The organism is Bacteroides propionicigenes (assembly GCF_018390535.1).
Classification (GTDB): domain Bacteria; phylum Bacteroidota; class Bacteroidia; order Bacteroidales; family Bacteroidaceae; genus Bacteroides; species Bacteroides propionicigenes.
The window spans coordinates 115,343-230,685 of sequence record NZ_JAHBBW010000006.1 but is presented as its reverse complement, the minus strand read 5'-3'; the positions used below and the strand labels follow the sequence as shown (position 1 = coordinate 230,685).

At 43.6% G+C, this 115,343-nt stretch carries 72 protein-coding genes, 2 tRNA genes and 2 pseudogenes (2 of these 76 running past the window's edge); 26 read left to right on the top strand and 50 right to left on the bottom strand.

All coding sequences use genetic code 11. The features are described 5' to 3' along the window. The 3 genes in view from KG118_RS10565 to KG118_RS10555 are tightly spaced (at most 36 nt apart) and all read left to right on the top strand, a layout consistent with a single transcriptional unit that may run on beyond the window. On the top strand, positions 1-683 hold the 3' portion of the coding sequence (locus tag KG118_RS10565; protein ID WP_117711496.1) for an HlyD family secretion protein. 409 nt of this gene lie to the left of the window's left edge; the window shows 683 of its 1,092 coding nt (coding positions 410-1,092); the start codon falls outside the window, past its left edge; its stop codon occupies positions 681-683. Positions 684-708: 25 nt separating this feature from the next. Then, positions 709-2,349, top strand: coding sequence for an MFS transporter (locus tag KG118_RS10560; protein ID WP_117711497.1), 1,641 nt, complete (start codon positions 709-711; stop codon positions 2,347-2,349). A gap of 36 nt (positions 2,350-2,385) precedes the next feature. Next, positions 2,386-3,252 carry an AraC family transcriptional regulator gene (locus KG118_RS10555; RefSeq protein ID WP_117711498.1) on the top strand — a complete coding sequence of 289 codons (867 nt, stop codon included), beginning with the start codon at positions 2,386-2,388 and terminating at the stop codon, positions 3,250-3,252. A gap of 18 nt (positions 3,253-3,270) precedes the next feature. On the opposite strand, the gene KG118_RS10550 is transcribed toward KG118_RS10555, so the two are convergent. From KG118_RS10550 to KG118_RS10515, 8 genes are all read right to left on the bottom strand, one after another. Then, positions 3,271-4,710, bottom strand: a complete 1,440-nt coding sequence (locus KG118_RS10550) for an ATP-binding protein (RefSeq protein ID WP_117711499.1) — start codon at positions 4,708-4,710, stop codon at positions 3,271-3,273. 20 nt (positions 4,711-4,730) lie between these two features. Then, positions 4,731-5,855, bottom strand: a complete 1,125-nt coding sequence (locus tag KG118_RS10545) for a sensor protein KdpD (protein WP_117711500.1) — start codon at positions 5,853-5,855, stop codon at positions 4,731-4,733. Beyond that, positions 5,852-6,607 (bottom strand): hypothetical protein, encoded by a 756-nt coding sequence (locus tag KG118_RS10540; protein WP_117711501.1) that lies wholly within the window; start codon positions 6,605-6,607, stop codon positions 5,852-5,854. Before KG118_RS10540 ends, KG118_RS10545 begins: the two co-directional genes overlap by 4 nt. Positions 6,608-6,615: 8 nt before the next feature. Next, positions 6,616-7,197: a K(+)-transporting ATPase subunit C gene (locus tag KG118_RS10535; protein WP_117711502.1), complete on the bottom strand. Its 582-nt coding sequence runs from the start codon at positions 7,195-7,197 to the stop codon at positions 6,616-6,618. Positions 7,198-7,214: 17 nt separating this feature from the next. Next, entirely contained in the window at positions 7,215-9,263 is a 2,049-nt protein-coding gene (kdpB, locus tag KG118_RS10530) for a potassium-transporting ATPase subunit KdpB (RefSeq protein ID WP_117711691.1), read from the bottom strand. 25 nt (positions 9,264-9,288) lie between these two features. After that, on the bottom strand, positions 9,289-10,995 hold the full coding sequence (kdpA, locus tag KG118_RS10525; protein ID WP_117711503.1) for a potassium-transporting ATPase subunit KdpA: 1,707 nt from the start codon (positions 10,993-10,995) through the stop codon (positions 9,289-9,291). Positions 10,996-11,007: 12 nt separating this feature from the next. After that, on the bottom strand, positions 11,008-11,088 hold the full coding sequence (gene kdpF / locus KG118_RS17660; RefSeq protein ID WP_081446778.1) for a K(+)-transporting ATPase subunit F: 81 nt from the start codon (positions 11,086-11,088) through the stop codon (positions 11,008-11,010). A 464-nt stretch (positions 11,089-11,552) separates the two neighbouring features. Then, a complete protein-coding gene (locus KG118_RS10515) occupies positions 11,553-12,896 on the bottom strand; it encodes a sigma-54-dependent transcriptional regulator (protein ID WP_117711504.1) in 1,344 nt (447 codons plus the stop codon). Between the two features lie 288 nt (positions 12,897-13,184). Between KG118_RS10515 and KG118_RS10510 the strand changes: the two genes are divergently transcribed. Then, the gene (locus KG118_RS10510; RefSeq protein WP_117711505.1) at positions 13,185-14,522 is read left to right on the top strand and encodes an aspartate kinase; all 1,338 of its coding nucleotides are present in this window, start codon (positions 13,185-13,187) and stop codon (positions 14,520-14,522) included. A gap of 98 nt (positions 14,523-14,620) precedes the next feature. On the opposite strand, the gene KG118_RS10505 is transcribed toward KG118_RS10510, so the two are convergent. From KG118_RS10505 to KG118_RS10420, 18 genes are all read right to left on the bottom strand, one after another. Beyond that, positions 14,621-15,811 (bottom strand): AGE family epimerase/isomerase, encoded by a 1,191-nt coding sequence (locus KG118_RS10505; RefSeq protein ID WP_199598772.1) that lies wholly within the window; start codon positions 15,809-15,811, stop codon positions 14,621-14,623. A 13-nt stretch (positions 15,812-15,824) separates the two neighbouring features. After that, positions 15,825-17,204, bottom strand: a complete 1,380-nt coding sequence (locus tag KG118_RS10500) for an MFS transporter (RefSeq protein WP_213388437.1) — start codon at positions 17,202-17,204, stop codon at positions 15,825-15,827. 7 nt (positions 17,205-17,211) lie between these two features. Further along, on the bottom strand, positions 17,212-18,402 hold the full coding sequence (locus KG118_RS10495; RefSeq protein ID WP_117711508.1) for a glycoside hydrolase family 130 protein: 1,191 nt from the start codon (positions 18,400-18,402) through the stop codon (positions 17,212-17,214). A 13-nt stretch (positions 18,403-18,415) separates the two neighbouring features. Next, the gene (locus tag KG118_RS10490; protein ID WP_117711509.1) at positions 18,416-19,528 is read right to left on the bottom strand and encodes a glycoside hydrolase family 26 protein; all 1,113 of its coding nucleotides are present in this window, start codon (positions 19,526-19,528) and stop codon (positions 18,416-18,418) included. A gap of 92 nt (positions 19,529-19,620) precedes the next feature. After that, a complete protein-coding gene (locus KG118_RS10485; protein ID WP_117711510.1) occupies positions 19,621-20,631 on the bottom strand; it encodes a uroporphyrinogen decarboxylase family protein in 1,011 nt (336 codons plus the stop codon). 5 nt (positions 20,632-20,636) lie between these two features. After that, positions 20,637-21,335: a vitamin B12 dependent-methionine synthase activation domain-containing protein gene (locus KG118_RS10480; RefSeq protein WP_117711511.1), complete on the bottom strand. Its 699-nt coding sequence runs from the start codon at positions 21,333-21,335 to the stop codon at positions 20,637-20,639. Positions 21,336-21,352: 17 nt separating this feature from the next. Further along, positions 21,353-21,991: a cobalamin B12-binding domain-containing protein gene (locus KG118_RS10475; RefSeq protein ID WP_029429433.1), complete on the bottom strand. Its 639-nt coding sequence runs from the start codon at positions 21,989-21,991 to the stop codon at positions 21,353-21,355. Positions 21,992-22,015: 24 nt separating this feature from the next. Further along, positions 22,016-23,272 carry a uroporphyrinogen decarboxylase family protein gene (locus tag KG118_RS10470; protein ID WP_117711512.1) on the bottom strand — a complete coding sequence of 419 codons (1,257 nt, stop codon included), beginning with the start codon at positions 23,270-23,272 and terminating at the stop codon, positions 22,016-22,018. Between the two features lie 5 nt (positions 23,273-23,277). Next, positions 23,278-25,722: a glycoside hydrolase family 3 N-terminal domain-containing protein gene (locus tag KG118_RS10465; RefSeq protein ID WP_117711513.1), complete on the bottom strand. Its 2,445-nt coding sequence runs from the start codon at positions 25,720-25,722 to the stop codon at positions 23,278-23,280. A 1-nt stretch (position 25,723) separates the two neighbouring features. Then, positions 25,724-27,019 (bottom strand): glycoside hydrolase 5 family protein, encoded by a 1,296-nt coding sequence (locus KG118_RS10460; RefSeq protein WP_187120046.1) that lies wholly within the window; start codon positions 27,017-27,019, stop codon positions 25,724-25,726. Positions 27,020-27,047: 28 nt separating this feature from the next. Then, positions 27,048-28,169 carry a glycoside hydrolase family 26 protein gene (locus tag KG118_RS10455; RefSeq protein WP_117711515.1) on the bottom strand — a complete coding sequence of 374 codons (1,122 nt, stop codon included), beginning with the start codon at positions 28,167-28,169 and terminating at the stop codon, positions 27,048-27,050. Continuing rightward, positions 28,166-31,381, bottom strand: a complete 3,216-nt coding sequence (locus KG118_RS10450; protein ID WP_117711516.1) for a carbohydrate-binding protein — start codon at positions 31,379-31,381, stop codon at positions 28,166-28,168. The genes KG118_RS10455 and KG118_RS10450 overlap by 4 nt, the downstream gene beginning before the upstream one ends. Further along, on the bottom strand, positions 31,378-33,165 hold the full coding sequence (locus KG118_RS10445) for a hypothetical protein (protein WP_117711517.1): 1,788 nt from the start codon (positions 33,163-33,165) through the stop codon (positions 31,378-31,380). The genes KG118_RS10450 and KG118_RS10445 overlap by 4 nt, the downstream gene beginning before the upstream one ends. 90 nt (positions 33,166-33,255) lie before the next feature. Beyond that, positions 33,256-34,362 carry a glycan-binding surface protein gene (locus KG118_RS10440; protein ID WP_117711518.1) on the bottom strand — a complete coding sequence of 369 codons (1,107 nt, stop codon included), beginning with the start codon at positions 34,360-34,362 and terminating at the stop codon, positions 33,256-33,258. 39 nt (positions 34,363-34,401) lie between these two features. After that, positions 34,402-36,072 carry a RagB/SusD family nutrient uptake outer membrane protein gene (locus tag KG118_RS10435; RefSeq protein ID WP_117711692.1) on the bottom strand — a complete coding sequence of 557 codons (1,671 nt, stop codon included), beginning with the start codon at positions 36,070-36,072 and terminating at the stop codon, positions 34,402-34,404. Between the two features lie 26 nt (positions 36,073-36,098). After that, the gene (locus KG118_RS10430) at positions 36,099-39,242 is read right to left on the bottom strand and encodes a SusC/RagA family TonB-linked outer membrane protein (protein ID WP_117711519.1); all 3,144 of its coding nucleotides are present in this window, start codon (positions 39,240-39,242) and stop codon (positions 36,099-36,101) included. 304 nt (positions 39,243-39,546) lie between these two features. After that, positions 39,547-42,138 carry a beta-glucosidase gene (locus KG118_RS10425; RefSeq protein WP_117711520.1) on the bottom strand — a complete coding sequence of 864 codons (2,592 nt, stop codon included), beginning with the start codon at positions 42,136-42,138 and terminating at the stop codon, positions 39,547-39,549. Between the two features lie 149 nt (positions 42,139-42,287). Then, positions 42,288-43,175, bottom strand: a complete 888-nt coding sequence (locus KG118_RS10420; protein WP_117711521.1) for a helix-turn-helix domain-containing protein — start codon at positions 43,173-43,175, stop codon at positions 42,288-42,290. A 195-nt stretch (positions 43,176-43,370) separates the two neighbouring features. Between KG118_RS10420 and KG118_RS10415 the strand changes: the two genes are divergently transcribed. The 3 genes from KG118_RS10415 (at position 43,371) to KG118_RS10405 (ending at position 45,906) form a co-directional block, all read left to right on the top strand. Then, the gene (locus KG118_RS10415; RefSeq protein ID WP_117711522.1) at positions 43,371-44,372 is read left to right on the top strand and encodes an aldo/keto reductase; all 1,002 of its coding nucleotides are present in this window, start codon (positions 43,371-43,373) and stop codon (positions 44,370-44,372) included. A 190-nt stretch (positions 44,373-44,562) separates the two neighbouring features. After that, positions 44,563-45,216, top strand: a complete 654-nt coding sequence (locus tag KG118_RS10410) for a DUF4136 domain-containing protein (RefSeq protein WP_117711523.1) — start codon at positions 44,563-44,565, stop codon at positions 45,214-45,216. Positions 45,217-45,276: 60 nt separating this feature from the next. Next, entirely contained in the window at positions 45,277-45,906 is a 630-nt protein-coding gene (locus KG118_RS10405) for a porin family protein (protein WP_117711524.1), read from the top strand. 113 nt (positions 45,907-46,019) lie between these two features. On the opposite strand, the gene KG118_RS10400 is transcribed toward KG118_RS10405, so the two are convergent. Genes KG118_RS10400 through KG118_RS10390 form a run of 3 tightly spaced genes read right to left on the bottom strand, consistent with a single transcriptional unit; the run spans position 46,020 to position 50,707 of the window. Further along, positions 46,020-49,058: a glycoside hydrolase family 3 N-terminal domain-containing protein gene (locus KG118_RS10400; protein ID WP_117711525.1), complete on the bottom strand. Its 3,039-nt coding sequence runs from the start codon at positions 49,056-49,058 to the stop codon at positions 46,020-46,022. 3 nt (positions 49,059-49,061) lie between these two features. Next, positions 49,062-49,907, bottom strand: coding sequence for a bifunctional metallophosphatase/5'-nucleotidase (locus KG118_RS10395; protein ID WP_117711526.1), 846 nt, complete (start codon positions 49,905-49,907; stop codon positions 49,062-49,064). A 29-nt stretch (positions 49,908-49,936) separates the two neighbouring features. After that, entirely contained in the window at positions 49,937-50,707 is a 771-nt protein-coding gene (locus KG118_RS10390) for a 5'-nucleotidase C-terminal domain-containing protein (protein WP_117711527.1), read from the bottom strand. A gap of 170 nt (positions 50,708-50,877) precedes the next feature. Between KG118_RS10390 and rplS the strand changes: the two genes are divergently transcribed. Then, positions 50,878-51,231 (top strand): 50S ribosomal protein L19, encoded by a 354-nt coding sequence (gene rplS / locus KG118_RS10385; protein WP_009122351.1) that lies wholly within the window; start codon positions 50,878-50,880, stop codon positions 51,229-51,231. Positions 51,232-51,593: 362 nt separating this feature from the next. On the opposite strand, the gene KG118_RS10380 is transcribed toward rplS, so the two are convergent. Next, positions 51,594-52,574: an ROK family protein gene (locus tag KG118_RS10380; RefSeq protein ID WP_117711528.1), complete on the bottom strand. Its 981-nt coding sequence runs from the start codon at positions 52,572-52,574 to the stop codon at positions 51,594-51,596. Positions 52,575-52,751: 177 nt separating this feature from the next. Here KG118_RS10380 and KG118_RS10375 point away from each other — a divergent pair, with 177 nt between their 5' ends. The 5 genes from KG118_RS10375 to KG118_RS10355 are packed head-to-tail and all read left to right on the top strand — an operon-like array spanning position 52,752 to position 58,519. Further along, positions 52,752-53,468, top strand: coding sequence for an ABC transporter ATP-binding protein (locus tag KG118_RS10375; RefSeq protein WP_117711529.1), 717 nt, complete (start codon positions 52,752-52,754; stop codon positions 53,466-53,468). Between the two features lie 25 nt (positions 53,469-53,493). After that, positions 53,494-54,750 carry an ABC transporter permease gene (locus KG118_RS10370; protein WP_213388435.1) on the top strand — a complete coding sequence of 419 codons (1,257 nt, stop codon included), beginning with the start codon at positions 53,494-53,496 and terminating at the stop codon, positions 54,748-54,750. Positions 54,751-54,756: 6 nt separating this feature from the next. Then, positions 54,757-55,998: an ABC transporter permease gene (locus tag KG118_RS10365; protein WP_117711531.1), complete on the top strand. Its 1,242-nt coding sequence runs from the start codon at positions 54,757-54,759 to the stop codon at positions 55,996-55,998. Between the two features lie 56 nt (positions 55,999-56,054). Next, on the top strand, positions 56,055-57,161 hold the full coding sequence (locus KG118_RS10360) for an efflux RND transporter periplasmic adaptor subunit (RefSeq protein ID WP_117711532.1): 1,107 nt from the start codon (positions 56,055-56,057) through the stop codon (positions 57,159-57,161). 29 nt (positions 57,162-57,190) lie between these two features. Continuing rightward, positions 57,191-58,519: a TolC family protein gene (locus KG118_RS10355; protein WP_117711533.1), complete on the top strand. Its 1,329-nt coding sequence runs from the start codon at positions 57,191-57,193 to the stop codon at positions 58,517-58,519. 96 nt (positions 58,520-58,615) lie between these two features. On the opposite strand, the gene KG118_RS10350 is transcribed toward KG118_RS10355, so the two are convergent. Together KG118_RS10350 and KG118_RS10345 are read right to left on the bottom strand one after the other, a co-directional pair. Further along, entirely contained in the window at positions 58,616-59,377 is a 762-nt protein-coding gene (locus KG118_RS10350) for a hypothetical protein (protein ID WP_117711534.1), read from the bottom strand. Between the two features lie 117 nt (positions 59,378-59,494). Further along, positions 59,495-60,343, bottom strand: coding sequence for a CvfB family protein (locus KG118_RS10345; RefSeq protein ID WP_117711535.1), 849 nt, complete (start codon positions 60,341-60,343; stop codon positions 59,495-59,497). 220 nt (positions 60,344-60,563) lie between these two features. On the opposite strand from KG118_RS10345, the gene KG118_RS10340 reads away from it, so the two are divergent. The 3 genes from KG118_RS10340 (at position 60,564) to KG118_RS10330 (ending at position 61,818) form a co-directional block, all read left to right on the top strand. After that, positions 60,564-61,565: a malate dehydrogenase gene (locus KG118_RS10340; protein WP_117711536.1), complete on the top strand. Its 1,002-nt coding sequence runs from the start codon at positions 60,564-60,566 to the stop codon at positions 61,563-61,565. Positions 61,566-61,656: 91 nt separating this feature from the next. Further along, positions 61,657-61,729: transfer RNA gene (locus KG118_RS10335), tRNA-Phe, on the top strand. Between the two features lie 16 nt (positions 61,730-61,745). Beyond that, positions 61,746-61,818, top strand: a tRNA-Pro gene (locus KG118_RS10330). Positions 61,819-61,878: 60 nt separating this feature from the next. Here KG118_RS10330 and KG118_RS10325 read toward each other — a convergent pair. The 17 genes from KG118_RS10325 to KG118_RS10245 all read right to left on the bottom strand — a co-directional run bounded on the left by KG118_RS10325 (position 61,879) and on the right by KG118_RS10245 (position 93,439). Continuing rightward, entirely contained in the window at positions 61,879-63,492 is a 1,614-nt protein-coding gene (locus tag KG118_RS10325) for a DUF5060 domain-containing protein (protein WP_117711693.1), read from the bottom strand. 22 nt (positions 63,493-63,514) lie between these two features. Then, positions 63,515-66,721 (bottom strand): DUF4450 domain-containing protein, encoded by a 3,207-nt coding sequence (locus tag KG118_RS10320; protein WP_117711537.1) that lies wholly within the window; start codon positions 66,719-66,721, stop codon positions 63,515-63,517. 192 nt (positions 66,722-66,913) lie between these two features. Continuing rightward, a complete protein-coding gene (locus tag KG118_RS10315) occupies positions 66,914-69,061 on the bottom strand; it encodes a hypothetical protein (protein WP_117711538.1) in 2,148 nt (715 codons plus the stop codon). A gap of 106 nt (positions 69,062-69,167) precedes the next feature. Further along, positions 69,168-70,460, bottom strand: a complete 1,293-nt coding sequence (locus tag KG118_RS10310; RefSeq protein WP_117711539.1) for a pectate lyase family protein — start codon at positions 70,458-70,460, stop codon at positions 69,168-69,170. An 83-nt stretch (positions 70,461-70,543) separates the two neighbouring features. Continuing rightward, a complete protein-coding gene (locus KG118_RS10305; RefSeq protein ID WP_117711540.1) occupies positions 70,544-72,466 on the bottom strand; it encodes a RagB/SusD family nutrient uptake outer membrane protein in 1,923 nt (640 codons plus the stop codon). Positions 72,467-72,481: 15 nt separating this feature from the next. Beyond that, entirely contained in the window at positions 72,482-75,730 is a 3,249-nt protein-coding gene (locus KG118_RS10300) for a SusC/RagA family TonB-linked outer membrane protein (RefSeq protein ID WP_117711541.1), read from the bottom strand. Positions 75,731-76,287: 557 nt separating this feature from the next. Next, positions 76,288-77,208 carry a helix-turn-helix domain-containing protein gene (locus tag KG118_RS10295; RefSeq protein ID WP_117711542.1) on the bottom strand — a complete coding sequence of 307 codons (921 nt, stop codon included), beginning with the start codon at positions 77,206-77,208 and terminating at the stop codon, positions 76,288-76,290. A gap of 144 nt (positions 77,209-77,352) precedes the next feature. Further along, positions 77,353-78,675 (bottom strand): glycoside hydrolase family 88/105 protein, encoded by a 1,323-nt coding sequence (locus KG118_RS10290; protein ID WP_117711543.1) that lies wholly within the window; start codon positions 78,673-78,675, stop codon positions 77,353-77,355. 19 nt (positions 78,676-78,694) lie between these two features. Continuing rightward, entirely contained in the window at positions 78,695-79,849 is a 1,155-nt protein-coding gene (gene fucO, locus KG118_RS10285; RefSeq protein ID WP_117711544.1) for a lactaldehyde reductase, read from the bottom strand. Between the two features lie 15 nt (positions 79,850-79,864). Next, positions 79,865-80,674 (bottom strand): rhamnulose-1-phosphate aldolase, encoded by an 810-nt coding sequence (rhaD, locus tag KG118_RS10280; RefSeq protein WP_117711545.1) that lies wholly within the window; start codon positions 80,672-80,674, stop codon positions 79,865-79,867. A gap of 33 nt (positions 80,675-80,707) precedes the next feature. Continuing rightward, positions 80,708-81,739 (bottom strand): L-rhamnose/proton symporter RhaT, encoded by a 1,032-nt coding sequence (gene rhaT, locus KG118_RS10275; RefSeq protein WP_117711546.1) that lies wholly within the window; start codon positions 81,737-81,739, stop codon positions 80,708-80,710. A gap of 91 nt (positions 81,740-81,830) precedes the next feature. Then, a complete protein-coding gene (locus KG118_RS10270; protein ID WP_117711547.1) occupies positions 81,831-83,084 on the bottom strand; it encodes an L-rhamnose isomerase in 1,254 nt (417 codons plus the stop codon). 26 nt (positions 83,085-83,110) lie between these two features. Next, a complete protein-coding gene (locus KG118_RS10265; RefSeq protein WP_117711548.1) occupies positions 83,111-84,577 on the bottom strand; it encodes a rhamnulokinase in 1,467 nt (488 codons plus the stop codon). A 131-nt stretch (positions 84,578-84,708) separates the two neighbouring features. Next, positions 84,709-86,229: a glycoside hydrolase family 28 protein gene (locus KG118_RS10260; RefSeq protein WP_117711549.1), complete on the bottom strand. Its 1,521-nt coding sequence runs from the start codon at positions 86,227-86,229 to the stop codon at positions 84,709-84,711. A 58-nt stretch (positions 86,230-86,287) separates the two neighbouring features. After that, entirely contained in the window at positions 86,288-88,123 is a 1,836-nt protein-coding gene (locus KG118_RS10255) for a rhamnogalacturonan lyase family protein (RefSeq protein ID WP_117711550.1), read from the bottom strand. Then, a complete protein-coding gene (locus KG118_RS10250; RefSeq protein WP_117711694.1) occupies positions 88,120-90,909 on the bottom strand; it encodes an alpha-L-rhamnosidase in 2,790 nt (929 codons plus the stop codon). Before KG118_RS10250 ends, KG118_RS10255 begins: the two co-directional genes overlap by 4 nt. A 7-nt stretch (positions 90,910-90,916) precedes the next feature. Next, positions 90,917-93,439: a glycoside hydrolase family 88 protein gene (locus KG118_RS10245; RefSeq protein WP_117711551.1), complete on the bottom strand. Its 2,523-nt coding sequence runs from the start codon at positions 93,437-93,439 to the stop codon at positions 90,917-90,919. Between the two features lie 195 nt (positions 93,440-93,634). On the opposite strand from KG118_RS10245, the pseudogene KG118_RS17680 reads away from it, so the two are divergent. Continuing rightward, positions 93,635-94,663: pseudogene (locus KG118_RS17680) on the top strand (glycoside hydrolase family 43 protein); the annotation flags it as partial. Between the two features lie 27 nt (positions 94,664-94,690). Continuing rightward, positions 94,691-97,510, top strand: coding sequence for an exo-beta-1,4-galactosidase (locus tag KG118_RS10240; protein WP_233514895.1), 2,820 nt, complete (start codon positions 94,691-94,693; stop codon positions 97,508-97,510). A gap of 83 nt (positions 97,511-97,593) precedes the next feature. On the opposite strand, the gene KG118_RS10235 is transcribed toward KG118_RS10240, so the two are convergent. Beyond that, positions 97,594-99,243: a rhamnogalacturonan acetylesterase gene (locus KG118_RS10235; protein ID WP_199598774.1), complete on the bottom strand. Its 1,650-nt coding sequence runs from the start codon at positions 99,241-99,243 to the stop codon at positions 97,594-97,596. A gap of 261 nt (positions 99,244-99,504) precedes the next feature. Here KG118_RS10235 and KG118_RS10230 point away from each other — a divergent pair, with 261 nt between their 5' ends. The 8 genes and pseudogenes from KG118_RS10230 to KG118_RS10195 all read left to right on the top strand — a co-directional run. After that, the gene (locus KG118_RS10230; protein WP_117711553.1) at positions 99,505-100,743 is read left to right on the top strand and encodes a rhamnogalacturonan acetylesterase; all 1,239 of its coding nucleotides are present in this window, start codon (positions 99,505-99,507) and stop codon (positions 100,741-100,743) included. A gap of 36 nt (positions 100,744-100,779) precedes the next feature. Further along, entirely contained in the window at positions 100,780-103,776 is a 2,997-nt protein-coding gene (locus KG118_RS10225; RefSeq protein ID WP_117711554.1) for a glycoside hydrolase family 2 protein, read from the top strand. 12 nt (positions 103,777-103,788) lie between these two features. After that, a complete protein-coding gene (locus KG118_RS10220) occupies positions 103,789-105,264 on the top strand; it encodes a glycoside hydrolase family 28 protein (protein WP_117711555.1) in 1,476 nt (491 codons plus the stop codon). Positions 105,265-105,279: 15 nt separating this feature from the next. Beyond that, a complete protein-coding gene (locus KG118_RS10215) occupies positions 105,280-107,826 on the top strand; it encodes a glycosyl hydrolase 115 family protein (protein WP_117711556.1) in 2,547 nt (848 codons plus the stop codon). Between the two features lie 17 nt (positions 107,827-107,843). After that, positions 107,844-110,675, top strand: a pseudogene (locus KG118_RS10210) (glycoside hydrolase family 2 TIM barrel-domain containing protein). Between the two features lie 135 nt (positions 110,676-110,810). After that, positions 110,811-111,788 (top strand): fimbrillin family protein, encoded by a 978-nt coding sequence (locus KG118_RS10205; RefSeq protein ID WP_158560995.1) that lies wholly within the window; start codon positions 110,811-110,813, stop codon positions 111,786-111,788. A gap of 27 nt (positions 111,789-111,815) precedes the next feature. After that, on the top strand, positions 111,816-113,453 hold the full coding sequence (locus tag KG118_RS10200; protein ID WP_117711558.1) for a fimbrillin family protein: 1,638 nt from the start codon (positions 111,816-111,818) through the stop codon (positions 113,451-113,453). A gap of 105 nt (positions 113,454-113,558) precedes the next feature. Then, on the top strand, positions 113,559-115,343 hold the 5' portion of the coding sequence (locus tag KG118_RS10195) for a rhamnogalacturonan lyase family protein (protein ID WP_117711559.1). It continues 159 nt past the right edge of the window; 1,785 of the gene's 1,944 nt are visible here — the first part of the coding sequence; its start codon is at positions 113,559-113,561; its stop codon lies beyond the right edge, outside the window.

Genomic DNA, 115,343 nt, shown 5'->3' with positions numbered 1-115,343 from the left:
TATATGACGCCTCCATTTCCGAAATAGAAATCCGTCTTGCCAAACTGGAGAAAGACCGCCAACGCTACCAAAATCTGGTACAAAGGAATGCCGCTACTCCCATACAGTTGGAACAGATAGAGACAGAGTACGAAGCCACTCGCAAAAAACTTGAAGCAACAAAACGTCAGCAAAAAGCCGCTCTATCGGGAGTAAATGAAGTTTCACACCGCCGTGAAAGTACGGAAGCCGCCATTCAACGTGCCACGGCAGCTTTGGAAATGGCGCGTCTGAACCTCTCCTATACCGTAGTAGTAGCTCCCTGCGACGGTAAATTGGGAAGGCGGGCATTGGAAGAAGGACAGTTCATTACAGCCGGACAAACTATCACCTACATTCTGCCCGATACTCAAAAATGGATTGTCGCCAACTACAAAGAGACACAGGTAGAGAACCTCCATATAGGACAAGAGGTTACTATCACCGTAGATGCTATCAGCGACAAAGAGTTCACAGGAACCATCACCGCCATTTCAGGTGCAACAGGTTCCAAATACTCATTGGTTCCTACCGATAACTCTGCCGGAAACTTCGTAAAAATACAGCAACGCATACCCGTACGCATAGATTTCACCCACCTATCCCAAGAAGATAACGAGAAACTGGCGGCCGGCATGATGGTGATAGTAAAAGCCAAACTCTGATTTTTAATTATTAATTATTGAAAAGATGCCCTCATATCCTAAAAACTACCCGTTCTACAACTGGGTGCCTAAACCGATAGGTATCATTATCCTGTTTATGTTCTTCCTTCCTATTCTTACGGTAGGAGGAACTTACTCCGCCAACGGTACAGAGATGATGAGCGGCCTGGGCATCATATCCGAACATATCCAATTTGCCAATTTCGCCACCTCCATAGGTATGGCGGCATTCTGTCCTTTCCTGTACCGACTGGTATGTATCCGCAGAGAGAAAATGATGTGTATTGCCGGATTCTCACTGATGTATATCTTCAGTTACATCTGTGCCAAGACAGACAGCATATTCCTGTTAGCGCTATGCAGCCTGTTCATGGGATTCCTGCGCATGGTACTGATGATGGTTAATCTGTTCACCCTCATCAAATATGCCGGTCATGTGGAAGCAACCGAGAAAATCACTCCCGGCAACGAACCTGCCACCGGCAAAGGTTGGGACAAACTGGACATTGAACGAAGTGCCGCACAACCCGCCATTTATCTGTTCTTTATGGTACTGGGGCAGCTGGGTACATCGCTCACCGCATGGCTCACCTACGAATACGAGTGGCAGTACGTTTATTACTTCATGATGGGATTGTTATTGCTCTGTATTCTTATTTCTTTCATCACGATGCCCTATCACAAGTATGCCACACGTCGTTTCCCGATAAACTTCAAACAATTTGGCAACGCTTCCATCTTCTGCATCACACTGATGTGCATCACCTATGTACTGACTTACGGCAAGGTTCTTGACTGGTACGATAATCCTACTATACAATGGGCAACGTTCGGGGCTGTAACTGCAGGAGCTTTATTTATCTATATAGAAGCAACTCAACGCAATCCTTATTATCAATTCGATGTGCTTAAACTGCGTACTATCCGTTTTGGCTTCCTATTCTACTTCCTGTTAATGGTATTGAACTCCAGTTCTTTGTTTGTCAACGTATTTACAGGCATAGGGATGAAACTGGACAATTACCAAAACGCCACATTGGGAAACTGGTCTATGTTAGGGTATTTTATCGGTGGGATTGCAACAATTTGGCTTAGCGTAAAAGGAGTGCACTTTAAATACCTTTTTGCCGCAGGATTCCTGTTCTTGGGGCTATCTGCCATGTATATGTATTTCGAGGTACAAGGTGCAGGCCTATACGAACGAATGAAATATCCTATCATCATCCGCTCTACGGGCATGATGCTCTTATACTCGCTGATACCGACGTTTGCGACCCAGCGTATGCCCTATAAATACCTCTCTTCATGGATTTGTACGATGCTTACCGTACGTATGGTGCTTGCTCCCTGCATCGGAACAGCCCTATATAGTAATGTATTGCAGGAACGTCAACAATACTACATCACCCGCTATGCACAAAACGTAGACATGATGCACCCCGAAGCATCCGCCTCATTTACGCAAACCGTACGAGGAATGCAATATCAAGGAAAGAGTAAACAAGAAGCTATCAATATGGCAGCCATGTCCACTAAGGGGCGCATCCAAGTACAGGCTACTTTATCGGCAGTCAAGGAAATGGCGGGATGGACGCTATATGCCTGTCTTTTTTGTATGATATTTGTAGTTGCACTGCCCTATCCTAAACGGAAATTATTAACTTAGCACTGTTTTCGGACAAAACCTATAATTCCTAATGTCATGGATACCCAGCAAGAACGCCTATCGCACCTTGACAGTGCATTATTGAGCAAACAACAAATTTGCAGTTCGGAAGGTATGCTTTACTCGTTTCCGCCTGCCTTGCAAAGCCCATTCCTGATAGAAGGCGTGGGACTGGTAATTTGTCGCCAGGGGAATTTTACTTTTATTCTTAATCAAAAATCATTCTCCGCCAAAGCCGGCGATACGCTCTTCCTTCCGAAAGATTCCTTGTTTCAAGTACTGTATGCATCCGGTGACGTGGAAGTATTCATCTTTATTTATCAAACTGACCCCATACGGGATATCATGGGAAATTCGGTAGTATCCATGAACTTGTATTCTCATTTGGCCACCGAGCCATGCTATGTATGGAATACCGGAGAAGAAGAAGAGGTCTTGAAATACCTGTCACTACTGGACAATACGCTGAAAATCGAAGAGAATACATTCAACCGATACGAACAGAAACTGCTCCTGCTCGCATTGACTTACAGGCTATGCTCGGTCTATACCCGTAAGCTCATTGCAGAAAAAGCATCCGTAAGCCACAAGCATGATATATTCATCCGTTTGGTACAGTTGATAGAGCAATACTATACGGAAGAACGAGGAGTAGACTTCTATGCGGACAAACTATGCCTATCCCCAAAATACCTTTCAGCCTTGTCCAAATCCATCTGTGGATATACGGTACAAGAACTGGTATTCAAATCTATTATCCGCAAAAGCATCTCACTGCTCAAGAATACACAAAAAAACGTACAGGAAATATCCGACTTTTTCAACTTCCCGAACGCATCCTACTTCGGCACTTTCTTCAAGAAACAGACAGGAATGTCACCGCAACAGTATCGTAGAAAATAAGGAAACGTCGCAAAACTATTATACTTTCAGCCGAATAACGAAACAGCTTCCTTTCCCCAACTCACTTTGGACTGTCAACGTACCACCATGAGCCTCAACAAAGTCTTTGGATATGGAGAGTCCTAATCCGCTTCCCTGCACTTTAGTACCGGGTACACGGAAGTAGCGGTCGAAGATACTTTGATGATAACGCGGATCAATACCTTTACCAAAGTCCCGTACATAGAGTTCCACAAAATTATCTTCCTGTTTTGCACCAATCAAGACACGACCGTTTTCCTTAGAGTAACGAATGGCATTACTTAATAGGTTAGTGAGTACCCATGCTATTTTCTCGCTATCCACAAACAGCTTCGGCATCTTCTCTTCCGGGTATTCCACCTCAATCTGGATATTGAACCTATCAGCCTGTACCTGATTGGCTTTGATGGCATATTCTATCAATTCTATAGGTTTTGTTATCTTCGGTATCATCTGCAACTTACCGGCTTCTACCTGAGTCATATTAAGAAGTTCACCCGTAATATCCAGCAGACGGTCGGCATTCTCCCTGATACTCTTAGAAAGTTGTTCCTGTTCCTCGTTCAGAGCACCGATACGATTATCCTCCAGAAGCTGCAAACTCATAAGGATTGCGGAGATAGGAGTTTTCAGTTCATGCGAAATCGTAGAGATAAAAGTAGTTTTCGCCGTATCCAGTTCTTTAAATTCAGTAATGTTTTTCAATAGGATAACATCACCCAAATTATGAGGTTCGTCTGTATCGGCATCCGTATTCACAATGGTGATATAGGACGCCTGAAAATAGCTTTCCTTGTTATCGGCATAAATCTTCAGGGGTTCCCGCTTCTCACCCGGATTAATCAGTTCTCGGACCAACCGGCGAAGCAAATCATTTTTCAGCGACAATTCCTCAGCCGAACGGCAAATAACATCTTCACGTTTCAGGTTAAGAACCGTCAGTGCCTCCTTATTTATAAAAAGGATTTCGTGTCCGCAGTTCAAACCTATAATAGGCTCATGGATACTGTTTACAATAGCCTCCAAAAACTTTTTGGCAGATAATATATCATTCAACGTACTGGTACGATATTCCGTGAGACGCTCTGCCATACTGTTGAAGCTGTCAGCTACTTTACGAAACTCTTCATGTTCACTCATATCAAGACGCTTTTCATAGTTATGGTTGGCTATTTCGAGGATACCTTGCGTCAGTTCCCTGATAGGTTTGTTTATGGAGCGGGGTAACCATACCAGCAGCACAATACCGGCAAGAATGCAAACACCGCCTGTAACGGAAATCCATAACAAGGCACGTTGCAGACCGGGCATGGCGGCAGGACTATCCGGTTCGGTAGCCGTCAATATCTGAAGGTTTACAACAGAAAGCGCTACCAACAGTATAATCATACCGGTTAGAATGCCCACACTAAGTATCAATTTTGTACGAATATTCATAATACTCAAAGAATTAAATTTTATGCAAGTATAATCAAATCTACGTTTGCTTGCGCCAGTTCACTCACAAATTTTCTATATTTCAGCACCATAAACAGAGATTGCGGCAAAGCAAACGAGGGACTTCCCATGCAAACGGTAGTAATCTGCTTCTCTCTGCAAGCTGTAACAATACTACCCAATACATCTTTGGATTGCACCTGCATAACTTCCCCACCCAATTCGGTCACCAGCTTGAAATGATTCAGCAGATGCCGCTGATTTGCGAGTATAATCCGGTCGGAACTCTCACGGGGAGTCTGCACATAAAGTGCGACGAAGGATGTGTTATAACGGGTCGCCAATCGCGCTGCCTTACGGATAATGCGGCGCGGCGTTTTTTCCTGACTACTGATGCATGCCATAAACTTCTCATGCCGCACACCTACACTGGTGACCACCACCTCATTCTCTACTTTCTTCTCTACCCTCAACGCAACTTCTTTTAAAGCCAACTCACGTAATTGCAGGATATTTTCTGTTTTGAAGAAGTTATTCAGAGCAAGAGCTACCTTATCCGGTTTGTATATCTTACCGGCTTTCAGACGGGTTATCAATTCTTCCGCCGTCAGATCAATATTCACAACTTCATCTGCTTCTTCCAATACACTATCGGGGATACGTTCCTTTACCTCGATGCCGGAAATGCCTTGTACTTCTTCATTGATACTCTCAATATGCTGTATATTAACTGCAGATATGACGTTTATCCCTTCATCCAACAAATCCATCACATCCTGCCAGCGCTTCTCATTCCGGCTGCCTTCCACATTAGTATGCGCCAGTTCATCCACTATGACAAGTTCCGGGTGAATACGGAGGATGGCGTCAAGATCCATTTCCTCGAGTTCCTTCCCCTTATAGAATATCTTACGTCGGGGAATAACAGGTAGTCCCTTCAACAGTGCCTCCGTACCGGCACGCTCATGTGTTTCCACATAGCCAATATTTACATCCACACCATTATCCAACAGGTCACGGGCCTCCTGAAGCATACGATAAGTTTTGCCTACACCGGCAATCATACCGATATAGACCTTAAACTTCCCGCGACGCGATTTCTTAATCAAGTCGAGGAAATGTTGTACGCTCTCTTCCCTACTCATGGTTTCAGGGTTATGCCAAACACCAGATGCGCATCTTCCATACGGGGATTCCAAATGGCTTGTGCAAATATCGGTATAGCAAATTTATCCGTTACCTTTATATCTTTCGTGGCTTTCAAGCCAAGATTGGTGACGGCAAAGCCCCTGTTTGGAACTCCGTAAACACCCACACCGGCTTCGTAAGGAAGAAAACCGCAAATGGCATTCAAATCGACAGACTTGATACTGAACGGATAGTTCAGTTCAACATAAGAAGAATAGTTCTGCCCTCCTTTGTCATTTTTATCCGCACCGGCAAACATCGTGTACCAAGCTATCGAAAGCGGGAGCTTCTCCAACGGTAATGTATAGGCAAGTCCCGCTTCAAAATGATGAGCCGTCTCATGACTCTTGAAGTTAAAATACTTATTGGCTCCCTGACCAGCCCACCAAAGGCTGGCAACGGACAAAGTAAGACCGGAATCGCCGAACGTATATGCCGCCGTCAAATCTATTTCCTTAGCTGCCGCACCTTCAGAAGAACTTGTTCCGTCAAAATCGGTAGAACCCCATGCTGTCAACGAAAAATCACCTATTCCAAAACCTAAAGTCGGCTGAAAGCTAACTCCGGTCTGATAAAAGCCGCGCCACACATAGGAACTTACCAAATCTCCCTGTATCCGGACTTCTTGCGCACACACTTTATCCCCCCCATAAAAGCTTACTACCACAGCTGCTATAAAACCTATTATTGTTACTTTAAAATGATTCATATCTCTAATTATTTTTCATTCGTTTTTTCCAAATCCAATGCTATATTCAATTTCAAAACATTCACTTTCTCCGTACCAAACAGCCCCAATAAGGGTTTTTCAATGGTCTTGTCAACGATATTCCTGACAGCAACCTCATCCAGTCCCCTCGCCTCAGCCACACGTTTTACCTGTACATAGGCACTGGCAGGCGTAATGTCAGGGTCCAATCCCGAAGCGCTGGCCGTTACCATTTCGGCAGGAACGTCCTTGCGTTGTAGATAAGGATGATGCAGCAAGAATGTACCAACACGTGCTTCCACCTCTGCAAGATACTCCTCGTTTGTAGGACCTTTATTACTACCAGCCGAACTACTTGCATCGTAACCTTCACCGGCACAGGAAGGCCGTCCCCAGAAATAAATATCTTCCGTAAACATCTGCCCTACATTGGCAGCGCCCACTACCTTGCCGTTCAAAGTCAAGACCTCGGCATTACCTTTATTCGGTCCTGCAAATTGTGCAAATATCCATAAGATAAGGATATAGAATACCGAAAAGAATATACAGAAAGCAACTGTTATTTTTACTGATTTCCAAAGAGTTTTCATTTTCTTTCTACTTTAAATTAAAAAAACAAACTGACAAACATATCTATCAACTTAATACCTATGAACGGTGCAATGACACCACCCAAGCCATAAATCAACAAGTTACGGCGTAGCAACGCACTTGCACCGATAGGCTTGTACTGAACGCCCTTCAAAGCTAACGGTATCAGTATGGGAATAATAATAGCATTAAAGATTATGGCCGAAAGAATGGCTGTTTCAGGACTGTGCAGCCCCATGATGTTCAACGGAGCCAACTGAGGAATAGCAACCATAAACAGCGCGGGAATAATAGCAAAGTACTTGGCGACATCATTCGCAATGGAGAATGTAGTAAGCGTACCACGCGTCATCAGTAGCTGTTTGCCAATTTCTACAATTTCAATCAGCTTGGTCGGGTCGTTATCAAAGTCTACCATATTCCCGGCTTCCTTTGCAGCCTGTGTGCCGCTATTCATGGCAACACCCACATTTGCCTGCGCCAGTGCGGGGGCATCATTGGTTCCGTCTCCCATCATGGCAACCAATTTACCGGCCTGCTGCTCTTTCTTGATATATTCCATTTTATCCTCCGGCTTTGCTTCGGCAATGAAATCATCCACACCGGCCTTTTCGGCAATATATTTAGCAGTCAACGGATTGTCGCCAGTCACCATAACCGTTTTTACTCCCATTCTACGAAGACGTTCAAAACGTTCCTGAATACCAGGTTTGATGATGTCCTGCAATTCAATGACTCCCAGCACCGCTTTATTGACACATACCACCAGCGGAGTACCGCCATTGCCCGAAATAGCGGCAATCACTTCTTCCACTTCTTTCGGGAATTTATTTCCGGCACTTTCCACAATGCGTCGAATAGCGTCGAATGCACCTTTACGGATTTGAGTACCATCTTGCAGGTCTACACCGGAGCATTTGGTTTCAGCGGTAAACTTAATCATATGAGCACCCGCAGTGTTGAGGTCGCGCATACGATGACCGTTCTCACGTCCCAACTCGATGATGGACTTTCCTTCCGGAGTTTCATCGGAAAGCGAGGACAGCAGGCAAGCCTCTACAAACACCTTTTCATCGATACCCGGAGCCGGATGAACCCCGGTAGCTTTGCGGTTACCGATAGTAATCGTACCAGTCTTGTCCAATAGCAGCGTATCGATATCACCGGCCGTTTCTACGGCTTTACCCGATTTTGTAATGACATTGGCGCGCAGGGCACGGTCCATACCGGCAATACCGATAGCCGAAAGCAGACCGCCGATGGTTGTCGGTATCAGGCAAACAAATAAAGAGAGAATGGCTGCAATAGAGATACAGGTGCCCGGATGAGCGATATTGGTATAGTCTGCCATCGGAATCAGCGTAATACATACAATCACGAATACCAACGTAAATCCTGCCAACAAGATAGTCAGCGCTATTTCGTTCGGCGTTTTCTTACGGGTAGCACCCTCTACCAACGCAATCATTTTATCGAGAAAGCTCTCCCCCTGTTGTTGTGTTACCAATACCTTTATCTTATCCGAAAGAACTTTCGTACCACCGGTTACGGAACTTTTGTCACCGCCTGCCTCACGGATTACCGGAGCCGATTCACCGGTAATGGCACTCTCATCAATAGAAGCCAGTCCTTCCACAATCTCACCATCGGCAGGAATCGTATCACCCGCTTCACAAACAAAGAAATCTCCTTTCTTGAGGCGTGCACTGCTGACTGTGCGCAGTTTACCCTCCACCAATACTTTGGCGGGAGTCTCCTCGCGCGTCTTGCGCAGGCTGTCCGCCTGTGCCTTACCACGGGCTTCGGCAATAGCTTCGGCAAAGTTGGCGAACAATAAAGTGACAAACAATACTGCAAATACCAAGAAATTATAGCCGAACGTACCGTATTCCGATGTTTCTAAAGAGAGAATGCAGACTGCCAGCATCACCAGAGTCACCAACTCTACAGTGAACATAATCGGATTCTTTATCATCACCCGCGGATTCAATTTCACGAATGACTGCTTTAAACTTTCCACAACTTGCTCCTTCTGAAACAAAGAAGCTGATTTTTTATCTTTCATAACCATTTCTAATTATTCTTATCCATTACAAACTGAAGTGTTCAGCAATTGTGCTCAACGTATGTACCGGGAAAAAGGATAGTGCTGCCACAATAAAGATTACGGCAAAAGTCATTACGGCAAAAGTGAACGTATCCGTTTTCAGTGTGCCGGCACTTTCTGGAATAAACCTTTTCTGTGCCAACAGACCCGCTATCGCAACCTGCCCCACAATAGGAAGAAAACGACTTAGAATCAGCACCCAACCACAGGCATAGTTCCAAAAGTAGGTATTGTCTCCCAAGCCTTCAAAACCCGATCCGTTATTCGCTGCACATGAAGTGAACTCATAGAATTGCTCGCTCAGTCCGTGAAAACCGGGATTATTCAGCCACCCGCCCTCACTCTCTACAAACTGCGGATGATGAGCAAAAAGGTAACAAGACAAAGCCGTACCCACCAATATCACAAGCGGATGAAGCAATGCAACGATTGTCGCTATTTTCATCTCCCGGGCTTCTACCTTCTTTCCTAAGAGTTCCGGCGTACGCCCTACCATCAGCCCACTGATGAAGACTGCAATAATAATAAACGTATAATAGTTCATCCACCCTACTCCGACACCGCCAAACCAAGTATTAATCTGCATATTCAACATTTCCATCATGCCGGACAAAGGCATCGTGGAATCGTGCATACCATTGACTGAACCGTTGGAAGTAACCGTAGTCGCAATGCTCCATAAAGCAGTGGCGCCTGCTCCCAAACGGACTTCCTTGCCTTCCATCGCCCCGTTGTCCTGTGCAATGCCCATATCATCGATACGGGGATTACCGTTCATCTCCTGATAGACGTTGATGCCGACACCCGCCAAATAGGCACAGAGCATTACACCGTAAATACTATAAGCCAGTTTCATGCGTTTTGTATAAAAGCCTAACGCAAAAACCATAGCCATAGGTATAATCAGGATAGACCAGCATTCTACTATATTGGACAAGTAGGTAGGATTTTCCAACGGATGAGACGAATTTACGCCGAAGTAACCGCCACCGTTCGTACCCAACTGCTTGATAGGAACGATGGCAGCCACCGGTCCTTGTGAAACCGTTTGTTCCTGTCCTTCAAGCGTAGCCACTTCCATCTTACCATCAAAGCCCATCGGAGTACCTTGTGTAATAAGGATAAAGCCGACAATCAGAGAGAGCGGTAAAAGGATACGCGTACAACTCAACACAAGAAAGTTCCAGAAGTTGCCGATTGTATTCGTCGTTTTACGGCTGATGGACTCCATAATGCCCGCCATGGCCGCCATACCTGTCGCTGCAGTAATAAACTGGAAGAGCATGATGACGAACAATTGAGTGAAATACGTCAGCCCACTCTCACCGGAATAATGCTGCAAGTTACAGTTCACCATAAAACTGATGCAAGTATTGAACGCCTGGTCAGGAGTCTGCGGACCATTCCCGTCCGGATTCAACGGCAGCCACCCCTGACTGACCAACAGTACCATTCCCCAAACAAACCAGACAGCATTCAATATCAGCAACGCTTTGAGGAACTGCTTCCAGTTCATTTCTTCATTGGGATTAACACCTGTTATCCTAAATATCAATCTCTCTATCGGTTTCATAAAGTCCGACCATATCTTCTCTCCTTTATAAACCTTTGCAATATACTTTCCCAACGGGTAAGAAATTACCACCAACAGGAAAATCTGCAAAACCACACCTAAAATTTCCGTATTCATTTCTTTAATCTTTTAGAACTTTTCGGGTTTTACCAGCACATACATCAAGTACCCGAACACTGCAACACCTAATACAAATAATACTGTGTACATAATCTTTTCTCTCCTCTTTAAATCTTCTCAAACCAATCCACACTTTTCCAGAACAGCCAGAAAGCGAGAAAACCGCTCAACAGGCAGACAATAAATGAAATTGTTATTCCCATGTTTTTACTTTGTTAATTTAATATTCATGTTTTTACCGACTCCATAAATGCCAAATGTATGCCAAAAGTCCGGTCGAGAAGATAAAACAATGAGTTGCAGGGACATATAAAAAAGTAATGGGTTACAAGAAAAGAAAACACCCTTCCAAAATGAAAGGGTGTCTATCAAAATAGAAAAGAATCATGGCATGATTCGAGGCTCATTCGCAGAGTCCATTGGTTTCAATAGGGAAAACCAACAATTTCAACGTAGAAAACTGTTAGTTTCAAGCGGTGGAACAGAAAGTTTCATGCGTTGAAACACTTTGTTCCATACAGGGAAACTTCCGACAAGCGATAAGATAAAGTAGCTTATATTCCGTATTCTTCTATTTTACGGTAGAGTGTAGTCAGTCCGATTTTGAGCAGGCGGGCAGCTTCCGTCTTATTGCCCTTCGTGTATTCCAGCACACGGGCTATGTGACGACGCTCCATGGCCGAAAGTTCAAAACTGCCGGGACAGGTTTCACTGGATTGTTCGTAATGTGCGTTCTGTATGTCAAGCGGCAAGTCGGCAACATCCAACCGTTCGCTCTCGCAAACAATCAGGCTGCGTTCTATCACATTGCGCAGTTCACGAATATTGCCTTTCCAAGGCTGTTGCTCAAGGGCTTCAAGAAAAGCAGGCGCTATTTCCGTAATGGGACGCGCCAAACTGCAAGATAAGCTCCTTACAAAAGCTTTCGCCAAGAGACGTACATCACCTGCCCGTTCGCGCAATGGCGGCAGGTGTATCTGGAATACAGAGAGACGATAAAATAAATCTTCACGGAAGTGTCCTGCAGCAATCTCTTCCTGCAGGTTACGGTTGGTCGCAGCAATAATGCGTACATTCACACGAGTAGGTTTCGTATCGCCAATCTTTATATACTCACCCGTTTCAAGGATACGCAGAAGTTTGGCTTGCAGTTCAAAAGCCATTTCTCCAATCTCATCTAAAAAGATTGTACCGTTGTTTGCTTCCTCAAACAGTCCTTTCTTGTCCTTCAATGCTCCCGTAAACGAACCGGCCTTATGACCGAACATCTCGCTTTCCAACAATTCCTTGCTGAAAGAGGAACAATTAACCGCAACGAAATTCTGCTTGGCACGCTTGCTATTATAATGTATGGCCTGGGCAAAGACCTCTTTTCCCGTACCCGTTTCACCTGTCAGCAATACCGGTACATCTGTGCCCGACACTTTCTGCGCCAGCAAAATAGCATCCTTCACAACTTTTGAATCCCCCAGAACAGAATCGAAAGAATACGTTTGTCCCACTTTCTTTTCCAATTTCTCCAAACGGACGTTTATACGCGCCTTCTCTGCAGCACGGCTGACGAGTGGTATAATTTTATTGTTATCATCACCTTTAGTGATATAATCGAAAGCACCGTTCTTAATGGCTTGCACACCGTCCGGAATGTTTCCATGTGCAGTCAACAGGATTATCTCGACGTTAGGGGCTGTTTTCTTGATAGACGACACAAGGTCTACCCCATTACCGTCAGGAAGGAACACGTCGCACAGGGTGACATCCGGGCTTTGGAGTTCCAACTGCTTCAAAGCATTCCTGCAATCACCGGCCTGGCATACTTCATATCCTTCCAACTCCAACATACGTGACAAAAGGGTACGGATTTGTACTTCATCGTCAACGATTAAAATCTTGCTCATATTTCTTCGGATAAGTTTAAAGTAATAAATGGTAAAAACAGGGGATGTGCAAATATAAACGTTTTCCGGGAAACAAACGGCATGTCTTTTGAACTTTTATAAGTGAAAGGACTGTACATAAGGCTACGGAGAAGTAGAAAAACGCCTTACAATGTATCCTCAGAGACATTGTAAGAGAACAGAAAAAGAAACTCACCCTTCCATTTTGGGCATGAGCCTTCTAAAACGAAAAGGAATACAGAGGCTTCATCCGGCAACAAAAAAAGAATAATTAAAAATGAATTAAAAATGAAAGTTTACAAATTCGGCGGTACTTCCGTCGGCACAGTAGAGAGAATGAAACACTTAGCGGAACTCATTTCAGAGTCCACACCGAAGATTGTAGTCCTGTCCGCAACGGCAGGCACAACCAATCATCTGGAAGAAATTGCAGCCAACCTGTTCAACCGCGATATAGAGCAGGCACACGAGAAAATAACCCGGATGGAATTCCAGTTCATTGACTTCGCCAACGAACTGTTGACAGACGAGTCCACAAAGCGAGAAGCAATAGATTATATTCTCGACCGCTTCCAGCGACTCTGGCAATTTATCAATGATGAATTCACCTCGATTGAAGAAAAAGAGGTATTGGCACAAGGAGAACTTATCAGTACAGCCCTGCTGCACTTCTACCTGCGGGAACGAAAGATTGCCAATATCCTGCTCTCCGCTTTCAACTTTATGCGTACCGGACCGGAAGGAGAACCGGACTTGAAATATATAGAGGAAAAACTGCAGGCGCAATTGGCACAGTATCCCGGCATCAATCTTTTTATTACTCAAGGGTATATCTGCAAAAATGCTTATAATGAAACGGACAACCTGAAACGGGGCGGCAGCGACTATACTGCATCGCTCATCGGCGCTGCCATCTGCGCAGAGGAAATACAGATATGGACAGACATTGACGGGATGCACAATAATGACCCGCGTGAAGTATCGGGAACCCGTTCCGTAAAGCATCTCAGTTTCAACGAAGCCGAACAACTGGCCTTTTACGGAGCAAAAATATTGCACCCGTTTTGCATCGCTCCGGCACGCAAGCGCAATATCCCGGTACGGTTACTCAGCTCAATGAATCCTCAGGCAGAGGGAACATTGATTTCGAATTTGCAAGACGACAATATCATCAAGGCCATAGCCGCCAAAGACAATATCTTCTACGTGAAATTCGAGTCGAAACATTGCTTATGTCCTTATCAGTTTATCAGTAAGATTTTTGATACGTTTGCCAAGCACAGAACCCCGCTTTGTTTGTTGGTTTCATCCAATCAGAATGTATCCGTCGCCATAGACAACAGCGAGCGTCTATGCAAAATCCTTGCGGAACTGGAACAATATGCCAAAATTCTGATGGAAGACCGCATGTCTATTGTATCCGTGGTAGGAAACATGCGCTGGCAGTATGCCGGTGTCGAAGCACAAATTATAGAAGCCCTGGCAGATATCCCGCTACGTATGATTTCGTATGGCAGCAATGACAGTGACGTGGCATTCGTCATTAAGACGGAAGATAAGAAAAGAGCTTTGCAGGCACTCAGCAATAAACTCTTCGAACCGGAGACAGACAAAGTCACAGGATAATACGTTCCTATACATAACGGAGAGGCTATATCAGAATGGATATTCCCCAATACCTCACTCTAATATAGCCTCAACCTGAAAACAACTAACCTGTTTTTTTATGAAAAGCGCTCTATCATTTCCATACACATGCGCCCGTTATGATAGGGGCATTTCCAGAAACCCGCCTTATCATCGGCTGTGTTTACCGTTCCGTCGGCACGAACGCTCCAATACCATTCTCCGTTTTTGTAATCTATCAAATGCTTCTTGATATACTCCCAACAGCGAGATGCTTTCTGAAGAGCCACTTCATCATCGAAATGTTGATAAAGATTAATGTGCCCCACCACGTTTTCGGCTTGCACCCACCAATGGCAATCCCGGTCTGTGGTGCCTTTGTCGGGGAAAGTCTCGTAAATCATGCCGCCCTCGGACGTCAATCCTTCATCGGCTGCGGCCGCGATGTACTCCACCAAAGGTTCCACTTTCTCCAACAGTGCTTTATCTCCCAAGACTAAAGCCGCCTCATGAATCAGCCAGGAAGCCTCAATGTCATGTCCATAGGATATGATACGGTATTTGCTCACCCAATCATCATCAAAAAAGAGCTCCAAATGTCCGGTTTGCTGGTTCAATATCTTATCTGTGAAAAGCTCTATCAGGTTACGAAGTTGCTTCTCAAGAACAGCGTCTTTCCACACGCGATAGAGATTTGTGTAAGGCTCCAAAATGTGCAAATGGGTATTCATGGTCTTGCGTTCATTCTCATCCTTGTCACTGAGACGCATATCGGAAATTTCGTTCCAATCACGAGTTAATGCTTCGCAATAACCGTTCTTTACGGAATCGAAACTATATTGTTCAATGCTTTTGAAGAGACGGATGGCATAGGTCAGCGCTTCTTCATCTCCGGTAGCACGATGGTATTCACTCAGGCCATAAATGGCAAAACCTAAGGCATAAATTTGTTTCTTGGTATCTGCAGGACGACCTGCATAGTCGAGCGACCAATATATTCCACCCTGTTCCTTGTCGTAGAATTGATCGATAATGACACGTTTGGCACGGGTGGCTGTCTCCAGATATTCGGCTTTCCCCAACAGGCGGTAAGCCGACGAGAAAGTCCACAATATGCGGGCATTGAGTACAGCTCCTTTCACAGCCTGCGGTTCCAGCTTACCTGTCCCGGTGATGCAGCCATAGAAACCACCATGCACCGAATCTGTCATTTTATCTTCCCAAAACGAAAGAATATTATCTTCCAGCACAGTACGCATCTCAAGCTGCATCTCGCTTAGTATATTCATACACATCATTTTCTTATAATTGTCTTTTGCATTCCAATTCAGTTGTTATATCTTTCATTTTCTTTTCAGTAAGCGGGTACATACTGATGAAGACCACACTCAATATCGTGCCTACCGCCGGTAGAAAACTCAGGAACATCTTGATACCGCTAATCGCTTCTTCACTTTGTACGGCATTTGCCTGAAAGCCAAAAAAGCCAAGCAACCAGCCGGTGATTGCCGTCCCGATAGCCCAACCGAACTTCTGGCTCATGGAAGAAGAGGAGAATATCAAACCGGTGGCACGATTACCGGTTTTCAGTTCCGAATAATCAGCACAATCGGCATACATGGACCAAAGCAACGGAAAGATGCTACCCGCACAAATGCTGATCAGTGCCTGAAATACAAACATCCATATCAGGTCTTCCTTATCAAACCAATAGAAAATAACGCTAAGGACTGTGGCTATAATCATAGCCCACATATAGGTATTACGCTTGCCGATGCAGTTGCTGACAGGAGCAGCTATCACGCCTATTATATTGGCAGCCTGCCCCAAAGCGAGATATAATCCACTCAACACGAATGACATACCGAAAAAGGAGACAGTTGCATAATCTTCCTCTACAACAAAATACTTGAAGTAATAGACAGTAGCGCCATCACGAATGGAGTTGAATACCAAAGCAGCCACACCCGCACCCAATAAGATCCACCAAGGCTTGTTTTTAAACAGATCTTTCAGATCTTCTTTCAACGGATTCTGTGCTTCTTTGATAGGCTTTACCCGCTCTTTTGTCCAGGCAAAACAACCAAAGAATAAAATAATACATAATATGGCTATAACAACAACCGCCATAGTCCAACCGGTCTGCTGGTCGCCCAAGTCCTTACTGTTACCACTGAAAAAGTTTACCAACGGCATAAACAGCAGCAAAGCTATAAAACTACCGATGTAGGCAAAGGTCATTCTATATGTAGAAAGTGTGTTGCGTTCTTTAGGATTAGGACTCATCACACCCAATAGAGAAGCGTAAGGGACATTGATGGCAGAATATATCATCATCATCAACGAATAGGTGACATAAGCATAAACCAACTTACCGGTCGGGCTCCAGTCCGGAGTAACAAAAGTCAGCACACCTATGATACCGAACGGAACGGCCAACCACAAGAGATAAGGCCGGAACTTTCCCCAACGGGAGTGTGTGCGATCGGCAACAACTCCGACAATAGGATCGAAAGCCGAATCCCATATTCTTGTTATCAGGAACATAGTTCCTACCACCGCAGCCGGCAAACCGAAAACATCCGTATAGAATATCATCAGATAAGCGCCGAACAGTTTCCAGAACATGGATGAGGCCATATCTCCAAATCCATAGCCTATTTTCTCTGTAAGTTTTATCATACTATGTTTATTTAGAAACAGGTTGCTGTTTCAATAATTCCAAATTTTTATCTATCAATCTCTTTAAAGTGTCCACCGATGCGGACGAACTCAGACCGTCAACAGGAGTATTCATGCAATAATCCACTAACTTATCGACAGTAGAGGTTGCAACATGCATCCGCGTATCGGAAGAAGCATAATAGATAAATACCGTTCCGTCATCATCAACAATCCACCCGTTGGAGAAAAGTACGTTGCTTACATCGCCTATACGTTCTTCCGCTTCGGGCGCCATGAAATAACCACCGGGAGCAGCTATCAGTTTGGAGGGTTCGTCCAAGGCTGTCATATACATATAAAGTACGTAACGCAATCCTGCCGCACAACCACGTACTCCATGTGCCAAGTGCAACCACCCCTTAGAGGTTTTGATAGGATGCGGCCCTTCGCCATTCTTCACCTCTTTGATAGTATGATAATAGCGTTGGTCAATAATCTTTTCCTCCTTTACTTCAGCATGCGTTATGTCATCCACCAATGCCCAACCAATACCTCCACCGCTTCCGGCATCTATGAAACCATCCTGCGGACGGGTATAAAGTGCATATTTACCATCTACAAATTCCGGATGAAGCACCACATTACGTTGCTGACTTTTAGTTTTCAAGTCCGGCAGACGCTCCCAAGTTTTCAGATCTTTGGTACGGGCAATAGCTGCCGTAGCCGTTGCAGAAGACAAATCTCCCACTGGAGCTGTGTCATCGTGCCGTTCCGCACAGAAAATACCATATATCCAACCGTCTTCATGGGCTGTGAGACGCATGTCGTAAATATTAGTTGCCGGAACAATGTCTTCAGGCATCATTATCGGATAATCCCAAAAACGGAAATTGTCAACACCATTCGGACTTTCGGCTATGGCAAAGAATGATTTACGATCGGCCCCTTCCACCCGAACCACCAATAAGTACTTATTGTTCCATTTTATGGCACCGGAATTCATCGTGGCATTAATGCTGATTCGTTCCATTAGATAAGGATTACTGTTTTCATCCAAATCGTATCGCCAAAAGACAGGGGTGTGCGCGGCGGTTAGTACAGGATATTTATAGCGGGTGAATATACCGTTGCCACCCTTTACTGGCTCATTTTCTCTTGTTATCAACTCCTCATGTCCTTGAATGAGTTGTTTTATCTTATCATTAAGAATTCCCATATTGATGATTTTCTTATTTATATAAAGAATTTACATCCGCTGCAAATAAAGTTTTAGGGTCTTTATAGAACTCCACAAAATCATTAGCAGAGACTTGCCCTGGATAAGGAGCATAGAAATGAGTTACGCGCTCACGAGCATTGCGCCAAACTAGCACATAAGCTATCGGATACTTCTCTATGACAGGTAATAAAGTTTCAGTCCACCATTTCGAATCGGGAATACCCTCATATCCGGTTTCAGTGATAGCAATTACTTTATTGTGTGTTTTACCGATACTATCTATAATGGCAAGCGATTTTTCAAGATTAGCAATATAACTATCACGATCAAATTGATAAGTATCGAAGCCGATTACATCAACCAGTTCATCTCCCGGATAACGATTCAGGTATTGTACAGTATCTTGTGGCTCGGAACCGGGGGAGTAAGCATAAAGAGCATTATTCACACCATCTTCACGAAGAATATCCACCGTCATTTGCCAAAGTGCTTTATATTCTTCGGGAGTACAGAGCTTCTCACCCCACCAGAACCAGCTACCTGTATGCTCGTGCCACGGTCGGAAAAGTACGGGGACTTTTACTCCATCCTCTGTCTGCAGAGAATTAATAAAGGCAGAAACTTTACTTACCCAGCCGGTGAATTTCTCATGATTGCTTCCTCCAGAAAGAACAGACTTCACCACTGTTGTATCTGATACATCCCATGAGTCTCCACCTGTCAGAGGATTACGTAAGTGCCAGCTCAAAGAAGACATTCCTCCTCTTTTATATTGGTTCAGTATTTCTCGACGAATCTTACTGAACGGAACATTATCCAGACTCACTGTATCATCCAGTTCTATATGTCCCAGATCGAAACTGATAACAGCGGGATAATCTCCGCACACGCTTTTTACGTCGGAGCGTCCCTCTTCACCATCCCAACCTATACCATAGTTAGTATCATCATGATGTCCAAACATAATCCCTTTAGATGATACTTTTTTAAGGTTAGCAAGTAAATTCTCCGTTTCTGTTGTATGCATAGAAGACGAACTAAAATTTGACTGTTTCTGACCCGGTCCACATGCTACAAGAGCAGTAGTGGCCAATGTTAACGTAATCCCTTTAAGCTTATTCATTTTTATTCTATTTAGGTTCCCATTTATTTTACACGACAAAGATAGCTGACTGTAAATGGATAAACTGATACAATTTTATCTCTTTTTTGTCTTTATCTGCCACATTCATTATTATATCTCTCCACTGCCTGATAAAAAGCTTCAATATTGGCAAATGGAACTTCCGGAGGGGTATCACAACCACTTGAAATTACAAAATTCGGATATGAAGATGTGCAATTCAGAAGCTCCTCTGTCTGACGGGCAACTACTTCCGGCGAGGCCATCTTGAAAATACCAACCGGATCCAGATTACCCATAACCAGTACATCTGCAGGACAAACTTTCAGTGCTTCTACCATATCAGCCTTATTTCCAAAATGATATCCTTTAGCACCGGTTTTCAACATGGCAGGAGTACAATGTCCTGTATTACCACAGTTATGAAGAATCACTGCAAACGAATCATCTTGTACCTCTTCAATGATCTGCTTTACATATAATGAAGAATACTGAAAACAATCTTCATCAGAAAGTAATCCCGCCGCTGGCTCTGCCATTACGACTCCGGCCACTCCTGTTGCCTTTATTGCCTGACAATAACTAAGAAGGAATTCCGTGCATTTTTCAAGTAATAAAGTAGCAGTCTGAGGTTCAGTATATATCGCCATCATTATTTCAGTCATATCAAACAACCGTCCGGCAAGTGAATAAGGACCTATACAACCGGCAAAGACAGGTTTATTTATTCCGGCAGCAGCCATAGCATTCGCCTTCAGATACTGGGGAACTCTGGCACTATCCAAAGAAGGAATCTGTAATGCGTTCACATCTTCAAATGAGGTCAACAAACGGCCTGTAACCGTAGGAACCTCATGTTCACTCATACAGAGTTGACTCCCGAAAGCTTCAGCTTCTACAGTCAGGTCCATAATGGCGGTACATGCCATAGCCTGGGGAAAGCGCTCATTCAAAGCATGAATAGCTTGGAAATGAACTTCACCATCAGTCACGGCATCCAGTACTTTCTTACCTAATAATTCAATACCCGGATGAGTCATGATAGGCATAGACAAACTTTTATCAGAAGTAATTATATCTTCAATCCATTTTGATATATTCATGGCAATCACTTTTTTAATTTGTTTCTATTCTTATAGCAGTCTGCTTTGCCACAAAGCTCACAGCCATATTTACGTTTCACGATTCTCTCACCTACAGCAATTACTCCACTTACCGATTTAATGGGAGACATTAGAGAGGACTCACTCAACCGAACTCCACAAGGTTGTTCCGGCAGTAAAGAAAATAAAAACTTTTGCTGTGTCACATGCCAACCGCAATATCCCGGACTATACGGATGACTTACACCATATCCCAGTGGCAAAACATGGTTTTCAACTTTACTACACACTTCGCGTACAACTGCCTCCGCAATTGCAGAGCCCAAGGAATCAAGCAAAAACTCCTGCAAAATATCACCGGAAGATTTTACTTCATGCTGGAACTGTTCGAACTCCTGTCCGGCAGTAGCTATAAACAATACATATCGGTCAGCATCCAACAAATAGGGAGTAATAACTGCACCGGTATGTAGCTCCACACCACCTATGCCTATATGATTATTAGTTGCCAGACTGGCTTCAAAAAAAGCATAAAGGCAACGTGGACGACATCGAACAGCAATCTCTTTTTTCAAAAGATCAAGTTGCTTTAGCATCTCTTCATTCGGGACATAACCAACTCCCATTGAAAGATAAATATCTTCCGAATTAAGTTGAAGTGCATTCCAAGGTAGCTCGTATTGATAAATCTCCCTATCCATCATAAGATTCTTTTCAAAAATTAATTTGCAGCAATGAGTTTCTTGGCCATTACAACAGCAGCGTTGGCATTACTGGTATATGCATCGGCACCTATTGCTTTTGCAAAAGCATCATTCACAGGAGCTCCTCCAACCATAATCTTCACCTTTCCTTTCAATTCGGAAGCTTCAACGGCTGCAACTACTTCCTTCATATAGTTCATGGTCGTGGTAAGTAGAGCCGACATACAAATAATATCCGCCTTATTCTCCAGAGCAGCACTGATAAATTTATCACTCGACACATCAACTCCCAGATTAATAACTTCAAAGCCACACCCTTCAAACATGGAAGCTACAAGATTCTTACCGATATCATGCAGATCTCCTTTTACAGTACCTATCACAATCTTCCCAATATAAGAATCGACTTGTCCCTGCATCAAAGGTTTCAAGACATCCAAAGCGCCACGCATGGCACGGGCACTCATCAGAAGATTCGGAACAAAAACTTTACCTGCCTCAAAACGACTTCCGATTTCCTCCATCGCTTTAATCATGTATTGGTTTATAATTTCATGAGGAGTCATTCCTTCTTCAACTGCTATTTTGGTTACTTTTACTGCATCTTCCAGTTTACCTACCAAAATTGCATCATATAATTCATTCAGATTATTCATCATTACTTTTCTATATTTAGGTTATTAATTTCTAAGACTTTTCAAAGTATCAAATAAAGCAACTACATTTTCAATCGGAACATTAGCCTGTATATTATGCACTGCATTAAAAATAAAACCTCCATCACGCCCCAGGATCTCACACTGTCCTATCACATGGCGACGGATTTCATCGGGAGTACCAAAGGGCAATATTTGTTGCGTATCGATTCCCCCACCCCAAAAAGTGAGTTGAGAACCAAACTCTTCCTTCAGCCTATGTGAATCCATATCTTTGGCATTAATCTGTACCGGATTGATAATATCGAACCCCGCCTCTATCAGACCCGGAAGGATAGGAATAATAGCCCCACATGAATGTTTGAAAATTTTCCATGTAGTATGCTGATGTATCCAGTCATTCATACGACGATAATGAGGTAACCAAAGTTCTTTGAACGTATCAAGAGAACAGAACTGAGATTCCTGAGAACCGAAATCAGTTCCACAAGTCAGTACAACATCGACTTTATCTCCCAATGTATTCCAAAGTTTTTCATAGTTGGCTATCGCGATATCAATCTCTTTCTCAAATACCTGATGGAGATAATCCTGACGCATAGCTGTCGACATATACCATTCTACGACACTACGGATACCTTTCGGTTCTTTCAATCCCATACCCGGAACAAATGCTACATCCCCTAAAGCCGTCCCTCCAAAACTGGCAACTACGGCTTTTCCTGAACCAGACACCTTATCCACTAGTTCTTTATAGTAAGCAAGATCAGCATCCGTCAACAATGTAAACTCTTCAACATTATCTTCGGGATTCAATTTTTCTTCATCAATAGATTGCTGTCTTTCAATGGCATTGATAAAATAACATCCTTTGGGCATCACAGCACTGGGAGGATATGTTTTATCACCACCGGCATAAACATAAACATCTCCCTGGCTATCCGGCGTAAGATCCATACTCAAAGGAACTAATACACGCTGCCCCCACGGAGTGACCTGTTCATGAAGTTGTGTGGTATCCAGATCAAATATATCCTTCGCTCCACCAATACCTATACAATCTACTCCCAACAGTTCTACAAGTTCCTCATCAACTTCACCCAACATTTGAAAAGCATCCACTATTTTCACAGGCTTAGATTCCAATCCATAATGATTTCGTAAAGCTTCTACAATACGGCAATGAATACCTGTCACTGCGGTAGAACCAAAATCTACCGGAACATAATCAGTATTCTGATGATTCAGTGCCTGGAGCACTCTATCTCTTGATTTACTCATGATATTTACATTTTAAAAGTATATCTTTTGGTTATCTCAATTTCTTTTTGCTGATAAATTTGTTCAGAAGAACCACCAAGCATCAATGTAAAACGACCGGGTTCTACAGCCCACTCTTCATTTTGCATATAGAGTGCCAGTGATTTCTTATCTAACCGGAATGTTATTTCCTTTGTCTCACCAACTTTCAAATGTATCCGTTGAAATCCACATAACTGCTTAAAAGGAGTAGTAAAACTAGCCACTTCATCACGAAGATAAAGTTGAACGACCTCATCTCCATCCCGTGAGCCTTCATTCCGTACCTTCACTGAAATATTTACCAGGCAGCTATCTTCTGCTTCTACAACCTCCGCCTTCAAGTCCGAATAATTGAAAGATGTATAGCTGAGTCCATAACCAAAAGGATAGTGAGGTGTACCCTCTTCTTCTATGTATTTACTGCGGTTTCCTTTCCGTTTTGTATTATAATATACCGGAAGCTGTCCCACAGAGCGTGGTACTGAAATAGTCAAGTGCCCGGCTGGATTATAATCACCGAACAATACATCGGCAACTGCATTTCCTCCTTGCATACCCGGATACCAGGCGTCAACGATAGCATCGACTTCTGCTTCAATATCTTCCAGTAATAAGGGGCGCCCTTTAATCAATACCAATACAATAGGTTTATTCAATTTTCCCACTTCTCGTATCAGTTCCCGCTGTCTTCCCAGCAACTCAAGAGTAGAACGGTCATAGCCCTCTCCACTCTCCATATCACTGATATGACTATCAGGGACTTTTGCTGCACCCGTTTCTTCATACTTTGAAGAATAATCACGGGCACTGGAACCACCCATCACCATTACAACCACATCCGACTGCCGGGCTGCTTCTATTGCTTCCTGAAAACCCGATTTAGAAGAATCACGCACAGCACACCCTTTAGCATATATAATATGTGTATCATTGGAAACTTTCTGACGGATACCATCCAATACCGTAACTACCGAAGACTCACTTTGAGGTGCCGTATAATCTCCCAGCATATTGTATATATTATCAGCATTCGGACCAATAACCGCAATAGTCTTCATCTTTTTATTCAAAGGGAGCAACTCATTCTTATTCTTTAATAAAATGATGGATTGACGAGCTACTTCACGAGCCAATTCCAGATGTTCTGTTGATGCCACGACTTGTTCCGGTTCCCGCTCATCAACAAAAGGATGATCAAATAAACCCATATGGAACTTTAGAGCAAGTATCCGGCTGACAGCTTTATTAATCACAACCTCCTGCACATCTCCCCTTTTTACGGCATTTACCAATTGCCCGGCATAAACATTTGTTCCTAAATCACTATCCACACCCGCATTTACAGCTTTCACTGCTGCCTCATAATCCGTATCTGCAACTCCATGTTCCCGAAGCCCTCCGATTGCATAAAGATCAGAAACGACAAAACCTTTAAATTGCCAACGTTCTTTCAATAATCCGGTTAATAAATTAGAATTAGCTGTACAAGGAATACCATCGATTTCATTATAGGAGCTCATCACAGACAATGCTCCGGCAGCAACTGCTTCCCGGAAAGAGGGATAAATAGCTTCTTCCATTTCCCGATTACCAACATGGGCACTTCCTCCATTATGTCCGCCTTCTGTCCAGCCATAAGCTGCAAAATGTTTTAAAGTAGCGATTACTTTACCTTTAGTTCTTGGAAACTCACCTTGGAAACCTTTTACTAAAGCAGCCCCCATCACGCCATTGAGATAAGCATCCTCACCATACGTTTCTTCTACCCTGGACCAGCGGGGATCACGAGCCAAATCAAGTACCGGACCATAACCGATATGCGCTCCCTGTGCACTTGCCTCAGTAGCAATAGCACGCCCCATTCTTCTGATTAACTCAGGATTACAGGTACTAGCCTGCCCAATAGATGTCGGAAATACAGTTGTTCCGATAGCCATGTGTCCATGCGGACACTCTTCTGCCAAAAACAGGGGAATTCCTAAACGCCCATGTTCAATTGCATATTTTTGAAGCATATTTGAAGCCTTGGCTGCCAATGCAGGAGTTAACCCGGTAGTCAACGTACGTTGTGTCCATGGGTCAGCACGCATAAATCCCCAAAGCGAACCAGTGTGATACTCTTCAATCTCCCGAACCAATTGCTCAGTCAGGCGGATTGTATTCCCTTGGCGCTCATACATCGGCCATCCTAAAGAAGTAAGCATCTGGCCGACTTTCTCTTCTAGAGTCATCTGAGAGAGTAAAGCACGGACACGTTCTTCTACTGCAAAAGCAGGATTCTCATAGATATCAAGATGGCCGTTCTTATTCAAATCATAGTAGGATATTCCTGTTTTTTTATCTTTCTTCGGCTTAATATAATCTGCTCCTATTAATTGTCCAGATACCATCAAGCCTAACAAAACTGAGCATATGACTTTCTTTTTCATTTCATCTGAGTGTGATTTGGTTTATTTCATTCACAATATCCGCAACAAGCTTCACTGTAGTGTCGGTATCATATACAGAATTCAACCCCTGTTCTTCTTGTCCCGGATCCCCCATATAGTCGTCTCCTTTTTGCCAGAAAAGATGTTGTGGTTGTGCAAATCCTCCCCAAGCCCAGAAGTTGCATCCTTGAAATACACTTTTTTGTATAGCATGTTCTTTTACTATTTCAAAAATTTCTTCATAGTACCGGTCTCTCAGAACAGTAGAACTCTTCCTATCAAACATCACGCTATCTCTCGGCAGTCCAAATTCTTCAAGAACTAACGGTTTATTCATTTTTTGTGCTTCCGCAACATGTACATCAATATATTCACGAGTATTTGCAATGGCTTTATCCAAGGTTCCCGGAATATCAGTCTTATCTATCCACCCCCAATTATTCGGCCAGATGTGAATCGTTGAATAATCTATATTGATATCCTGATGGAGTTTCACCCACAAACCCAAATCTCCTTCACAACCTGCCATACCTTCCGAACCAACGGAGATCAAGTGATTAGGGTCAATAGACTTAATAAGTGCAGCACATTCAGCTATCCATTTAGCAAAACTCTCCTTATTTTCCTCACCAAACGGACGGGGCTCATTACCTATCTGCCATGCCATGATAGCCGGATCATCACTGTATTTCAGCTTAGTATAGCGGTTGACACGACTCACCACCTGACGTACATGATTCTCAAATAATTTATGGGCTTTCTCTGATTTTGCATACTGAGCAACATAGTTTGAAAAGGCATTCCATCCTGCCACTTTAGGCATAGGTACTTCACCATGACCACTCCAATAGAGGTATTGTGAATATCCTCCGGACCACTCCCAACTGTTATTTAAGAACAATACGGCGTGCATACCTCTTTTGCCCAACTCCGACAGGAAGAAATCTAAGCCATCAAAAATAGTATCATTATACACACCGGGAGCCGTTTGAAGCGCTGGTTCTGCTTTTGTCATAATTCCATCTATTCCATCTGCGCCAACTAATACACGCAAATTAGTAATACCATTGGCTTTCATGAAATCAAGTTCTTTAAGCAGACGTTCCCGATTACCGCCTTGCCCCTGTGATCCTAATATAGCGGCATACCAAAAATTAGTGCCGATATAATAATACGGTTTATCATTGATAGAGAAACGTCCATCAACAATCTTCACAAAATTATCTGTTTGCTTAGGTGCTTTCACACATGCTCCCAACAGCAGAAGAGTGAAAAAGAGAATACTTATCTGTTTCATGGCTATTTGTTTTTTCTATAATATTATTTCATTTTGTCAGAACATAAAAATCCGGTGCTTCATCAGCAAATAAAATCAAAGAGTCTTCTTTAAACTGATAAAAATCCGATGCAGCAGGATGTCCTTTATAAGGAGCAAAACCTGACCAGGTACACAAATAATTCAACTCTACTCCTTCAAAATATAAAATATTCAGTAGTTGTGAATACCATAAAGAGTCTCTAGTCTGCGTTCCAGTCTCAGTAATAGCAGACAGCTTATTATGTTCCTTGGCATATTTAGTCAGAATGCGAGATTTTAATACGACTAAACTTGTATCTCCACCATCCGACCTAAAATCCCAATAATTATCCATACCTACTACATCCACATACTCATCTCCCGGATAGCGCTCCAAAAACTCCTTTTCAGTCGTAAATCCACAATCAGGAGAAAATGCATATAAAAAGTTATGTACTTGCAGAGAATCCCTTAAATAGGTGACAGTAAAACGGTAGAGTTCTTTGAACTCTTCTACTGTACAATGGTTCCTTCCCCACCAAAACCAATTTCCATCAAACTCATGCCAAGGTCGAAAAATAATAGGAATCAGTTCACCGGCATGATTCTTAGCATTATGGGCAAAGTCTGCAATAATCCTCAAATCGCTTTTAAATGTTTCATGACGTGATCCGCCAGGAAGAATATGTTTCACCACCTGCGTAGTATCATAGAAATTATTCCCCGTAACCGGATTATAGTAATGCCAGCAAAAAGTGAGCACATTTCCACGCTCATAAGCAGCATAAAATTTACTCTTAATATAATCCAGATTTTTCGTCTCCCAACTGACCGGATTCGTGAAATGCAGAAAATCAAAACTGGCCATGGCCGGATAAGCCCCTGTCACATCATAAGCATCACAACGATTCTGCTCATCACGCCAACGGCTGGTATCTGAATCAAATCCATCCATTTCATAATTGTGTTGTCCATATACTACATACTTTCCGGTCATTTGCTTCAGATTATGAAACAGAATAGCAGTTAAGTCGGTAGCGTGTTTATCCACTAAGCCTAATCTGGTATCTTCCAAAATCCGCTGACGAGAAGAGGTACATGCAGAAACTCCACATAGAGCAATCACTATATAAATATATACTCTTTTCATTTATAATCTATTTTAACGATTTCAGAAGCATTACTTTCCATATCATCACTGCTAACGGCCGTTACACGATAAAAGTAAGTTCCTTTCAAAGAAGTGCCGTCCAAATCTATCCCATTATCATAAAAAGAAGTTGTCTGTCCTCCTACAAATGTTATAAAGGAAGAAGCATCCGTTGCAAAATCAGAAGATTTACTACGGTAAATCCGATACATATCCACATCAGGATTTTTTTCCCACTTTAACCGATTACCGGCAGTGAGTCTTACAACCGGAGAAGGTAATTTATTACTTCCACTGCCCGTCACAATAATTGTATGGAGTCGTGCAGGTGCGTCTGCCGGATACATAGCCACATTACGGGAATCAGAGGCAGTAATATAATATTCCATTCCTTGAATAGAAAACTCTTCAGCAGGAATAGTTATCGCAAAAGCAGCTCTTATTCTATGTTTAAACGGTATCTGCTTCCACTCTTTACAACCTATAGTACGGTAATGAAGCACAGCAGAAAGATCTTCAACGGAACGATTATCAACCATAGACAGTTTTATGTTAACATCATGTCCCTGAGCAACCGAGGTCACTGGAGAAGGATTTACAATAACAGGAGCCTCATTATCGGCATCACCAGCTAAGCAATAATACGGAATACTAGCAAGACTTCTATTTCCATCCGTATCAATCACATATACTGTATAAGAGGCTTTTCCATTAAATGTATCGACATATTGATTAGCACTGACAGGTACTGATGCAATTTCCTTACCATCCCGGCACACAACAAAAATGTCTGCCCCCGGTTCTTCATTACACCATGTCACCAACGCTCCATTTTGTGTTCCTTTAGCAGTAACATGGGAAGGAGCTTTCACTCTTTGGTATTTACGTAATTTATTTATCTTCTCTACGTAATTCTGCTGTACAAAGCGGTTTTGTGTACTCATAATATTTCCAAAAGATGAAATGTCATCAATACGGTACAAGAAACTACGAGCCCAACTATCCATTTGACCCGGCAAATCAGTCCATTGGTATTTCTCAAACCCAGAATTTAGTGCAATATGGTGTTTAGCACCTGCAATACGTGCACGTAAATAAGATAAACGTTTCCTCTGCCCTAAATTAGTAACCACAGCCATGCAACTGTCAATCGTATTCAATTGCTTTTCAGCCAATTTATTAGCCTGTATTATATCGTTGAAAGAATGAAAGCTAACATAAAGAGAATAAATTCCTTTATCTATTTTAACTGGAACTGTCAAGTTTTTCCATGCCTGCCACCCTTCTGTGTTTTTCACATCAATAGAGGCAATCATAGGTCCATCAAGTTTCCCTATAGAAATAGTAATAATACCACCATTTGAGGCAGAAGCAACTCTGAGAGATATGAAAGAAACATCATCCTTAAAATGAACTTGATCATATTTCAACCAATCACCAGCCATTATATAACCTACACATTCTCCTCCCTCATCACTTGGCGCATTTTTTGTTCCTTTTTTTTCCTGAAAGTTTACTGCATCTATCTTCATAAGTTCACCATGTTTTCCGGCAAAGGATAACGACTGAATATTCATTAAAGGATAAGTATTTACAACCTCATTAAAACCCGGTGTCGCCTGACACTCTGCAAAATCTGTAGCAAATGGTTCATTTTGGTTTATAATGGCAGTAATCGGTTCAGCAACAGACTCTCCATAATTTGTTTTAGCATAGTCTCCATAAACTTTTTCCGAAGAGTTCAATTCTTCAGCTTCATACCAAGGTGCTTTACTTATATACCACATTTTAGGAGAAACTGCATCCGTTAAACGCCAAGTTAAAGCATAAAATCCTTTCATATTCTCCGAAGCTTTCTCATAAGCATGAATTGTTTCTGATAAATCCACATTATAAGGATAATAATACTGTGAACTACTCCAATCTCTCTCTAACCATGGACATCCCCAATATTCACGCTCTCCATATATATTCCCCGGTTCAAATGCTGCGGAATAATAAGATATCGGAGCACAAATAACATCTTTCGGTAGGCGAGCAACAGATTCCGCCGTCATTCCCCAACCTGATACAACAATGTGAGTTGACGGTGAAAGCCGCTTCATATCTTCATAAAAACCATCAAAAACTCTCTGCCATTTAGCATAGAAAACGGAATCTTTGCTTCCCTCTGATTGAAAACAGAACAAATAGTCCAAATATGGATATTGCTTGGCTAACTGTGCTGTTTGCGCAGCAATTACACCGCGTTCATCAGCAGATACTTGATATTCAGGAAGAATCACATCAATGTCAAGTCCTAATCCAATCTTTACTCCGCGCTGATGTGCATAATCTATCACCTTACGAAAAACGGTTTCACCTTTTTCTTTTATCTGACTATTAGTCAATGTCTCATTATGAAGTCCATAATCTGCTCCAAAATCATAATCATCATAAATTTCAGAAGCTCCAAAACGGTATTCATTAATATCCCATCCCGGACACAACCAACCATGTCCTGTTTTTATAGTCGGCATCCACCCTCTGGATAAATAGCCATTATATTCAAAATTATGAAAAGTTTCATTATGCCCACAAAAACCATTATAATTATGAATCATAATAAAATTCATACGCATTTTTGCCGCTTGATCAATAACATACCTCCAATCATTCCAGGAATAAATAGTAGCTGATTGCGGGAAATTGGTCCATGGAAGAAATCCTCTAATACGCATTTGAGGAGTACGTACATCGTTTATCACAGGAAGGTGAGCTCTCATTCTTTTTTCAGGCAAGATATCACCACTCATATAAAAACGCACTCCCAAATGATCCTCAAGCAAACCATATACTCCATAAAGTAACCCGCAAGGATCTGTTCCGGCAATCAATAAAGTACGACGACCTGCATTCTTTACTGTCTGAAGTATATACCCTTGCTCTCCTGGTTTCTCTTTTAGCTTAAGTATACCTTTCTTTTGCCAATCATCCACTAATGGATTATCTAATGTAATTAATATAAAATCTGATTTTTGATTTGCCGAGGCTGTCCTCTCGATATTCAAAAGTTTACCGGATAGCTGATAATAGTATCTCTGTAGTTCCAATGCTGCATAGTTTTCTAATGAGGTTCCACTACCTATTTGTAAAATCTGTGCTTGAACAGGTAGAACTAAAACAGCTATCAGGCAATATCCTAATAAATATTTCTTCCAATATTTCATCATCTCTTCAATTTTGTTTCAAGATAAGACTTCAAATCATTGTATTCTCTCCATAAACGCTGGTTTAAAGAGCTTAACACACCTAATTCTCCACGAGAATGAATTCTTTGCATATAAGTCTCAAACATATCTTTCACCGGAGCCGCCATAAGGCTACGATAAGCCTCTTCATATTCTTCGAACGAACTGGTCGCAACGCCCTGTCTGTCATTCTTCTTAAGAATAAATGCAGGCATCATAGCTTTATCAACCTCTCCCAATAGCAATTCAAAACGGAACATTGCAATGAAACGTTGCAAATTATCTCGCTGGCTGCCCTCTGTTTTTTTCAGGACCTGTTCAGCAGTCCGAATCAAACTTTCCCGCAGTTTCACATTTTGATCATCCAATAATCCCCATTCAGGAGTGAAGGCATAAAATTCTGGTGAGGGGACATTCCATTGTATTTGTTTAATATCCATTTGTGCCAACAGAGGAGCCAATAGTTTTGCAGCCTTATTACCCATATCCTCAGTCAGATATTCTTCATATAACTGTTCTACAGTCTTGTTGTCTGTCTTATTTGAAGCAAAATGAGCAAATGTTCTAAAATTAAAACGAGGCTCTTCCGTACGCCAGTGAATAGCAATCACCCCATCCAGATTCTGCTTTGCAGCAAGTTTCACATGATCACGCATCATTTCTACACGTGGTTGAAAATGCCAAAGCTGATGATCTCCCTCCAACCAAGGTAGTGCCCACACAGTTCTGTTCTTAGCTATATCAGACAAGAATTCAGGCTGTGGACTTTTTCCTAAATCAGGATTTAAACAACTGAATATGATATCCTTTGGCAGAGCTCTGTCCAGTCCTTTCAATAAGGAAGGTAATTGATGACCACCTCCCCATCCTCCAAGAATTACTTTTGCATTCGAACCTTTAGATTTCAAATAGTCCGATGTCAATTTCATATATTCAAGTGCCCAAACTCCGACAAAACGGGCTGCACTATCAGCTGCCTCTTTAAAATAACCTTGTCCGGCGTTATATGCTTCAGCAAAAGAAGCATTCTCCAAAGCTTTCTCTATATTCACTCCCATGAATGAGTGTTCATTCAACCATAGCCAGACATAATCAATATCAGGATAGGTTTCCAAAACATTATCAAGTGCTGCATAATGTATCTCTATCGCTATCTGACTTTTTGGATTCGGAATCATGTTAGACTCCCCAGGCCAGTAAAAACAGTCGCCCGCTACATTCAAAGAAAAATATTCAGGAGGAATTACTCCAAATTCAAATCCCATTGCCATACGTATACCACGTTCATGGGCCATGCTCAAAACATCACGCATCAATGTCTGCGATTTCTCATAATGCTCTCGTGGAGTAGAAGAAGTTACAGAAGCATCACTACCAAAAGCCTCCGCACCTTCTGGCAAAGAAAATACACGGTCAGTACCGAAAGCATAATCTTTCACTTTCATAGGTAAATACCCCCAACGTGCAGTAAGAGAATTATCAAAACAAGCTTGAGGAAGAATATCCTTATATTCTATCTTGATCATCGGTTCTACATAAGTGGCATAACGTTCTCCACCGCCAGTATAATTATGGAACCCAATAAAGTTAATTCCATTCCTCTCACACTCATCAAGATATTTCTGATAGTCTTCTATATTCCAAGATGTTGGTCCTGATAAAAAATTATGCCAAGGCAGTACCCCCCTTATTTCAAATTGGTCCTGTGCAAACAAATAAAAGGGCAAACATAACAAAATCAACAAATACTGAATTCTATAGATCATTTTTATGTTATTTAAGAAAACAAAAGAGAGGTAAAAATGCAAGAGCAGCTACCTCTCTTAACCATATACGATTTTAAGCTATTGCTTATTTTAGTTTTTCGGTACAATTCGGAAATTGTCAAAACAAATATCTGTATCCTCTGCAAAGCTATTTCCCATAACTTGTAATGTGCCAGTATTAGGCACATCCCCTTTCCAAACCTCATTTAGATCAATACTAATCGTCTGCCATTCACCATTTGTTTTAAAAGCGAGTCCAGAAGCAAAAGGTTCCCAATCATAATTAATTTGTTCAAAATAGAAACGAATCTGTCGCTTACTTAATGCTGTCAAAGTATTTACCTCAAACTTTAACTGATAATTATCTTGATTAGCCTTTACATCATCCCAATAATTAACCCCTATTTGAGCTATTGCAACAGTACCACTCCATTCCCAATCAGCAGCATCTTCTTTAGCAATTTTAAAACGTGAATAATTCCCTGTAATAGATTCAGGAACCGGTCCATTATTCACATAATTATTCCCTCCCCAACCTGTATATGGGTCATAATCACATAACATATTTCCCCTCTCATAATATCTGCCAGGAACTAATCTCTCGCCAGCTATTGGGCTAACAATTTTTATTTTAGTACCCGCTATAGCATCTTCTGGTAAATTAAAATAAAGAGTATCCTGCACAGCTCGTATAATATCCATCTCTTGATCGCCAAAGAATAATTGTCCACTCTCTGTTGTAATTTCATATAAATCAAAAAAATCACCTACAATTTTCATTGTTCCCCCAGCAGGAGTAAATTCATTATACATACCATCCACTCTCAAATCTGGAATAAAAACAGAAAGAGGAGCTGTAGTAGATTCTGTAGCAGTCGATAATGTAATTAAATTATTAACTTCAACAGGTATTACTCTAGGAATTGGAAACGTTATTTCATTTGCTGTTGTATATGCATTTGACATATCTACTGGAACATCATTTACTAGAATAGATTTAACTCCATCTAATCCTGTCCCTTGAACTATGATATATTGTGCTAAATTCGCGACTTCAAGCCCTTGTTCCCTATCTGTCACAGTTGATATTCTCGTTATACTAAGAGGGGTACAACTATTTTCATTATCCGAGCAGGAAGCAAATATTCCAAGTCCTGCAGTCATCAACATGACTAAAACATATTTTACAGTTTTCATTATTTTTTCATTTTTATTATTCTAAATACTTATTTGCAGTTACCAACCAGGATTGTTAGAATCAATCTTATCATTTGCATTAACTTCACTTGTAGGTAACGGATAGAGAAGGTTACGTTCTGTACGGCGTTTAGTTACATTATGTTCATCCATATCAATAGCATTCATTACCCCTAAATAAATTCCCCAACGAAATAAATCATAACGTCGATCTGCTTCATAGGCTAATTCACGCGCACGTTCTTCAAGAACTGCCGAACGAAATTCATCTTGATTCATATTAGAAAAAGGAGTTGCATTAGAACGAGTACGTATTCTATTAACTTGTTTGTAAGCTTCTTCAGTAGGACCGCCATTCAGTTCATTTACCGCTTCTGCATATATTAATATAATATCAGGTAAACGGAGTAATGGAAAATGGAAATCAGTCTTCGTTTGCTTCCGGTCTGTTACAAATGTAAATTTTGTCAATTTTGCCAAACTCCATCCTTCACCTTCTTTATAAACTTCCGTTCCATCAAACCTATTTCCCTCACTATCATATACCTCATGGTTTGCAACCTTATTCGCATACCATCGAGGATAATAATTATATACAACTTTACCATTCTCATCCAAGTCAGTAGCAGGATAACGATGAATAACTCCGTCTATAATACGCAAATCCTTCTCTTCAAATAATAAATACCAATGATCTCGCATTCCATACCAATTACCATCTAGCGAACCATCACTTTCCATAATGCCAACATAGTCCTTACATATTGTATTTCCAAAGTCATCATCACCACTTTTAGCTTGAGCCATCCATATATGCTCTCCCTTATTACGATTAGCAATAGCCCACACATCCATATATTTATCAAATAATGTATATTCCTCTATTACCTCCCATGCTTTATCACGTGCCAATGCATAATATGTATCTGGGTCAAACGTCTCATAACCAACTACCGTTTGTGCAATATGTGTAATAGGCTGAGGTTCTGGGAGATTAGGCGTCCCCCCTTTCACAACTACAGGAACTCCAGACAGTGCACCAGAAGCCATAGTAGCATATACCTTAGCTAATAAAGCCTTAGCAGCGCCACTCGAAGCATGTCCTTCAATAAAAGCATTATTATTTTTAGAATACATACCTTCACCTATTTTTAATAACTCTATAATATGGGTATATACATCAGGAATTGAAGCGCGAGGTTGATTCATATCTTCACCTTCAGATATTGACTTTCTAAAGATAGGAACACCTCCATAGTTTCTTACTAGATTAAAATATGCCCATGCTTTCAAAAAAGAAAGTTGTCCAATAGCATCTGTCTTACTTTCCTGAGAGATATTAGACATTGCCGAAATTTTTGATATCGCAAGATTGGCACGATGAATTAAAGTATAACAACCTTGCCACAGATGATCTTTTCCCCAAAAGCCACTAACATTTCCAGCGCCAACATTTCCAAAAGCCCAAGAAGCGCCAGAAGCATAATCACAATCCATATTTGTTAAGTACAAATAAGATGAAGGAGCAATAAAACTAGAGATAATCGTGTTATAAGTCCCTGTTAATAGTTGAGACTTCGCACTCTCGCTATCTCCCAACTGCTCTGGAGATATAAAATCATACACTTTTTCTTCTAATAAATCATCGCAAGAAAGTACTGCAAAAACAGTCCATAATAATAACATAGACTTTAATATAATATTTTTCATAGTTTCTTTAATTAAAAAATTAAATATTAAAATGTGCATTGTACACCAAATGAGAAAGTACGACTACTTGGATAAGAGAACATATCCACACCACGACGAGATGCATCTCCCCCAAAAGAATTCACATCTGGATCAAACCAACTATAATTTGTAATAGTAAATACATTGCTTACCGATGTATAAAAATTAATATATTCAATACCTTTTATTGGTGCATTCCATCTATAGCCTAAATTAATATTCTTCATTCTCAAATAAGATCCATCTTCCACATACCGATCCGATAGTTTCATTGTTCTACCATACCCAGAATACGCTTTGGGCCATTTTGCCAAATCTCGATTCTCTGGCGTCCAACGAGTATCATACATTTCTTGTGGGATGTTACCTATACCACTCATAGTCACCTTTATTAAATTAGCATTAAAGATATCCCCTCCAACGCATCCTTGCAAGAAAAAACTTAATGAAAAATTCTTATAGGAGAAGTTGTGAGTCATACCAAATGTAAAATCTGGATTGGCGTCACCTATAATTTGTCTATCAGCGTCTGTTATACCTGGTTTCCCATCAAGATCTTTATATTTCACTTCACCTATCATTGATCTACAAACAGCTTCCGATTCATTGGCATAAAAAGGATCGGCTCTTACCTCTGCTATATTATCATAGAAACCATCCTCAACATAACCAAATATGGTACCGATAGGCATTCCATTACGTTGAATAAAAACTGCATCAGCATCGCTCCATGACTGTGCAAATTGGTCTCCAGGAAGCTCTTCTATCTTATTACGGTTAAAAGATATATTAGCATCAAAATCCCACTTGAATTTTTTTCCACTTATTGGATAGAATTTACCAGCGATTTCCAATCCTTTATTAATAACATCACCAAAATTAGTCGTCATATTAGAAAAGCCCGTACTCTGAGGTATTTGAATATTCTGCAACAAATCTGAGGTTTTCTTATAATATACATCAACAGTAAAATTTACTCTATTCTCGAAAAAGCCCATATCAATACCCGCATTATATTGAGTAGTTGTTTCCCATTTTAAATCTGGATTAGCAGGCCCTCTCCAAGTAAGATTTGCAAAGCCACTCGCTAAAGCTCCATTGATAGGATAATTAGCGACCGTCAAATAATCGCGTGTTGCATATGCACCAATAGCTTGATTGCCAGTCTGACCATAACTTGCGCGTATTTTTAAGTTACTGAAAATATTTAAACTCTTAATAAACTCCTCCTCAGAAGCACGCCACGCTATCGCACCTGATGCAAAATTGGACCATTTATTACCCGGAGCAAACTTACTAGAACCATCTCTACGGAAAGAAGCTGTGAACAAATATTTATTCATTAAACTATAATTAGCACGTCCTAAAAAAGATACTAAAGAAGTCATTCCTCGTCCACTAATTGGCTTATTAGGGTTTACTGCTGCACTCATATCAAAATCTTCCGTTATATCTTGCGGAAAACCTTTTGCAGTCATAGCTTTATTCCCATAATCACCTCTTTCATAAGAAAAAGCGATTACAGCATTCAGTGAATGGTTCTTATTAAACTCCTTATTATAAGTAGCCATTGTTTCAAGCACAAGGTTTTTAGCCCAATTATCTGCTTTAGAAGCAAAACCATTATCCGGATCTTTACCTTCTACCGTCTCTCTGTTATAATACACATTACGCTCATTCATATTATAAGAAAAGCCTACATTCTGACGTATTTTTAAATCCTTTATAGGAGTCAATTCTAAATAAGAAGAAGAGAAAAAAGTATTAGTAGTCAATTCATCTTTTGCTGCACGGGTATAAACATATGGATTAGAAGAGAACCAGTTCAACTGTGCATTATCAGTCCCATTATCCAACGCTTCTGTAGCAGGATAAAATAGTGTACCATGCATAATACCATTACTTACAGAATTAGTTTTTGCCAATTTATTAAGTGAATTAGTAAAACTCATATTAGTTCCGATCTCAATCCATTTATGAATTTTCCTTGCAATATTAGCACGAAATGAATATCGTTTATAACCAGAATTTCGTATAGTACCTTCTTGATCAAGAATATTTCCTGATATAGCATAATATCCTTTATCACTTGCACCATTTACGCTCAAATTATATTCTTGTGAAAGAGCTGTTTCAAACACTTGATCTTGCCAATTTGTCCATGCACAAGTACCATTCCGATAATCATCTGGTCCAGGAGCATATTCATACTCGCCTGTACTAGTGTTTAGAAGCTCTTTACCTGGATAAGGCAACGTCTCTCTCGCACCATCATATTCATTAAACATTTCTGTTGCCTCGTTACGATATTTTGCATATGTATACCCATCCAACATATCCATCTTTTTCACTACTTTCGATATGCCAAAATTTGCACTAAAGCTAATGTTTTCTTTTCCTTTAACCCCACGTTTAGTTGTAATTAAAACGACACCATTTGCACCACGAGAACCATAAATAGCAGTAGCAGAAGCATCTTTCAACACCTCCACAGATTCAATATCAGCTGGATTAATAGAAGATAAAGGGTTTGCAGATTGAAGCATACCATCTTCATCCCGACCAGCTCCAGGGGTTCCTCCAGTAGTAAAAGGAATACCATCCACTACATAAAGCGGTTCTGTAGAGGTTGAAAATGAATTAGCTCCACGAATTTGAATACTAATACCAGCTCCCGGAGCACCATCATTTTGATTAACTTGCACACCAGCAATACGCCCTTGTAAACTTTGATTAATACTAACCGGATTTGTTTTCATGAGTTCCTCACTCTTAATACTAGTAACAGAACCTGTCAAATCGCTTTTTTTCATTGTACCATATCCCACTACTACAACCTCATCAAGCAGTTCAGTATCTTCCGTCATCATAACATTCAAAACCTTTTGTCCAGCCTTAATAGTTATCTCTTGTTCTTTATAACCTATACAAGAAAAAACTAAGATATGCTTACCTACAGGAACTTTTACACTATATTCCCCCTTCACATCGGCAATAGAACCAATCCCCGTTCCCTTTACTAGAATATTAGCCCCTATCAGCGGGGAACCATCGCTGACATCAGTAATAGTACCTGTAACAATAGTTTCTTGGGCCATCACATGGCAACTCATTAAGAGCGCCGTTAAAAGCAAAATAATGTTTTTCATATAACACTGATTTAAAATAATAATATTTTCAACACCGCAAATATAGACACCATAGCCATGACAAACAAATACTATTTTATCATTAGCTAATACTATTCAAACCATCCAATAAACATCTGATTTAAAAGAGGATATCCAACCAAAGCTATATACTAAACAACTTAAAGAACCTTTAACCAACATAGTTAAAGTAGGATCAATATTATTTTTGTATAATCTCCCTTTAGAGCTAAAGCAATTATTATAACAAATCATTAAGCAATTCCTCTCCTACTAAATGAAGCAACAACTTAATTTGCAAGCCTTATTTTATTTCAAAATCTTTATTCATTCCTTTCGATAATTCTTTCTGACCACCACCTACAAATAAGGAATATTTTCCAGAAAGCATTTTCCATTCTCCATCCTGCCACACAGAAAGCTGACGAGGAGTTATAGTAAAAGTAACCGTCTTACTTTCATTCGGTTTCAAATTAACTCGCGCAAAAGCTATTAGTTTCTTTAATGGAAACGTATAAACCGGAGTTTTCTCACGAGAAACATATACTTGAATGACTTCCTCACCCACTACGTCACTTATATTCTTAACCTTAATAGAACACTGTAAAGTTCCATCTACATGAACTACATCATTACATTGCAAATCCGCATACTCAAAATTTGAATAACTTAAACCATGCCCAAATCCATAAAGAGGTTTACTTGATAGATATTGATAGGTACGCCCTTTCCAAATATCATAATCTAAGATATTTGGCAATTGCTGTTCTGATTCATAAATAGTCATTGGCAACTTTCCAGATGGGTTTTCCAAACCAAACAAAATACCAGCCAAAGCTGCCCCCCCCTCTTGTCCCGGATACCAAGCTTGAAGAATTGAGGGAACGTGTTCTGCAGCCCATTGCGAAGTTAAGGGATTCCCTGTTTGAAGTATCAATGCAATACGTGGATTTACTTTATAAATTTCTTTCAACAATAGTTCTTGCGTCATGGGCAAATAAATAGAAGGCAGATCACGATTTTCACGAGCCAATTTTCCATCATTCCCCAAAGCAACTAATACTAAATCAGCTCTAGATACAATTTTTTTCACTTTATCTATCTGATTAATATTTCCAAAATCTGAAACCAATATACAGGTAGCAGCTCCTATTCTATTTATATACTCTATTTTGATCGGTATCTTCTTACCATTTTCCAACAAAACTTCCACTGAATAATATTGTAAACCATGAGCATTCCATTCATCTAAAACCAGACTACCGTTCAACCAAACACGCACTCCACCATCAGCATATACACCAATAGCATGCTTACCATCTACCGGAGCTTTTAGATACCCACTCCATCTAACAGAGAAATCATTCTTAGTTAAACGTTGATCCGGTGTACCATCTCCCCAATCAAAACCAACAGTTTTATCAATTCTTGAGAATAAAAAAGGGCTATTCAAATCATGTCCGTCTATATAATCTGCCGTAAGCCCATTGTTCACTCCATCAGAAGCCAATAAATAGCTTGAATCAACCGGAGAAACGACGGAAGTACCTTCAATATATGAAATTTCAACCTCTTCACCCACCATTTTCTTAACACCCTGTAACAAAGAGATATTATGAACCGGTTTACCACTATACCCTCCCAAATAGTTATTATCAGCAAATGGTCCTACAATAGCTATAGAACGAACATCTTTTTTATCTATAGGTAGAAAATTATCTTCATTTTTTAAAAGTATAATAGATTTAACCGCTGCCTCATACGCTAATCTTCTAAATTGTTCTCCTGCAAGTAACTTCTTATCATAATGATTATAAGGAACAAGTTCAATGGGATCAAATTCTCCCAATTTAAAACGCGTTGTCAACACACGAGTCAGCGCTCTATCAATAGCATACTCTGACACTAGCCCTCGTTGCACTGCCGCCACCAAATTCTCACGATAGGTCCCCCCACATTCTAGATCACAACCACTATTTATACCTAAAGCTGCAGCTTCTTCCAATGAATTAACAATTCGATGCTGCCAGTTCATGACTCCAATAGCACCACAGTCAGACACAACAAAACCATCAAATCCCCATTCTTTTCTCAAAACATCCTCTAATAACCAAGTTGAACCACTCGGAGGAATCCCATTAAAAGCATTATAAGCAGTCATTATAGATTGTACATTTGCTTCTTTCACGCATGCTTCATAAGCCGGGAAATAATATTCATATAATTGTTTAGTGGGTATCTGTGAGGAACTAGAAAAGCGGTCATTCTCTTGATTATTAGCTACAAAATGTTTAACTGTAGCAACTGTCTTTAAATAATTAGGATGATCTCCCTGCAATCCTTTCACAAAAGCTACTCCTAAACGAGAAGTTAAATAAGGATCTTCACCATAAGTTTCCTCATTTCGCCCCCAACGAGGATCACGAGCCATATTAATAGTAGGAGCCCAATAAGTAAGCCCTTTTCCTATATCCAGATATTTCAAACGAGCCTCTGTCGAAATAGCAGAGGCTATTCTTTTAACCAACAATGTATCCCAAGTAGAAGCCAAATTAATAGCTTGTGGAAATACAGTTACTTCTCCTGCACGAGCCACACCATGTAAACATTCATTCCAATAATTATAGGAAGGAAGATTCAGACGAGGTATACTATCACTTTCATTCGATAACTGAGCTACTTTCTCTTCAAGTGTCATCTGTCGAATGATATTCTCGATGCGCACTGATATCGGTTGAGATAAATCACCGATAATCCTCTCTTTTACTCCACGCACCTCTATTTTGCCACTTGCATTAAAAGCTGGACAATCATTACATCCACCATTATCTTGAGCTTTCAAAGAAATATTTGCCAGTATAAATACTACAACTAATAAATGCCATCTCACTTGCATATTTTCAATAGATTAAAATGTCTTTTCCATTGGCAAATATAGCAACTTCCTAACACTTCATTTGATACTATTTTATCCTTTCATTATACATTTTAGCAAACAAAAAAATCAAAGATAAAAGATATATGTTAGAGACTAATATCGTAGCACTATATCACAATTTTCTTCTTTCTATAATTTTCCCGAAATTCCTTCGGCGAACATCCTTTCTTACGTTTAAATAATCGATTGAAATTAGATAAATTATTAAATCCACAATCATAACATATCTCTGCGATCGTATGTGCAGAGTCCACCAATAAACGAGTAGCAAAGCCAAGACGAATATCAATAATATAATCAGAAAATGTTTTTCCCGTACGTAACCGAAAGAAACGACTGAACGAAACAGATGTCATCCCTACCATGTCTGCTAAAATACTTAAACGAATATCCTCCTGATAGTGATCAGCAATATATTTCTGCACTCTTTGCACACGTCGACTGTCAGAGAAAGTTTCTATTTTAGCAAACGAAGAGCTAGAAAGCACTTCTGCATTATCATACAGAGATAGTTCATAAAGTATTCGAAGAAAATTCATTACCGCATAAAATCCCTGTTCTTCAGAAGCCAACTTATCCAACCAATTATAGACTTTCATAATAGCCTGCATTGGAAAACTAATACCACATTGTGCTTTTTCCAACATCCGGCGAATACTATCAAACTGATTTTTATTGATAAAGTCTTTAAAGAAGAGATCTGAAGAAAACTGAATTGTAATTTCTCGGATATCCCTTGAAGTACATTCATGTTGCTCCCACACATGCTCCAACTCTTTACCTGTAATCAACACTAAATCATAATCCCCGATAACCTCCGCAGAATCACCGACTACCCGACGCACTCCGGAAGCATGTTCCGTAAAATTCAACTCATATTCGGCATGGCAATGAATAGGATAAGTAAATTCGGTTTTACGACGATCTGCAATATAAAAACAATCACGTTCAGACAAAGGGGTTATCTCCCTCATAATGTAGTTTGGGTTTTCCATTTCAATCAGTTAAAAAAGTATCACATATTGCAAATATAGCCATTATTTTCATTCCAATATTTACAAAATCCATTTTAACTCTTAAATGACTAATTTATTATTGCAAAAAAGCGCAGAGTATTTTAAAGAATTTACTTACTTTTGCTTTCACAGTTTTTACTACCTTATAATAAAGTTCAACTAAAACCTACAGATATGATCAATTCCATCTATTCTCCAGTCCCTGACAGATACGACAGCAATATGAAGTACCGTCGTTGCGGTAAAAGCGGCATTCTGCTCCCTGAAATATCTTTAGGGCTATGGCACAATTTCGGTGATGTCAATGCATTCTCCAACTCTTTAGCAATGGCACATTACGCATTCGACCGAGGTATTACCCATTTCGACCTTGCCAACAACTATGGTCCTTCCTGCGGTTCGGCTGAAGAAACATTCGGCATGATTATGAAGAAATCATTTATGCCCTACCGGGACGAGTTATTCATTTCCACCAAAGCTGGACATGAAATGTGGGCAGGACCTTACGGCGACTGGGGTTCCCGAAAGTCTTTGATGAGCAGCCTCAACCAAAGCCTGAAGCGAATGAATTTGGATTATGTAGATATCTTCTATACCCATCGCTACGATCCCAATACTCCTCTTGAAGAAACACTTCAAACACTGGTTGATATTGTACGGCAAGGGAAAGCACTCTACATCGGTATCTCCAAATACCCTAAGGACAAAGCAGAATTAGCTTATAAATATCTGGAAGAGAGAGATGTTCACTGTCTCCTCTACCAAGGCAGATACAATCTGTTCAATCGCGAACCGGAGGAAGAAGGCATTCTGCGACAAGCTAAAGAAAACGGTACAGGCTTTATTGCTTTCTCCCCTTTAGCACAGGGATTGCTTACCAACCGCTACCTTAACGGGATCCCTGAAGACTCGCGGATTGCCAAAGGTGGTTTCCTTAAAAAAGAAGCACTGACAGAAGAAATTCTGAGAAAAATCAAGGCACTGAATGAACTTGCTTTTCATCGCGGTCAGACACTTGCCGAAATGGCGCTTGCATGGATACTGAAAGACGACTTGGTGACCTCGGTTATTATCGGGGCAAGTTCCGTCAGACAGTTGGCAGATAATCTGAAAGCGATAGAAAACACAACTTTCTCCGCAGAAGAATTAGAAAGCATTTATCAGATTGTAAAATAGTTGCGATAAGCCTGTACACAATAGGGTGATGATGTATTTACCATACATTTATCACCCTATTTCTTTATAGTTCGCTGCACATTTAACACATTTATTTTTGAACCTTTTATTTTTTATCTTGTTCTTTCTCCAAAAGCCTAAGGTACCAACAGGGCAGGAATTTATATTTAACCTAAACAATTATAGAAGTATGAAGAAATTTATTCCCTTATTATTAGCGGTCTTCGCAATAGCATTCGTATCTTGCGAAAAAGACCCCGACATGGATAAGCTGGACAGCAAGTATCTGGTTTATACCAATTATGACACGAAAGCAGATTTCAAAGCTTTCGAAACTTACTATTTACCGGATAGCATCCTCGTTATCGGCAACAGTAAAGACGCCGAATATTGGAAAGACGAAAGCGCACAGGAAATCCTCAGCGCGTACGTCACCAATATGAACAACCGCGGTTATGTTCGCGTAGAAAACCGCCAAGAAGCCGATCTCGGTTTGCAAGTCAGCTATATAAAGAGCACCTACTACTTCACAGACTACGGGCGTCCCGAATGGTGGTGGAACTACCCGGGTTATTGGGATGCTCCTTACTGGGGTAACTGGGGTGGATGGTACTATCCATATGCTGTAAATTATGCTTATAGCACCGGTTCCTTCATCACCGAATTGCTGAACCTTGATGCTCCTCAAGGTGAGAAAGAAAAACTCCCTGTACTGTGGACCAGCTACATGAGCGGATTATTGAGCGGATCAACTTCTTTCAACACAAAAATGGCTGTAGAAGGTGTAAACCAATCCTTTACGCAATCTACCTATCTTAACAGAATGACCGCTCAGCCCAGATAAGCAGTTAGCTTTTCCTATTCTATCAAAAGCTATTGTTGAATTTATAAAACAAGAACAAGTATGAAAACATTGAAATATATATCTTTGAGGGTATTCGCAATTGCCGCCCTCGCCCTTGTCTTTGCCATGCCGGCAAAGGCTCAGATGACCGATAACGGTTATGCCAACATCGACTGGCAGTTCAACTTCCCCTTAAACAACCACTTTGCTGATAAAGGCAGCGGATGGGGTATGAATTTTGAAGGCGGTTACTTCCTGACATCAAATTTTGCATTGGGAGGCTTCCTTGCCTACCATAGTAACCATGAATACATTGGCCGTCAGACCTTGCCGGTTGGTGAAAGCGGCAGTTTGAATACCGACCAGCAACACACCGCATTCCAATTGCCTTTCGGTCTTGCCACACGCTACGCATGGAACCGCGGCGGTGCATTCCAACCATATTTAGGTGTAAAACTCGGTGCACAATATGCACAACTGAAGTCCACTTTCAACGCATTCGAAGCTAATAAAGATACATGGGGTTTCTACGTATCTCCGGAAATCGGATTTAATGTTTACCCATGGGCTTATGGTCCGGGGCTACACTTCGCAGCTTACTATAGCTACGGAACGAACAAAGGAGACCTCTTCACTTATAGTGTAGACGGAATGAACAACTTAGGTTTACGTATCGGTATCGCATTCTAACATATACACCTAAACTTAACAGAGTAAATTAATTGTTTCAAAAAAAGAAGGGGCCGTCTGACAATTCTAAGTCAGTCGTTCCCTTCTTCTTTTATATTCGGATATGATTACCCTTATTTCAATATTGCCTGATACATTGCCTCCTGTATTTTTCCTCGAATATCCAGTTTCAGCAATTTCGTATTCCATGCATCCGGATAAATACGATTACTTATAAAGACATAGACCAGCCCATTGTCAGGGTCCACCCACGCACAAGTACCGGTAAAGCCTGTATGCCCGTACACTGATGCCGGAGCTGAAGGGGCACAAGGACTCTTCTCCGTATTCTGCACATCCGGCTTGTCAAACCCTAAACCACGGCGGCTGTTCTTGGCAACCGTTGTCGTAAAAAGCCTGCAAGTCTCCTTGCTCAAATAACGTTTTCCATTCAATTCACCGCCATTCAGTAACATCTGATAAACCTGCGCCACTTCCTCCGCCGTAGAGAATAATCCGGCATTGCCGGAAACGCCGCCTTGGAAAGCAGCCGACTCATCATGCACAAATCCCTGCAAAATCGTTTTCCGCAAGAAAGGGTCGACGGAAGAAGGAACAATTCCTTCTTTAGGCAAGAAGCGCAACGGCAGATACCCGGTACGCCGCAAACCCATAGGAGCATAAAATTCCTGAGCAAGATATTCATCCATAGGCATTCCTGCACGCGCCTCAACCAGTTGCTGCAACAGGATAAAGCCCACACAACTATAACGATACCGTTTATCCTTCAAAGGAGTATCGGCTATTTTTTGGAGATATTCCTTTTTGAAAGACTTGTTCAGCCAAAGGCTGTCACATACCTGTAGAGTACATTCATCCGTACGTGCTTTAGAAGTCAGCCCCGGACGGAAACGGAATTTGGGATTGGCCCATGTCTGTCGCCCGATGCGGGTAGGATGCAGCTTGTCCGGGCGTGCCTTAAACAACGTGCCATCATAACTGTCTTTATCAATAGCATCTTGATAGAACAACAGAGTAGACGGCAAACCGGACTGATGGAATAACAATTCCCTGACAGTTATGTCACGTTTATCCGTATCTTGCAGATATGGAAGATAGTCGGACACACGGTCAGTCAGATTCAAGCGTCCCTTGTCGTAGAGTTTCATCACAGCCAGCAAAGTAGCCGTCGTTTTCGTTAAAGACGCCATATCATATACAGACACCGGTGTCACCGGAGTAGCCTCCTTATCCTTGGCAGTACTCCACGTATAAGTACCAAAAGCCTTATTATACATCTCCTTTCCGTCCTTCAGAATCACCACCTGACATCCCGGATAGGCACCTTCACGTATGCCTTCCCGCGCAATCGTATCTATCTGCGCCAACAAGCGGGAATCCATACCATGTTCTTCGGGAACAAAATGAGGTTCGGTTTGCGGACTCAAGTCCAATCCTTCTCCCGCAGCAAACAAACCGCCTATGCTTGCCGATAACCTGCCGTCCGCCACAGCATCCGCATAAAGTATCTTGGCTGCCTGCCGCTGTACATCATCACCCGAAGAATGCGCCAATACCACAGCTTCGGCAACCGATATGCCCCGATGTATCTGCAACAGCTGTTTACCGGGAATAAAGAACACATACACCACCGGAACTTCCGGAGCAAACTCAGCAAAGAAAGACTGATAAGCTGCCAGACGATGTTCGGTGACACACACCAAAATACGTTTATATTTCGACAGCTTCTCTCTCAAAGCCTTGCGTCCCGCTTCCGGCAAATCTTTTCCCAACTGAAACTCCACCGGATGCGTATACATGGAAAGCTGTTTGATAAAAGGCTGTATCTCCGTAGCTGCGCCGACATTGAGCACAGCAACATCCCCGATAGCCGGATCCAGCGGTAATACCTCCGTTGCATTGCCCAATACAGTGATGGCCGCCATATTCAAACGATGAATCAAATCGCGCGTATAAGGAGTATTAATCCGTGTTCCCAAACCCGAAAGACGAACCACCGGCTTCTTATTCAGACCCAAAGCATATTTATACGTCAATACCTTACGGCACTTTTCCTCCACTGCCTGTTCCGTCAGCTCTCCACTTTTTACGGCAGCCAGCACAGCATCTACTTCTTCTTTGATACGGCGGGGAACGAGCAGCAAGTCATTGCCCGCCTTCAGTGCTTTCAGACACAGCGACGCATTATTCGATACCCCTTTCATGGCCAAGGCATCCGTAAATATAAGTCCGCGGAATTTCAACTCACGCGTCAGCAAATCATATACCACACTACGGGAAAGAGAGGAAGGCACTCCGCTTGTCTCTTCAAAGGCAGGAACCTCCAGATGCCCTACCATAATACCGCCCAGCCCCTCTTGGATGGCTTTCTTAAAAGGATAGAGTTCCACACTGTCCAAGCGTTCGCGTGTGAAAGGCAGTGTTGGGAGTGCATTATGTGAATCTACATCCGTATCTCCATGACCGGGAAAGTGCTTGGATACAGAAAGTACCCCTCCGTCTTCCAGCCCTTTGGCATAAGCGATAACCTTATCAGCCACATTTACCGGATTTTCACCGAACGAGCGAGTATTGATAACCGGATTCTCCGGATTGATATTAACATCCGCCACCGGAGCGAAATTCACCTGCACACCAAGTTCACGGCACTGCCTTGCCATTTCACGACCATATTCGTAGAGCAAACTGTCATTTCGGATACAGCCCAGCACCATATTCTTGGGAAAGACGGGAGTACCCTTCAAGCGCATGGAAAGTCCCCACTCTCCGTCAAAGGTAATCAGCAAAGGAACATCCGCCATACGCTGCGCTTCATTCGTCAGCATGACTTGGTTCTGCATCAGGCCGCCCGAAAACAACAGACCGCCGACTTTATAGTCTTCAACAACCTTGCGCAGCAACTCCTTGTTACGCTTATCCTGATAAGGAGCGATTGTATAAATAAAAAGCTGTCCTACACGTTCTTTCAGACTTAACTTGTCCAGTACCGAATCTACCCACTGCCTGCATCGCACATCATCCTGCACCGGTTTTACCAGCAAAGGTTCTACAGGGGGCACGACAGCCGGTGTCGCCGGACGTAATTTTGCATCCGAAGCGAAACGCCCGCAACATCCCATTATAATAAGAACAAACAGTAACAGCCTTTTCATTTATCACTCTTTAGTCAATGTCAAATCCAGTTCTCCTACAAAAATTCCACTCTTTCCGGTGTGCAATACCGAAACATTCTTCCCCTCGGCATTCAAGTAAAACGCCGGTTTCTCCATGAAAGTGTGAGAGTGCCCACCCAGAATTACGTCGATGCCTTTGGTTTCCGCCGCCAGCTTTTCATCGCAGACTTCATTCTTAATTCGGAATCCAAGATGAGAAAGGCAGATTACTACATCGCATCCCTCCTTGGTTCGCAGCAAGTCCGTAACTTCCTGCGCCACAGCAATCGGGTCCTTGTACACGATGCCCTCGCACTTATCGGCCTGCACCAGCCCCTCCATTTGAGGACTCAGCCCAAACACTCCGATGTTCACGCCACTGCGATTCAATACAACATAAGGTTTCACCAGTCCCTCAAGAACAGTTCCGGCAACGTTATAATTGGCACATACCACCGGAAAGTCTGCCATACGGAACAAACGCGCCATATTCTCCAGTCCGAAATCAAATTCATGATTACCGATAGTCATGGCATCATAGCCCATGAGGTTCATCATCTTGATTTCCACCTCACCCCGGAAAAGATTATAGTACGGTGTACCCTGTGAAATATCACCGCAATCGAAGAGCAGGGCATCCGGATTCTTCGTACGAAATTCTTTCAAGAAAGTGGTGCGGCGCACCACACCGCCCATATCGGCATACGGGTCGGCAGCATGCGGATCAATCGGTTCGATACGGCTATGAGTATCACTTGTGTGCAAAATGGCCAATTGTTTGCCCTGTTGTGCCGATGCCGTCAACAATATGTAAAATACCAGCAAGCAAAATATAGATATACGTTTCATCAGATTTTCTTTTTTTTAGTTTTCGGTTCTTAATCTTCCACAGCAACTCTTCCTTCCATGCGCGAAGTAATCTTCTTACCCGCCACAGTCTGTCGTTCCACATAGTCCATAAACAGCCCGCGCAAAGTGGCACCCGAAGGACACTCTCTCTTCTCCGCCTGAATCAAGGCAGTCATACCGTTGTTGCCGTCGGCCAGATAATCGATAGTGGCAACGGTGTACAGTTTGTCATCAACAACCGGCTTACCGGCTACGGTGGCCCGCAGCAGCTTTCCGTCTTTAGTAATCTGCAACTGCACGCCGCTGACTCCTTCGCCCCCGCGGGCCGCTATATTCTCGAACAGACGATTCAGATGAGCGCCTTTCAAAGTCAGCACACAAAGTGAATTCTCAAACGGCAATATTTCGTAGATATTACCGCAAGTAATCGGACCTTCCGTAAGCATATTACGCAGACCGCCCATATTTACGAGCCCCATGTCGGCAGATTTTCCAAGTACCTGCACAGCCGCCCCGCGCAGCACATCGGCCACCAGATTGGAGAGGGGACTTTCGGGAGCGCCTCTGTCCATAGACATCTCGGCTGTGCCTACCACCCGGTACATCATGCTGTCTATCTTCGCTTTATAGGGAGCGAGCAATGCCACGGCTTCCGCATCAGAATTTACATCATACGTAGAATCCATCGGATGCATACGTCCCTCCACTTTCGTCACTTCATAAGCCGAATGACAAGATGTAAACGAAAACATCACTGCCAATGCCAGTCCGGAAACGAATTTCAAATAACCTTTCTTCATATTTGTTCGTTTTAAATTGCTACAAATATAGAAAGAAAAACTCACATCCCTTTGTCAATCAAAAGAAAAACTCTACCTTTGCACCGCTTTCGCGCAATCGCTGTCAGGACACTGAGTGAGAAGCCTGGTATGTTGCGTTGTAACGATCAAACAATTTAATAATAAGAACAATGGATTTAATTAAAATTGCAGAAGAAGCATTTGCTACCGGCAAACAACACCCGAGCTTCAAGGCAGGTGACACTGTTACAGTAGCATATCGTATCGTCGAAGGTAACAAAGAACGTGTACAGTTGTACCGTGGCGTTGTTATCAAGATTGCAGGACATGGAGACAAGAAGCGTTTTACTGTACGTAAAATGTCTGGTACCGTAGGTGTAGAACGTATTTTCCCGATTGAATCACCGGCTATCGACAGCATCGAAGTGAACAAAGTGGGTAAAGTTCGTCGCGCTAAATTGTACTATCTGCGTGCTCTTACCGGTAAGAAAGCAAGAATTAAAGAAAAAAGAGTTAACGGTTAATTCCAAACTCTTATTTCTAAATAAAAAAGGGAAGCCGAATCCATCGGTTTCCCTTTTTTACTTACACCGCAGGAGGCATACAAGCAAGATGAAAGAGGTTTTGAGCAAAGCTAATGATAGAACGGATAATGTGTATCGATAAAACAGACTATGTGTTTTAATGAAACAGACCATGTATTTTATTGAAACAGATAATCTGTTCTTCTCACGATGATGAATCCGTTTGATACACTTGAAAAAATTGTTTGACGCGCTTGATAATTCTATTTGATGCGCTTGATAATTCTGTTTGATACAAACAAAAAAGATGCGCTCCATAATGAAACGCATCCTTTCTATACCTTATCAATAATCAGTTTCTCTTACTTAACGTCTCTCAACTCCCAACCCAAAGCACTGGCTCCCAGCACGGCAGCATCAGCATCTTTCAGTTCGGACATCATGAGTTTGGCCTTACCCTTATAAATAGCCAACACATTGCTATCGATGGCTTTCTGGATAGGCTTGAAGATGTAATCGCCGGATTTAGCCAATCCACCGAACAGAATAATGGCTTCGGGACTGGAGAAAGCAATAAAGTCCGCAATAGCCTCACCCAAGATAGTACCGGTAAAGTCAAAAATATCCTGTGCCAGCTTGTCGCCTTGTACGGCTGCATCGTATACATCTTTAGACGTAATATTCTCAGCAGGGATGGAGCGCAGCAGACTCGGTTCAGTACGTGCGGTGAGGAACTCGCGTGCGGTGCGTGCCACGCCCGTAGCCGAGCAGTAAGTTTCCAAACATCCGTGACGGCCACATCCGCAAATACGGCCGTTCTCGCGACGTATAATGGTATGACCTAACTCTCCGGCGAAACCGTCGTGCCCGTATACCATTTGTCCGTTAATAACAATACCGCTACCTACACCCGTGCCCAGAGTAATCATGATAAAATCTTTCATACCGCGTGCAGCTCCGTAAGTCATTTCACCGATAGCGGCAGCATTGGCGTCATTGGTCAGTGCGGTAGGAATGCCCAAACGTTCTTCAAACATGGCTGCCAAAGGAATTACTCCCTTCCACGGAAGGTTCGGGGCAAATTCTATCGTACCGCTGTAATAGTTGCCGTTAGGAGCGCCGATACCGATACCTTTTATTTTATCGACACCGCCATTGGCAATTATCAAAGGAAGAAGATTCTTGCATACTTCGTTCACATAATCATCTGCCTGTTCATAAGCTCCCGTCTTGATGGAACTGCTTGCAATGATAGTACCACGTGCGTCTACGATACCAAAGACGGTATTCGTTCCGCCTATGTCAATCCCTACTACATAGGGCTTCTCCATGTTTGAATTCATGATATTTACTTTTTGTTTAAAGGGTTAGTTATAACATTAATGGTTACAAATTACACAAAGAAAAACGACACTGCAAAATCTTTTTTTAAAAAACTTCGCTTCATTTGCAACTTTTCGTGACGTTACTGCGTCTAATAAGCAAAATTAAGTAAGAAAAAACAATAAACAGGAAATACCGTGATACAACTAAAAGACATTAACAAAACCTACAATAACGGAGCGCCGCTACACGTCCTCAAAGGTATCAATCTCGACATCAAGAAAGGAGAATTTGTCTCTATTATGGGAGCCTCAGGCTCCGGGAAATCCACGCTGCTTAATATATTAGGTATTCTGGACAACTACGACACCGGAGAATATTACCTGAACGGCACACTTATCAAAAACCTCAGTGAAACCAAAGCCGCCGAGTTCCGAAACCGCATGATAGGCTTTATCTTTCAGTCATTCAATCTGATTTCTTTCAAAGATGCGGTAGAGAATGTAGCTCTCCCGCTCTTCTATCAAGGAGTAGGTCGCCGGAAACGCAACGCCATGGCATTGGAGTATCTGGACAGGTTGGGACTGAAAGACTGGGCACACCATATGCCCAACGAGATGTCCGGCGGGCAGAAACAACGTGTCGCCATTGCCCGCGCACTGATTACCCAACCCCAGATAATTCTTGCAGACGAACCGACCGGCGCTCTCGACAGCAAAACATCCGTGGAGGTCATGCAGATTCTAAAAGATTTGCATCAAACGGGGATGACCATTGTCGTCGTAACCCACGAAAGCGGTGTCGCCAACCAGACGGATAAGATTATCCACATTAAAGACGGCGTAATAGGCAGTATCGAAGAAAATCTGAATCATGACGCGTCACCATTCGGAAAAAACGGATTTATGAAATAGAACTACTTTATAACCTTCCAATCACATGATAGACCTTTGGCAAGAAATATACGGTACAATCAAACGTAACAAATTGCGCACATTCCTCACCGGATTTGCGGTAGCATGGGGCATCTTCATGCTTATCGTACTGCTGGGAGCGGGTAATGGCATTATCCACGCTTTCGAACAGAATGCTTCCGAACGTGCGCTGAACTCCATCAGGCTGGGTGGCGGCTGGACCACCAAGTCATACGAAGGGCTGAAAGAGGGACGGCGTATCCAAATGGACAACAAAGACCTCACCGCGACCGAGAAGTACTTCCCGGATAACATTATCACAGCCGGCGCCACCCTCCGGCAAGGTGATGTAAATATCAGCTTCGGGCAAGAATACATCAACATCTCACTAATGGGCGTACATCCTAACTACGTACAATCCGAAGCCATAAAAACAGCAACCGGACGTTTCATCAACCAAAACGATATAAAAGAACGGCGGAAAGTCATTATCCTCCACAAGAAATCGGCAGAGATTCTTTTCAAGAAGTCACATACCGAACCGATAGGCAAGTTTGTCAACGTCGGCGGTGTGGCTTACCGGGTGGCGGGATTGTACGAAGACCAGGGCGACCAAAGCAGCGTAGCCTTTGTCCCCTTCTCCACCCTGCAAACCATTTATAACAAAGGTGACAAGCTTAACAATATCATCTTCACCACCAAAAACCTGACAAGTGAAGAAGCCAACGAAGCCTTTGAAAAAGAATACCGCAAAGTCATCGCTTCCAATCACCGTTTCGACCCTGAAGACGAAAGCGCAATCTGGATATGGAACCGCTTCACGCAATACATACAGACGCAGAACGTTGCCGGACTACTTCGTACCGCCATTTGGGTGATAGGTATCTTTACGCTCTTAAGCGGCATCGTGGGCGTATCGAACATCATGCTGATTACCGTCAAGGAAGGCACGCGCGAGTTTGGCATACGTAAGGCGCTGGGAGCAAAACCTCTCTCCATCCTTTGGCTGATTATCGTGGAAAGTGTTACGATTACCACCTTCTTCGGCTACATCGGCATGGTGGCAGGCATCGGAGTGACAGAGTGGATGAATTCCGCCTTCGGCAACCAGACTGCGGACGCGGGTATGTTCCAAGCCAGAATGTTCTCCGACCCCACAGTAGACATCGGCATCGCCATACAAGCCACGCTGACTTTGATTGTCGCAGGCACACTTGCAGGCTTTTTCCCGGCAAAAAAGGCAGTAAGCATCAGTCCTATTGAAGCACTTAGAGCAGATTAAACGATTATGAGAATAGACATAGATACATGCGAGGAAATTCTCGTCACGATAACAAGAAACAAGACCCGCAGCCTGCTGACGGCATTCGGCGTATTCTGGGGAATCTTTATGCTGGTAGCACTCATTGGCGGCGGACAAGGTATGCAGGAGGAAATGAAATCACAGTTCGAGGGCTTTGCCACGAACTCAGGATTCATCGCTGCGCAAAAGACAAGTGAAGCCTACAAAGGTTTCCGCAAAGGCCGTTGGTGGAATCTGGAAATGGAGGATGTGGACAGAGTACGCAACATCGACGGAATAAAAATAGCAACCCCCTCGTTTGCCCTTTGGGGACAAACAGCCGTTTACGGGGAAAACAAATACGAATGCAGCGTCAAAGGCCTGTATCCCGAATACGAACAGGTGGAACATCAGGAAATGACCTACGGGCGCTTTATCAATGATGTAGACATACGCGAAGCCCGAAAAGTATGCGTCATAGGAAAGCGTGTGTACGAAAGCCTTTTCAAGCCCAGTGAAGACCCCTGCGGAAAATATATCAGAGTAAACGGCATTTATTACCGCATTATCGGAATGTGTTCCTCCGAGGGTAATGTAAACATACAGGGACAGGCATCGGAAGCCGTCACCCTGCCTTTTACAACCATGCAGCAAACGTACAATTTGGGACAAAGAATAGATGTAGTGTGCTTTATCATGAAGCCGGGAGTGAAGGTAAAGGACGTAGAACCCGAAGTAGAACGCCTCGTCAAAGCCGCCCACTACATCGCACCGGACGACAAACAAGCCATCATGTTCCTTAATGCAGAGGCTATGTTCTCTATGATGGACACCTTAATGACCGGCACACGCATCCTTATCTGGATGGTAGGCTTGGGAACCCTGTTTGCCGGCGCCATCGGTGTATCAAACATCATGATGGTTACGGTAAAAGAGCGCACCACGGAAATAGGAATACGGCGTGCCATCGGCGCCCGTCCTAAAGACATCCTGCAACAAATCCTCTCGGAAAGTATGGTACTGACAACCGTAGCCGGTATGGCAGGCATCTCCTTTGCCGTACTGATACTGCAAATTTTGGAAAGCGCCACAAATGATCCGGGAGCCATAAGAACCCACTATCAGGTATCCTTCGGATTAGCTATCGGCACCTGCGCCCTTCTCATTGCATTGGGCGTATTGGCAGGGCTTGCCCCGGCCTATCGCGCAATGGCTATCAAGCCGATTGAGGCAATTAGGGATGAATGAGAAAAAGGTGATAAAGTGATAGGACAAAGCAATAAAATAATAATACAATAAATAAGATGAAAACAAAGAAGTATCTGAAAATTGCATCATTGGCAGTGGTAGCTGCCATATTTATCTGGACATTTGTGTTTTTGTATCAAAAGTCCCAACCTAAGGTAAAGGTGTATGAAACGATTGTTCCGGAAATAGCCGATTTGGAAAAGACTACCGTAGCTACCGGTAAAGTTGAGCCAAGAGATGAAGTACTCATCAAACCGCAAATATCCGGTATCATTTCCGAAGTGTATAAGGAAGCCGGACAGAGTATCAAACAAGGCGAAGTGATTGCCAAAGTAAAGGTTATTCCCGAATTGGGTACGCTGAATTCCGCCGAAAGCCGCGTTCGTCTGGCAGAAATCAATGCCCGACAGGCCGAAACGGACTTCGCACGCGTCGAGAAACTATTTAAAGATAAGCTTATCAGCAACGAAGAGTATGAAAAAGGTGAGGTGAACGTACAACAAGCGCGCGAAGAGTTGCAAACTGCCAAAGATAACTTGGAAATCGTAAAAGAAGGTATTACCAAAAACAGCGCCTCATTCAGCAGCACACTTATTCGCTCCACTATCACCGGATTGATTCTGGATGTACCTATCAAAGTCGGTAACTCTGTCATCATGAGCAACACCTTCAATGACGGCACTACAATCGCCACCGTTGCCAACATGAACGACCTCATCTTCCGGGGCAACTTGGATGAAACCGAAGTTGGACGTGTACACGAAGGAATGCCGGTAAAACTGACTATCGGCGCCCTGCAAAACCTGTCTTTCAATGCCATACTGGAATACATTTCTCCGAAAGGCGTGGAAGAAAACGGAGCCAATCAGTTTGAAATAAAAGCTGCAATCCAAGCGCCGGACAGCGTACAAATCCGTTCAGGATATTCTGCCAATGCGGAGATTGTACTGGAACGTGCCCAAAAGACGCTCGCTCTGCCTGAGAGTACGGTTGAATTCAGCGGAGACAGTACCTTTGTCTACGTACTGACCGACAGCGTGCCCCGGCAAAAGTTCAAACGCCAACAAATAGAGGTCGGTATGAGCGACGGTCTTAAGATTGCCGTCAAAAGCGGCCTGACTGCCCAAGACAAGGTGCGCGGTGCCGAGAAAAAAGATAAATAACCATTAGTATCAGACAAAACGGAAACACCATGAAGAAAAATATATTCATATGGCTGGCCATTCTGGGTTGTATGCAAGTTCAGGCACAAGAGCGTTGGTCGCTACGTCAATGTATAGACTACGCTATTGAGCACAACATCGACATCCGACGGACAGCCAACGTAGCCGAACAAAGTAGTATCGAGGTAAACACCGCCAAATGGGCAAGACTCCCGAACCTCAATGCCAATGCAGGGCAGAACTGGAACTGGGGACGGTCGCAGACTGCTGTAAAAGACGAGAATACCGGTGATTATTCTACCGTATATGTCAATACAGGCAGCCACGGGACAAACATGTCCGTTTCCACCTCAATTCCGTTATTTACCGGACTTGAACTACCCAACCAATACGCCCTGGCCAAATTAAACCTCAAGGCTGCCCTCGCCGATTTGGAGAAAGCTAAAGAGGATATTTCCATCAACATAGCCTCAGCCTACTTGCAGGTATTGTTCAATGAGGAATTGCACCGGGTGGCTTTAGGTCAAGTAGAGCTAAGCAAAGAACAATACAAACGTATAGAACGACTGGCGGAAGTAGGCAAAGCCTCTCCCGCAGAGGTTGCCGAAGCCAAAGCACGCGTTGCACAGGATGAAATGAATGCGGTGCAGGCAAACAATAACTACCAATTGGCGTTGCTCGACCTCAGCCAGCTTATCGAACTGGAGACTCCCGAAGGCTTCCTTCTGGAGAACCCCGCCGTAAAGATAGAACTCGCCCCGCTAACTCCTCCGGATGAAGTCTTCCAAGCGGCATTAACCGGCAAGGCTTCCATACAAGCAGCACAGTACCGTCTGGAAGGAAGTAAGCACAGCATCCGTATTGCCCAAAGCAGCTACTATCCGCAACTGAGTTTCAGCGGAAGTCTCGGTACGAACTACTATTCAACAATCAACCGCACCTTCAGTCAGCAGATGAATGATAACTTCAATAAATATATCGGCTTCAACCTGAGTATACCTATTTTCAACAGACTGGCTACACGCAACCGGGTGCGTACGGCCCGTCTGCAGCGCGAGAATTATTCTTTGCAGTTGGATAACGCCAAGAAGAACCTCTATAAAGAGATTCAACAGGCATGGTACAATGCAGCCGCATCCGAGAGCAAATATACAAGCAGCAGTACGGCAGCATCAGCCAGCGAAGCCTCTTTCAGGCTGATGAGTGAAAAGTATGAAAACGGAAAAGCGAATGCCGTAGAATATAATGAAGCGAAGCAGAACTTGATGCAGGCGCAATCTGACGAACTGCAAGCCAAGTACGAATATCTCTTCCGTACCAAGATACTGGATTTCTACAAGGGAGAGCCTATCGAATAAATATAATTTTAGTTGTTGTGTGTTTACAAGCCCCTTTTCCTCTGTTCATATAGAGAGAAAGGGGCTTTTTTCAGTTAAACACACATAGACAAGAGTTTAATTCCGTCTTGACGTTCCATTACTTTTTTCTGACGAACGGGAAGAGGAACGTGTTGTACGTGCAGAGGAAGAAGAACTGCGTCTCACACTTTCTTTCTTGATGCCCTTCTCACGCCTCGGAGTATTTACCGATTTACCATCAGAGCGATGCGTCGATCCGCCAACAGCCGGACGGCGATTAATAGAACCAAAATCAGAACGCCGGCTCGTATGGTACGATTTATTATCACGAATACGAAAAGGACCATTATAAGTGGAATGGTTATGCCGTCCCCGATAGTAACTTACATTATGGTAATGGGTACGGTAGTGCCCTCCGCAGTAAGTGCGGTAATGGTAAGGCCGCGGATAATAGAAATGATTCGGATTGGTATAAGTAACATAAATCCGGAAAGACCATCGTCCGCCGCTCACATAGATTGGACGGAAGAAGTAAGCTGCCTGCATGAAGCGGGAATACTGCCTGCTGCTCAGCACCCAACGCAAATCGTCATTACGTACATCCAGATAATCATAATAGCGATTCAGCGCCCATTCTTCACCCCTCAATACATCATCCATCAGATAACGTACACCTGAGATAAAGTCATAATTGATTTCATACACATCGTTATACTGTTCTGTATTCAGATTCAGTTCATAAGCCATCTTATCCGTAAGGAAACGTGTTTCTTTACGCACTTTACTGTTGCTCATAGCCGCATGGCAAACTGTCGTGCTCATAACTGCGGCAAATAATATAAATAATATTCGTTTCATGGTGACGCTTTTTATAAGTTTTATTCTATCGACCTTTCAGTAAAACAAAAATAGGGGAAGATTTTCCCCTATTCTTTTGTTTCTCTCTAATATGCTATAGGGAAAACCCTATTATGATTAGGGGTTAGAGGAATTTTCCAGCTCGATACTGTTCTCCTGCAACACTATCAGATGCTTCTTATATAAATCGCCAACCGCCTTTTTAAATGTTTTCTTGCTGACACCAAATGTATCATAAATCTCTTCAGCAGGACTCTTGTCATGTAATGCAATTCGTCCTCCCTGTTCGCGAATGTAGTTCAGCAAGGTAGCAGCAAAGTCTTCCACTTTGCCCAGACCCGGTTTTTGCAGTATCAAGTCTATTTTGCCATCCTCACGAACTTGCTTTACATAAGCTTTCAATGTCATGCCTGTATGTAAAGGCTGGAATATCTCACTTTCATACAGCAAGCCGCTATACCGGTTCTCAATGATGGCTTTGAAGCCTAAATCCGTTTTCTGCCAGATAAGCACGCTTACTTCCTGTCCGGGCTCATAAGGCGCTTTCTCTTTTGAAAGATAACGGTCTACTTTTGCAGAAGCGACAATACGGTAACTCTCATCATCCAGATGTGCATGAATTACATACCGCTTTCCAACCTGCATTTTCATTTTCTGCTCCCGGAAAGGAACAAATAAGTCCTTCATTAATCCCCAGTTAAGGAAAGCGCCGTATTGATTTATCCATGCCACCTCCAAACAAGCGAACTGTCCGACCTGCACCAACGGCGTCAATGTGGTAGCAACCAACCGTTCTTCATTATCCAAATAGATAAACACAGTCAGTTCGTCTCCCGGTCTGCAGTCTTCTGGCACGTAACGCAATGGGAGCAAGATTTCTCCTTCTTCACCACCATCCAGATACATACCGAAATCAACCTCTTTTACTACCTTCAAGGTATTGAACTTTCCTAACTCTATACTCATATAAATTATATTTCGTGACGTTTGTAACAAACAAAAAGCAAAAGGAGGTAAAGAGCCAACCTTTGCATTCAGCTGCATTCAGTGCAAAGATAAAGATAAGGAATAACTTTTCACTCTAAAAGATAACTTTTTTATATGAACAACTCTGCCGGGAAACGGTTATCTTTGCAATACAACAATCGACAAAAGTGATTGTTATTAACCTCTAAACAATATAATTATGGAATTTCTTACAAATGAAAAATTGACCATTGTAGGTGCAGCCGGCATGATTGGCTCCAACATGGCACAGACTGCAATCATGATGCACCTCACCCCGAACATCTGTTTATACGATCCCTATGCTCCCGGTCTGGAAGGTGTAGCCGAAGAGATGTTTCATTGCGGATTCGAGGGCTTGAACCTTACGTTCACATCCGACATCAAAGAAGCACTGACCGATGCCAAATACGTAGTATCTTCCGGCGGAGCAGCCCGCAAAGCCGGCATGACCCGCGAAGATTTACTGAAAGGCAATGCTGCCATCGCCGAAGAATTCGGTAAAAATGTGAAAGCCTACTGCCCGGATGTAAAGCATGTGGTGGTTATCTTTAACCCGGCGGACATCACCGGCTTGATTACATTACTGTATTCAGGGTTAAAACCATCGCAAGTCACAACATTAGCCGCTCTTGACAGCACCCGCCTGCGTAGCGAACTTTCCAAACATTTTGGAATAGCTCCCGACAAGATAGAGAACTGCCGCACCTATGGCGGACACGGCGAGCAAATGGCTGTATATGCCTCTACCGCTAAAGTAGACGGCAAACCGTTGTTGGACATTATCGGAACTCCTGCCCTGACAAAAGAACAATGGATAGAGATACAATCCAAGGTTACCAAAGGCGGCGCCAACATCATCGCCCTGCGCGGACGATCTTCTTTCCAAAGCCCGGCCTATATCTCTATTGAAATGATTGCCGCCGCTATGGGCGGAAAGCCTTTCCGCTGGCCGGTAGGTACATATGTGCACAGTCATGGTTTCGACCACATCATGATGGCTATGGAAACTGAAATCAATAAAGAGGGGGTGCACTACAAAGAACTGAAAGGGACTCCCGAAGAAGAGGCAAAGTTGAAAGAAAGCTACGTACACCTTTGCAAACTGCGTGATGAAGTTATCGGAATGGGAGTATTGCCACCGATTAAGGATTGGCACAGCATTAATGCCAATATAGATTAGAATGGTTACAAAAGGGATTTTTCTAATATTTTCCTCAAAAAGCCTTGCAGTATAAAAAAATCTCCTTATCTTTGCACCCGCAAACGAAAATGGTGTCATAGCTCAGTTGGTAGAGCAAAGGACTGAAAATCCTTGTGTCCCCGGTTCGATTCCTGGTGACACCACTTTCCGAAAAGGTAGCGGAATGTAGCGCAGTTGGTAGCGCACTACGTTCGGGACGTAGGGGTCGGGCGTTCGAGTCGCCTCATTCCGACGCTGCAAAGAAAAGAAAAAGCCACTGTAAAACAGTGGCTTTTTTCATTTATAACACATCCTACTCATCCAATGCCGTTACGCGTAGCATCAGATACGGCAGCAATGGCAAACGGACTTTCCCGTAATTCACATCATAGTGTCTGTAATCTATCGTCTTCCCTACTTCAAACGTACGGGGATATTCAGTAACGGTCATATTCCATGTATCAATGATTTCCACTTTATATTTAGTACCGGATTTCACTTTTTGACAGGAAGCGTTCTTTGCCGGAAGGCTAAACAACCATTCATCTTGCATCTGCCTGCCGAAATAAATCAGATAATAATTATCTCCTGCTGTGGCTGTCCGATGGTCGCGGCTGACATCTGCCAACTGTAACGGTTGCGGCAATGAGTTCAGCAAACTACGGGTAAAAACAATACGCTTCCACGATTCACCGCGCCACTCTCCTCCTTTTGCCCAAAAAATTGTGTCCATACTGCCCTCATTCCACTGGTAACATTCTCCATGTGTGACGTACGTACCCGCTATTAAGCCTTGCCAAATGCGGTGAAGCATTTCCGGTCCGCTCAAACGTCCCCAACGGGAAGACAAATTGCCTTCGTAACATACTTCATCAAAAACAACCGGCTTACGATAGATATTCCGAACGATAGAAGCCCGTCCAAAGTCCTCTACCGGAGCTTCATCTTGGATACTGGCATGTGTCAGTTCCTCCATCCAATAAGGAAAATAGGTTGCCGTACTTCCATGAATAGAGCACAAATGCCGATAAGGGTCTGACGCAACGACAGTCCGTATCAAAGCTTTCCAATCCTTTTCCGTTTTAGATGCAACATAGTCATATTCGTTCGCCAATGACCACCATACATTACTAAAAGAAGAAAGCCGCGCTACCAGATACTTGACATACGCCACATTCGTTTCCCTCGGCATACTGTCGAATCCCCAACGCCCCTTGTCATACGGATGAAACAGAATTAAGTCCGCCTCAATGCCCAAATTCTTCAAGTCACCTATACGCTTCTCCAAATGGCGGAAAAAGGCAGGATTGAAACGTGTAAAGTCGAACACCGGTTTCCCCGCAGAATATTTTGCAACAAGAAAAGGATAGATTTCCGGTTCTTCTTTGCAAAGTCCGTAGTTCTTCGGAAATACACACATCCGCAGTTTATTGAATCCTGCTTTCTCCAATGACAACAACGTTTTTTCTTGTACAGATTGCGGCATATGAATCCACGCATAAGCGGTAGTACCCAATGGATAATAAACCATGCCGTCGGCATACATAAAATTATGTGTATCTTTCACTCTCACCGGGCCATGATTACCCGTTGGAGCAGCGACACATTTTAAATTTCCTTTCTTTCCTGCAAGAGAGGGGAGATTGCTTTTCGTGGCATAATGCCACACTCCCGGCATAGCCGGCATGAAACGGATAATATAGCGTCCGTCACCATCATAGAACCCCTGTACGCTAACTGTATCTCCCTCTTGCTGCCAAAAGTCAGCATACAGGCTGACATCACTGAAAGGATTTCCTTCGGCACTGCCATGCAGCACCACTTCAAATCGTTCCCACTGCGAAACTTTCTTCTCCTGTGCACTAAGTTGCCAAACGGAAACGGACATACACACTATGCACCAAACAAGTCTTTTAATATGTTTCATAGTCTTCATTAATAATTGAGCTTCACCGTTGAAGAGTAACCCCCATTATACCGATTACCACTTCATTGGAAAGAGTCTCCAATACAAGATGTGAAAGTTTTTTCTTAGCATTCAACGGCATCTCCAACAATACGGCAGCACCACCGTCCACTTCACGGGACACTCCGGTAAAACCAAGTTCCTCACCGAAGTTATTACTTAATTCACCGGTCTTCAGCCGCAGTCGATAGAGAGACGGAACATGACGGTTAAAAGCCTTTCCGTCTTCAAAGAATATTTGTTCGATAGGCGGCCAGTTGTCAGGGTTAACCAAAGGCAAAGTATCGCAAGTACCGTCTTCGTAATATACGCGAATTACACCGTTATCAATATGGCACTGCATATGATTAGTACTGCCTGCCATCAAGAGATAAGCACAAGACGCCTTACCCTTCAGAGGTACTCGCAGACTGTCCGGATAGTTGTCCCAAAGAGAGGTGAAAGCAATGTTATACCCCTCGGCAGGAGAGCTGAAAGGGATTCCGAGCTTTGTCTCCAACAGTCCTTTACGTACAGCGGCACGCAAACCTGAATCATCAATATCGGCGGTTTTCAACGGATGGCACCACTCTCCTATGCCTTGTTTCGGCAACTGCAACGTAGTGTACGGAGAACGGGGCGACAGATATTCATTGCGGAAAATATCCGTTACATTCGCATTGAACACCTTCTGCATATCAACAGGAGTACATTTAGCTGAGTTGACAGCTTTGAAATTACCTGCCGGAACCGGCTTTTTACAGTCATCGGCTCCCGGCTGTTCCACCGGTGCCCACCACTTCATCTGCCCCTGCTCCATAGCGATAAAACTGACCGGACCTGCTTTCCGAACGCGTTCGGCAGAGTAAGTATCAACAGAAGCAGGAGCTGCAAGCAACTCTCCTTCCCAATCAATCCGAATTGCCACTTCCTCGCCGGAAGAAGCGGGGACAGAAACAGCAAGCATAGGCCGACCCACAGAATTCTCAACCAACCGCCACGCAGCACTCTGTCCATTCACAGTCAGACGAGCTACGGCAGAACGGCGTGCCGGGAATTGCAGTTCCAGATTCCTTACGGCAGGCAGGCGGTGAGTAATGGCATAAAGCGAACAATCGCGGGAAGAGTACTTACTTGTAGCCGCTTCACCTGCCTTAAAATCAAAGTCAATATCCGGTGTATGCAACGAGGCGTACTCCCAATCTTTCGGAAAGCCGGGTTTTATCAGCAGGCGAGCGTTCAAAGCATCAGGCAAAATACCATAAAGACCTTGAATCAATGCGCGGGAAGCCACCCCGATAGGATCGCCAAAATCACGGTAACATTCCCCTCGGGCAGCATCATAGAAACTTATCTGCCCGAAATTACCCGGACTTTCGCCCAAGTACATACCGTCGAGTACAGAGCTTTTCAACAACTTGAAACCGGCCTCGCTACGTCCCGCCTGAAAATAAGCAAGTGACGTATGCATCACCTCGGCAAAAGCCACATTATTGATACTCCATGAATAGGGCATCCAGTCAGTAGTAGCCACAGTGGCATACTCTCCGGCATTAATGTCAGAATCATCCGAAGTAGTAACCGGGATATGAGGTATCTCACGATCTACATAACGAGTGGCGAGATATGCCTGAAACGGATCTGCCACATCACTGTCGAGAGCATGATAAATAGTCCACACCGCAGCGTCTTCATGCAGGCGGCGATGTCCCATGAAGTCCTGAAATTCTGCCCAATGTCCCTTCTCCGGCAACCAAAGACGAGTATTGAGCGCTTTCAGTATTTTGTCGGCTTCTTCCCGATAAGGTGTAGGGTCTTCACCTATTTTCTCGGCAATCACAGCAGCCAACCTATTGCCACGGTAGTTGTAGGCAGAACTGTGCGTGACAGCCCCGCTATTATAATATAGCGCATCGCTTGCCCAAATACAGGCATAAGCATCGTAAAGGCCATCGTTGTCAGGATCGAAATTACGCTTCTCCCAAGCAAGATGCAATGTCAGCAAGGGCCACATACGGCGGGCATAGTCAAGGTCTCCCGTCCAGTTGAAGTGCCATAACAACTCGTCTATGTAACAGAGATTCATATCATAATGATGCATCTGATTATTACGGCGGGGATTACGGCAAATATATCCGTTACTGTATTGCGGTGTACCCCATATCTTGGCCGAGCGTGCAAGCGCAAGGGTCGAATCTTGTGCCGGATGCGGAATTGTATTAGGAACTTCGGTAACTTGACTGGCGGCATAATTATCAAAATGAGTACGTGCCCGATCATGCCATCCCAACACATCGCCGACATAAGCAGCACGCCAGCCACTCAGTGGCATACGCCAGCCAACAGCCCCATGCAGCCATACGCCCTCTTCTCCCCAAATGCCATCGGCAGCAACGGCAAGCGCACCGCCAAGCGTATTGAAATAAGGATCGGGAGTAGTAATCTTGATACGCCCGGCAAGTTCGCGACAGGCATTCCGGAGAGCGAGATACTGTGTATCACCATCCGGCACTTCCTTCAATTCGTTATGAGAGATACTGACATACAAAGGTTTGTCGGACGAAATGCTGCACTTCAATGTCTGCAATACCGTACCGTCTTCTGCCGGCTCGAAACTCCCGGGTGGGTCTGCCCCCATATCTCCGTTACGAAACAGTTTTTTCTGACGAATCGGTGAGTTCAACACCTCCAGTTCGCTACCGGCAGGCAATTTGCCGGAAAACTTCCACATAGCCATTTCTTCCGTAAGGCTCGCCAATACGGAAACCTCCAGACAGGAATTCTCTCCCCATGCCTTATCTTTTAGAAGATAAGTACGGCTACCCGGATTATAGCGCGCCTCACACCAAGCGGTCTCTTCCAGCGGCGTAAGCGTCCCGTCCGGCAAGTGAAGGCGAAAACGGATATTACGACTGTCATTCTTGACGTAAGTAGCAAATATCGGACGGTCGCTGGTCTCCAAACGCCATGCCGTGTGGCTGCCATAGAGCGCCCGGGTATAACGGTTCTTACCGTTGACACAGACAAAGTCCTCACCGGACGGCAAATATTGCAACGTACGGGGAGCTCCCCGCTTATGGTCATTGTAGGACGTTGATTCTATCAAATCTCCCGCTTTCTTCGGCGTTTTAGACGAAGAGACATATTGCGCGTAAGAACCCAAAGGGAAGAATGCGGTAAAAATAATTGCTAAAATAGAAGTACGATTCATAAAGCTCGTTGATTTCAAAAGATGAGAGTATAGCTTAGGGTATCTCAGTATACGACTAAGATACCCTCACTATACGACTGAGACAGGCTCAGTCGTATAGTGCTACCCCCTCTTACAGGGTATTCTGAGAGGGTATGGTAAAAGAAGTTTTCTATCAGGCATACATAATAATATTTATGTACAGACAGAAGATTACGGCATCGGTTTCAATCCTTCCCAATGTACATCCCACGTACCGTCTTGCGGAAAGCCGGGATTCTTCACATCGCAACCGTCCCAACCGGCACACATCAGTGCTACGGCAGTCAGCAAACCGCCATTACCCGGCAGGTAACAACGCAGACGCCCGTCCTGATAGTTGTGTCCGTTGAGCAGGTAAGTATTAGTACGCTTATCCATCAGCAAAGCACCTACGGCCTTTTCGGGTTCACCCAAACGAGTAGCATTCATAGCAGTCATCGGGTAGTCCCACCCCCATGTCTTGCCCCAGTTCCAGTTATCCCAAACCCAATGAAGAGTATTTTTCATATAGTCGGCGCGTATCAATTTGTTCATCGGTAAGATGCCCACAGAACCAAGTACCGCCATATGGTCACTGGTGAAACGGATATCCTTATAAGTATCCACAGCATTTTCAGCTGCCAAATAGAGGCTGTCTTCATTATAAGCCAGCGGAGAGAGCTTGTCAATCATTTCATCCCATTCCAGATTACGTTTCTCACCGGCACGTTCACGCCATTGCTGGGCTACATTCATTGCATAATGCCAGTAAGAAAGCTCGAACGGCGGATTGATAGTAGTAGCGGCACGCAATGTCTCCTGTGCAGGAATAGCACCTTTCAGGATAAAACGGCCATGAAAATCATCGTAAGTGGCGAAAGAATACATAAACTTCGCCGTTTCCTGTACCAGATGGTTATATTTCTTAATTACCTCATCCGAAGGATTGGCACGGTACACGAGTTCTGCCAAATAAATAAAATGCGGCTGCTGCCAAATCAAGAAACTTCCGACATTAGAAGGCGCTTCTGTTCCACTGGGGTCAGTCATCTTCATCCAGCGAACCCCGTCGAAGCCTTGACGACGAGCTATCTCACGGGCAACGGGCTCTACCGTCTCATACCAGCCCAATGTGCGGTCCAGTAATTCAGGATGTCCCCAAAGTGCCTGCCAAGACTGGTGCCACCATATCATTTCAAGGTGGAATTTACCAAACCACGAGTTATACGTCAACCCGGTTTCTTGTGGCGGCACACTGCCTGCAGACTGAATGGCAAGCAGGTACTGGCTTAGTACGACACGACGTTCCAATTCTTTGGCGCGCGGGTCGGTGCAATGTGAGAAGTCTACAGCCGCACCGTTCTTCCAAAAGCTGTTCCAATAGCTGTTGCTGGCAGCCATAGTCTCAGCAAAGGCGGGCAAGGATTCGGCTGTTGAGTAGACAGGAGGTTCACTTTCAAATATGGTTCCGGGAAAATCAGACGTAAACTTACAAGAGAACGCCAGCTTGTCTTCCGCCGGTGTCAGCACAAAATAATTTTTGGATTTCTCTTTGAGAGAAGCTTTCCCCTCCCAGTGCAATGACACATAGTAAGTAGTAGCATCAAGCGTACGTTTGAAGACAGCGCTTTGTGCATTCTCAAAAACAATATCTGTTGTGTGTTTGTCATTGGCGTCCCAATTACAGGCATCATCGGCATGAGCGCCTGTGGGATACGGGAAATGCAGTTTCACCCCTGTATGTGCCGGGCTGGTGATGCAAGCGGAAATCATATCCAACGTTGGATGGCATACAGTCTGCACATCAAAAGAGTTACCCTTCAATGTGAAACGGCTATTAATGACACCATTCCACATATCCAGTGTCTGGGCAATATCAGTAATATCGGCAATCTTCACATCGTCACCCAGTTCCAGTCCCACAATACCCAAATGCAGGCGATGCGGGTTCATGCGATACCAGTTGGCAGCTTCCTTCTGTCGTCCGTCTTCTTTGAACTGGCAGGCATATATTTCCTTATGTCCGCGACCGAAGTCATGTTCCTTTAAATACTCTTCCGACTTATAGTGGTTAGGGTTACCGAAACTGTGCCATCCCCATTGGCTCTGTGTACCCAATGGCACACCTTTCTTATATGCTAACGGGAAAGTCTGAAGACCGGTAGCATCGACCGTAAAGGCAAACTCACCGTTACCTACCGAAAGTGATGCCAAAGAATCAAACGAAGATACCTGAGGATTATTGCGGGCAACCAACGCCTCGCGATCTATTGGTGCCTGCTTTTCCGAACCACAAGCTGCCAGAACGACTGCAAGCAGAGAATAAAATAGTTTTTTCATGGTATTTTTAATGTATGTAATATATTTGGTTTCGCACAGAGACAAAGATAAGGCTTCTCTGCCAAACTGATTCTGTTTGGTTTGGCAGAAATGCTAAGAAAAATGATTATCGATTAAGCAAAAGCCCATTCAGATAAATTTCAATATTAGTATAATTCTTATCCAACGTATAGGAAGAAGCATCAGAGGCATCATTCATATTCAACCCGTATCGGTGCTCCCATACGTCAGGCATTCCGTCGGCGTCAGTATCACGTAAAGGCTTTCCAGTCTTCAGTACAGGCCATCCACCCACCTCTTTCTGAGAGTTGATAATTCCCTTTATACCGAACGTTCCAATCCCTTTTTTCACTTGGCGTAGTACTTCTTTATCATACGTATCACGCGAGAAGCTGCACCCGACCTCCTTTAATACCCTACGATAGGCCACCACCGGTATATCTTCATTGATGGGTTCATAAGGAAAGGGGGTATCAACCAGACAAGAAAATTTATCCGTCACCGCACAATGATTGTCACGAGTCACAGTATCATCTCCTTCCATTACGTTTCCTGCCACATAGTAGCGACCGGTACCGTCTTCTGCCACATCAAGTAAACGATGATGCTGAGAAGCTGGCCCCGGCTTATAATAATTGCCAACCATATTTATCTCACCATGATGTCCACCACCATATGCGGTTTTAAATCCCCAGTTATACACCACATTATTACGATAATCCACCCATTTTGTTCCATCTACAGAAGAAAACCGAGGGTTACGACTTGCATGATTTGCCAACAAGTTATGATGGAATGTGGCCTTATACCCTCCCCAAATACCACCAAATCCATGACTACCTTTTGTATGAACCGATGTATTCAAACTATGGGAGACAAGGCACCATTGTACTGTAAGATTTTCTGTCTTGTAGATAGAAAGGCATTCATCTATACTCCAACTTGTAGAAATATGATCCAAAATCACGTTCTTCTGTCCGTAACGTCCTCCCCCCAAACCGTCGCTGTCCAAACGATGACGGTCTCCTACTCTGACTCGGATATAACGAACAATCACATTACTTGCATTCACTACCAACGGGTAGTCCTTCAGGCAAATACCATCACCAGGTGCAGATTGCCCGGCTATGGTAATACTATCATTATTGATACGAAGCGGAGATTTCAATTCAATAGTCCCGTCCACGGCGAAAACCACAATACGAGGTCCTTTCTGTTCCACCGCATCACGGAAGCTACCTACGCCATTATCATTCAAGTTTGTAACTATAAGTACGCGACCTCCGCGTCCACCAGCGGTATATTTGCCATACCCCTCGGCACCGGGAAAGGCTATGGACTGTGCTTGGGCATAAGTAATCACTCCCAGTAGGCAGAAAAAAGAAAATATGTTTTTCATATAAGAAGAAATATTAATAAAAGGAGGCGATTAGTCTTTCCAGACCAACCGCCTCCACACTAACCTAAAACTCAATCATTATTCTAATAACAAGGATGTTGCTGACCGGCAAGTCCCGGATTAATATCAATAATACTTGTAGTATTTAAAGGCAGAATTTCCACCTTATTTTTTTCTAAGCCACGGAATAATTGGGTAGTCATCCAAGCCTGGTCTTCAGCTACCTTATTCGAATTATTTGTGGATACGCTACCAAACATATCCAGAATTTTATACGCAACTTCTTTCGTCTCTGCGTCGGCAGGAACATCAGCCTCAGAAAAATAGGTATTACCATTTTTGTCTTCATAAAGAGTTATATCAACTACACCCTTTTTTTCTAATGTTTCAAGTGTTTTAGCATCCAACTTATCTTCAGGAACCGAAAGATATTTAACTGCTATTGTAGGATCTTCAAAAGTTGCCTTACTTTCTTTATAAGCACGATATTTATCTACGGTTGCATATTCTCCCTCACGCTTAGCCAACTGTAACAGTTTTGCCTTTTCATTTGTTAAAGTTTCATACAATATACCCCAACGTGCTAAATCTGTTCTACGCCAAGATTCAAAGCCTAATTCCAGCTTTCTTTCCTCAATAATTTTATTCAAGAAATCATCATGTGTTGTCGGAATAGTTCCTATCTTAGACTCATCACCGCCAAAAGCACGTTTACGAACCGCCTTCAAGGCATCAATAGCCTCAGTAGTAGGGCCATTATTTAGTTCATTCAAAGCCTCGGCATACATCAATAAAACATCTGAATAACGCAAAACAGGCCAGTTTATATCACGTTTGTTTTGTGCAGTACCAACCTCAGATTTCCAATTTACACGAAACTTACCTACATTACCGGTAGAATAAGCATTCATTTGATGAATATCTGATGCAGTAATACCATAATTACAAATAGTTACATCACGACGTACATCACCGTCTTCAAATTCAAAATAATAAGTAGGAATAGCTACCATCTGAGGAGCAGATTTCTTGAAAGAAGAGTTTGTATGCGCAAAAGCACCATTCGTATAACCTACAGCTGAACCGTTTACATCAGCTCCCCACTGACCATATTCCAACATTGTTTCGTCATTGTACTCACCCAGCATCAAACTGCGGAAAACATCATCATAATCATCCAGCAGAGAATTTTCCTTCTGCTCCACGATAGCCTTGCAAGCATTGGCAGCAATTTCATACAATTCTTTTACACGGACAGCATCACTACGGCGAGCAATCTGTACAGTACCTACATTGTAAGGAACCGTACTCAAATCCCAACGCAATGAATAACCAGCTGCATACAATGCCACGCGAGCAAGAATACCATAAGCCGAGTTTTTAGTAAAACGCTCCGGAGTGGCAACCATTCCTTCACTTGCCCAAGGCAATAACTCTACAGCGCGTTGCAAATCTTCAACACAATGATCGTAAATCACATCACGGCTAACACGCGAAGAAGAGAAAGTACTCAAATCGGCAACAGGCACATCCGAATAAGGAACATCACCAAAGAAACGCACCAGATTCCAATAATTCATGGCACGAATAGCTAACGCTTCTCCTAATAAAGAATTAATCTTCTTTTGTTCACTCTCTGACGCACCAGTCATCAATGGCAGATTCTTAATACAAACATTGGCATACTCTATACCTTTATACATTGCAGCATAGGTTGAAGTAGGAATATTAGAAGTGGTATATTGATAGTTTGCCACTTGGTTCTTAGAGTTTGTAGTACCTTCTGTAGAGATACATTCATCCGTACCCATACCAAATTGATAATACAACTCGCGGTTGAATGTATTCGCATAACATCCTACAACAGTCATCTCTGCACGACCAACAGTTTCAAAAATCGTCGAGCTATCAGCTTTCGCTTCAGAAGGCATATCCAGCCAGTCTTCACAAGAAGTGAAAGCCAGCAGCATAGCCGATACGCCCAATATATTTATTATCTTTTTCATATTTATATTCAATGATTAAAATGTTAGATTTATACCTACAACATAACTTTTAGAGCGAGGATAAGATGAATTATCCACACCTGGAGTCAGAGCACTGCTTGTAGCTGCCACTTCCGGGTCATAACCGCTATAACTTGTAAATGTATGGATATTATTCAATGTGCAATAAACACGCGCATTGCTGAGATGTGCTTTCTGAACCAGTTTCTTCGGCAATGTATATCCCAATGTAATGGTATTCAAACGCAGATAAGAACCATCTTCCAAATAATAATCAAGAGGATCGGATATGGCTATTTTATTATCCGAGTGTAAACTCCACATCGCAGTTTTGCTATATTGACCAGGATTTAATTCAGCCAAACGTTGTAGATTAGTCGTTTCCTTACCGGTTGTGGGGTCAACCAACACAAAACGGTCTTTCATCACAGCCAATGTATTCTGATTAGGCAGATACGGACCAATGAAACGTTGTGAACTCATATTGAACACTTTATTTCCATATACGAAATTAAAGAATATATTCAGGTCAAAACCTTTATAAGTAAAGGTGTTGTTCATACCACCCGTAAACTTTGGTTGCGCATTTCCAATCACTGTACGATCGTCTGTAGACCAAACCGGATTACCTATTTCGTTACCATCAGCATCTTGCTTATCTGTTTTTCCAGCTATACATTTATATTTCACATCACCAGGCTTAATACTACCAGCTTTCGCTCCTTTTAAACGTGGCACACCATCTTTCAAAGTATATGTACCGTCCGCATTCTGATTGAAATCATCTGTTGTGTAAACACCGTCATACAAATATCCATAGAATTGACCAAGAGGCTCATTTTTTGCTATACGATACCAAATACGAGACTCGTAATCCTTTATCATAACAGCATCACTATCATCTCCATAAAGGGAAAGAACCTTGGAACGATTGAAAGCTATATTAAAGTCTGTTGTCCATGTAAAATCTTTCGTCCGGATATTTGTCGAGTTCAATACAATTTCGACACCACGATTACGAATAGAACCAATGTTTTGATATTGAGATTTATATCCGGTAGATGTCGGAATATCATTCTTAATCAACAAATTAGAAGACTCATTATTATACCAGTCTAAAGAAAGGTTTATACGACTACCTAATACAGACACATCCAAACCGACGTTTGACGTTGTTGTTTTCTCCCATTTCAAAGCTGAGTTACCAATAACATCACCAGGGACAAATGTTACAAAATTCTTATTATTAACGGCATAGTATCCAGATTGATAGCTTGTTGCATACATATTACTATCAATATTGTTATTACCGGAAGTACCATATCCTACACGTAATTTTAAGTTATCAAGAAAATCTAAATCTTCCATGAAAGCCTCTTCAGAAATACGCCATGCCGCAGAAGCGGAAGGAAAATATCCCCACTTATTACCACGGGCAAACTTTGAAGAACCATCCGCACGAAGAGTACCTGAGAATAAATAACGGCTGTTATAATTATAGGAAATACGTCCAAAGGCGGAAACCAATCCAACTTTATCTTTACTAGAAGATTTGGAATAAGCCGTTCCCATATTTACATCATTCAGTTCAAAATTACCTTCCGGAAACTCATGATATTCATTATCCAATTTCATTGATTCCTGATAATATGTTTCTTGTCCTAACAGAACTCCAAAATGATGTTTTTCTGCCACATCAAAATTATAATTCAATGTATTGGTAATTTGCCATGAAGACTTCTCGCTATTATTACGATAGCCATAAGGCCCCTTATTATTTTCGGCTGTTTTCGTACGCCCGTCATCCCAATAGTCCTGACGAATTTGTTGCCACATATAGCTACCAGAAGTGCGGAATGTTAAGTCTTTCAGCAAATCAATTTCCAGACCAACATTAGTAGTAAACAAACGAGTATATTTCGTATTATCAACCGCATCATTCGTTATTATCGGATTATTTATATCATACTGGGAATCAATCAATGACATTTCATCACTAATATCCGTTTTTATAAAATCCTCATTTGTAAAACGAATACCACCCGTTACCGGTTGCAAAATAGTCTGCTTCAAAGCACCACCCAAAGAGCCACCGCCCTCAACTTCCGTGTTTTGAAAACTGGAAGCAAAATCAAGGCGTACACCTTTCCATAATTCATGATTTATCTTAGTACGAATACTGTTTTTAGCATAACCATGTTTATCCATAATACCATCTTGCCCCGTATAGTTGTAACTGAGCATATACTTGGTCTTATCTGTACCACCGCTAACATTTACATTGTGATTCTGAGTTAGTCCTGTAGATCCAAATACTAAATCCTGCCAATCAATACCTTCACGAGTAGCATACTCACTATTAATACGATCATATGCCCCTGTGTAGAAATCCGCAGCATTTAAGTCACCGCCAAACATGGATGCAAAATTGTTTTCTTTGCCATTCAGAGTCTGCAATTCATACTGATATTTTACATAGTCCAAAACGCCAAGAATGTCCAATTTCTTCCCTAATTTCTCAAAGCTCACATACCCGTTATAGTTCACTTCCGTCTTTCCCGATTTCCCTGATTTAGTAGTAATCAGAATTACTCCATTAGAACCTCGTGCACCATAAATAGCTGTTGCAGAAGCATCTTTCATTACATCAATGCTTTCAATATCATTAATATCTACATTCTGTAATCCATTTTCCATTTGGAAACCATCCACAATATACAATGGAGAAGTACTTTGAGTTATAGAAGTACCTCCACGTACTGTAATGTTAATATCCGCGCCTGGAGCACCACTCTGTGATACTACATTCACACCGGCAGCCTTACCTGCTAAAGCCTGTGCAGCTGTAGTTACAGGAGACATCTTTAGTTCATTAGCACCGACTGATACAGAAGATCCCGTCAAGTCTTTACGTTTTACTTTCGCATAACCAATCGCAACCACTTCTTCCAACATCACTGAAGACTCTTTCAGTGTAATATTAAAGTTAGTCTTGCTACCAATAGCCACCGTCTGGTTATCATAACCAATAAAGGAAACCACCAACTCCTTAGCTGAAGCAGGGATAGACAGTTTGAAGTTACCATCCATATCAGTAATAGTACCAATAGAATTGTCACCTTTCACCGTTACAGAAGCACCTATTACAACATCGATCGCATCGCGAACCGTACCTGTAATAGTCTTGTTCTGAGCAAAAATGCTGAGAGGACAGCTTATCAACAGAAGCATCAATAAGCATAGATTTTTGTGTAAGATTCTCATAGATTATTAATATATATTTGATTAATAAATAAATTTAAGTTCAACATGGCAAAGCCCGTTATCGAGCACAAAGCTTACGAATGCAAAAGTAATAATCATCCTAAATGCACAACATACCTCTTTTGACCGAAACACTTCTTCTTTTGATTTTTAGTTATTCCAATGTAGTATAAAGTGCCTATATTCAGCGAGAAACGTCAATATATACCATTTAGAAACAGAACTTTCCATATACATTTTATCTCAAAGTCTCTACCAAAACCTCGTTTTTCAGTTGCGGGCTGTAGGGTTTACAGCTGCGGGCTCTACAGCCTGCATTTGTAAACCCTACAGCCCGCAACTGAAAAACGAGGTTTTAGCACAAGCATAACAACCTTTTACTCATAACAAAAAAGGAAAAATAAGGATGGAATTTGTAATTTAGCTATCAATAACAGTGACAACCAAATTGTGTTATCACCTACTCGCCACTGCTCTCATCAGCCCGCAATCGCTGATGAACAGGCGGACGAGAAGAATCGGTGACGAGTGACGAGAAAAAAGTGGCATCAGCCCAACTACTCTTCATCCTGCACTTCCGTCTCCCGACCGAAAGAACGATATTCCAAAGGTGTAAAACCGGTACGTTTCTTAAATAAGGAGAAGAAATGTTCGGTAGATTTATAATCAAGCATAAAAGATATTTCCTTGACAGATTGGGAGGTGCTGACCAACAACTGCTTGGCCTTACGTAACTTCAATTCTTGAAAATACTTGGCAGGGGCATAACCGGTATAATCCTTAAAGACCTTTCTGAACCAAGAATAACTGATATTCAACTTCATAGCCAATTCCTCAGGGTCAACATCCTTAAAGACATTCTCATTCATTATAATCTTGGCCTGCTCTATCTTCTGGTCAACATCACCTATCTCATAAATCTTGTTCTTAGAAATGGAAAGTATCATACCCATTATATGCAGCACTATACCTCCAAGATACTGTTGGGAAGATATTTTATCCGCCTCGGCTATCTCCAAGGCACGGGAGAAAAGAGAAACTAACTCCTCATTCAAACCAACCTCAAGCACTTGATTTTCTTTTGATAAGAAACCGCCTTTTATCAAATTATCTATGACAGGTCCTTCAAAACCGATATAATATTCGTTCCATCCCGTCTGACGGTAAGGATGGTAAGTGTGCCACTGTCCGGGAAAGAGTACCATCAGACGTCCTTTACAGACTTGTTTTTCCGGGGTCGTCTCCGAAGAGAACAATCCTCGCCCCTTCGTTATATAAACAAATTGATATTCACGTAAAACGCGCCCTTTCTGAGCATTAAAGAAATAACCGGAGGGATGATCCTTCAAAGGATATGGAGTATCCGGCTGAATAGATTGAAAGCCAACCGTATTTACCCACAAACCGAATTTCTGGTCCATATCATTTACAATAAGGTACTTAAATTCTACTCCTAAATCATTGTAATTCTTTGTCATAATACGTGTCCTTCATAATGGATTCGATACAAAAATAGGAAATATTTATGAAATAAGAGATAACGATGAAAGATTTAATAAAAAATCCCGGCGTGGAAGGCAAATACTCTTCCGGCCGGGATTCATATATTCGTAAAAGGACTACTATTTCTTTACGACAATCTTATCGTATTGTTGCTCAGCCTTAATCTCTGTATACTTCGGCGCATCCATCATTTCAATCAAAGCCCGGAGGACAGGGCCTTCGCCCATCGGGTCGTTTTCTTGGGTAGGGCGATTATAATAATACGCAGGAGAAGGCATGATGCCTGTTCCGACACAAATCTTGGTAACATCGCCCTTGTCAGACATCAACATCATCATACCTTTCAACCCTTGTTCGGCAGCATAGATGAAGTCGGGATGCAGCCAATCGTGTTTTACACCGCGTGCAATGCCGAAGACAAACATTGCCGTACCCGTTATTTCCTCATAGGAATCTTCCTTATCGAGAAGCTGGTGCCAAAGACCGTTCTTGCCTTGATAGCGCACTACGCCGCTGCATTGGCGACGGAAGCACTCCAGCACTTCGGGGCGCATCGGATGATTCTGCGGCATTACTGCAAGCAAATCGGCGGTTGCCATAAAAACCCAACCGTTGGCACGACTCCAGTGGGCAACACCATGCTCGTCCGTATCCGTATGGTAGCAATGGTAGAGAACCTGCTTTTCCGGACACCACAAATATTTGTGATATTTAATTATCTGATTGGCAGCGTCATTGATATAGCTCATGTCACCGGTCATCTTAGCCATACGGGAAAGGAAAGAGACGGCCATGAAAGCATCATCTGCCCAAATGGTATTTTCATGGGGCCAGATACGGGCAATAGTACCGTCCGCCAAACGGGGTTCACCATAGTTCAGGTGTTCTGCAGTTTCGTTGATATAATTCAGAAAAGCACCATTCGGATGCTTCATCTGCAAGTCAATCAGGCTGGCCCCCATAGGTCCGTTGTCGTCCAAACGCTTTCCACGAAATATCATGTGCCAACTCAATTTGCGAACTCCATACCAGCCTTCGTCTTCCATGGCCCGGTCATATTGCTTCTTGAAGAACTCCAGATTACCGTCATTGAATACGAAGTTCATATTCTTGAGAACATAATCGTCGTATTTCTTGGCACCGGTCTTATCCGCCAATTCCATTAAAGCGATGTGAGTCACTCCATTGGTGTAATGCCAATTATTATATTTACACGCAACCTTTACATTCATATCCAAAGGCAGGTTTTTGACTGACTTATATGTTTTGCCGGTCTTGGTATTCTTAAACTCATAAGTGGTGGTTTCAAGAATACGGTCTGCTATTTTCACAGCAAGTTCAGAAGCCGAGAGCTTAGCGTCAGCAGCTGTCTTCATCGTTGTTTGTGAGGAAGCAGCAACAGCTGTTAAAAACAGCACACACGAAATAATAACTTTTTTCATGGTCTTGTTAAAATTATAATTAAAATGCCTTACGATACAATGCCTCAATATCCTCGACAGAAGTAGCACGAGGATTACCGCCTGTACAAACATCATTGAAGGCATCAATAGCCAATTGATGTAAATCTTCCTCTCTTACGTTTATCTCATGTAGTTTTTGAGGAATGCCGATACTCAACGACAGATTTCGGACTGCATCTACCGCAGCGCGTATTCCTTCGGATTCGGTCATGCCAACGGTATTCACTCCCATAGCTTTGGCTATATGGATATACTTGGGAGATGCAGGAGATGCAGCATTGTATTCCATCACATACGGTAAAAGTAATGCGTTGGCAACTCCGTGAGGGGTATCATAATGAGCGCCCAACGGATGCGCCATTGAATGGACAATGCCCAAACCAACATTGCTGAATCCCATACCCGCAATATACTGAGCCTGTGACATCGCTTCACGAGCCATGGCATCATTGCCATTATCAACAGCCGCCTTCAAATTGGCGGCAATCATTTCAATGGCCTTTAACTCAAACATATCAGACATAGCCCAAGCGCCCGGTGTTATATAGCTTTCAATGGCATGAGTCAGGGCATCCATACCTGTTGCCGCAGTCAGGCCTTTCGGCATAGAATACATCAATTCTGAATCGACAATCGCTACTGCCGGAATATCATTGGGGTCTACACAGACCATCTTCTTCTTCGCATCTTCATCAATTATCACATAATTAATGGTTACTTCAGCGGCTGTTCCGGCTGTAGTAGGCAAAGCAAAAGTGGGGACAGCCTTATAGCGTGTTGCGGCCACGCCCTCCAATGACTTCACATCTGCAAAGTCGGGATTATTCACTACAATACCGATGCCTTTTGCCGTATCAATGGAAGAACCGCCGCCCAGCGCTACAATAAAATCGGCACCCGAGGCTTTAAAGGCAGCTACCCCATTCTGCACATTGGCAATAGTAGGATTGGCTTTTACATCACTGAAAAGTTCATAGGGAATATGATTCTTTTCAAAAACTTCAATCACTTTATCCGCGACCTTAAAACGGATCAAGTCTTTATCCGTCACAAAGAACGCTTTCTTAAAACCTCTACGCATAGCTTCTACCGCAATCGTTTCGCGAGAGCCGGCTCCAAAATAAGAGGTTTCGTTCAATATCATTCTATACATAATTATATCCGGCTTTTATTTGGGTAAATTAAAAGCTACAGTCATCTCTTTCATCTGCTCCTGACTCATACCATCCGGTTCGAAGCCCATATTCTTGGCAGCAATGTAAATCAATGCTGATTTATTCAATACGTCTACCTGATCAAAAGCTGACATAATATCCACATCTACAGCAAAGACTCCGTGTTTCTCCCACATGGCCACATCATAATCGCGCAAGGCCTCAATAGTGGCATCAGCCAGTTTGACGGAGCTCGGCAATTCATAAGGAATCATGCCCAAACCACGGGGACAGAAGGCTTTTGTTTCCGGAATCATGCTCCAAAGCAGGTTTGTAGCCACATCTTTTTCCATGAATTTCTTGTTATGGGTCATAGCAATCAGTTCAATAGGATGTGTATGCAAGGATGCTCTATAAGGAGAACCATTCTCAAGCAGATAATTATGGACGGCAAGATGAGACGGCAATTCCGATGTAGGCATCACCGGATGGTCGGCTATGATGACATAACTGGCGCAGTCATCCAGAATACGAATTATCGAGCCGTTCTCCATAGGCCGGCGTGCCAAATCACGCATACGCATTTGGGTGCCTTTACAATAGAAGTAACTACCCTTCAGATAAGGGAGTTGCTTGCCTATTTGTTTAACTTCGCTAATGGCCGGCAATGCCTTGATTTCATCATCAATGTATTCTGTGATGTTCACGGTTATATTGCCTCCATTACGTTCCGCCCAGCCTTTTTGCCAAAGGTATCCGGCTACTTCAGCCACCTGATTGACCTGATGAGCCAGTTTCGGACGATTTTCAAGAATTGATTTCATGTCTTTATTTTATTACAATTTATTTAGATACTATTATGCCTGAGCCATCGCCACCACTATTATAGAAATGATGAGAATAGCCAGCCCCAATACCAGTACGCTTATTGTACGGGAACCGCATCCTTTCCACTCCTTCAGCAGGATTCCCCATACATTACTAAATGTGACATTCAGTGACATCAATATGCTCCAAGAGAAAGCAAGCAGTATAGGGCTGCCACCCAAGAAACTTTTGCCCATTTCCAAACCGAAGAATTGCGAATACCACAATACTCCGGCCAAAGCACAGAACAAGAGATTATTCACGAATACATTACCTCTGACCGACAAATATTCCTTGCCCGTTTTATTCTTTATATTTTGCTGAATGCAATAAGCTGCATTCGTACAAAATCCGCCCAATGTCACCAGAAAAATGACAGGAAGCCCGGCATACAACGGAGCTACGCCACCTGCCAATGCAGCCTCCTTTATAGGTGTCCCGGCATCCAGTCCGAGAGCAAAACAGGCACTCATCACACCTGCCAGTAAAGCAACCAGTAACCCTTTTGTCAATGCAAAATCCTTCACGGCAGCCTTCTTTTCTTCTTCACTCATATTGCCGGAACGCAAACTGCCTGCATAGCCGATAACGGCAATTCCCGCCAAAGTAATGCATACACCGACAAGAAGCATCAAACCATCACCGTGCAACAGGTCCTTTCCTGCAAACAAGGCCGGAAACAAAGTTCCAAAACCGGCACAAGTACCCAAAGAAATGCTTTGCCCCAAGGCAACACCCAAATAGCGCATACTCAACCCAAACGTCAAGCCGCCTACTCCCCAAAGGAGTCCGTAAATGACAGCCGGCAATGCACCGCCGGCTCCCCAAAGTTCTATCAGGCTGCCATCAGCGGGAATGGCAAGCAAAGCCCCCAACAGCGGGAAAACAAGCCAGGCAAATATTCCCTGTACCAACCAAAAGTTTTCCCATGACCAGCCTTTAACTTTATTGATGGGTACATACGAGCTGCTTTGTCCAAAACTTCCCACAGCGATAATTAATAATCCTATCAGTGTATTCATGATAATCAATGGTTAATGTTCATTGAGCAATGAAAGTAGCGGGACAAAGGTATACTTTCCCCGCTAAACACTATCATTTATCTTAATTAACTTAGTTACGTTTTGATGTTACCTCGGCTTCATATTTCTCTATTTCAGCGATAAATTCTTCGCCTACCGGAACATTATTCTTTAAGCAGAACATATCCCAAACAGCATTCCACGGCAATGCTTTCGCCTCTTCCAATAAAGCAAGGCGTTGGAAACCCTGACCGGCAGCTTCATACTTGCGGAGTGTACCCAGCGGTTCCAACAGCGCACGCAACATACATTTTTGCGCAGCACGAGTACCAATGACATACGCACCGATACGATTAATGGAAGCGTCAAAATAATCGAGGCCAATGTGTACACGGTCTAAGGCATTGCAACGAACAATTTCTTGGAAAAGCTCAAGAGTCGGGTCATCCATGATGGTCACATGGTCAGAATCCCAACGTATCGGACGGCTTACATGAAGCATCAATTCGGGAACAAATAACAACATGGATGAAACCTTATCCGCAGCGCTTTCCGTCGGGTGGAAGTGCCCGGTATCAATTGTAATCAGTTTTTGGTGCTGTACACTATAACCAACACAGAATTCATTGGAACCTACCGTGTAGCTTTCCAAGCCGATACCGAATACTTTAGACTCCAGACAGTCTTTCATATTCTTATACTCCGTAGCAAAAATACGGTCGAGAGAGTCTTTAAATAATTCACGATACTTCATACGGTTTACCGTGACATCCTTACTGCCATCGTGCACCCAAAGATTCATGATGCAGGGATCGCCTTGACGACGTCCCATCTCTTCTGCAATGGCACGACAACGTTTGGTATGTTCAATCCAAAAATCACGGATGCTCTTATCCGGATTAGACAAAGACAAGTTACCGCTTTTCGGATGAGAAAAAGAAGTGGAATTGAAATCCAATTTCATTCCGTTTTCCGCAGCCCATTGCATCCAGCTCTCAAAATGTTTCACTTCCACTTGGTCACGGTCAACAAATGTACCGCCAAAATCACCGTAAATTTCATGCAGGTTCAACCGATGCTTACCGGGGATATAGGAAGCTGCCTTCAAGATGTCACCGCGAAGTTCTTCCAGATTACGGGCCTTGCCGGGATAATTTCCGGTAGTCTGAATACCACCGGTCAACGAACTGCCGGACTCAAAGCCTATAACGTCATCAGCTTGCCAGCAGTGCATGGAGATTGCAACTTTCTGGAGTTGTTCCATTACCTTTTCCACATCTATACCAAGAGCTGCATAACGCTCTTTGGCTATTTCATACGCCTTTGTTATTAGTTCTTCTTTCATGATACTGATTTATTTAAATATTAATTTTAATTATTCTTTGTCACCTGTTTGAAGTGCAAATATGCGGCGTCCCACGCTTCCGTATCTTCCGGATAAAAAGTCTCCAAAGAAATTGACTGATTGATTAACCGACGCATAGAAGCAATATCTTTTGCCTTTCCGCCCGCAAGAGCCTGAATCATAACATTTCCGATTGCTGTAGCCTCAGAAGGACCGGCCACCACAGGAATACCGACGGCGTTAGCCGTCCATTGATTCAACAAATCATTACGGCTTCCCCCGCCAATAACATGAAGAGTCTCTATCGGATGGGGAGAAAGAGTGCGAAGATTATCCAACACCTGACGATAGCGCAGAGCAAGGCTCTCAAAAATACAACGAACAATCTGTCCCCGAGTCTGCGGAATGGGTTGGCGGCAATCAGAGCAATAGTCCTTTATAGCCTGCTCCATATCAACCGGATTGGCAAACAGAGCATCATCAGGGTTTATCAAACTACGAAACGGTTCACTTACATTCGCTTCGGTTATCAACTCCGGATAAGAAGTTTCACCCCATGCAGCCCGGCAACGTTCCAACAACCACATTCCACAAATATTTTTCAACAGACGGATTGTACCGTCCACACCTCCTTCATTAGTGAAATTCAAAGCCTCAGTCTCATCTGTAATAACCGCGCCTTCCGTCTCCACACCCATCAAAGACCAGGTTCCACTGCTCAGATATGCAAAATCAGGATTCACAGCAGGAACTGAAGCTACGGCAGAAGCAGTGTCATGACCGGCTACTGCAATCACAGGTATATCACCAAGTCCGGTTATGCGCTGTACCTCTTTTGTCAGTGTTCCTACCTTCTCACCGGGGTAAACAAAGCGGCCGAAATTAGTATTGGTAAGCCCAAGCTCGCGCAATAAAGCCTCTTCCAAGTTACGGTTTTTCGCGTTCACTAACTGCGCCGTGCTGGCAATAGTGTACTCTGTTACCATTTCACCGGTCAACATATAACTCAAAGCATCCGGTATAAAAAGTAACTTATCGGCAGCAGCCAATGCGCTGTCTTCATTACGTCTCAACGTATCAAGCTGGAACAGAGAGTTGAAATTCATTACTTGGATACCTGTCCACTCATAAACCTGCTTACGAGCCACTTTATTAAAGAAGGCATCGGGTGCACCGACGGTATGAGGATCACGATACGAATAAGGTTGGCGAAGAAATCCACCGTCTTTACCTACACAAACAAAATCCACCCCCCATGTATCAATGCCAATGGAGGTAATTTCAACATCTTTCTTTCGGGCAACAGTTTTCAGCCCTTCAATTATATGTCGGTAAAGTTCATAAATATCCCAGTAAAAATGTCCGCCGGTCTCAATCAGATGATTCGGAAAACGATTCACATCTTCCAGTTCCAACCCCTCCGGCGTGAAAGTGCCCAAAATAGTACGGCCACTGGTAGCACCCAAATCGACCGCAAAAAAACATTGTTTCATGGTAGTTAGTTTTAGTCACTATTTTATGATACAAAAATAGGGGAATCATCCCCTACTCTTTGTACTTATTTTGACTGAAAGGGTGTCAGATTTGACAATCCATTTCGTTCACAATTATTACATTCAACCCCTTATTTCACATCCTCACAAAACCGCGTAACAATCTCCTCACCCTCCGTATTGCGTATAGTCACATTCTTCATCGTGACAGCCTTGCTATAAATAAACTCGGCCCCTAATCGGGAAGTAATATCAATATCTTCCAAAACCACATTTTCAATCGGCATTTCAGGAATGCCGTTAAAGAACAACGCACGTCGCGCTCCCGCACATATCAAATGTTTTACATGGATATTACGGAAACAAGGGGTTGTCTCATCCACAGGAAGCGGTTCAACTTTTGCCGGAACTTTTTCGCCACTTTCCAATACTTCAACAGCTGATTTGCCGCCGTAGTAAAGATTGAAAGTAATCGGCTCGGTCGGAATATCCATCATAGACACGTCGGTTATCCATATATTTTCAACAATACCGCCACGCCCGCGCTTGCTTTTAAAACGCAATCCTACATCCGTTCCCAAGAACTGGCAATTGCTTACAGATACATTACGCACTCCACCACTCATCTCGCTGCCAACAACAAAACCGCCATGCCCTTTAAATACCGTACAACCATCTACCACAACATTTTCACAAGGGCGTGCACGACGACGCCCATCTTCATCTTTACCGCTTTTCAAGCAAATGCCATCATCACCCACATCAAAAGTAGAATTCACAATCAGAGCATTTTTGCAAGATTCCAAGTCCAATCCGTCACCATTCTGTGCGTAACTCGGATTGCGCACCTGCACATCTTCAATCAATACATTCTCGCACATCAGCGGATGCAGATTCCATGCCGGAGAGTTTTGAAATATCACTCCTTGCAACCATACATTTTTACATTCTATCAGGCTTACCATTACAGGACGAAGGAAATGGCGGACACTTTGCCACTCTTCTTCCGTTTTCAAAGTCTGGGGAACATTCATATTACTGATAGTATCTCCTTTCAAGGTCTCAGGATAAGGGAACCAGTAGGTGGGACGTTTATACACACCACCACGGGATGTTGTCTGCTTCCAAACACTCTCCGTTACCTTTTCACGTTTCAACGGACGCCAATAATGGCCATTTCCATCAATAGCTCCTTTACCCGTAATAGCCACATTCTCAAGATTATGACCGGAAATAGGAGACTGGCAACGGCGGGTATCCAAACCTTCAAATACAGTTTCTACCAAAGGATAAAGGTCTACATCAGGGGAAAAAAGGATGACCGCTCCTTTTTCCAGATGTAAGTCAATATTACTTTTCAATACAATAGGTCCTGTAAACCAAACGCCGGCAGGGACAATAAGATGCCCTCCTCCCTGTTCGGAAAGGGCATTGATTGCGTTGGCAAAGGCTTCCGTACACAAAGTTTCTCCATTACCAACAGCATTAAACTCTTTCAGATTGACCGTACGATCAGGAAATTCAGGTGCTTCCACACGAGGCATATCAAAAGGCAAATTACGATAAATAGCCTCATACTTATAGCCCGTAGACTGACAAGAACTAAATATCCATAAACAAACAGCCGCAATTACACACAATTGTTTTGTCATTCTTAATAGCATTTTAAAAGTTAGCAAACGTATGAGAAATAACAGGTTCTCATACACATTAATTATTTCCCAAATAATAAGAAGGTACAGGCGCTTGAGGATACCCCATACTGCGATGGGCCACGTAGCTACGGTACAGTGCATCTTGCATCAACGTCACCCTACGATCAGCTGCAGGAATATTGGTGTGATATATACGAAGTTCACCGGGTAAAGCCGTTATCAATTCTTCGCGCCAATCACCCTCCATATCAGCCATTAACAAGATATCCCCCTGTATGTTTTCTGTCAACACTTCACTTTTCCATTTCCAAATACTCTGGCTACGTCCTCCGGAAGAGGAACCGGCTCCCCAACGGTTATCATCCCCCTTGAATGTCTCACGCAACAGATCGGCATCCCACCATATCCAATTACGGCAACCGGGTATCTCGTCCCGACCCACTTCTAATTTCTTTCCGCCAGCTGTAAGTAGATACCTGTCAGTGCTTCCTCCCTTACGGTCTTCACTGGCAAAGCATTCCAAACCGGGATAAGCCGGGTCAAAATCCGCTACCATACCGTCACCTACATGATAGGTAGTATGCCCGATACCCCATATTAACTTACCTGTAGCGGCATCTACCACCGAAACGCCACGACCATCTTCTTTCTTCGGCTCGCTGACCATAAACACCTGCATACCTTCCACATCAGGACGCAACTTGCAAAGATATGCCTTGTCACTATGCCCCAACCCGGAAGACCATAAAAGCGTGCCGTTATCATCAAGCATACAAGATCCCAACATTATTTCATCACGACCGTCGCCGTCTACATCAGCCGTAACCATACTATGTGCACCCATACTCCGGACAATGGGGTTTTCCTCGTCACCGTCCCAACACCACACACGTTCCAGTTTACCGTTTTTCAACATCCATGCATCTACAACCATCAATTTGTACGTACCGCGCGCCGCTAATATAAAAGGAGTCTTTCCGTCCAAGTAGGCTACTCCCATCTGATTACGATTCTGACGAATCAGATTTCCATAACGATCATTACGTTCTGGCCAATCCACACGGTCTATTTCCTTTCCCGTCATACCGTCAAGAACAGAAAGATATTCACTACCACCACAAACACGCCCTTTCTCATTTTTCACATAATCGGTATCTGCCGTTTTAATCGCCACCTCGGCTTTGCCGTCACCATTGAAATCGTACACAATAAAAGGCGAGTACCAGATACCCGGCTCAATACCCGGCCCCATATCATATGTCCACAAATAAGTACCGTCATTCAAGTAAGCTGAAATCTTATAAGTCTTGCCGGTAGTATCACCCGGCATCCCCGGATCAACATTTGTTTCAGGAGTACGGACTACATAATCGTAAGCTCCGTCGCCATTCAAATCAGCTAAAGCTATCTTTCCGGCTTTGGCATTATCTTTCAAACGAACAGAAGTGTAAGGCTGCAAATCGGCCAATACCACCTTCCGCCTTTCTGAAGCAATCGGTTTTCGCCCTTTTACAACGGCCTCTACCCAATAAACAGCCTGCTTGTGAGGAGTGGTATCCAGAAAATCACAGGTACGGGAAACGGCTTTCTTCGTCAAACGACAAGATTTTCCGTCTGTCTCGCGATAAACATGAAAAGTAGTTGCAGGAGCATCCGACTCCAGCAAACGCCAACTAAGATATACAGATTTGCCGTTCCGGGAAGGAACAGCCACCAGACCACGATTCAATTTTTCAGTAATCCGTTCCTGAGCAAAACCCTCCACCAATGGTTTCGGCTCATGCTTCGGCTCAAGAATCTCATAAAAATAATATCTCTCACGCGGGTCTTGAGCATATAGGAAGCAAACTGTACAAACCAACGCTATCCAAACCAAACCAAACTTTCTCATTGTATTTCTTTGTTAATCAGTTTCAACGGAACAATACGTACAGGACCTAATAAGCCACTTGGCACAGGTGTCCAATGGGCATAAGTTCCTTTTTTATAACCAAGCGCTGCAATATTGATATCTTTAAAAATACGCCATTTCACTCCACGACAATCCATATCTGCAATGCGGTTGGCAGGAAGGTTGGTTACCTCTATTTCCAAAGTATTCTTTCCCGGAAGCAGGTACTGTCCGACAGAGCAAGAATAGGGCACAGCCCATAAAGTAGTAATTTCCCGGCCATTGATACGTATACGGGCACTCTCACGAACATCACCAAGCGAAAGCAACCAATCCTGAGCGGAAGCCGGATTCTCAATTCTAAAAGTAGTCGTGTAACAGCCTGTGCCCATAGTTGTTTTAGCGTTTTCAAAAGATACATCCGTCCATGAGCCTAAAGATACGGAATCCGGAAGATTATGCACTTCAGGAATACTTTCCAGAAAGCGTAGGTTCCACAAACCGGACAATTCAACAGCTCCCTCTGAAACAGCCGGATATCTCCATTCCGGAGCCTGCACATCGACTTCTGTAAAAGTTCTCAATATGACAGATTCTCCGGAAACCAATTGCAGATAAACTTCCGTCTTTCCATTATTCTGCCGTAAACAAGCCTTACCGGAAGTTCCATTCATCGGATTATACAGTACAGCCGAACGTGCCGGCACAGCCAATGGTATCCAACCTTCCGTATCTCTATTTGTCAGCGCAGAAATGAAATAATGATAACCATCCGAATTTTTACGACGGACACAACTCAAATCAAAGGAAGTTTTCATCGCTTCCGGCATAGCTGTAGTCTGTGCCAACGTACGAACATAATCCATACCAAAGAGCACCGTTTTGCCGTTGCCATTCTCATTTCCTAATTCCTTTATCTTCCCTAAGGTACGCTTAAATTCCGCACGACGCTGTTCCAATTTGGCATAACCCGGAACATCTTCCGGATACCGGTCCAAAAACACAATGGTTGCACCTTCCTTAGCCAAGTCAAGAAGTCTGGCAAGTACATCTGCAGGCATCAAACGGGCACCGGGCACAACCAACGCCTTATAGGTTGTTCCACCGGATGTTACAATCTTTTTGTCACGGCAAGTAGCTGTACGGATAAAATTATCGGAAACATAATCCATATCATAACCTGCATCATTAATACGATGTACCGCCTCTATAAAACGAGGAGCGCGTTTTGCCATTTTATGAATGTCAAACATCAACAAACGGCCGTCTTGTTCCTGCCACATATCATACACAGGAAGATACACCAGAAAATCATTGTCAGGCTGTCCCATTTGCAAGAAACTTTGGCAACGGGATATATACTGAAAGAACGCAGGCGCATCCCGCCAGATACTATTTGTCGGGCTCATATCTACCGTAGCATAAAACTTCCAACCGGGCCAGGCAGCCTCAGCGGGAGAATAAGTTGTGCCGTGAAAATAAACATGATTGACACCGGACACAAACATAAGGTCAATATCCGGTTTGCATTGTGACAAAGAGGTACGGAAATGCTCTGTCAACCAAGTAAAAGTCTCCGAAGATGTATAAGGTTTTCCGGCAATATGAGCGCCCGAAGAAGCATATTTCAGCATGGAGAGATCAGAGTCATTAGGACGTGTCAACGAGTCTTTGCGCAGTCCCTGTATGCCAAAATCAGACAAGCCGAACCCCTCACACTCCGGAATATCTACCGTAGCATAAAGGTCTATCAGATTTCCCGGTGAACCATGAGCCTGGTTCCTTGTTTTAGAACCGTGCAGGTGCGCCCACTCCGTCCACTGACGGGTAAAATTCTCCTGTAATAATTCACTGAGAGTTTCACGATAATCGGAAACAATGCGTCGGGTTTCGTCAGAGCGTTCTCCTTCTGCAAGAAATTCCGGCAAGTGTTCTTCCAATTTATAACCGCGACGTATCCGGAAATCATCAAAAAGACCTTCTGACCAGTCTGCCCCATAAACTTCATAGGAATCATTGAAAAAATTATGAGGATAAGCAGTGACAGTACCATTGGTATTCCTAAACTCTCCGCTAAAAGCACGTTCAAAACGTCCAAGATAGTTTTTCACGGCACGGGCGGAAAAATGATTCATCACATACCCCTCACCACCGGGAGCAGCACGCTTCACTTTCTGAAAAGTCTTGCCGCAAAAAGCGGCAATCAAGCGCCAACAACCTTTCGGAGCCTTCCAACGCAATACTCCGTCTTTTACCTTAGCCGTCAAGTCCATACACTTCCCTGCATCAGAAAAAGCCATCAGACGTTCTAACTTGGCATAAGGCTGCTGCTTTCTATCAGCGACTTCTATTTTCTTATCAAACGTATTTCCTCCTTCTACCCGATACTCCGCAATCAGCAGTTTGCAGGCAGCGTCTTCCACACCTACTTCAGGACCGCCAAAAGGCCAGCCGGTACCGGTATTCATGTCAATCTGCATACCCAGACGTGAAGCTTCATCTTCCGTGTATTGCAGCATCTGCATCCAACGAGGAGAAAGAAACGGAATATCATTCGCGTCATTTCCTTGCACGCCATAGATTGGAGTAATTTCCATGGTTCCCATTCCCGCTGCAGCATACGTTTCCAAATTATGGGTCAGATTATCTCTATCTACCGCACTTCCCATCCACCACCAACGGGCAGCAGGTTTGGCCTCCAAACTAATTTCCGGCCACGCAAGATTTTGTGCAGACAAAGTTCCTGCGCAAAACACAATCATGGCAATACTACACAGTCGATTCATACCCATCTTATTTTTCTAACTCCAAACATCCCATAATAAACGGACCTGTTGCCTTGGAATCATTATCTCTCATTTTTTCACCTATATAATATTCAAAACTTCCGTCACGATACGGATGACCGCCTAAACCGCCAACTTGGCAACAACGGGTCAAAGTTAAAGTTCCATCCTGCTTTTCTATCAACAATTTGTCTTTCAGTCCTTGCAGGGCCTTTTCTGCCACTGCACGATATTTGGCATCAATATATCCTTTATTCACAGCTTTCGCATAAGCATACATACACTGGGTAGTCACAGATGCCTCCGGAAAGTTACCTTTACGTTTAGGCTGGTCAATAACCTGATACCAAAGTCCTGCTTTATCCTGATATTTCGGTAACGTCTCCGCTAATCCGCGAATATATCCAATCATGTCGGCACGTCCCGGATGATTCTCCGGTACAAAGTCCAAAGCATCTACCAATGCCATGAACCACCAACCTATGCTACGTCCCCAAAAATTAGGAGAATGTCCTGTTTCCGGATTAGCCCAACGCTGACTTTTACTTTCGTCCCAAGCATGATGATAAAGTCCTGTTTTGGCATCGTAAGTATGCTTATGACAGAGACGAAACTGCTTCACCGCCTCATCAACCCATTCCGGCTTGTTGAATTCCGCACCATATTGTGCCATAAACGGTGAAGCCATATACAGTCCATCCAGCCACATCTGATGCTGATAAATCAGCTTATGCCAGAAACCGCCTTCCAAAGTACGCGGCTGATTCTTCAGTTGCTTGATAAGAATATCCATCGCCGACTTATATCTCCGATCGCCGGTTTCACGATAGAGGTCAAACAACACCTTTCCCGAATTAATGAAATCCAGATTATAGGTGGACATATCATACAAATGAATTTCCCCTTTCTCATTAATCAGAGAATCAGCCCATTGTTTCACATAATCATAGTAGCGGCGCTCTCCCGTAGCCTTCCACATTTGCAACATAGCACAACAACCTACTCCTTGAGCATAACCGAAAAACAAACGCTTACCATGATCCAACTGATAAGCCTGCGGAAAACGCATCATTTCAGAATCTGCAAACCAACGGGCATATGAACCCTGCTCCCATGTATCCGTACGGAAAGGTACTGCCGGCAAACCGGCTTTATTATACAGGTTTACACGAAAGAAATTACAGAATCCGTAGCGTACGGCAACCGGAACAGCCACCTGCGAAGCGGAAACTTCCAGTTGGGCACCTTTTATCACAGCCTCTGCCGGATAGAAACGCCTATCGGCACCCGCTACCAAGAAACCCTTTACCGGAGCGTTCTCCGGTGTCATTAATCCGTCTCCGGCATATTCAAAGCTCAGCACAGCCTTACCGCCACTAACCTTCATTGACTTAAAGAGCGGGCCTGAATAAGCCACATTTTTATCATATTGCTTGGCAAGTGCCCATAAAGCCATACGTTCACCGGCTACACGCTTATTACGCGGATGAATATCCGTAGAGTCTGCCGCATCGGTAACAACTGCCATACCCACATTCTTCAGACCGCTTTGCCACGTTTTGAGCTGTGCCTCACGAATACCTGCCGGCTGCCCTTTATGTGGAGCAATCTGCATGAAATAGAAAGGCATATCAGGTTGCTTCCATTCTTTCCGCCAACTATTAATCATATTCGTAAATACCTGCTGATATTTTTCATAACGAATGGCATTAGACTCTCCCTGATACCAGATGTTTCCTCTTATTGTATATCCCAAAATGGGATGAATCATTCCATTCCAAAGTGTAGAAGGGACTTTGCAATACCCCTTTTCCTGTTTCACATTCTTCAGCGCAAAATCTTCAAGAACATCTGCATAAAGCGGATTATTCTTCATGACACTCATCTTTGTCCACGATTCGGCATGCGTACCTCCCCATGTAGACTGTATCATGCCTACCGGTACTCCCAATTCCTTATGCAACCTGCGTCCAAAAACGAAACCTACCGCCGAGAAATCATATAAATTCTCCGGAGTACAAACCAGCCAACGGCCTTGACAATCATCTTTTTCCCCATCAGGAGCCAGTTGATGTTCAACCCGGAACAAACGGTATTCCGAATAATCGGCATCTTTCATCTCTTCGGCTTCCGTGGTCATGCCGGTCATCCATTTTTTGTCAGGATGTTTAGAAACCGGATATTCCATATTAGATTGTCCGGTACAAAGCCAGACTTCCCCTATTAATACATTATTAATAACAATGGTGTTTTCACCACTCACCGTAACAGTCTGTCCCTTTGTTGCCGTAGGAGTTTTTAGTTTTACAGTCCATTTACCGTCAGCATTCGTTTTGGCAGCTACAGCCTTATCCGCCCATGATGCTTTTACCGAAATACGCTCGCCGGGTGTTGCCTTTCCCCACAGATTGACTTGTGCGTTTTGCTGCAAAACCATATTATCGGAAAAGATAGCCGGAAGTACCACCTTGGCAGAAACAGAACCCGCCAACACTAAAAGAAAGGAAATTAATCCAAGTAGTCTATTCATGTGTCTTTAATAGTTTTATAGTATTAAGAAACAAATATTTTTCTGTGTGGCAAATATAAGAGTTTCCAAGCAAACAGATTCTGAGTCTTTTGGCAGTTCTCTTATTGTTTTTGTTGTTTCAGGTACTATGTGCTCGGACAAGAGATAATATTCACGGATAATTTCCTATTTTTGTCTCCAATAACAATATAAACCATGAACAAGACATTGAACTTTCTACTCTTCTTCTGCTGTCTGTGGGCAACAGCCTCCCTTCAAGCACAAAATCTGCAAAAAGGAGAATACGGCTATCTATATTGCCATATGAGCGGACGTGGCGAATGGACAGCTTACGCTCTGAGCCGTGACGGACTGAACTACCACGACCTCCTCAACGGTGACTCTATATTCAGTTCCACCGAAAAGGCAGCCATCGAAGGCGGAACACGCGATGCTTACATCTGCCGCAAACACGATGGCAGCGGATACCTGATGGCCACTACTGATATGTGTGTACGCAAGAGCAAGGTATGGAACAACTACGGCATAAATCTCCTCACCAGTGACGACCTCATTCATTGGGAATCTACCACCTTCGACTTCCGCAAAGGATCCGCCCTCTTCTCCGACCCAGGCTCACCCGATAGCTATACCAACTACTCCACCATAAACCGTGTTTGGGCACCTCAAATCATCTGGGATGCCGATTATCAATGGACTGACGGGCGGAAAGGCGGTTATTTCGTCTATTACTCACTTTGGAACAGTGCCGAAGAAAAGTACGACCGAATGTATTATTCATATGCCGATGAGACTTTTACCACCCTCACTAAACCCCGCCTGCTGTTCGACTGGGGATATGCTACTATTGATGCTGATATCAACTATTTAGAGTCGGACGGGCTGTTCCACCTGATGATAAAGAAGGAAGGCGGCAAACCGGGACTCTTCACAGCCACTGCCCCTGCGTTGACCGGTCCATGGAGCGAGCCCGTAGAAGAAGACTACGTGGACTTTGAAGGTAACAAGAAATGCGAAGGTGTGTCAGCCTTTCAATTAGCGGGTGACTCCACTTGGCGTGTGGGCTATATAGAATACTCTTCCAATCCTAAACGGTATCGCATCTGCCGGGCCGACAAATATCTGCGAAATTTTCATTCCCCTCAAGACATCAAAGGAGTGGATGCTCCGCAGCATGGCTCATTCATGCGACTCACCAAAGAGGAATATGAAAGGCTGGAAAAACACTATAACCAAATACATAAACATGGCGTGTACGCCCAAGCCCCGCATCCGGAAAGAATATACCTTTCGGGGACCGGTATTGACGATACGAAAACTTGGGAGTTTTTCTGTACTAAGGGGCAGAACAGTGGTAAATGGAAAAAGATAGAAGTTCCCTGCAACTGGGAGCTTCAAGGCTTTGGAGAATATACCTACGGCCGTTGGTACAAAGTACCGGGCGAAAAACCGAGCGACGAGGTGGGAATCTACCGGCACAAGTTTGAAGTGCCTAAATATTGGAAAGATAAGCGGATAAAAATCTACTTTGACGGTGTAATGACCGATGTTGAAGTACTGATAAACGGTCAAAGTGCCGGAGCCATTCACCAAGGCGGGTTCTACCGCTTCAGTTACGACATTACAGAACTCATTGAATTCGGCAAGCGGAATACCCTTGAAGTGAAGATAGCCAAGGAATCCGCTAACAAGTCGATAAACGCCGCCGAGCGCAAGGCGGACTGGTGGCTTTTCGGCGGTATCTACCGCCCCGTATGGTTAGAGGTAGTTCCGAAAATCAATATGAGACATTTCATCCTTGATGCCCGCCACGACGGAACTTTCAGCGCGGCTGTGGAAATGGAGGGAGATGCGCAAGGCTATGAATTGTCCGTTGCCATTCGAGAGTTGAACGACGGGAAGGAAATTCTCACAAAGGATAACCAGCCCCTCCTTACCCACCGGATTACAAACTCTGACAGCGAGCAGCAACTAAAAGGCGTCTATAAGTCCGTGAAGCCTTGGAATACCGAAAACCCTCAACTCTACCTTGCCAGCCTCACGCTGAAAGACCCGTCCGGCAAAGCAATTCAAACCCGTGAAACCCGCATCGGTTTCCGTACCGTTGAGTTCTTCCCCCAAGACGGAATCTACCTGAACGGTGTTAAATTAGTAGTAAAAGGAATCAATCGCCATTCTTTCTCCGTAGACGGAGGACGTACCACAAGTGCTGCCATGAGCCGCCATGATGCATTGCTCATAAAGGAAATGAACATGAATGCAGTCCGTTCTCATTATCCTCCCGATGAGCACTTTCTCGATATGTGCGACTCTCTGGGCATTGTCTACATGGACGAACTTGCCGGTTGGCAGAACGGTTATGACTCCAAAGTAGGACCGGGACTTGTAAAGGAGATGATAGAGCGTGACGTCAATCATCCTTGTATTATTATTTGGAGCAATGGCAACGAAGGTGGTTGGAACTACGCCCTCGACTCTTTGTTTGCCAAATACGACAAGTTACAAAAGCGTCATGTGGTACACCCGTGGGCCGACTTTAACGAACTTGACACTCACCACTATCCGGCTTACTTGACCGGAGTGGCACGCCTCACCAACGGCTACAAGGTTTTTATGCCCACCGAATTCATGCACGCCATGTACGACCAAGGCGGCGGAGCGGGTCTGCGCGATTTTTGGGACCGTTGGCTCACTAACCCCATGTTTGCCGGAGGCTTTATCTGGGTATATTGCGATGAAGCTCCCAAGCGTACAGACAAGGGTGGCATCCTCGATTCCGACAAATCCAACGCCCCCGACGGCATTGTCGGTCCCCGCCGCGAAAAGGAAGGCAGCTTCTATGCTATTCGCGCCCAATGGTCGCCTATACAATTGAAACCGTTGCTCATCACCACCCACTTTAACGGCAGCTTCCTGCTGACAAACGAATATACCTATACTAACCTGTCGCAGTGCCGGATGATATATAAGGTACTGTCATGCAGCACTCCCTTGCAGGACAAAGGCAAAACGACGATACTTGCCGAAGGCGAAGTCCGTCTTCCCGCTATCAGTCCGGGAGAGACAGGAACCGCCCGTTTCATCGTTCCCGAAGGTTTCCACAATGGCGATGTCCTGCATCTTGAAGCTTTCGACAAAGAAGGAAAAAGCATCTGCGAGTGGTCTTACCCCATCCATTTGGCCAAACAGTATTTTGAACAGAAACTGTCGCAGACCCCCATGTCTTTGAATCTTACAGAACAGGCTACAGCCACACAAACCACAGATGAAGTAATCTTGAACAGCACAAGCGTATGCGTCACCTTCGACGCCACGACGGGTCTGCTCCGCAGGGTGAAAGCGGGCGACAAAGAGATTCCTTTCAAGAACGGTCCGCGCCCCATAGGTATGAAGATGCAATATCAGCCTTCTTCAAGCTATATACGTGCGGCTGAGGACGGAGCCGTATTCTGCGCCAAGTACCGGGGAGGCGCCGACTCTATCGTCTGGAAACTCACCGGCAACGGATTACTCTATATGGACGCCATCCTGCTGAACCGCGCTTCGGGCGGTGGCGGTTTTGACGATGCTTTTATGGATACCCAAGTCTATAATCTCGGACTGACCTTCTCCTATCCCGAACAAGCTTGTACCGGAATGAGATGGATGGGACGAGGCCCTTATCGCGTATGGAAAAACCGCATTGCAGGAACCACCTACGGCATTTGGCAAAAAGAGTATAACAATACTATTACCGGCGAAAGCTACGAGAACTTGGTTTATCCCGAATTCAAAGGCTATCACGCCAATATGTACTGGGCTACGTTGGAAAGTGACACCACACCTTTCACCGTTTATTCCCGCAACGACGGAATCTTCTATCACATCTTCACACCCGAAGAACCTGCCGGACGCGTCAAAGACACCATGCCTAAATTCCCGGAAGGTGACATCTCCTTCCTGCTCGACATTCCGGCTATCTGTTCTTTCAAACCCATTGAGCAGCAAGGACCTAACAGCCAGCCGGGCAATATCCGAATCAAATCCGGAGATGAAGGGCTGCATCTGAATCTGATGTTCGATTTCCGTTAAACTATTATTCAAGGGAGATATGTCACTTCAGTTTTGACATATCCCCCTTTTTTCAGATACTACTGAAACGGATTTTTACGGTTTCATTTCAAATAATCCTTTAGCGGAGAACCGGAAGCTTTCAATCCTTCGACAATACTTTCCACATTGAGCCGCGCACCTTTCAGCGAGGTGTGTGTATGGTCATGGTTAAAATACTCGCCTACTACACGTAGCCCTTGCTCCCAGCCCATTTTTTGCAGTTTGTCCGCCGAAAGATTGTTCAGGTCTATAAAACACGTCCCGGTCTGTTCCGCCGCTTCACAAGTCCATTTACCGAAAGAACCAGTATTGCGCTGAATTTCTCCATTATCCCATATATTGCGCGGCGTATAGCTCAACACAATGGGAGTAGCGCCTTTTTCTTTTACATCCATAATAAACTTGCGCAGATACCAGCCGAAAGTATAAATCACCTGATACTTCCCGGACGCCTCCATTAAGAACACCTTGCTTTCGCTTCCTGCTCCGGGCAACTCCGCACGCGCCTTGCCCGTATTGATAGCTCCGGCATCATTATGTCCAAACTGAATGAGTACAAAATCCCCCGGCTGAAGCGCATTGTACACTTTATCCCAACGCCCCTCATCCAAATAAGTACGTGCGCTACGTCCGGCTTTAGCACAGTTTTCAACCGTAATTCTGTTCAAGTCAAATTTATCAGCAATCACACTGCCCCAGCCCCACATACCATTCTCATCGTCATCATTGTTCTTTACTGTACTATCTCCCACAGTAAACAACACCGGACAACCTTTCTTACGACTCTTTCCCGTAACAGAATCCTGCTCCAACGGCTTCAGATAACAGGATAGCTTCAGTCCTTTACATCCACGGATGCCTTCGGCTGCCGACTCCGCATTTATACGCGCACCAAAAGCGCTGGTATGTATCCGGTCTATATAAAACATATACTTCACTTTCTCCTTACCAAACTTTTCGAACTTACGGGCCGTAATCTCATTCAAATCAATAAAGGGGATACGCTGCTCTTTCGCTATCTGTTTAGCCCACAAACCAAAAGTCTTATTTACGCGTGTAATAACCGTGCTGTCTTTATCGTCCCATGCATTACGAGGGGTTAAAGACATAAGAACAGGGTGCGCCCCTTTCGCCTTTACATCCCTGACAAAACGCCGCATATATTCACCATAAGTATATACGGTTTCCGTTACTCCGGTTTCTTTAATTGTCACAAGCAAACTGTCTTTCCCGATTCCCGGAATAGAGGCGCGGGCACGACCGCTATCATACGGTCCGTTATCATTATGCCCTAATTCTATAATGACCCAATCATCCGGACGTATTCCTTTAAGAACCTCCGACCAAAGGCGGTTATAAAAAGTCCGACTGCTTGTTCCACCTAATGCGTGGTTTTCCACAGTTATTTTTTTAGCATCGAAATACTCACCCGCATAATATCCCCATCCCCATTGTCCGTTATTTCCATTACCCAAAGTACCGGTACGCATGGTAGAATTCCCGACTAAAAAAAGTACTGGATTATCCCCTTTGCGGCTGGAACCGGCGATAGGCCTCATAGTCCGTGCCTTATTCAAGCTGTCCAACGTATTATCAATTACATCATTTACATCTATCATCGGAGCAACAACTCTATTTTGAGCGCACAATAACAGATTGATAGATAGTGCAATACACCCTGGCAATAAGTAGCATAAGATACTTTTTCTCATAACAAGTATTTCATTTTAATAAAAGAGACTATCAATATTTACACGTCTACAAAAATAAGAAAACACACCTATGAATACATGGAATATTTGTTTATAATCCTGTCTTTTCTGTTACTTATCACATTATAAACAGACTATTTATACAAAATAAATAGAAAATACATACTTATGTACATTACTCTATTCCACAAAAAAAACAATGCCGCTACTTTAGCGTCAAAATAACAATATCTTGAAAAGCAACAATTAATAAAATCAGCCATGAGAACAACACTATTAAATTTTCTGCTGTTAACAACAGTCTGCGCCTCAGCACAAACATTGCCTCAAACATTCAAAATGGAAAATGCTCCACGTTATTCCGAAACGACAGGTTATGGTTATGACCGCACGGAAACACCTGCAAAAGGGAGCAAAGAACCTTTCTATTTTTCCGTACGGGTACCAGATGGGAACTACCTTGTCACCGTTAGTTTAGGCAGCAGCAAACGTGCAGCCAATACAACTGTCCGCGCCGAATCACGCAGACTGTTTATTGAAAATTTACCAACTAAAAAGGGAGAAATCACCGAAAGGAGTTTCATTGTCAACAAACGAAGCCCATATATATCCAAGAAAGAAAAAGTTAAAATCAAAGACCGAGAAAAAAGGAAGCTGGATTGGGATGACAAATTGACCATTGAAATCAATGGTGAAGCACCGGCTTGTGAAAGTATACGCATAGAACCGGCTTCATCTTCCGTTGCCACCATCTATTTATGCGGTAACAGTACTGTGGTTGACCAAGAAAATGAGCCATGGGCCAGTTGGGGACAAATGCTCCCTCTCTTTTTCGGAACGAATGCAGCAGTAGCAAACTATGCCGAAAGCGGTGAAAGCGCCAATACATCCATTAAAGCCAATCGCCTTAAAAAGGCATTATCACAGATGAAGAAAGGAGATTATCTCTTCATTGAATTCGGGCACAACGACCAAAAACAAAAAGGTCCAGGTAAAGGAGCATACTATTCATTTATGACCAACTTAAAAATCTATATAGACGAAGTTAAAGCACACGGTGGCATACCGGTTTTAGTGACTCCCACCCGTCGTCGCAGATTTGACAAAGAGGGAAAAACAGTAAATACCCACGGTGAATATCCGGATGCGGTACGCTGGATAGCCAATAAAGAAAAGGTTCTTCTCATCGACTTAAATGAAATGACCGGTATCCTTTACGAAGCCTTAGGAGAGAAAGAATCCAAGAAAGCCTTTGTACATTATCCGATGGGAAGCTTTGAAGGGCAGAAGAAAGTACTTGCCGACAATACTCATTTCAACCCCTACGGTGCGTATCAGATAGCCAAATGTGTAGTTGAGGGGGTCAAGAAAAATATTCCCGATTTAGCAAAATATCTTCATCCTGTTCCTGACTATAATCCAGCACAGCCGGATGATGTAAACCAATTCCATTGGTATCCCGCACCTTTCTTCGAAATAGAAAAGCCGGACGGCAATTAAAATGGGACCAGATAAAATTTATAATAACAGAATAACATGAAGAATAGATTTTTTCTTTTCACGCTTATCTTCACGACGCTGTTTGCTTTGAGTACGCATGCTGCAGAACGCCAAAAATATAACTTTAACAGTGAATGGCGTCTGCAGGTAGGGGACTTTCCACAAGCAAAAATAGCTGATTTCAATGATAATGACTGGAAACAAATTACTTTACCGCATGCTTTCAATGAAGATGAAGCCTTTAAACTGCCCATCAGCCAACATTCCGACACTGTTATGTGGTATCGCAAGCATTTTCGGGTAAAAGAATTGAAAGGTAAAAAAGTGTTTGCCGAATTTGAGGGAGTTCGCCAAGGAGGTGAATTCTTCCTGAACGGACACTATTTAGGACTGCATGAAAACGGAGTCATGGCCGTAGGATTTGACCTTACTCCCTATATGAAAGAAGGAGATAATGTGTTGGCTGTACGCATTGATAACAACTGGTTCTACCGTGAAAAAAGCACTAATTCCAAATATCAGTGGAACGACCGTAATTTCAATGCCAACTATGGCGGTATCCCCAAGAACGTATTTCTATATGTGATGGACGAGGTATATCAGACTTTACCTCTGTACAGCAACCTGAAAACAACTGGTGTATACATCTACGCCACCGACTTCGACATCAAAGGCCGCAAGGCGAAGATACATGCCGAGTCCGAGGTGAAAAACGACAGTCGCAAGGCACGCAGCTTCAGCTATCGGGTGACCCTAACCGATGCGAACGGTAAGCTGGTGAAGACCTTTCATGGCGGCAAGACAGTGCTGAAAGCCGGTGAAACGGGAACCGTGAAAGCTGCTGCCGATGTGAGCGAACTGCACTTCTGGAGCTGGGGATACGGCTATCTGTACACCGTGAATACGGCCCTGCTGGACGACCGCGGAAATGTTTTTGACGAGGTAGTGACCCGTACCGGCTTCCGCAAGACAAAGTTCGGCCAGGGAAAGGTATGGCTGAACGACCGCGTCATCCAAATGAAGGGCTATGCCCAGCGTACCAGCAATGAATGGCCGGCAGTGGGGCTTTCCGTTCCCGCATGGTTGAGTGACTACTCCAATGGCCTTATGGTGGAAAGCAACGCGAACCTTGTCCGCTGGATGCACGTCACTCCCTGGAAACAGGATGTGGAGTCTTGCGACCGTGTCGGTCTTATTCAGGCCATGCCTGCCGGCGACTCTGAAAAAGACTGTGGTGGACGACAATGGGAACAGCGTACGGAGTTGATGCGCGATGCCATTATCTATAACCGTAATAACCCGAGTATCCTGTTTTACGAATCCGGGAATAAGGGCATCAGACGCGAACATATGATTGAGATGAAGGAAATTCGCGACAAGTTCGACCCTTTCGGCGGACGTGCCATCGGCTCGCGTGAGATGCTCGATATTAACGAAGCGGAATACGGCGGTGAAATGCTTTATATCAACAAGAGCAAGAAGCATCCGATGTGGGCTACCGAATATTGCCGCGATGAGGGACTCCGCAAGTATTGGGATGAGTACAGCTATCCATTCCATAAAGAAGGAACAGGACCATTGCATAAAGGGAAACCGGCAATGAGCTACAATCATAATCAGGATATGCTTGCATTGGAAATGGTTCGTCGCTGGTACGATTACTGGCGTGAGCGTCCGGGTACGGGCTTACGGGTCAGTGCAGGTGGTACGAAAATCATCTTCTCCGACTCCAACACACATTATCGCGGTGAAGAGAATTACCGCCGCAGCGGCGTGACCGACCCCATGCGTATAGAAAAAGACGCCTTCTTCGCCCATCAGGTAATGTGGAACGGTTGGGTGGATACGGACAAGTTCCAAACTTATATCATCGGACACTGGAACTATCCTGAACATACGGTGAAACCGGTATATGTCGTATCGAATGGCAAACAGGTGGAACTGCTGCTCAATGGCAAATCCCTGGGTAAAGGTAAACGGGAAAGCCATTTCCTTTTCACTTTCGATAAGGTCGCTTATCAAGCGGGCAGGCTGGAAGCGGTAAGTTACGACGGAAAAGGTAAAGAAGTGAGCCGCTATACATTGTCAACAGTGGGAGAAGCCGCCCGTCTGGAACTTACCGCTATACAGAACCCCGAAGGTTTCCACGCAGACGGAGCCGACATGGCCCTGCTTCAGGTGGAAGTTGTGGACAAGGACGGTAGACGTTGTCCGCTGGATAACCGTACGGTCCGCTTTACCCTGAAAGGCGAGGCCGAATGGCGCGGCGGTATCGCACAGGGGAAGGACAATCATATTCTGGATATGAACCTTCCGGTGGAATGCGGCATCAACCGTGCGCTGATCCGCAGTACGGCCAAAGCCGGCAAAATAGTTGTCACCGCCGAAGCGGAAGGGCTTCCGGCCGCAAGGCTTACGCTGCAGACCGTTCCAGTGAAAGTGGTAGACGGACTGAGTGACTACCTGCCCCAACTGACCCTAAAAGGCAGGCTGGATAAAGGGGAAACTCCACTGACTCCTTCCTATACGGATACCAAGCGCGACATCGCCATTGTGTCCGCCGAAGCCGGTGCTAACCGTACCGAAACGGGCAACAGCCATGATGACAACGAGTTGAGCGAATGGGCGAACGACGGTCGGTTAAGTACGGCCTGGATTACCTATACATTGGCTGAAAAGACAAGCGTCGACGACATCTGCATCAAGCTGAACGGCTGGCGTTCCCGCAGTTATCCTTTGGAAGTGTATGCCGGAGACGAGCTGATTTGGAGCGGGAGCACGGAAAAGAGCTTGGGATATGTACATCTGGAAGTGGACAAGCCGGTATGTTCCGATAAGATAACCGTCCGTTTGAAAGGCAGTACTACCGAAAAGGATGCTTTCGGCCAAATTGTGGAAGTGGCGGGCGGAGCGGCCAATGACATGGAAAAGAAAGCAAAGGAAGGCAAGGGAAAACATAATCTCCGGATTATAGAAATAGAGTTTCTGGAAAGTGTTAAGAAAACATCAGCCTCACCCGCAACTATTTTATAAAACCATAGCTATATGAAAAGAAAAATAACGTTCTTTGCACTGATAGCGACCGGCATTTTAACGGTTTGTATCCTGTCACAAGCCAAAGACAGTTCTTATGACTGGGGAAACACTTCTCCGGTCAACGACCTGGTATGGGCTAAACAAGTAGGCTCCCGTCTGCAACCAACCGGACAAACTTTGTCCGCCAACTCTTTCGGAGCTATTGCAGACAGTACCATTCTCAGCACAGAAGCAATACAAAAAGCCATTGACAGCTGTGCCGCCAATGGCGGCGGAACAGTTACCTTACAATCCGGTTACTATCTGACAGGCGCTCTGTTTATTAAAAGCGGAGTAAATCTACGCCTGGATAAAGATGTAACCCTATTGGCTACTCCGGATATTCATTGTTATCCCGAATTCCGTTCGCGCATTGCTGGTATTGAAATGATATGGCCGTCAGCGGTCATCAATATTATCGGTCAAAAAAATGCATCCGTCAGCGGTGAAGGGCGACTGGACTGTCGCGGCAAAAGCTGGTGGGACAAATATTGGGAGATGCGCAAATCTTATGAAACAAAAGGCCTGCGTTGGGTTGTGGATTACGATTGCAAAAGAATACGAGGCATACTGGTAGAAGAAAGTTCAGACATCAGCCTGACAGGAATTACTTTAATGCGCACCGGTTTTTGGGGTTGCCATATTCTTTATTCCGACCACTGCACTGTCAAGGGAATTACCGTCGATAATAATATAGGCGGACACGGGCCAAGCACCGACGGTATAGATATAGACTCATCAACAAATATTCTGATAGAAGACTGTATCATAAACTGCAATGATGATAATATCTGTATTAAATCCGGCAGGGATGCGGACGGACTTCGTGTGAACCGGCCTACTGAAAATGTCGTTATCCGTAACTGTACGGCACGTAGCGGCGCAGGATTGGTAACTTGCGGCAGTGAAACATCAGGGAGCATCCGGAATATTCTTTGCAGTGATCTGAAAGCACAGGGAACATCCACCGTATTACGCTTGAAAAGCGCCTTAAGTCGCGGTGGGACGGTAGAGAATATATATGTAACACGCATAAAGGCAGATAGTGTCCGCCACGTGCTCACAGCCGAATTGAACTGGAATCCCAGTTACAGTTACAGCAAATTGCCCGATTCGTTCCAAATAGAAGAGTTGCCGGAACACTGGAAAACTTTACTGACTCCGGTGGAACCTGCCTATAAAGGCTATCCCAGATTTCGCAATGTCTATCTGTCACAGATAGAAGCGACCCATGTAACCGAGTTTATCTCCGCATCCGGAATAAACGACTCTTTACGTTTGGAGAACTTCTATTTACATGATATAAAGGCGCAAACTTTAAAAGCCGGTAAAATCAGTTTCTGCAAGAACTTCAACATGACAGAAGTTACACTCAACACGGCAGACCGCCACCCTATCATTTCCGAAAATAATTCGTACAGCAACATTCATCCGACTATCAACTAAAAACATCTAATTACCATGTTTATACGCTCGATTCTATTCGCAGTCTTTATTCTGAACGTTTTCGCCATATCAGCAAGTAACTTCATCTGGTATGACGGACAACAAGCCATTTCGTACAATGTTCCCCGAAACACCTCACCCGTAGTGAACATCGCTCTCAATATGTTTGCAGAAGACATGAAACTGGTGACGGGACTCCATCCAAAACAGGTATCATCCAAACATGCTGCCATCCGCATCATCCAATTGGACAAAGCGGATAATAAAACTCAAAAAGACCTACAAGTTGCAGGGATACCGGTAAATGATTTAATTCAGAAGCAAGATGCTTTCTACATCGCAGTTACAGACGACTCTCCCAAACAACAATTACTCATTGTAGGAAGTAATGGACGCGGAACAGCTTACGGTATCCTTGAGCTATCACGTATGGCGGGTGTATCGCCGTGGGTATGGTGGGGAGATGTAACTCCGAGAAAACAAACCCAACTGACGGTTGCAAGCGACTTCAAGAGTATGCAAAGCCCCTCGGTCAAGTATCGCGGTATTTTTCTGAACGATGAAGACTGGAGCCTGCAACCCTGGAGTTGGAAAACCTTTGAACCGGGTAATCCCACAGGACGAATAGGGGCACGTACTTATAAGGAAATCTTCAAGCTGCTACTTCGCCTCAGGGCTAATGCCATATGGCCCGGCATGCATGGCATCACCACTCCTTTTTATCTTGTTCCGGGTGCCAAAGAAGCCGCAGACAGTTGCGGAATAGCCATTGGCACATCACATTGCGAACCATTAATGCGGAACAATGTAGGTGAATGGAAAGTCAAAGAACGGGGCGCTTACAACTACATCACCAACCGTAACTCCGTACAGGCTTACTGGACAGAACGCTTAAAAGAGGTAAACCGATACGAGAATATGTACACCATAGGGATGCGTGGCATACACGACGGACATATGGAAGGGGTAAAAACGATAAAAGAGAAAGTCAATGCCCTGCAACAGGTTATCAACGACCAGCGTTCTCTGCTTTCACAATACATCAATCGTGATGTCACCAAAATACCGCAAGTCTTCGTACCCTATAAAGAAGTGCTCGATATTATGGAAAACGGACTGGAAGTTCCCGAAGATATCACCCTGATGTGGTGTGACGACAATTACGGCTACATGACCCGTTTGAGCGATGAAATACAACAGAAACGCAGCGGTGGCAGCGGTGTCTATTACCACCTGAGTTATTGGGGGCGTCCCCATGACTATATGTGGTTATGTACGACACAACCGGGCCTCATCTATAATGAGATGAAACAGGCCTACGACCACAATGCCCGTGAGGTATGGATTGTCAATGTACACGATTTGAAACCGGCAGCCTATGACTTGGAACTGTTTCTCGACATGGCATGGGACATCAACTCGGTTACCGGAACCACTCTGAACAACCATCTTGAAGCATGGCTTTGCCGGGAATTCGGCAACCAAGCCGGAAAGAAGCTGTTACCCGCCATACTGGAATACTACCGTCTGTGCGGTATCCGCAAACCGGAGCATATGGGATGGACACAAGTCGAATTAAGTAACCGTAAAGTACATCCCAGAGGACGTTCGCAAGTTATCAACACCGAGTTCAGTCTTACAGAATTCGGCGGAGAGCTGGACCGTTATCTGGAATCTTATGAAAAAGTCAAAACCACTGTTACGGAAGCGGAAAAGCTGATTACTCCCGACCGCAAAGACGCCTTTTACTCACATATCAAATATCAGGTATTCGGCGCCTCGGCGATGGCGACCAAGATGCTTGAAGCACAACGCGCCCGCTCCTATTCCATGGGACAATGCGACGAAGCATTATGGAAACGTAAGGACGCCATGCTCACTGCATGCGCAAAAAGCCAGAACGCCTATCAAGAAATACGCCGGCTTACAGACTATTATAACAACAAAATGGCAGACGGCAAATGGAAACATTCCATGTGCCATGACCCTCGCGATTTATACGTATTCTATCCTCCCATACTCCCTGTCGGACTGACGGATGAGGAAGTAAAAAACTATCTCCCCACCTCTGCCATGACCAAAGAGCATCCTATCAAAGCCGATAAATGTATTGCCATGAACGCCTGCCGGTACATCCATGCCACAAAAGGAGCAGAAACCATTCAGGCTTTAGGGCACAGCATGAATGCCGTGTCACTGCCTCAAGGGAGTTCATTGACTTTTGAATTCGACTGCGAGTGGGAAGGTGAAGCCATTCTATCCACCGCCGTTATTCCCACACAACCTAATGACAAAGGGGATATTCGTTTCTGCGTAAGTATTGATGGTGAAAAGCCCCAGATATGCTCCTTCCGAGAAAAAGGCCGTACAGAAATGTGGAAACAGAATGTAATGAGAGGCCAAGCCCGAAAAGAGACTAAGCACATATTAAATAAAGGTAAACATACGCTCACCATCACTGCTTTGGACAAGCATATCGTTGTAGACCAGTGGATGCTCGACTTCAAAAAAGACCGTAAATTCTATCTATTTCCATTAGAAGGAGAAAACCAATCATTATAATATATATTTTCATGTCCATGAATCAATTACGAATACTCTGTGCATTAGCAGTATACCTCTGCAGTACACTTATAAATGCACAAAATACTGAGAAGTTATATCTCTCCGGTACCGGACTGGGAGATACACGTACCTGGGACTTTTATTGTTCCACCGGAATGAACAGCGGCAAGTGGTGCAAAATAGAAGTTCCCTCGCAATGGGAACAACAAGGATTCGGAGAATATACCTACGGACGCTTTTATTTGAATAAAGAAGCCCAGCCCAGCAGCGAAAACGGCTTGTACCGGTATAAATTCAAAGTACCTGCCGAATGGAAAGACAAACAGGTAAGTATCGTCTTCGAAGGAGTAATGACCGACACCGAGGTGAAAATCAACGGAGTATCTGCCGGAGCCATCCATCAAGGCGGATTTTACACTTTCAGCTATGACATTACCGACAAACTAAAGTTCGGGAAAAAGAACGAACTGGAAGTACAAGTATGGAAAGAATCCTCCAACAAATCGGTCAACGCGGCCGAACGGCGTGCCGACTGGTGATTGTTTGGCGGTATCTACCGTCCGGTTTATTTAAAGGCGGTTCCTGCGGCTCACATCGAACGCATTGCGGTAAACGCCACGGCCGACGGCACGCTGACCACCCGCCTGCATACCCAAGGTAATACTCCGGGATATACCGTAGCCCTAAGTCTCGCGCCGGTAGGAAGCCAACAAACGGCCAGCAAACAAATCATGCCGCTAAACGCCGACAGTGTCCAGACCTTAACCACCTTCTGGCAAGGCGTCCGCCCCTGGGAGTGCGAACATCCCAATCTGTATACACTAACACTGGAACTGCTTAATCCGCAAAAACAGGTGGTACACATACACGAAGAACGGATAGGATTCCGCACCATAGAGTTCCGTCCGCAAGACGGATTTTATGTCAACGGCACCAAAGTCATCATGAAAGGTGTAAACCGTCATTGCTTCCATCCGGACGGCGGACGTACCACCAACAAGCAACTCTCCCTGCAAGATGCGCTACTCATCAAAGAAATGAATATGAATGCCGTCCGTTCTCATTACCCGCCCGACAAGCACTTTTTGGACGTATGCGACTCTTTAGGTCTTTTTTATCTGGATGAGTTTACAGGCTGGCACGGACGCTACGATGATGAAGTCGGCATAAAGCTGCTACGTGAAATGATAACCACTGATGCCAACCATCCCTGTATCTTCTTGTGGAGCAACGGTAATGAAGGTGGCTGGAACAAAAAACTGGATAAATACTTCTCCGAGTTCGACCTGCAACAACGTCATGTTGTCCATGCATGGGCAGACTTCAACGGAGTAGACACACACCACTACCCCGCCTATCAGACAGGGACAGGGCGTCTTACCAACGGATACAAAGTATTCATGCCCACTGAATTTCTGCACGCACGCTACGACCAGGGAGCCGGTTCCGGACTTGAAGATTTTTGGAGTAACTATCGTTCCAATCCGCTCTTCGCCGGTGGTTTCATTTGGGCATTCGCGGACGAAGCCGTCAAACGCTATGACAAGAACGGAATACTCGACTCGGACGGTTCCAACGGTCCGGACGGCATCTTAGGCCCCTATCGCGAGAAAGAAGGAAGTTTCTACACCATCCGTGAGGTATGGGCCCCCATCCAGTTCAAACCGCTACGCATTACCTCCAGTTTCAAAGGAGAATTCCTGCTAAGCAACGACTATCTGTTCAGCAATCTGAAAGAATGTAGCATGACCTACCACACATATTCCACCCCTTCCCCACTGAAAGGCGGTAAATGTATATTACTGGACAGCGGCAAAGTAGATTTGCCCGCCATTGACCCCGGTGAAACCGGTAGAGCACGCATGAAACTCCCCGCCCGATTCTTCGAAGGAGACGTACTGAAACTGGAAGCCTACGACAGAAACGGAAAGAGTATATGTATATGGACATGGCCTATCAAATATACTGCCGCTTATTTCGCACAACAGCAACCGGCAATATCCGCATCCAAAGCTCCCGTCATTGAGAATACAGACCAACACGTCATGTTATCCGCCAACGGTATTACCGCAATTTTCGATACAGCTAATGGCACGCTGAAAGAAATCCGACGGAACGGACAGATTATTCCTTTCGGAAACGGACCTCTGCCGGTAGGCATGAAAGCCGATTTAAAGGCAATCACGACTCGCACCGATGGTAATGATGCTCTTCTGATAGTAAAATATACGGGTGCGTTAGATACCATTATTTGGCGTATGACTCCTGATGGTTTGTTAGGTATGGACGCTCTTATGCTGAACCGTGGCAATGGAGGAGGATATAAAGGTGAATTCTTTGATAAAAAAATATATCAGTTGGGGCTTACTTTCTCTTATCCCGAAAAGGAAGCCAAAGGAATGCGCTGGCTAGGACGCGGTCCTTACCGTGTATGGAAAAACCGTATTCCCGGTACCACCTACGGTGTCTGGCACAAAAGCTACAACAACACTATCACCGGCGAAAATTTCAAGAATTTGACTTACCCTGAATTCAAAGGGTATCATGCCAATCTATATTGGGCAACGATAGAATCAGACAATTCCCCCTTTACCGTATATTCGGAAACAGACGGTATCTACTTGCGTGTCTTTACCCCACAACAACCCGGACAAAAGACTTCTGAAAAAGACAGTATGCACCCTTTCCCTATGGGAGATATATCTTTCCTGTACGATATACCCGCCATGCGCTCATTCAAAACTATCAGCGAACATGGACCTAAAAGTCAACCAAGCAGCATCCGTATCAAATCCGGCGATGACGGATTACGCATGAAACTCTGGTTTGATTTTAGGGTTATGTAATCCCGTACATACCTATAGACAAATTGACGCAAAACCAAAAAACACATGGAAATCACTGAATATTCCAAGCTGACACAAAAAGAGTTGGCTATGTTTGTACTCAGAAAAACAATACTATTTTTTAATGTAATATTTATGAGAAACATTTATTTATCAACAGGAATTGCCGCCCTCATATTATTGAGTGGCTGCAATAAAGACGAGTATGAAGGCAGGGATATCACCGGAGCCAAACTCACAGTCTATGGAACTGTAGAAGACACACACACGCGCGTATCGAATGAGAGTTGGGAAACAACAGACGCTATCGGTATCACCCTACAGGGTGACAATGCTGATGGACTTGCCACAAACATCAAATACACACTTACTGAAGCTGCCGCCTCATCTGGAGCATTCACTGCAGCAGAAGTCTCACATGCTATCCATGTAAAAAGCAGCAACAGCCAAACATTTCAAGCATACTACCCCTATACGGGAGAAGATCAAAATATTCCTGATGTGGTAAGTTTCAACATTGCAGACGCAGAAGGATACTACACTAAGCATGATTTCCTATACGCCACAGCTACTGCGACTATTGAGAGTCCTGAAGTAACATTCAAGTTTGACCACATGATGAGTAAAGTAGCCCTTACTTTCAATAACACAACTACAACCAGAGCAACCGATATCGAAATAGAATATACACTAAACAACATCATTGTAGATGGTACTTTCGACCCGCAAAGCGGAACGGTAGTATGTGGTAACACTCTTGGTTCCATCACAATAACATCTGCAATGGGAGGAACCTCATCCGTAATTCTGCCCCCGCAAACCACTACCGGAGTAGAATTATTCATTAAGGTGGGTGAAAAATACTACGTTACAAACTTTGACTTGGACACAAACTCCAAGACCGAGTATAAATACGATGTAAACATCAATGAAACAGAGGAAGCGCCTACTATTACGATAACAGGCACATCCATCAATCCATGGATCAGTGCCGGAGAGACACAGTCTCTGAATCCGACAGAAGATCCTGCTGAGACATTACCCGATATTTCCGGTGGGCAATGGGATTCAAACGGAGAGATTACCAACATAACAGAAAACACCACCATTTAATTTTCCAACATTTAAACAAGTAACGATATGAAACGGAATAAATTTATATATGCAATCATGTTTGTTTGTACTCTTTTTGCAACATCCTGCTCTAATGAAGAGGACATCAACTTACCTGCTACACAAGGAAGCATACGCTTTAATTTCAGTGACAGCGGCGTACACAATACGGTAAGTACCAAAGCTACTACCGACAAAGAATACAAAACCACATTTGAAGAGGGAGATAAAATAGGGCTGTATGCTTTTGCAAGCACAAAAGCTACCAGTGCAATTACCGGCTATGAGAATGTATGTCTTACCTACCAAGGTGGAGAATGGGTAACAACAGAAGGAGATGGTACAACATTAACCTATGATGATCAATTAAGGAATGCAACATTCCACGCCTATTACCCGTATCAAGAAAATGTTACATTAAGCGGCACAGCCAGTTCTCCTTTTACTACTTTAATAAACGATTGGGTCATCAATACCGATAAGTCTTACACAGAGAATGATTTAATGACCGGTTCCGGAACAGCCAGTACCAACAAAAATGATATTACCGTATCTATAGCTTTAAAACATGAAATGGCAATGATTGTAGTAGGACTTTCAGGTGGAATTACTTATAAATTTACCAATCAAGATCCTGAGCTAAGTGATTATACCGCTTCCAGCGGTGAAGCTACATTCTCTATTAATAATACAGATGTCACTTCGCTGGCAGAAACTATAAACGGAAAGTATCGCTTCCTTGTTAAGCCTGAAACAAATGCAGCATTAAGCGTTAGTTACGGTGGAAAGACTTATACACAAGAGAATGTAAACATTCCGGCAAGCAAATATCAAGAATATTCGGTAGGCAGTAATTCCTCTTCAACTACAATTGATTTTAATTTGAGTGTAGGTGATTATTACTGTTCGGATGGTACCTTGATTGAATCTGATGCAGAACAACTGTCAGATGATATAAAAGCCAAAATTATCGGTGTAGTATATTATGTAGGTAATCCACAACCCGGTTCAACAGGATTGAATTACAATTCCAACTATATAGATATTCTTGCAGCAGAGCATCCGAGTTGTACTCACGGATTAGTATATGCCATTAAAAGTGCCAATACTGAGAATGCAGTTACTTCATGGGGTGGAGAATCTTTTGGTGGTGGCAAAGTTTCCAATTATTATACCACATACAACTACGCTACCAGTACAGCCAAGAAGTATATTTGGGAAACCAGCAGTTCAAACTATGGTGCTCGTATGTTAGGTTATGATTATACTGCTGTACTCACAGTTAATAGAACTGATTTTCCCACTCTATTTCAGTATTTAGACCAAGCTACAGCACCATCGGTAAGTTCCGGTTGGTACCTGCCCTCATACGGTGAATTGAAGCTGCTTGCTACAGGCACATTAGCCCAATCCGGTAATAATGCAGGAATCAACATTGACATAGATACTATTAACACAAGTTTAACTAATATAGCTGGAGAAACTTTATTTGAAAAGACAGATGCTCCATATGCCTCAAGTACATTTAATTACTCCAAAAATAAAGAAACATTTGGCAATAAAATCCAGGTATACAAAAATACCGATAGTACGATTTCGGGAACAACCTTAGATATATCAAAAAACAACTTTCCACACCATCTACGTTTCTCCCTCGCTTTCTAACAAAAGATTAATCAATATGCGCTTGTGGTAAGTTTCATACTTATCCAAGCGCAAGTTCTCGAAAAAAACATCCGTTTTTCTCCATACTCCAACATACCAAGCATCATGAGAAGCACATCCTTTCTTATCGCAACTTTCAGCCTATTGTCTATAGTCATTACTGCCTGTACAGACAATGAAACTTTCTTGCTGAATCCAAGTACCGGCGAAGAAACATCCGAACCCGCCCCTGAAAAGTCTTCCGGAGCAGGCCGTATGTTATGGGCTTCTATCAATGCAAGAAAAGATGCCATCGGCTCTGTTTTTTCCGGTAACAATAACCGAATATTGGTAAGTTGGCGACTATTGGATACAGACAATAAAGGTATAACTTTCGACCTCTACCGTACAGCGGACGGAAGCAGTGAGATAAAGCTCAATAATACCCCGATTAGCAATACCTGCTACCAAGACAATACGGCAGACCATAACGTGAGCAACACCTATCGGCTGACTCTAAGCGGACAAAACGAAACATTGGACACACACACTATCACAGCCGAACAAGCCTCAAACGGATTGCCATATATCTCCATACCATTACGAAACACATCTGACATCAGCAGTACCTGCGAATATAAAGCCAATGACGCCAGCATAGGCGATTTGGACGGAGACGGCAAATATGAAATTATACTGAAACGGCTCATAGCCGCTACATCCAACAATGAAAGCAATAATGATGATAACGACGACACAGGCACTGTAATAGAGAATGCTACACATGCCATGTTATTGGAAGCCTATCGTCTGGATGGCACTTTCTTGTGGCGCATGAAGATGGGGCCCAACATAGTAACCGGAAACGGCGGCTCATTCGCCGTCTACGATTTCGATGGAGACGGACGTTGTGAAATAGCCGTACGAACAGCCGAAGGCACTGTGTTTGGCGACGGGAAAGAAATAGAAGATACAAATAATGACGGGAAAACCGACTATCGCATATCGGGAGCCAGATATGTACATGGCGGACCTGAGTTTCTGTCCATCATAGAAGGAAATACAGGAAAGGAGTTAGCACGTACAAACTATATCGAACTGGGTAGCAGTGAAGATTGGGGAGACAACTATTATAAACGTTCCAGCAGTTACCGAATTGCCGTAGCACACTGTATGGGAGAACACCATTCCGTCATTATAGGGCGCGGCTGTTATAGGAAAATCGTAGTAGAAGCATGGGACTACAATAACCATGCCCTAACCAGGCAATGGCGTTTCGACACGACTCAAAAAGGCAATGAAGCTTACGGTGGACAAGGCTACCACAGCCTGAGCGTAGGAGACGTGGATGAAGACGGCTACGATGAAATCGTTTACGGTTCGATGACTGTGGATAATGACGGTAGCGGATTGAATAGTTGCGGACTCGGTCATGGCGATGCACTCCATTTAGGGAAATTCGAGCCTTCAAGAAATGGGCTTCAGATATGGTCCTGTTTTGAGTCGGGAACAGTAGGTGCAGCATTGCGTGACGCCCGTAGCGGCGAAGTGATATGGAAACATGACAGTTCGAGCGATGTCGGTCGTGCGTTGGTAGCGGATATCGACCCTGCCAGTCCCGGTTGCGAAATGTGGTGGAGCGGCGGTAACGTACACAGCGCCAACGGAACGGACTTAGGTTATAAAGCCAGTTCGTGCAATATGGCTATATGGTTCAACGGTAATCTCAGCCGACAATTGTTCAATCAAAAAACCATCGAAGAATATGGTATCGGACGCGTATTCACTCTTTATCGCTATGGGGTGACGGACATTAACGGAAGCAAATCGAATCCCTGCATCTACGGTGACTTTTTAGGCGACTGGCGCGAAGAGATAATAATGCCAACCTCCGACAATACCGAATTGCGT

Excerpts from the sequence above, each read along its gene's own strand:
- KG118_RS10560 (WP_117711497.1), top strand. The coding sequence starts at position 709 with ATGCCCTCATATCCTAAAAACTACCCGTTCTACAACTGGGTGCCTAAA.
- KG118_RS10555 (WP_117711498.1), top strand. The coding sequence starts at position 2,386 with ATGGATACCCAGCAAGAACGCCTATCGCACCTTGACAGTGCATTATTG.
- KG118_RS10550 (WP_117711499.1), bottom strand. The coding sequence starts at position 4,710 with ATGAATATTCGTACAAAATTGATACTTAGTGTGGGCATTCTAACCGGT.
- KG118_RS10545 (WP_117711500.1), bottom strand. The coding sequence starts at position 5,855 with ATGAGTAGGGAAGAGAGCGTACAACATTTCCTCGACTTGATTAAGAAA.
- KG118_RS10540 (WP_117711501.1), bottom strand. The coding sequence starts at position 6,607 with ATGAATCATTTTAAAGTAACAATAATAGGTTTTATAGCAGCTGTGGTA.
- KG118_RS10535 (WP_117711502.1), bottom strand. The coding sequence starts at position 7,197 with ATGAAAACTCTTTGGAAATCAGTAAAAATAACAGTTGCTTTCTGTATA.
- kdpB (WP_117711691.1), bottom strand. The coding sequence starts at position 9,263 with ATGAAAGATAAAAAATCAGCTTCTTTGTTTCAGAAGGAGCAAGTTGTG.
- kdpA (WP_117711503.1), bottom strand. The coding sequence starts at position 10,995 with ATGAATACGGAAATTTTAGGTGTGGTTTTGCAGATTTTCCTGTTGGTG.
- kdpF (WP_081446778.1), bottom strand. The coding sequence starts at position 11,088 with ATGTACACAGTATTATTTGTATTAGGTGTTGCAGTGTTCGGGTACTTG.
- KG118_RS10515 (WP_117711504.1), bottom strand. The coding sequence starts at position 12,896 with ATGAGCAAGATTTTAATCGTTGACGATGAAGTACAAATCCGTACCCTT.
- KG118_RS10510 (WP_117711505.1), top strand. The coding sequence starts at position 13,185 with ATGAAAGTTTACAAATTCGGCGGTACTTCCGTCGGCACAGTAGAGAGA.
- KG118_RS10505 (WP_199598772.1), bottom strand. The coding sequence starts at position 15,811 with ATGAATATACTAAGCGAGATGCAGCTTGAGATGCGTACTGTGCTGGAA.
- KG118_RS10500 (WP_213388437.1), bottom strand. The coding sequence starts at position 17,204 with ATGATAAAACTTACAGAGAAAATAGGCTATGGATTTGGAGATATGGCC.
- KG118_RS10495 (WP_117711508.1), bottom strand. The coding sequence starts at position 18,402 with ATGGGAATTCTTAATGATAAGATAAAACAACTCATTCAAGGACATGAG.
- KG118_RS10490 (WP_117711509.1), bottom strand. The coding sequence starts at position 19,528 with ATGAATAAGCTTAAAGGGATTACGTTAACATTGGCCACTACTGCTCTT.
- KG118_RS10485 (WP_117711510.1), bottom strand. The coding sequence starts at position 20,631 with ATGAATATATCAAAATGGATTGAAGATATAATTACTTCTGATAAAAGT.
- KG118_RS10480 (WP_117711511.1), bottom strand. The coding sequence starts at position 21,335 with ATGATGGATAGGGAGATTTATCAATACGAGCTACCTTGGAATGCACTT.
- KG118_RS10475 (WP_029429433.1), bottom strand. The coding sequence starts at position 21,991 with ATGAATAATCTGAATGAATTATATGATGCAATTTTGGTAGGTAAACTG.
- KG118_RS10470 (WP_117711512.1), bottom strand. The coding sequence starts at position 23,272 with ATGAGTAAATCAAGAGATAGAGTGCTCCAGGCACTGAATCATCAGAAT.
- KG118_RS10465 (WP_117711513.1), bottom strand. The coding sequence starts at position 25,722 with ATGAAAAAGAAAGTCATATGCTCAGTTTTGTTAGGCTTGATGGTATCT.
- KG118_RS10460 (WP_187120046.1), bottom strand. The coding sequence starts at position 27,019 with ATGAAACAGATAAGTATTCTCTTTTTCACTCTTCTGCTGTTGGGAGCA.
- KG118_RS10455 (WP_117711515.1), bottom strand. The coding sequence starts at position 28,169 with ATGAAAAGAGTATATATTTATATAGTGATTGCTCTATGTGGAGTTTCT.
- KG118_RS10450 (WP_117711516.1), bottom strand. The coding sequence starts at position 31,381 with ATGATGAAATATTGGAAGAAATATTTATTAGGATATTGCCTGATAGCT.
- KG118_RS10445 (WP_117711517.1), bottom strand. The coding sequence starts at position 33,165 with ATGATCTATAGAATTCAGTATTTGTTGATTTTGTTATGTTTGCCCTTT.
- KG118_RS10440 (WP_117711518.1), bottom strand. The coding sequence starts at position 34,362 with ATGAAAACTGTAAAATATGTTTTAGTCATGTTGATGACTGCAGGACTT.
- KG118_RS10435 (WP_117711692.1), bottom strand. The coding sequence starts at position 36,072 with ATGAAAAATATTATATTAAAGTCTATGTTATTATTATGGACTGTTTTT.
- KG118_RS10430 (WP_117711519.1), bottom strand. The coding sequence starts at position 39,242 with ATGAAAAACATTATTTTGCTTTTAACGGCGCTCTTAATGAGTTGCCAT.
- KG118_RS10425 (WP_117711520.1), bottom strand. The coding sequence starts at position 42,138 with ATGCAAGTGAGATGGCATTTATTAGTTGTAGTATTTATACTGGCAAAT.
- KG118_RS10420 (WP_117711521.1), bottom strand. The coding sequence starts at position 43,175 with ATGGAAAACCCAAACTACATTATGAGGGAGATAACCCCTTTGTCTGAA.
- KG118_RS10415 (WP_117711522.1), top strand. The coding sequence starts at position 43,371 with ATGATCAATTCCATCTATTCTCCAGTCCCTGACAGATACGACAGCAAT.
- KG118_RS10410 (WP_117711523.1), top strand. The coding sequence starts at position 44,563 with ATGAAGAAATTTATTCCCTTATTATTAGCGGTCTTCGCAATAGCATTC.
- KG118_RS10405 (WP_117711524.1), top strand. The coding sequence starts at position 45,277 with ATGAAAACATTGAAATATATATCTTTGAGGGTATTCGCAATTGCCGCC.
- KG118_RS10400 (WP_117711525.1), bottom strand. The coding sequence starts at position 49,058 with ATGAAAAGGCTGTTACTGTTTGTTCTTATTATAATGGGATGTTGCGGG.
- KG118_RS10395 (WP_117711526.1), bottom strand. The coding sequence starts at position 49,907 with ATGAAACGTATATCTATATTTTGCTTGCTGGTATTTTACATATTGTTG.
- KG118_RS10390 (WP_117711527.1), bottom strand. The coding sequence starts at position 50,707 with ATGAAGAAAGGTTATTTGAAATTCGTTTCCGGACTGGCATTGGCAGTG.
- rplS (WP_009122351.1), top strand. The coding sequence starts at position 50,878 with ATGGATTTAATTAAAATTGCAGAAGAAGCATTTGCTACCGGCAAACAA.
- KG118_RS10380 (WP_117711528.1), bottom strand. The coding sequence starts at position 52,574 with ATGAATTCAAACATGGAGAAGCCCTATGTAGTAGGGATTGACATAGGC.
- KG118_RS10370 (WP_213388435.1), top strand. The coding sequence starts at position 53,494 with ATGATAGACCTTTGGCAAGAAATATACGGTACAATCAAACGTAACAAA.
- KG118_RS10365 (WP_117711531.1), top strand. The coding sequence starts at position 54,757 with ATGAGAATAGACATAGATACATGCGAGGAAATTCTCGTCACGATAACA.
- KG118_RS10360 (WP_117711532.1), top strand. The coding sequence starts at position 56,055 with ATGAAAACAAAGAAGTATCTGAAAATTGCATCATTGGCAGTGGTAGCT.
- KG118_RS10355 (WP_117711533.1), top strand. The coding sequence starts at position 57,191 with ATGAAGAAAAATATATTCATATGGCTGGCCATTCTGGGTTGTATGCAA.
- KG118_RS10350 (WP_117711534.1), bottom strand. The coding sequence starts at position 59,377 with ATGAAACGAATATTATTTATATTATTTGCCGCAGTTATGAGCACGACA.
- KG118_RS10345 (WP_117711535.1), bottom strand. The coding sequence starts at position 60,343 with ATGAGTATAGAGTTAGGAAAGTTCAATACCTTGAAGGTAGTAAAAGAG.
- KG118_RS10340 (WP_117711536.1), top strand. The coding sequence starts at position 60,564 with ATGGAATTTCTTACAAATGAAAAATTGACCATTGTAGGTGCAGCCGGC.
- KG118_RS10325 (WP_117711693.1), bottom strand. The coding sequence starts at position 63,492 with ATGAAACATATTAAAAGACTTGTTTGGTGCATAGTGTGTATGTCCGTT.
- KG118_RS10320 (WP_117711537.1), bottom strand. The coding sequence starts at position 66,721 with ATGAATCGTACTTCTATTTTAGCAATTATTTTTACCGCATTCTTCCCT.
- KG118_RS10315 (WP_117711538.1), bottom strand. The coding sequence starts at position 69,061 with ATGAAAAAACTATTTTATTCTCTGCTTGCAGTCGTTCTGGCAGCTTGT.
- KG118_RS10310 (WP_117711539.1), bottom strand. The coding sequence starts at position 70,460 with ATGAAAAACATATTTTCTTTTTTCTGCCTACTGGGAGTGATTACTTAT.
- KG118_RS10305 (WP_117711540.1), bottom strand. The coding sequence starts at position 72,466 with ATGAAAAAGATAATAAATATATTGGGCGTATCGGCTATGCTGCTGGCT.
- KG118_RS10300 (WP_117711541.1), bottom strand. The coding sequence starts at position 75,730 with ATGAGAATCTTACACAAAAATCTATGCTTATTGATGCTTCTGTTGATA.
- KG118_RS10295 (WP_117711542.1), bottom strand. The coding sequence starts at position 77,208 with ATGACAAAGAATTACAATGATTTAGGAGTAGAATTTAAGTACCTTATT.
- KG118_RS10290 (WP_117711543.1), bottom strand. The coding sequence starts at position 78,675 with ATGAAAAAAGTTATTATTTCGTGTGTGCTGTTTTTAACAGCTGTTGCT.
- fucO (WP_117711544.1), bottom strand. The coding sequence starts at position 79,849 with ATGTATAGAATGATATTGAACGAAACCTCTTATTTTGGAGCCGGCTCT.
- rhaD (WP_117711545.1), bottom strand. The coding sequence starts at position 80,674 with ATGAAATCAATTCTTGAAAATCGTCCGAAACTGGCTCATCAGGTCAAT.
- rhaT (WP_117711546.1), bottom strand. The coding sequence starts at position 81,739 with ATGAATACACTGATAGGATTATTAATTATCGCTGTGGGAAGTTTTGGA.
- KG118_RS10270 (WP_117711547.1), bottom strand. The coding sequence starts at position 83,084 with ATGAAAGAAGAACTAATAACAAAGGCGTATGAAATAGCCAAAGAGCGT.
- KG118_RS10265 (WP_117711548.1), bottom strand. The coding sequence starts at position 84,577 with ATGAAACAATGTTTTTTTGCGGTCGATTTGGGTGCTACCAGTGGCCGT.
- KG118_RS10260 (WP_117711549.1), bottom strand. The coding sequence starts at position 86,229 with ATGACAAAACAATTGTGTGTAATTGCGGCTGTTTGTTTATGGATATTT.
- KG118_RS10255 (WP_117711550.1), bottom strand. The coding sequence starts at position 88,123 with ATGAGAAAGTTTGGTTTGGTTTGGATAGCGTTGGTTTGTACAGTTTGC.
- KG118_RS10250 (WP_117711694.1), bottom strand. The coding sequence starts at position 90,909 with ATGAATCGACTGTGTAGTATTGCCATGATTGTGTTTTGCGCAGGAACT.
- KG118_RS10245 (WP_117711551.1), bottom strand. The coding sequence starts at position 93,439 with ATGAATAGACTACTTGGATTAATTTCCTTTCTTTTAGTGTTGGCGGGT.
- KG118_RS10235 (WP_199598774.1), bottom strand. The coding sequence starts at position 99,243 with ATGAGAAAAAGTATCTTATGCTACTTATTGCCAGGGTGTATTGCACTA.
- KG118_RS10230 (WP_117711553.1), top strand. The coding sequence starts at position 99,505 with ATGAGAACAACACTATTAAATTTTCTGCTGTTAACAACAGTCTGCGCC.
- KG118_RS10225 (WP_117711554.1), top strand. The coding sequence starts at position 100,780 with ATGAAGAATAGATTTTTTCTTTTCACGCTTATCTTCACGACGCTGTTT.
- KG118_RS10220 (WP_117711555.1), top strand. The coding sequence starts at position 103,789 with ATGAAAAGAAAAATAACGTTCTTTGCACTGATAGCGACCGGCATTTTA.
- KG118_RS10215 (WP_117711556.1), top strand. The coding sequence starts at position 105,280 with ATGTTTATACGCTCGATTCTATTCGCAGTCTTTATTCTGAACGTTTTC.
- KG118_RS10205 (WP_158560995.1), top strand. The coding sequence starts at position 110,811 with ATGAGAAACATTTATTTATCAACAGGAATTGCCGCCCTCATATTATTG.
- KG118_RS10200 (WP_117711558.1), top strand. The coding sequence starts at position 111,816 with ATGAAACGGAATAAATTTATATATGCAATCATGTTTGTTTGTACTCTT.